The organism is Stutzerimonas xanthomarina DSM 18231 (assembly GCF_900129835.1).
GTDB classification, from domain to species: Bacteria; Pseudomonadota; Gammaproteobacteria; order Pseudomonadales; family Pseudomonadaceae; genus Stutzerimonas; species Stutzerimonas xanthomarina.
The window spans coordinates 337,381-451,072 of sequence record NZ_FQXA01000004.1; the positions used below are offsets into that span (position 1 = coordinate 337,381).

The following is a 113,692-nucleotide window of genomic DNA, read 5'->3' on the forward strand; positions in this document are numbered from 1 at the left end:
TGCTGGCGAGCGTGTGAGTGTCCATGATGTTTTCCGACAAATCCATGCGATGGGTAAGGAGCGCAACTGGAGTTTTGCGCGCCATCGCGCCGCGCGATGCTGGCTGGCTAAAGCCTTCATTGATCTGACCGAGTGACGCCCAGCGGGGTAAAGTAGCGGCTTTTGCCGATCACCCTTGGAGCTGTAGCGTGAACACGGAAAACCATTCCCAGACAGCCGCCTTTCTCTGGTCCATCGCCGACCTGCTGCGCGGTGACTTCAAGCAGTCCCAGTACGGCCGCATCATTCTGCCGTTCACCCTGCTGCGGCGGATGGAATGCGTGCTCGCACCGACCCCGATCAAGTAATGCACGGTCTGCTGCCAAAACGGGTGATCGATACCGTGCTGGACGCTATTACCGACAACGAAAAGATGTCGCTGGGTGTGCTGGACAACGAGACCAAAAGTCGGGCGTTCGCGCTGGTGATCTACAAAATGCTGAAGGCGCTGGTTGGCGGAGATCGCCCGTCGACCGGCTTGTGAGTTCCTTTCAACTACACAGCGCTCAGGAGTAATGCTCAGGATGGCCATTCCGGATTTTCAAAGTGTCATGCGACCGGTGCTGCAGGCAGTTGGCGACGGCGTGCCGTTACCGCTTAGCGCGCTGCGCGTGCGCATCGCCGATGTATTCCAGCTGACGGAAGAAGAGCGCAAGGAACGGCTGCCCTCAGGGAATCAGACCGTGATCAACAATCGGGTGGGCTGGGCCAGAACCTATCTGAACAAGGCTGGCCTGCTGACGATCCCGAACAAAGGAATGGTGCAGATCACCGATCGGGGGCGGCAGGCGCTTTCCAGTGGTCCGGAGCGAATCACCGTGAGCTGGTTGAAGCAGTTCCCAGAGTTCGCCGACTTCCATACGTCCAAACCTCAGGTGATAGATGCCGCCGTCGTTGTAGGCAGCGATCTGGCCGAAACCACGCCGGACGAGCAGTTGGCCGAGGCCTATCAGGCGTTGCAGCAATCCCTCGCAGACGAACTGCTGGCGCAGGTGCGGGCTGCTACGCCGAGCTTCTTCGAGCAGGTGGTAGTCGATCTGATGATCGCCATGGGCTACGGCGGTTCGCGAAAGGAGGCCGGCAAAGCGACCCAGCTCACCAACGACGACGGTATCGACGGCATCATCAAGGAGGACAAGCTCGGGCTGGATGTGATCTACCTGCAAGCCAAGCGTTGGGCCAACACCGTGCACCGCCCGGAGATCGACAAGTTCATCGGCGCACTGACGCGAAAGCGAGCACGCAAGGGCGTGTTCATCACCACATCGGATTTCTCTAATGGCGCGAAGGACGCGGCGCTCGGCCTGGACATCAAGGTCGTGCTGATCGACGGTATCGAGCTCGCCCGCCTGATGGTCGAACACAACCTCGGCGTGAGCGTTAAGCAGGTGTATGAGGTCAAGCAGATCGACAGCGACTATTTTTCCGAGGAGTGACTACTTTCCGAGAAGCGACTACGCCTGCGCGGTGATGACCGACGCGAATGTGACCAGGTGCCGTTCCCCTTGCCTTGACATGCAAGGATAGACGCCTCTGGAGGGTCCAAGGTCCGGTACGGTTGACGCTGCACGCTGCGTAGCCACATCGAAGTAATGGGCGGGCAGCTCAGTCGTGCCCGATTTCCGGTTGGTTCGGTGAATCAGCACCTTTGCCGAGATGGAAGCTGCCGCTCAGCAGGCGTGATTTTTCAAAACTGCTTCGACACCCGCTACCCCAGAAAACAAAAACCCCCGAAATTCACTAGGAAAATCAGGGGTTTAGGTGTTTCGAATTGGTGGAGCCGGGGGGATTTGAACCCCCGTCCGCCAGCTCTCCACTGTCGGTACTACATGCGTAGCCAAATCTATTGAGTTAACTCCGCGCCGCCCGATTGGCAGGGTGCTTGGAGCGAGCTGCATGAGTTTTAGCCGTTACGTCTGCAGCGAACTTGGCGGCGATCCTGTTCTATCTGACAGTCATTTCGGGTTTACAGGCATCCCCTAGTGACCGCTGGCGCCGAAGCGACCAGATGAAGGTTAGGCGGCTAGCGCGTACCCTTCGTAGTTGTCGTCGTTGGCAACTATAAGTTTGCAACAGTGGATTTACGAGTTCTGTTACCAACTCGGCATGCACCTAGAGTTTTGTTACCGGCGTCGAATCCTAATCGGCCCCATGAAGCGTGTTGCTGCTTCATGTGTTGCGCAGTGTACGCCATAAGGCTTGGCTGCGTCGAACGCTTGATTCCCTTAATTAGGGCGGCTCGTCGAATTTCAAGGGTAAACCGGGAATCGGCAAGGCCAACTGCTAGCGGCCCTGCCTCGCAGGCGTATCAGTTGCCGGTGCCTGAGCCAGTACCGCTGGTGCCTGTGCTGCCGGAACTGCCAGGGCCTTCGAGTTTGCGCAAAGCCTGGGTGGTGTGGACGATGCAGTTTTCGGTGTCGCCAGCTTGCTTGGCTTGGCGGGCTTGCTTGATCAGCTCTTCGACCTCGCTACGAGCCGGCTCTCCGAGCGTGGCACTGTTGGTGGCCATGTCATCTTCAATTTCCTGCATGTTCAGTTCACACAGGTTTTTGTCGTCTGCAAACACGGCGGGGCTGGCGATCAAGGCTGCGGCGGCAAGTAGGGCAAATTTTTTCATAGAGTCCTCCAGGGAGTTGACTTCCCGGCGGGCCTGCCTGTTTCTGCAATTGCGCGGCGGCGCCGAGGCGGGTGAGCCTCTGTTGAAAACCGGGCTCCTAACTTCCGACTGCGGCTGCGCTGAAGCGTTTCATTCGCGCACAGTAGCGTCTTCGCCGAGAGCCCCTCACTGCGGCACCGCCGCCGCTCTGGCCCGGCTGTTTCGGTTAACCAGATAAACCAGCCCGTGATAGTCGATCCCGCCATGTTGTGACAGGCCAATCTCGCAGGTGCGGCTGGTAGAGATGCCTTCTTCGCAGATCTGTACAGCGTTTTTCAGGCTGCGCAGTGCATGCGCATTGAGCTCTGGGGTGGTGAAGCCCTTGTCACCAGCAAAACCGCAGCAATGAATGCCTTCTGGTACGACCACTTCCTTGGCGCAGCGGCGGGCGATATCGATCAGGGCCTGAGCTTCGCCGAGGTGCTGGGTGCTGCAGGTGACATGTACGGCAATTGGCCCGTCCTGCGGCTGGAAATCCAACTTGTCGATCAGGTGCGTACGGATGAAGCGCACTGGATCGAAAACCTGCAAACGATTATCCGCCAGGTCCTGAACCAGGCGCAGCGTGCAGGGGCTGGTGTCGCAGTAGATCGGGTCGAGCCCGCCGCGGCTGGCCTTGAGCAAAGCATCCAGCGTTTGCTGGCGCTTCTGCTCGGCCTGCTCTGCGTAGCCTTTGGAGGCGAAGGGTTGGCCGCAGCAGAGGTCGTTCAGCTCATCGGGAAAGATCACCTGGTAGCCGGCTTTCTCAAGCAGCGCGCGGGTGGTGTCCAGCAGCGGCTCCTGCTCCTGGTCGCGTGCCGCCGGGCCCATGGCGCGAGAAACGCAGGCAGCGAGGTAGATCACCCGCGGGCGTTGGTCCTGGGACGACGGCTTGGGCAGATGGAGCCGCTGCAGCGGCTGCGGTGTGGCGGGTGTCCATTGCGGTACGCGGCCTTTGCTGGCTTTGGTGAACGCTGCGGAAGTCTTGCTCAGCAGGCGGGTCCCCATGATCAGGTGTGCGCCGTTGGCGACGTGCAGCATGAATCGGGTGCCTTGAACCGCTGTGCTGAAGTGTTCGGCTAGCCAGTTGGCGGTACGGGTTTTGTCTGCGTTGCGCCCGCGAAGCTTGCGCACCAGATCGCCGGTATTGATGTCTACCGGACAGCGTTGCGCACACAATCCGGTCGCGGCGCAGGTCTCGACGCCGTGATAGTCGTAGAGTCGCTCGAGCTCGCTTGTGTCGATGCCGGCGCGCTTCTTTGCCTGGATATCGCGCCAAACGACGATGCGCTGACGTGGCGTCAGGGTCAGGCCGTTGGAAGGACAGACCGGTTCACAGAAGCCGCATTCGATGCATTTGTCGACGATTTCATCCGCCGCGGGCATCGGTTTGAGGTGTTTGAGGTGGATGTTCGGATCGTCGCTAAGCACCACGTCAGGATTGAGGATGCCCTGGGGGTCGAGCAGACGCTTGATCTGCCACATCAGCTGGTAGGCTTCATGGCCCCATTCCAACTCGACGAAGGGCGCCATATTGCGCCCGGTTCCGTGCTCGGCTTTCAGCGCACCGCCGAATTCGACGGCGACCAGTTGGGTGACGTCCTGCATGAAGGCTTCGTAGCGTGCGACTTGCTGTGGATCGTCGAAACCCTGGGTGAAGACGAAGTGCAGATTGCCTTCGAGCGCGTGGCCAAACAGAATCGCCTCGCTGTAGGCGTGCTTGTCGAACAACTGGACCAGCCGATTGACTCCTTCGGCGAGGCGTTCGATGGGGAAGGTGACGTCCTCGATGATGACGGTAGTGCCGGTCTGGCGCACCGCGCCGACGGCGGGGAAAGTATCCTTGCGGATCTTCCAGAGCTGGTTGTAGACCACCGGGTCTTCGCTGAAGTCGACCTGCTTTTCCACCGGGAAATGGGTGATCGAGCTCATGATCTGGTTGATCTGCTCGTGCAGCAGTGACTGGCTCGCGGCCCGCGATTCGATCAGCAGCGCGCAGGCATCAGCCGACAACGCCTTGACCCATTCCGGCATGCCGGCCTTGTTTTCCACCGAGCGCAGGCTGCGGCGGTCAAGCAGTTCCACTGCCGAAACGGGCTGTTGCTTGAGTACCGGTACGGCGAGGCAGCAGGTTTCTACGTCGGCAAAGACGACCAGCGCGCTGGCTTTGTGCGGATGGTCGGGCACGGTGTTGTAGGTGACTGCGCTGATGAAGCCCAGCGTGCCTTCAGAGCCGACCATCAGGTGGTTGAGGATGTCGAGTGGATCGTCGTAGTCGACCAACGCGTTCAGCGAGAACCCTGTGGTGTTCTTGAGGCGATACTTGTGCCGAATCTTTGCGGCCAATTCGGTGTTGGCGCGGGTGGCGCGGCCGAGCTCGGCGAGCTGATCGAGCATTGCCGCGTGGCTTTGGCGAAAGTACTCGACGCTGCTAGCGTTTTCGCTATCGACAACGCTACCGTCGGCCAGCACCAGGCGCAGCCCGGCGAGGGTCTTGTAGCTGTTCTGCGCCGTTCCGCAGCACATGCCGCTGGAATTGTTCGCGACAATTCCGCCGATTTTTGCTGCGTTGATCGAGGCGGGGTCCGGGCCGATCTTACGCTGGAGCGGCGCCAATACCGCGTTGGCGTTGGCACCGATGACACCCGGCTGCAGGCGGATCTGCTCGCCGCCGTTGCGTATCTCGCGGCCGTTCCAGTTATCGCCCAGGACGATCAAAACCGAGTCTGAGATCGCCTGGCCGGAAAGGCTGGTGCCCGCCGCCCGAAAGGTCACCGGCACCCGTTGGCCATGGGCCAGCTTGAGCAGGCCCACCACTTCCTCCTCGGACTCGACCCTTACCACCAGCTTGGGAATCAGCCGATAGAAGCTGGCGTCCGTGCCGAATGCCAGCGTCGAAATGGGGTCATCGAAGCGCCGCTCGGCAGGAATCAGCTTTTCAACAGCAGTAAGAAAGTCGGTCGGTAGAGCGGCAGGCGCGTTCATTTCGGGCTCCGGTAGAACAGCGGCCGCGTCGGCGTGCCGCACGGCCTTCGATGGAATCGATCAGAGGTCAGCTGACGTGGTGGCTGGTCTGATAGTGGTCGACCTCGCGCACCAGCGAATCGGCGCTGATTTCGCTGATGGTCTTGGTGCCGGTCAGGACCATCGCAACACGCATCTCTTTCTCGATCAGGTCGAGCAGGTTGGTAACGCCCGCTTCGCCATCGACCGCCAGGGCGTAGGCGAAGGCGCGGCCGAGCAACACGGTATCTGCGCCGAGGGCGATCATGCGGACCACGTCCAGGCCGTTGCGGATGCCCGAGTCGGCCAGGATTTTCAGGTCACCCTTGACCGCGTCGGCAATTGCCGGCATCGCGCGGGCACTGGACAGTACGCCGTCGAGCTGACGTCCGCCGTGGTTGGAGACGATGATGCCGTCGGCGCCGAAAGTAACGGCGTCACGGGCGTCGTCGGCATCCAGGATGCCCTTGATCACCATCGGGCCGTCCCAGAATTCGCGGATCCACTCCAGGTCCTTCCAGGAAATCGATGGATCGAAGTTGGCCGCGAGCCAGCCGATGTAGTCTTCCAGTCCGGTGGTGTGTCCACGGTAGGTGGTGATGTTACCGAGGTCGTGCGGCTTGCCGTGCAGCCCAACATCCCAGGCCCAGAAGGGATGCGTCATGGCTTGCAGAATGCGCCGCATGCTGGCGTTGGGGCCACTCATGCCCGAATGCGCGTCGCGGTAGCGGGCGCCGGGTGTCGGCATATCGACGGTGAAGACCAGGGTCGTAACGCCCGCGGCCTTGGCGCGCTCCAGTGCGTTTTTCATGAAGCCGCGGTCTTTCAGCACGTAAAGCTGGAACCACATCGGCCGCTTGATCGCCGGTGCGACTTCCTCGATCGGGCAGACCGACACGGTGGACAGGGTGAAGGGAATCCCTTTCTTGTCTGCGGCGCGAGCGGCCTGCACTTCTCCGCGGCGGGCGAGCATGCCGGTCAGACCGACCGGGGCGAGGGCCACTGGCATCGACAAGGTTTCGCCGAACAGCTGGGTTTCCAGGCTGAGTTCCGACATGTTGCGCAGCACGCGCTGGCGCAGCGCAATGCCGGCCAGATCCTCAACGTTGCGACGCAATGTGTGCTCGGCGTACGCGCCGCCATCGACGTAGTGAAACAGGAACGGCGGCAGTTTGCGTTTTGCGGCAGCGCGGTAATCCGTGGAAGCAGAAATGATCATCGTATGTTCTCACCGACTGAAACGAGGTAAGTCTTGGAGTGCCCGTCATTGACGAAGGCTGTGTTCCGATCTGAGGCTGCCCTGATTAGCCGTTCGGGTGAATGGCGTGGTCAGGGCATCATTACAAACGCCATTGCCCCGGGGTGTTCCCCGGGGCAATGGCTACATGTTGCATCAAACGCCGACCAGCGGGTCCGTCACGCCCATAACGTAGATCGCGATCATGCCGATCGCACCGGTGAAGAGCACGTAATACAGCGTAGGCCAAACGGTCTTGCGCAGGGTGATCCCCTCGCGGCCCAGTAGCCCGACGGTGGCCGAGGCAGCAACCACGTTGTGGATCGCCACCATGTTGCCGGCGGCGGCACCCACTGCCTGGGTCGCCACAATCATCGCACCGGAAACGCCCAGCGACTGCGCAACGCCGAACTGGAACTGGCTGAACATCATGTTGCTGACAGTGTTAGATCCGGCGATGAACGCACCCAGTGCGCCAACCGAAGGCGCCAGCAGCGGATAGATCCCGCCTACGCTGTCTGCGACGAAGCGAGCCATGGCGATCGGCATACTCGGCAGATCGCCGGCGTTGACACCGGAGTTGATCAGGATGCGTACCATCGGCACGGTGAACAGCAGGACGAAGCCGGCGCTGAGCAGAACGCTGCTCGATTCCTTCACGGCGGCCTTGAGCTCCGCGGCGCGCATACCGTGAATGACGAAGGTAATCAGCACTACGGCAACCAGAATCCCGCCAGGTAGATACAGCGGTTCGATGCTGGCGCTGATACCGGTCTCGCCGAGAATGTTGGCGAAAGCGATCGACACGGACTTTAACGCGGCAGTGACCTGTGGGAAGACCCGGCTGATCACCAGAATCGCACCGACCAGTACGTAGGGCAGCCAGGCGCGGAAGGCACTCATCGGGCGCGCCGCCAGGTCGTCGAGCTTCATCTCGATGGTGCCGATCCACTCGGCTGGCCAGTCTTTAGCAGGGGCGAAATCCCAGCTGGTTTTCGGCACCAGGAAATTGAAGCGAGCGGCGGTGGTGACGATAGCCAGGCCGACCAGACCGCCCAGCAGCGACGGGAACTCGGGGCCAAGGAATACGCCGGTGGCAACATAGGGCAGGGTGAAGGCCAGGCCGGCGAAGAGTGCGAAAGGCAACACCTCGAATCCAGCTTTCCAGCTCTTCTCCTTGCCGAAGAAGCGCGTCAGCATCATGGCCATGATCAGTGGCATGACGGTGCCGACGATGGCATGGGTGATGGCGACGCTGCTGGTTATCTGTTGCAGGAAGATCGGCCAGCTGGAGCCTTGCGCGACCAGTTGCGCACCAAGTGTGGCGGTATCCAGTCCGCTATTAACACCGACGATGATTGGGGTGCCGACCGCGCCGAAGGAAACCGGCGTGCTCTGTACGAGCATGCCCATCAGAACTGCGGCCATGGCCGGGAACCCGACGGCAACCAGCAACGGTGCTGCAATTGCTGCAGGGGTGCCAAATCCGGAGGCGCCCTCGATAAAGCAGCCAAACAGCCAGGCTATGATGATCGCCTGAATCCGGCGGTCTGGGCTGATGGTAGTGAAGCCGGCGCGAATGGCGGTGATGCCGCCAGAATGCTTGAGTGTGTTCAGCAGCAGGATCGCGCCGAAGATGATCCACAGCAGTCCCAACGTGATGACCAGGCCTTGCAGGGTCGAGGCGATGATCCGGGTAAAGCTCATGTCCCAGATGAACAAGCCAATGGCGGCGGTGAACAGAAACACGACCGGCATGGCGCGGCTGGCGGGCCAGCGCAGACCAATCAGCAGAACGGCAGCCAACAGGATCGGGGCAAAGGCAAACAGGGCGAGCAGTCCTATAGACATGTCAGGCTCCCATGGTCGAATTGAGCGAGTGGGGGCCCGAACGGACCGGTGATGAGCAGATAAACGGAGACCGCATTACGTAGTCCTCTTCTTGTTGGATACCTCTATCTGTAAAGTGGTATTACCAATTTACAGCGAAGTCTGGCCAGCGTAAAAGTTCTCTTGCTACTGCGTCAATTAGCAAGCTATAGACTTTGGTCGCAACGGCGGCTGTTGCGATGCAGCGAGCGGCTGGCTACGCTGACTTTCCATAACAGTGGTCAAACCAATCGAGAGGCATCATGGAAGTGGGAGTGGTGCGCCAGCGGAGGCTGGCGGATAACATCGTCGAGCAACTCGAAACGATGATTCTTGAAGGAACACTCAAGGCGGGTGAGCGACTGCCTGCCGAGCGTGTGCTGGCAGAACAGTTCGGTGTATCGCGTCCGTCTCTGCGCGAAGCGATCCAGAAACTGGCAGCCAAGGGCTTGCTGGTCAGTCGTCATGGTGGCGGCAATTTCATCGCCGAGTCCCTGGGGTCGACCTTCAGTGATCCACTGCTGCATCTGCTTGAGAACAACACTGATGCGCAGCGCGACTTGCTGGAGTTTCGCCATACGCTAGAGGGCAGCTGCGCCTATTACGCCGCGTTGCGAGCGACTGAGGTTGACCAGCAGCGCCTGGGTGAGGCCTTTGCAGCGCTGCAGGATTGCTACGCGCGCGAAGGGGCGGTCACTCGCGCCGAGGAAGGTGCTGCTGATGCGCGCTTTCACCTGGCGATTGCCGAGGCCAGTCACAACGCTGTGCTGCTGCACACTATTCGCGGTCTGTTCGATCTGCTCAAGCGCAACGTGGTGACCAATATTGGCGGTATGTACGCACTGCGCAGTGAGACCCGCGACATGCTGATGAGCCAGCATCAGGAACTCTATGATGCGATTATTGCGCGGCGGGCGAACGACGCGCGCGACGTCATTCACCAGCACATCAGCTATGTCCAAGAAGTCTTGGCGGAAGGGCAGCAAGAAGCGCAGCGGTTGGCGCGTGCGCAAAGGCGTCAAGGACGTCTGGAAAAGCACTAGCAGGGCGGCAACGGCGGCGCGGGGTGGAGCGAGAGGGTCGAGCGGCTGGGCTCCGCTCGACACGATCTGGGGTCAGTCTTCCTTGCCCTTGGTACGCATGGCGCGCTGGATCTCACGGTCGGAGTCGCGTTCTTTCTCGGTATGGCGCTTGTCGAACTCTTTCTTGCCCTTGCCCAGCGCGATATCGCATTTGATCAAATGCTTCTTCCAGTAGATCGACAGGGCGACGCAGGCATAACCCTTCTGCTGCACGGCGCCGAACAGTTTGCCCAGCTCGCGCTTGTTGAGCAGCAGCTTACGGGTGCGCGTCGGATCGGCAATGACATGGGTGCTGGCCGTGGTCAGGGGCGTAATGTGGCAGCCCATCAACCAGGCTTCGCCGTCCTTGAGCAGGACGTAGCTGTCTACCAGCTGGGCTTTGCCCGCTCGAAGGCTTTTTACTTCCCAGCCGGCCAGGACGAGGCCCGCCTCGAATTTCTGTTCGATGAAGTAGTCGTGTAGCGCTTTTTTGTTTAGCGCGATGGTCCCGGGGGACTGTTTCTTCTGTTTGGCCATAGGCTGCGCATTATAGGGAGTCCCGTTGCGGCTGGCGATAACCTGCGTGGTGCGACGGTGCGAAACTTGAGAGGGGTGCGGTTATCCCCGACAATGGGCAACTTTACGTTTGCATGCTCAAGTGCCTGCTTTGCCGCAGGTCTGAGCTTTTACGCTTGCTCTCGGTGAGCGGCTGTCGGCTCCGGCTCCAGCTGCTGATTGTCGACTGACGAAGTAGAAGGGACTGAATGACGACGCATATTCAACGTTCGGCGCTGCTGCCCTATCCGGCCCATGCGCTGTTCGACATGGTGAATGATGTAGCCAGCTACCCACAGTTTTTGCCCTGGTGTTCGGCAACCGAGGTGCTGTCCAGCAGTGAAACTCAGATGCATGCCAGCATGACGGTGGCAAAGGCTGGCATGAGCCAGCGCTTTCTTACGCGTAACGAGCTGCAGGCCGGCAAGCGGATCGAGATGTCGCTGGAGGAGGGGCCTTTCAGCCACCTGCACGGCATCTGGGAGTTCAAGGCCCTGGGCGAAAAGGCCTGCAAGATCAGCCTCGATCTGACCTTCGATTATGCCGGGCCGTTAGTTCGTGCCACCTTGGGGCCGCTATTCAATCAGGCCGCTAATACGCTGGTCGACGCATTCTGTGACAGGGCGAAGCAGCTGTATGGATAGGCCAATGATCGCGGTTGAGGTCGTCTATGCGTTGGCGGACAAGCAGAAATTGCTGCGGTTAGCCGTGCCTCAGGGCACCAGCGCCCGTGAGGCAGCGCTGCGTTCGGAAATGGACAGCTATTTTCCTGGGCTGGATGTTGCTACGTCACCGCTGGGTATCTTCGGCAAGGCGGTACCCAGGCCAGAAGAACGCACGCTGGTCGAGGGTGAGCGAGTAGAGATCTATCGACCTCTGATTGCCGATCCGAAAGAGGTTCGCAAGCAGCGCGCGGCAAAGGCTGCGCTGAACAAGGCTGGCGAAGCGGGTAAGTCAGTCACCTAGGTCGTGACGTGCTACGAAAAAGCCCGGCATGCCGGGCTTTTTTGTGTTCGTTTGATGTCTAGTCTGTTTCCAAACGGCCTGGAGTTGGCACCGGAACCGGCTCGGCCGCGTCTACGTCGCCCTGAATCTGTTCGAGCAGAGAGCCGCGCTCGGTGGCCTCTGGCTCGGTACTGACGGGCTCCTCGGTGCTTGCCGGTAGATCGGTTCCCAGAATGGCTTCGTCACGGCTCACGCCGGGCTTGAAGTCACCCGCGAGACCGGCGAGCTGGTCGTCAGCGTTGAATACAAGGCTGACCCGTTCCTGCTGGCGTTGGCTACCGCCTGGCTGGATGCTGTACAGATAATCCCAGCGGTCGGCGTGGAACGTATCGGTGATCAGCGGGTTGCCCATGATAAACCGCACTTGAGATCGGGTCATTCCTGGGCGCAACTGGTCTATCATGTCTTGCGTAACGACATTGCCCTGTTGAATGTCGACCTTGTAAACCCCGGGGAATGAACAACCGGCGAGTGCGAACAGGCCCACTAGCGTGAGGCTGGACAGCATGAGCTTGGTGTTTTGCATCGGTAGGTGACTTCCACTATCTTGGCTGGGCAAAGCCCGGATCATACCCGTATTGAAGGAGGCTGCGAAACAGCAGCAGCGAGAAAGCCGACCATGGTTGAAAATAGCGAACTACGCAAAGCTGGCCTCAAAGTAACCCTGCCACGGGTCAAGATCCTGCAGATGCTGGATACCACTGATCGGCGTCATATGAGTGCTGAGGACGTTTATAAGGCGTTGATGGAGGCCGGCGAGGACGTCGGTCTGGCAACTGTTTACCGCGTGTTGACCCAGTTCGAGGCGGCCGGTCTTGTAGTTCGGCATAACTTCGACGGTGGTCATGCCGTGTTTGAGCTGGCTGACGGTGGCCACCATGACCATATGGTGTGTGTCGACAGCGGCGACGTCATCGAGTTTTTCGATCCGGAGATCGAGAAGCTGCAGAAGGAAATCGTCAAGCGTCACGGCTATGACTTGGTGGACCACAATCTGGTGTTGTACGTCCGCAAGAAGGCCGACTGATCGGCAAGTCTGTAACACGAAAGGCGATTCGGATCGTCTTGCCTAAGAAGAACCCCGCTAATCGACGGGGTTCTTTTTTGGGCGAGAGTTATCCAGCAAGCTTGCCGATATTCCGTCGCGCTAGTGGATTCCCGAAAAATGTCGACAGCCAGCGGCAGGCGCCGGTAGAGCGCGCTCTGCTTTGGTCGTCGCTACGGTTAGGCTTGCTCAGGCTCAGGCTCAGGCTCGGCTCGGCTCAGTCCAAGGTTAAGATAGCTGCGCGGAGCCAATCATCTGCCGGGCGTGAGCAAGAGCTTGCTCAGTCAGATCGACGCCACCCAGCATGCGCGCGATTTCCTCAATCCGCTCGCTATTACCCAATGCAGCAACAGCCGTATGGGTTTCGTCAGTGCCGCGTGCCTTGTGTACGAACAGGTGGTGATGTCCCTGCGCCGCGACTTGTGGCAGGTGGGTTACGGTCAGCACCTGACCGCGCTCGCCGAGTCTACGAAGCAGTTGGCCGACGACTTCCGCGGTGGGGCCACCGATACCGACGTCAACTTCATCAAATACCAGCGTCGGTATGCGGGACGTTTGGGCGGTGATCACCTGAATCGCCAAGCTGATGCGCGACAGCTCACCGCCCGAGGCGACCTTCGCCAGCGGGCGCAGTGGCTGGCCCGGGTTGGCGCTCACCAGAAATTCAACCTGCTCCAGTCCGTGCGGCATCAGGTCTCCTTCTGCGGCGGGCTTCAACACGACGCTGAATTTGCCGCCCGGCATGCCCAGTCGCTGGACCTCTGTTTCGACGGCCTGCGCCAAGGATTCGGCTGCCTGGTGGCGAGTGGCGCTCAGCTCTTGGGCCTTTTCGCAGTAGTAGCGCTCGTATGCGGTGAGCTCCTCGCTCAGTTGCTCGACAGCTGTATCGTCGGCATTCAGGCTTTCCAGCTCTTCGAATAGTCGTTGCTGCAGCGCCGTCAGTTCAGGCGGCTGTACGCGGTGTTTGCGTGCCAGGGTGTAGATACTGTCGAGGCGTTCCTCCAGCGCCTGTTGGCGCTGAGGGTCGGAGTCGAAGTGATCGAGAAAGCGATTGAGTTCACCGACGGCTTCTTCGATCTGGATTTGTGCGCTGGACAGCAGGTTGACTGCCTCGCCAAGTGCGCCGGGCTGGTTCTGAAACCCGGTGAGCCGCTGCAGGCTGGAGGTGAGTGCCGAAAGCACGTTGCCGGCATCACTCTCGCTGCACAGCTCGATCACCTGGCGGCAGGCGCCGAGCAGATGCTCGGCGTTGGCGAGGTTCTTGTGCTCCTGCTCCAGTTGCTCCAGCTCGTCCTCGCCTAATGCAAGGGTTTCCAGCTCTTCGAGCTGGTAGCTCAGCAGCTGATGGCGGGCGCGTTGCTCATCGCTGCTATTGGTTAAGCGCTCCAGGCTTTGCCGGGTTTGTCGCCAGCGCTGAGCAGCCATTTGAACCTGGCGCGCAAGATCCTGATTGCCGCTGTACTCGTCGAGCAGCCTCCGGTGAGTATCGGGTTTGAGCAGCGATTGGTGCTCATGCTGGCTGTGGATATCGATCAGCAGCTCACCAAGCGCCTTAAGGTCACCCTGCGGGCAGGGTGTTCCGTTGATATAGCCGCGCGAACGTCCTTCAGCCGTGATGACGCGGCGCAAGATACATGGACCATCGCTGTCCAGGTCGCGCCCGGCCAGCCAGGCCTTCGCGTCGGGAATGTCATCCAGATCGAAGCTGGCGAGGATATCCGCCTTGTCCGCGCCAATGCGGACCGCGCTGCTGTCTGCGCGATCGCCGAGGGTGAGGCCCAGTGCGTCGAGCATGATCGATTTACCTGCGCCGGTCTCGCCGCTGATCACGCTCATGCCGCGTTTCAGCTCGAGGTCAAGATGCTCGACGATGGCGTAATTGTGAACGGAGAGGTGAACCAGCATGGCAGGGCTCCTGGGTAGGTGACTGTGTATTTATACAGTTCTTTGGTGGGGCGCTACAAGTTGCTCTGCCTGAGTGGTATGTAAACAAAGCGGGCGCTTCAATCCGGAGCGCTGGCACGAGCTCAATACATGCATCTTCGATATGCCGAACTGCCCTTGAAGCAGATTTTGTTGCCCCCATATAGCGGCACAAGCGCGGGTCGACGCCCGCTGACGTATCGATGAGGAGGACCGCATGGTCGACGAGCAGAACCTGGACAACCAGACCCCTGATGAAAGCGAGACCGCGCAAGCCGAGGTGACCGAGGATCTGGCTGGTCGCGTGCATTCACTGGAAGAGCAGTTGGCCGCGGCGCAGGATCAATCTCTGCGTGTGGCGGCGGAGTTGCAAAATATCCGTCGTCGCGCCGAGCAGGATGTTGAGAAAGCGCACAAGTTCGCGCTGGAAAAGTTTGCCGGCGACCTGTTGGCTGTCGCTGACAGTCTGGAGCGCGGCCTCGAGCTGTCGCGACCGGATGACGAAGCCGTCCGGCCGATGCGCGAAGGCGTCGAGCTGACGTTCAAGTTGTTGCTCGACACCTTGGCGCGCCACCAGCTGGTGCAGATCGACCCACAGGGTGAGCCCTTCAACCCCGAGCATCACCAGGCTATGGCCATGGAGGAAAGTACCCATGCCGAGCCAGGCAGTGTGCTCAAGGTGTTCCAAAAGGGCTATCTGCTCAATGGGCGGCTGTTGCGTCCGGCGATGGTCGTCGTCAGCAAGGCGCCAGCAGAAACCCCGCCTTCGATTGATGAGAAGGCTTGAATTTCAGCGGCTAACCCCCATCTGGTAGCCAAGCGTTTTTGTATTACCCGTCGCCGGTAAACAGGCGCGGATCAATCAAAGTTCGGAGAGAAGCACATGGGCAAAATTATCGGTATCGACCTGGGAACGACCAACTCCTGCGTCTCCATCCTGGAAAACGGCAAGGCCAAGGTGATCGAGAACGCCGAAGGCGGTCGCACCACTCCATCGATCATTGCTTACGCCAATGACGGTGAAATTCTGGTTGGTCAGTCGGCCAAGCGTCAGGCTGTTACCAATCCGCATAACACGCTGTACGCGGTGAAGCGGCTGATCGGTCGTCGTTTCGACGAAGAAGTTGTGCAGAAAGATATCCAGATGGTCCCCTACAAGATCGTCAAAGCGGATAACAACGATGCCTGGGTAGAGGTGAACAGCCAGAAGATGGCTCCGCCTCAGATTTCCGCGGAAATCCTCAAGAAAATGAAGAAGACCGCCGAAGACTACCTCGGCGAGCCGGTCACCGAAGCGGTAATTACCGTGCCGGCCTACTTCAACGACAGCCAGCGCCAGGCCACCAAGGATGCCGGCCGCATCGCCGGTCTGGACGTCAAGCGCATCATCAACGAGCCGACTGCCGCTGCGCTGGCCTATGGTATGGACAAGGCCCGTGGCGATCACACTGTCATCGTATACGACCTGGGTGGCGGTACCTTTGACGTGTCGGTGATCGAGATTGCCGAAGTCGACGGTGAGCATCAATTCGAGGTGCTGGCCACCAACGGCGATACCTTCCTCGGTGGTGAGGACTTCGACATCCGCCTGATCGACTATCTCGTCGACGAGTTCAAGAAAGAAAGCGGCATGAACCTCAAAGGTGACCCGCTGGCCATGCAGCGCCTGAAAGAAGCTGCTGAGAAGGCCAAGATCGAGCTGTCTTCCAGTCAGCAGACTGACGTTAATCTGCCGTACATCACGGCAGATTCGACCGGACCGAAGCACCTGAACGTGAAAATCTCTCGTGCCAAGCTCGAAGCGCTGGTCGAGGATCTGGTTCAGCGCACGATCGAGCCTTGCCGCATGGCGATGAAGGATGCCGGTATCGACGTCTCCAAGATCGATGATGTGATTCTGGTCGGTGGGCAGACTCGCATGCCACTGGTGCAGCAGAAGGTCGCTGAGTTCTTCGGCAAGGAAGCGCGCAAGGACGTTAACCCTGACGAAGCCGTTGCCATGGGTGCCGCGATTCAGGGCGCCGTTCTGGCCGGTGACGTCAAAGACGTGCTGCTGCTCGACGTATCCCCGCTGACCCTGGGTATCGAAACCATGGGCGGCGTGATGACTGCGCTGATCGAGAAGAACACCACCATCCCGACCAAGAAGTCGCAGGTGTTCTCCACCGCTGATGACAACCAAAGCGCCGTGACCATTCACGTGCTGCAGGGCGAGCGCAAGCAGGCCAGTGGTAACAAGTCGCTGGGTCGTTTCGACCTGGCCGAGATTCCACCGGCGCCACGCGGCATGCCGCAGATCGAAGTCACCTTCGACATCGATGCCAACGGCATCCTGCACGTGTCGGCGAAGGACAAGGCTACTGGCAAGCATCAGTCCATCGTGATCAAGGCCAACTCGGGTCTTTCCGAGGAAGAAATCGAGCAGATGGTGCGTGACGCCGAGGCCAATGCCGAGGAAGACCGCAAGTTCGAGGAGTTGGTCACTGTCCGCAACCAGGGCGATCAGCTGGTCCATGCGACTCGCAAGATGTTGACCGAAGCCGGCGACAAGGCCACCGAAGAAGACAAGGCCAACATCGAAAAAGCCATCGGCGGACTGGAAGTGGCCATCAAGGGCGACGACAAGGCTGAGATCGAGGCCAAGATCGCAGCTGTCTCACAGGCATCCACTCCGCTGGCGCAGAAGATGTACGCCGAGCAGCCTCAGGGCGGCGAAGGCGAGCAGGCTGGCGAAAATGGGCAATCTGGTGACGACGTTGTCGATGCTGAGTTCGAAGAGGTCAAGGACAACAAATAAGCCGCGGCTTATGACCTCCATGAGCGGAGAAAGCGCAAAGGCCAATCAGGCTGCTGCTTGCTCCAGCCTGATGCGGTGATACCGCAAAGGGCCTGATCGCCGCGCGGGGGCTTGCTCCCGCGTCGGCGTGTCTGGAGGGTACGAATTTGAAGGTTCAGGAAACTTATGGCCAAACGTGACTATTACGAAGTGCTGGGTGTCGAGCGAGGCGCCAGCGAGGCGGAGCTGAAGAAGGCTTATCGTCGCCTCGCAATGAAGCATCATCCGGACCGTAATCCCGGAGACAAAGCCGCTGAAGACGCATTCAAAGAGGCCAACGAGGCTTACGAAGTGCTTTCCGATGCTGGCAAACGTCAAGCCTATGACCAATACGGTCATGCCGGCGTCGATCCCCAGATGGGTGCTGGCGCGGGCGCGGCTTACGGTAACGCCAATTTCTCCGATATCTTTGGCGATGTGTTCAGCGATTTCTTCGCCGGCGGTCGTGGCAGCTCGCGTGGCGGTGCTCAGCGCGGCAGTGATCTGCGCTACACCCTTGAGCTGGATCTGGAGGAGGCCGTGCGGGGTACGACGGTTACCATCCGAGTCCCGACGCTGGCCGAATGCAAGACGTGTGATGGCTCCGGCGCCAAGAAGGGCACCAGCCCGGTCACCTGTACCACCTGTGGCGGCATTGGTCAGGTGCGCATGCAGCAGGGTTTCTTCTCGGTGCAGCAGACCTGCCCACGCTGTCATGGCAGCGGCAAGATGATTTCCGATCCCTGCGGTAGCTGTCATGGACAAGGCCGGGTCGAAGAGCAGAAGACGCTTTCGGTCAAGGTGCCGCCGGGCGTCGATACAGGTGACCGGATCCGTTTGACGGGTGAGGGTGAGGCGGGCGCTCAGGGTGGTCCGGCTGGGGACCTTTACGTCGTGGTCAATGTACGCGAGCACCCGATCTTCCAGCGTGACGGCAAGCATTTGTACTGTGAAGTGCCGATCAGCTTCGCCGATGCGGCGCTGGGCGGAGAATTGGAAGTGCCGACTCTCGACGGTCGCGTGAAGCTGAAAATCCCCGAGGGTACTCAGACCGGCAAACAGTTCCGTTTGCGTGGCAAGGGTGTTGCCCCTGTGCGCGGCGGTGCGGCCGGCGATCTGTTGTGCCGGGTCGCGGTGGAAACACCGGTCAATCTGGGCAAACGCCAGCGCGAACTGCTCGACGAGTTCCGCAAGACATTGCAGAGCGACAGCTCTCATTCGCCAAAGGCCAGCGGCTGGTTCGAAGGCGTGAAGCGATTTTTTGGCGATCTTTAATCCAGCGGCAAGCTGCAGGCGGCGACCTTTCTGAAGGCGCTCTTGCAGCTTGAGGCTTGCAGCTTGGGGCTGTTTCTATGCGACGTATTGCAGTAACGGGCGCCGCGGGGCGTATGGGAAAGACGCTGGTTGAGGCTGTTCAGCAAACCGCTGGGGCCGCCGGCTTGACCGCCGCTATCGATCGACCTGATAGCACCTTGGTCGGTGCTGATGCGGGTGAGCTGGCGGCTATTGGGCGGCTCGGCGTGCCGCTGATCGGTGAGGTGTCGAAGGTCGTCGACGAGTTCGATGTGCTGATTGATTTCACTCATCCTTCGGTCACGCTGAAGAATCTTGAAGTATGCCGGCGCGCCGGCAAGGCGATGGTGATCGGCACCACCGGCTTCTCCGCTGCAGAGAAGGACAAGCTGGCTGCCGCAGCGCAGGATATCCCGATCGTCTTTGCTGCCAATTTCAGTGTCGGCGTGAATTTGTGCCTGAAGCTACTTGATACTGCTGCACGTGTGCTGGGTGATGAGGTGGATATCGAGATCATCGAAGCGCATCACCGGCACAAGGTCGATGCTCCCTCGGGCACCGCGTTGCGCATGGGCGAGGTCGTCGCGCAGGCGCTCGGTCGAGACCTACAGAAGGTGGCTGTGTATGGTCGCGAAGGCCAGACGGGTGCCCGTGCGCGGGAAACGATCGGTTTTGCCACCGTGCGCGCCGGCGACGTAGTGGGGGATCACACGGTTCTGTTCGCCGCCGAAGGCGAGCGGGTCGAGATCACCCATAAGGCGTCCAGTCGGATGACTTTTGCGAAAGGAGCCGTGCGTGCTGCGTTGTGGCTTGAGCAGCAGCCGGCGGGTTTGTACGACATGCAGGACGTGCTCGGGTTGCGTTGAGAAGGCGATCGGGTGGATTTCGGGTGGACCTCAAAGGGTGTTTTCTGTAAGCTTCCCGTTTTAGTGTGTCCACTAAAAGTTGCGCAGAAATGACTCAAATAAAAAGCGGGATGACCTTCACACGTCATCCCGCTTTTTTACAATCTGCGCCTGCTTCAGCCTTGATCTTTGGGAGGTCTCTTGACTAAGCCAGCCCTTACGCCAGCCATTTTGGCCCTTGCCGATGGCAGTATCTTTCACGGCGATTCCATCGGCGCCGATGGGCAAACCGTTGGTGAGGTGGTGTTCAATACCGCCATGACCGGCTATCAGGAAATCCTCACCGATCCTTCCTACGCCAAGCAAATCGTCACGCTCACGTATCCGCATGTCGGCAACACCGGCACCACGCCGGAAGATGCTGAATCGTGGAAGGTCTGGGCCGCAGGCTTGGTTATCCGCGACCTGCCGCTTACTTCGAGCAACTGGCGCGAAAAGCAATCCCTTCCTGACTACCTCAGAGCCAACGGCACCGTTGCCATCGCCGGCATCGACACCCGACGTTTGACCCGTATTCTTCGCGAGAAGGGCGCTCAGGACGGCTGCATCCTGGCGGGCGCTGACGCGACCGAAGAAAAGGCGCTGGAGTTGGCGCGCAGCTTCCCTGGGCTCAAGGGCATGGATCTGGCCAAGGAAGTCAGCGTCAAGGAGCGTTACGAGTGGCGCTCCAGCGTCTGGTGCCTGAAGGACGACGCGCATGCCGAAATTCCGGTCGGCGAGCTGCCTTACCATGTGGTCGCTTTCGACTACGGCGTGAAGTACAACATCCTGCGCATGCTGGTCGCCCGTGGTTGCCGCGTCACAGTGCTCCCGGCGCAGTCAACTGCAAGCGAAGCGCTGGCGTTGAATCCGGATGGAATATTCCTGGCCAACGGTCCAGGCGACCCTGAGCCTTGCGACTACGCAATCAAGGCGATCCAGGAAGTGCTTGAGACCGATATTCCCGTATTCGGTATCTGCCTTGGGCATCAGCTGCTGGCACTGGCCTCAGGTGCCAAAACGGTAAAAATGCCGAACGGCCATCATGGTGCTAACCATCCGGTACAGGATCTGGATACCGGTGTGGTGATGATCACCAGCCAGAACCACGGCTTCGCTGTGGATGAAGCCACCCTCCCGAGCAATCTTCGCGCGACGCATAAGTCGCTGTTCGATGGCACGCTGCAGGGAATCGAGCGCACTGACAAAGTCGCTTTCAGCTTCCAGGGTCATCCTGAAGCGAGCCCCGGCCCGCACGATGTGGCGCCGTTGTTCGATCGCTTCATCGATGCCATGGCCAAGCGCCGCTAAGTCCGCCGAGCACAGAATTCGAGAGAGACCATGCCAAAACGTACAGACATCAAAAGCATCCTGATCCTCGGCGCTGGCCCGATCGTCATCGGCCAGGCGTGCGAGTTCGATTACTCCGGCGCTCAGGCGTGCAAGGCACTGCGCGAGGAAGGGTTCCGCGTCATCCTGGTCAACTCCAACCCGGCCACGATCATGACCGATCCGGCCATGGCTGACGCGACTTACATCGAGCCGATCAAGTGGGCCACCGTGGCCAAGATCATCGAGAAGGAGCGCCCGGACGCATTGTTGCCGACCATGGGCGGACAGACCGCGCTGAACTGTGCATTGGATCTGGAAAAGCACGGCATTCTGGAAAAGTTTGGCGTTGAGATGATCGGTGCCAACGCCGACACGATCGACAAGGCTGAGGACCGTTCGCGCTTCGACAAGGCGATGAAAAACATCGGCCTGGCCTGTCCGGTTTCTGGCATCGCCCACAACATGGACGAAGCCTACGGTGTGCTCGAGAAGGTCGGCTTCCCCTGCATCATTCGCCCTTCGTTCACCATGGGCGGTACCGGTGGTGGCATTGCTTACAATCGCGAAGAGTTCGAAGAGATCTGCGCTCGCGGCCTCGATCTGTCGCCGACCAGCGAGCTGCTGATCGACGAATCGCTGATCGGCTGGAAGGAATACGAGATGGAGGTGGTCCGTGACAAGAAGGACAACTGCATCATCGTCTGCGCCATCGAAAACTTCGACCCGATGGGCGTGCACACCGGTGACTCCATCACCGTCGCGCCGGCGCAAACCCTGACCGACAAGGAATACCAGATCCTGCGCAACGCTTCCCTGGCGGTACTGCGTGAGATCGGCGTTGAAACCGGCGGTTCCAACGTGCAATTCGGTATCTGCCCGGACACCGGCCGCATGGTCGTGATCGAGATGAACCCGCGCGTATCGCGTTCCTCGGCGCTGGCTTCCAAGGCTACCGGCTTTCCGATCGCCAAGATCGCCGCAAAGCTTGCTGTGGGTTACACCCTCGACGAGCTGCAGAACGACATCACGGGTGGCCGCACTCCAGCATCCTTCGAGCCCGCAATCGACTATGTCGTCACCAAGATCCCGCGTTTTGCTTTCGAGAAATTCCCCAAGGCCGACGCGCGTCTGACCACGCAGATGAAGTCGGTCGGTGAAGTCATGGCGATCGGGCGTACCTTCCAGGAGTCGATGCAAAAAGCGCTGCGCGGGCTGGAAGTGGGTGTCTCCGGCTTCGATCCGAAGCTCGACCTGACTGATCCGGAAAGCGAGAGCACGCTCAAGCGTGAACTCACCGTCCCCGGTGCGGACCGTATCTGGTATCTCGCCGATGCGTTCCGTGCAGGCAAGTCGGTCGAAGAAGTGTTCGAGCTGACGCGCATCGATGAGTGGTTCCTGGTTCAGATCGAAGATCTGATCAAGGAAGAAGAGCGGATCAAGACCATGGGTCTATCCAGCATTGATCGCGACGTCATGTACAAGCTCAAGCGCAAAGGCTTCTCCGATGCCCGACTGGCCAAGCTGCTCGGCGTAACTGAGAAGAACTTGCGGGCTCATCGTCACAAGCTCAAGGTCCTGCCGGTGTACAAGCGCGTCGACACTTGCGCTGCTGAGTTCGCCACCGATACGGCCTACATGTATTCAACCTACGAGGAAGAGTGCGAGGCCAATCCGTCCAGCCGCGACAAGATCATGATTCTCGGCGGTGGTCCCAACCGCATCGGCCAAGGCATCGAATTCGATTACTGCTGCGTTCACGCGGCGCTGGCAATGCGCGACGATGGGTATGAAACCATCATGGTCAACTGCAACCCTGAGACTGTCTCGACTGACTACGACACTTCGGATCGTCTGTACTTCGAGCCGGTAACCTTGGAAGACGTGCTGGAAATTGTACGCGTCGAGCAGCCCAAAGGCGTAATCGTGCAGTACGGCGGACAGACTCCGTTGAAACTCGCTCGTGCGCTGGAAGAAGCGGGTGTCCCTATCATCGGAACCAGCCCTGATTCGATTGACCGGGCAGAAGATCGCGAACGCTTCCAGCAGATGGTCGAGCGTCTGAACCTGCGTCAGCCGCCGAACGCAACCGCCCGCAGCGAAGAAGAGGCGCTTGCCGCCTCGAAGGTGATCGGTTATCCGCTGGTGGTGCGTCCGTCATATGTGTTGGGCGGCCGGGCGATGGAAATCGTCTACCAGGAAGAAGAATTGCGCCGCTACATGCGTGAGGCGGTCAAAGTTTCGAATGACAGTCCTGTACTGCTTGATCACTTCCTCAACTGCGCCATTGAAGTCGATATCGACGCGGTGTGCGACGGGGAGCATGTGGTGATTGGCGCGATCATGCAGCACATTGAGCAGGCGGGCGTGCACTCCGGCGACTCCGCTTGTTCGCTGCCCCCGTACTCGCTCCCAGCGCACATCCAGGACGAGATTCGTGACCAGGTCAAGAAAATGGCCCTGGAGCTCGGCGTTGTCGGTCTGATGAACGTTCAGATGGCGGTGCAGGGCGAGGACATCTTCGTCATCGAAGTGAACCCGCGCGCTTCGCGTACCGTTCCATTCGTCTCCAAGTGCATTGGTGTGTCGCTGGCGATGATTGCTGCGCGAGTCATGGCGGGCAAGACGCTGGCGGAAGTTGGTTTGACCGAAGAAATCATCCCGAACTTCTACAGCGTGAAAGAAGCGGTCTTCCCGTTCGCCAAGTTCCCAGGCGTTGACCCAATCCTCGGTCCGGAGATGAAGTCCACTGGTGAAGTGATGGGTGTCGGTGACAGCTTCGCTGAAGCCTTCGCCAAGGCGCAGTTGGGCGCCAGTGAAATTCTGCCTAACAGCGGCTGTGCATTCATCAGCGTGCGTGACGATGACAAGCCTCACGTCGCTCTGGTCGCGCGTGATCTCATCGAGCTCGGTTTCGAAGTGGTGGGCACTGCTGGCACCGCCAAGATCATCGAGGCGGCAGGGCTGCCAGTGCGTCGGGTGAACAAGGTGACCGAAGGTCGTCCGCACGTTGTTGACATGATCAAGAACGATGAAGTTACCCTGATCATCAACACCACCGAGGGGCGTCAGTCGATCGCTGATTCTTACTCGATCCGTCGTAACGCTCTGCAGCACAAGATTTGCTGCACCACCACGCTGGCTGGTGGGCAGGCCATCTGTGAGGCGCTTAAATTCGGTCCTGAGAAGACCGTGCGTCGCTTGCAGGATCTCCATGCAGGAATCAAAGCATGACCAAATACCCAATGACCGTCCAGGGCGCACGCGCCCTGGAAGAAGAGCTGCACCACCTCACCAAGGTGCTTCGCCCCAAGCTCAGCCACGACATCGGCGTGGCGCGCGAACTGGGGGATCTCAAGGAAAATGCCGAATATCACGCGGCCCGCGAACAGCAGGGCATGGTCGAGGCGCGGATTCGTGATATCGAAGGGCGTTTGCAGAATGCCCAAGTCATTGATGTCAGCAGCATTCCGCACACCGGCAAAGTGATCTTTGGTACTACCGTTGAGATTGCCAATATCGAGACTGATGAGCGCGTCACCTACCAGATCGTTGGTGAGGACGAAGCGGAGATCAAGCTCGGCAAGATTTCGGTAGGATCTCCGATCGCGCGCGCCCTGATCGGGAAGATGGAGGGTGACATCGCTGTGGTGAGGACTCCGGGAGGATTGGTCGAGTTCGAGATCGTCGAGGTTCGCCATCTCTGAGACTCGACCGATGCGCGCGGGAGTGATCAGTTGGCAGCTGGCCCAGACATTCTGGGTTGGTGGTCTGTGGCTTCTGCAGTTCGTAATGCTACCGGCGTTGGCCAAGATTGGCCTGGCGCCGTTGCTGATCGAAGAGGTCGCGGGCAGCCTGCAACCCTTGTTGGTCGGCTTCACTGCATTCTGTGTGCTGCTTCAAGCATTGGTGCTGATCCAGCTCTGCGGGCTTCGCAGTCTTTGGCGTGATCTGCGAGGACAGTTGTTGCTCGCTGTACTACTGCTGGCAGGGAGTCATCTTGCAGCGCGAGCCGGCATTATCGAATCGCCGTACTGGCTGATTTTCAGCTATTTAGCGATGGGGATGTGTGGGTTGATTCTAGTCCTGCAAGTCGCTCCCGGGCGGGAGCGCTAGCAGAAGGCGGCTGAAGAATGGCTCAGCTCTGAAAACGATGTATGTTGGATAATTGCTTGTTTACTTTGGGGTTCTTGCGATAGATCAGGGCCATCTTGCCGATGGACTGAACCAATTCGCAGCCGCCAATTTTGCACAATTCTTCGGTTACCACGCGCCGATCGTCGCGCTCGGTGATCCGTAGCTGCACCTTGATCAGTTCATGATCGTTCAGGGCTCGCTCAAGCTCGGCCTGTACGCCTTCGGTCAAGCCGTTCTCGGATACGATCAAGACAGGCTTCAGATGATGGCCGATGGATTTGTACTGTTTCTTCTGCTCGTTAGTGAGCGGCATAATTCGACCCTTGCGTCAGAACCCTGGAAAACGCGGCTAGTGTAACTGACACGCCTTGAGCCGCACAGATGAGGTAACAGCTTGGCACGCTCCAAGACCAGCCCACGTTGGCTGAAAGAACATTTCGACGATCCCTATGTAAAGATGGCGCAGCGCGATGGCTATCGTTCACGAGCGAGCTACAAGCTGCTCGAGATTCAGGAGAAGGATCGTATCCTGCGACCAGGCATGACCGTGGTTGATCTCGGTGCCGCTCCGGGCGGCTGGTCCCAGGTGACCAGTCGGGTGATCGGAGATCGTGGCCGTCTGATCGCATCCGATATTCTGCCGATGGACAGTATTGCTGACGTCACCTTTGTTCTCGGTGACTTTACCGAGGATGAAGTGTTCGCTGAGATCCTTCAGGCCATCGGTGAAACCCAGGTAGACCTTGTGATTTCCGATATGGCCCCCAATATGAGTGGAGTGAAGGTCGCTGATCAGGCACGGGCGATGTTTCTTTGCGAGCTTGCGCTGGATTTAGCAATGCGGGTGTTGCGCCCGGGTGGGGACTTTCTGATCAAGATTTTTCAGGGGGACGGCTTCGACGCCTACCTGAAGGATGTCAGACAGAATTTCGATAAGGTTCAGATGCGCAAGCCCCTGTCTTCAAGGGATCGTTCGCGTGAACAGTATCTGCTGGCGCGTGGTTATCGGGGTGATGGCAACGAGATGCAGGCGCTGCGGTCTTAGCCTCGCGGGGCTGAAGCTATTCCGGCGAACGCCGGCCCATAAGCTAAGGGCTAGCATGTTTCATATCGGGTTACAGACCGAGCTGCGCGTTCAGCAACGTTGTGTAGTAAGTTAGGCCGAGAGCGAACCATCGGCCGTCATGCAGGCTCCCGACAACACGCCTGCTCTAGAGGGTAGTGAATTGAACGACATGGCAAAAAACCTGATTCTGTGGTTGATCATTGCCGCTGTCCTAGTGACGGTGATGAACAACTTTTCCAGCCCGACCGAGCCGCAGACGCTCAATTATTCCGATTTCATCGAACAGGTGAAAGAAGGTCAGGTCGAGCGCGTCACCGTCGATGGTTTCGTTATCAACGGCAAGCGCAGTGATGGCGAGACCTTCAAAACGATCCGTCCTGCGATTCAGGACAACGGTTTGATCGGTGATCTGATCAACAATAACGTGGTGATCGAAGGGAAACAGCCTGAGCAGCAGAGTATCTGGACGCAGTTGTTGGTCGCGAGCTTCCCGATTCTGGTGATCATCGCAGTGTTCATGTTCTTCATGCGTCAGATGCAGGGCGGTGCGGGCGGTAAGGGCGGCCCGATGAGCTTTGGCAAGAGCAAGGCTCGCCTGCTATCCGAAGACCAGGTGAAGACGACATTTGCTGATGTTGCTGGCTGTGACGAGGCCAAGGAGGAAGTCACCGAGTTGGTCGAGTTCCTGCGCGATCCGGGCAAGTTTCAGCGCCTCGGTGGACGCATCCCGCGCGGTGTGCTGATGGTGGGTTCACCGGGCACCGGTAAGACCTTGCTGGCCAAGGCGGTTGCGGGTGAGGCCAAGGTTCCCTTCTTCACTATCTCTGGTTCCGACTTCGTTGAAATGTTTGTAGGTGTTGGTGCCAGTCGTGTTCGCGATATGTTCGAACAGGCCAAAAAGCACGCGCCATGCATCATCTTCATCGATGAGATCGATGCCGTCGGTCGTCATCGCGGTGCAGGTCTCGGCGGCGGTCATGACGAGCGCGAGCAGACGTTGAACCAGTTGCTGGTCGAAATGGACGGTTTCGAGATGAATGACGGCATTATCGTCATTGCTGCAACTAACCGTCCGGATGTTCTCGATCCTGCCCTGCTTCGCCCTGGTCGTTTCGATCGTCAGGTGGTCGTTGGGCTGCCAGATATTCGTGGTCGCGAACAGATTCTGAAAGTTCATATGCGCAAGGTGCCGCTTGGCGATAGTGTCGAGCCTGCTTTGATCGCGCGTGGCACACCGGGCTTTTCCGGTGCAGACCTGGCCAATCTGGTCAACGAAGCATCATTGTTCGCTGCGCGCGCCGGCAAGCGTGTGGTCGAAATGAAAGAGTTCGAGCTGGCCAAAGACAAGATCATGATGGGCGCAGAGCGCAAGTCGATGGTCATGTCCGAGAAGGAGCGACTCAATACGGCTTATCACGAGGCGGGGCACGCGATCGTCGGGCGTGTCGTGCCGGAGCATGATCCGGTTTACAAGGTCTCGATCATTCCGCGTGGCAGAGCGCTTGGTGTCACCATGTTCCTCCCCGAGGAAGACCGTTACAGCCTCTCCAAACGCGCATTGATTAGCCAGATCTGCTCGCTGTTCGGTGGTCGTATCGCTGAGGAGATGACGCTCGGCTTCGAGGGCGTTACTACCGGCGCGTCCAATGACATCATGCGAGCTACCCAGCTGGCTCGTAACATGGTTACGAAGTGGGGCTTGTCTGAAAAGCTGGGCCCGCTGATGTATGCGGAAGAGGAAGGCGAAGTATTCCTTGGTCGCAGTGCAGGCAGTCAGCACACCAATGTCTCTGGTGACACAGCGAAACTGATCGATCTCGAGGTTCGCAGCATCATCGATCAATGCTACGGCACGGCTAAGCAAATCCTCGCCGATAACCGTGACAAGCTTGATGTTATGGCTGAGACGTTGATGAAGTACGAGACCATCGACTCCGATCAGATCGACGACATCATGGCAGGCCGTACGCCGCGCGAGCCGCGTGATTGGCAGGATGGCTCAGGACCTACCGGAACCCCCGTACAGCCTGAAAGTGGTCGCCCGCAAACGCCGATTGGTGGTCCCGCTGGCGAGCATTAAGCGAAGGCTGTTTCGATGACTGAATCGTTGCATTCGACCCGGCTGCCTTGTGGCAGCCGGGTTCTTGATTTATCGCGCCCGCATGTCATGGGCATTCTCAACGTTACGCCTGATTCATTCTCCGATGGCGGCCAGCATGCGGGCGTCGATGCAGCATTGCGGCACGCCGCGGCTATGGTGGCGGCGGGTGCGACATTGATTGACGTTGGAGGGGAGTCGACTCGCCCTGGTGCGCGCACCGTTTCGCCTATAGAAGAGCTTGAGCGCGTTGCGCCTGTGGTTGAGGTGATTGCTCGCGAGCTTGACGTGATTATCTCCGTAGACACGTCGACACCTGCAGTTATTCGCGAGTCGGCGCGGCTCGGTGCCGGGCTGATCAACGATGTCCGTTCGCTGTCTCGCGATGGCGCGTTGGATGCAGCCGCAGACAGTGGGCTGCCGGTCTGCTTGATGCATATGCAGGGTGAGCCTGACGACATGCAGAACGATCCTCGCTACGAGGATGTCGCCCGCGAGGTCGTGAGCTTCCTGCGAGAGCGCATGGAGATATGCGCGGCTGCGGGCATTGCTGGTGAGCGGATTGTCCTCGATCCGGGGTTTGGCTTCGCCAAGACGCTCTCTCATAACCTAAACCTGTTCAACAGGCTGGAACAGCTCCATGTGCTGGGGCGACCGCTGCTTGTTGGTGTTTCGCGCAAGAGCATGATCGGCCAAACCTTGCAGCGCGACGTGGCGCACCGTCTATATGGCAGTCTCGCGCTTGCGGCGTTGGCGATTACCAAGGGTGCGAGCATTCTGCGGGTGCACGACGTCGCTGAAACGGTTGATGTGGTTCGAATGATTGCCGCGGTGCAGGCGGCAGAATAAGGAATTTTTCATGGGTAGAAAGTATTTTGGAACCGACGGCATTCGTGGTCATGTCGGTCAGTTTCCGATCACACCGGACTTCATGCTCAAGCTTGGGTGGGCGGCTGGAATGGCGTTCCGCAAACATGGCAAGTGCCGCATTCTGATCGGAAAAGACACTCGCATCTCTGGGTATATGTTTGAATCCGCATTGCAGGCTGGGCTATCGGCCGCAGGCGCCGATGTGTTGCTGCTCGGCCCCATGCCAACCCCGGCTGTGGCTTACCTGACCCGTACCTTTCATGCGGACGCGGGCATCGTGATTAGCGCCTCGCACAATCCACATCATGACAATGGCATAAAATTCTTTTCCGGGCGGGGCACGAAACTTCCGGATGAGATCGAGCTGATGATCGAGGAACTGCTCGATACGCCGATGACGGTGGTGGAATCGGCGCAACTCGGTAAGGCGTCGCGAATCAATGATGCGGCCGGCCGTTACATCGAGTTCTGCAAAAGTAGCGTGCCGACCAGTACCGATTTCTCCGGTATGAAGATCGTGCTCGATTGTGCTCATGGAGCCACTTACAAGGTGGCGCCCAGTGTCTTTCGCGAGCTTGGGGCGGAAGTGATGGTGATCGCCGCTCAGCCTGACGGCCTGAATATCAATGCCAATGTCGGATCGACCCATGTCGGTCAGCTGCAAAAGGCGGTGGTCGAGAATGGCGCGGACCTCGGCATCGCGTTCGATGGTGACGGCGATCGCGTGATGATGGTCGACCACACGGGTGCTCAAGTTGACGGTGATGAGCTGCTCTACATCATCGCCACCGACCTGCAGGATCGTGATCGGCTGGCGGGAGGTGTGGTTGGCACTCTGATGAGCAACCTCGGGCTCGAGCTGGCGCTGAAGGCGCGTGATATCCCCTTCGTTCGGGCTAAGGTGGGTGATCGCTACGTGATGGCGGAAATGGTCGATCGCGACTGGGTGCTCGGCGGGGAAAATTCGGGGCATATTGTCTGTGCGCAGCATGTCACGACTGGAGATGCGATTATCGCGGCGCTACAAGTCGTGCTCGCACTGAGGCGTCGCGGGCAGAATCTCGCACAGGAGCGGCTGGCCTGGAACAAGTGTCCACAGGTCCTGATCAATGTACGTTTCGCTGGTGATCGAGATCCGATAGCTCACCCCCAGGTTCAGGCTGTCTGTGACAGTGTCACCGAGCGAATGGCGGGTCGCGGTCGGGTGCTGTTACGCAAGTCGGGAACCGAGCCGTTGGTGCGCGTAATGGTCGAGGGCGACGATGAAACACAGGTTCGGCGTTACGCTGAGGAACTGGCAAATGCGGTTACCGAAGTTTGTGTGTGATTGCTGCTTGCCAGGTGCGTTTTCGTTGAGTACCATTTGCGCCCACTTTGACCGACGAGGTAAGGCATGCGTCGCCCACTGGTAGCTGGTAACTGGAAGATGAACGGTACCCGCGCCAGCGTCGCAGAGCTGATCGAGGCGCTCCGTCAACAGGAAGTTCCTGCGGCGGTTGAAGTGGTCGTTTTCCCTTCCTGTTTGCATCTGGCGCAGGTGGTGAGCGGTCTGGGAGGCAAGGCAATTGCGGTAGGTGCTCAGGACTGCTCGACGGAAACCGGTTTCGGCGCTTTGACAGGCGAAGAGTCTGCCACTCAGCTGGCTGATGCGGGCTGTGGGTGGGTGTTGGTCGGTCATTCCGAGCGGCGCCTGATTCTGGGCGAAAGCGACGAAGTGGTAAGCAAGAAATTCTCAGCAGCATTGGAGTGCGGAATGACTCCGGTGTTGTGTTTGGGTGAGACGCTTGAGCAGCGTCAGTCTGAACAAACGTTAGAAGTGGTTGGGCGTCAGCTTGCTCGCATAGTCGCTGACGCCGGAATTGCCGCTTTCGAGCGAGCTGTTGTGGCGTACGAGCCAGTCTGGGCGATAGGTACCGGGCTTACGGCAACGCCGCAGCAGGCTCAGGAAGTGCATGCGGCTATTCGAGCGCAGCTGGCGCGTGAAGATCAGCGTATCGCCGATGGCGTGCGTATTCTCTACGGCGGTAGCGTAAAGGCGGATAATGCCGCCGAGCTTCTCGGGATGGCTGATATCGATGGGGGGCTCATCGGTGGGGCTTCTCTGAACGCGAATGATTTCGGTACGATCTGTCGTGCCGCAGGGAACTGATCAGATGTTGCAGACTGTTGTGATTGTGGTGCATCTGCTGGTTGCCATTGGTGTGGTTGCGCTGGTGTTGCTACAGCAAGGTAAAGGAGCTGATGCGGGTGCTTCCTTTGGTTCGGGTGCATCGGCGACCGTGTTTGGAAGTCAAGGTTCTTCTACCTTTCTTAGTCGACTTACTGCTATACTTGCCGGCGTTTTTTTTGCGACAAGTCTCGGGTTGGCGTTCTTCGCAACTCGTCAGGCCGACCAGCTTTCTGGGGTGGGTCTGCCGGATCCCGCGGTGCTTGAAGTTCCAGTCAGCAAGCCCGTGGTAGATGATGTGCCTGTTCTGGAAAGTGCTCCATCCGCACCTGCTGCCGATGAAGTGCCTCAGTTTCAGGAGCAAGAGTAAGGTTTTTGCCGAGGTGGTGGAATTGGTAGACACGCTACCTTGAGGTGGTAGTGGCCATAGGCTGTAGGGGTTCGAGTCCCCTCCTCGGTACCAAACAAGCAGGCCCGCAGATGCGGGCTTTCTTGTTTTTAGGGTTTAGGTTGACCTGTTTCTGGTGCGGTCGTATAATTCGTGCCCAGTTTGACGCGGGGTGGAGCAGTCTGGTAGCTCGTCGGGCTCATAACCCGAAGGTCGTTGGTTCAAATCCAGCCCCCGCAACCAGTTGATGAAAAGCCCCTGTCGAGGGGCTTTTTATTAGCTTCAAGCCAGGTCGCCGGCATTTACAGGCGATCATCAGGGATGGGCGTTTCGCCCATTTTTCATTTTTACGGCATGCACGAGGGACTTCGATGTCGAGCAAGCTAGAACAGTTGCAGGCCTTGTTGGCCCCGGTGGTCGAGGCGCTCGGCTATCAATGCTGGGGTATCGAATTCATTTCACAGGGTCGGCATTCCTTGTTGAGGGTCTATATCGATCATCCCAACGGGATTCTTGTCGATGACTGTGAAAAAGTCAGCCGTCAACTCAGCGGTATTCTCGACGTCGAAGATCCGATCAGTTCCGATTACACGCTTGAAGTGTCTTCGCCTGGTATGGATCGGCCGCTGTTCACGCTTGAACAGTACGCCGCGCACGTGGGTGAACAAGTCAAAATAAAGCTGCGCTCGCCCTTCGAGGGTCGGCGCAATTTTCAGGGTCTTCTCCGGGGGGTCGAGGAGCAGGATGTAGTGGTGCTGGTTGATGATCACGAGTATCTGTTGCCGATCGACATGATCGACAAGACCAACATAATTCCCCGTTTTGAGTGAATCGCGGATCCCGCGGACCCCAATGGATTGCGAAAGGCGAGGCGTACGATGAGTAAAGAAGTACTGCTGGTTGTGGAGTCGGTATCCAACGAAAAAGGTGTACCGGCTGGTGTGATCTTCGAAGCATTGGAGCTGGCTCTGGCCACTGCTACCAAGAAACGCTTCGAAGACGAGGTGGACCTGCGGGTTGAGATCAATCGGCAGAACGGTAGCTACGAGACCTTCCGTCGCTGGACGGTAGTCGAGGAAGAGAACTTTGACGATCCGGCACACCAGCTAACGATCGACATGAAGCAGGCGAGTGACGCTGACGCCAAGGTCGGTGACGTCCTTGAAGAAAAGATCGAGTCGATCGAGTTCGGCCGCATTGCCGCGCAGACCGCCAAGCAGGTCATCGTGCAGAAGGTCCGCGAGGCCGAGCGCGCGCAAGTCGTCGAGGCCTATCGCGATCGGCTGGGAGAGATCATCTCCGGTACGGTCAAGAAGGTTACCCGGGACAGCGTCATCGTTGACTTGGGTAACAACGCCGAGGCATTGCTGGCTCGCGAAGACATCATCGCTCGCGAAACTTTCCGTGTCGGCGCGCGAGTGCGTGCGCTGCTCAAGGAAATCCGTACCGAAAATCGCGGTCCACAGCTGATTCTGTCGCGCACAGCGCCGCAGATGCTGATCGAGCTGTTCCGCATCGAGGTCCCGGAAATCGCCGAAGGGCTGATCGAGGTGATGGGCGCTTCTCGAGATCCAGGTTCGCGCGCCAAGATCGCCGTTCGTTCTAAGGACAAGCGTATCGATCCGCAGGGTGCGTGCATCGGGATGCGTGGTTCTCGCGTCCAGGCCGTATCTGGTGAGATTGGCGGCGAGCGTGTCGATATCGTGCTTTGGGATGAGAACCCTGCGCAGTTTGTCATCAATGCAATGGCGCCGGCTGAAGTGGCCGCCATCATTGTCGATGAGGACGCCCATGCTATGGATATCGCGGTCGGCGAAGACAATCTGGCTCAGGCCATCGGCCGTGGTGGCCAGAACGTGAGGCTTGCCAGCCAGCTGAGTGGCTGGACGCTGAATGTCATGACTGAAGCGGATATTCAGAACAAGCAGCAAGAAGAAACCGGCGACATCCTGCGTAATTTCATCGAAGAGCTGGATGTTGATGAAGAGCTGGCACAGGTACTCGTCGAGGAGGGTTTCACCTCACTCGAAGAGATCGCCTACGTCCCAATGGAGGAAATGCTCGGCATTGAAGGCTTCGACGAAGATATCGTCAATGAGCTGCGAACCCGCGCCAAGGATCGCCTGCTGACGAAAGCGATCGCAACGGAAGAAAAACTGGCAGACGCCCAGCCGGCCGAGGATTTGCTCGAGCTGGAAGGCATGAACAAGGAACTGGCGGTCGAGTTGGCAATGCGGGGGGTTATTACCCGCGAAGACCTGGCCGAGCAGTCGATTGACGACCTGCTCGACATAGACGGCATAGATCAAGAGCGTGCCGGCAAGCTGATCATGGCCGCCCGAGCCCATTGGTTCGAGTAAGTAATTAGCGGCCTGAGGAGAGAGATGCATGACGCAAGTCACGGTGAAAGAACTGGCCCAGGTGGTCGACACACCGGTCGAGCGACTGCTGCAGCAGATGCGTGAGGCAGGACTGTCGCACACCAGCGCCGAGCAAGTAGTGACCGATAACGAAAAGCAGGCCCTGTTGGCGCACCTCAAGAGCACTCACGGTGCCAAGGTCGACGAGCCGCGCAAGATAACCTTGCAGCGCAAGACCACAACGAAACTGAAGGTCGGCGGCAGCAAGACCATCAGCGTCGAAGTGCGTAAGAAGAAAACCTTCGTCAAGCGTAGCCCTGACGAAATCGAAGCCGAGAAGCAGCGCGAGCTCGAAGAGCAGCGTGCGGCGGAAGAAGCGGCTCGGCAGAAAGCTGCCGAAGAAGCGCGACAGCGAGCCGAGGAAGAGGCACGCCGTCAGGCCGAAGCAGCAAAGGCCGAAACGCCTGCGGCCGCTTCACCTGCACCGGTTGCTGCTGTGGCTGCTGAACCCGTTCCGGCCACCGCACCCGTCGCACCTCCGGTCGATGAACGCAAGAAAGATGAGCCGCGTCGTCCGGATAAGGCACGTAGCGATGATGATGAGCGTCGTGATCGCAAGCAGGCTCAGCATCGCCCGTCCTTGAAGGCAAAAGCACCGTTGTCTCGCACTGCACGCAGCGGCGAAGACGACGCCGATGGATTCCGTCGTGGCGGGCGGGGCAAATCGAAGCTGAAAAAGCGCAACGCGCATGGCTTCCAGAGCCCAACCGGCCCGATCGTTCGTGAAGTTGCCATCGGTGAAACCATCACTGTTGGTGATCTTGCGCAGCAGATGTCGGTCAAGGCAGCCGAAGTCATCAAGTTCATGTTCAAGATGGGCACTCCGGTGACCATCAACCAGGTACTTGATCAGGAAACCGCTCAGCTGATCGCCGAAGAGCTGGGCCACAAGGTCAAGCTGGTCAGCGACAACGCGCTTGAAGAGCAGCTGGCTGAGCTGTTGAAGTTCGAAGGCGAAGCCATTACGCGTGCGCCGGTGGTGACCGTAATGGGTCACGTCGACCACGGTAAGACGTCGCTGCTCGACTACATCCGTCGCGCGAAAGTGGCTGCCGGCGAAGCGGGCGGTATCACCCAGCACATCGGCGCCTACCATGTGGAAACAGATCGCGGCATGGTCACCTTCCTCGACACCCCTGGCCACGCCGCGTTTACCGCCATGCGTGCCCGTGGTGCGCAGGCGACCGATATCGTGATCCTTGTGGTAGCAGCCGATGACGGCGTGATGCCGCAGACCATCGAGGCGATCCAGCATGCTAAGGCTGCGGGTGTTCCGCTGGTGGTTGCGGTGAACAAGATCGACAAGCCTGGCGCCGATCTCGATCGGATTCGTAGCGAGTTGTCTGTTCACGAAGTGACGTCGGAAGAATGGGGCGGTGATACGCCGTTCGTGTCGGTGTCCGCGAAGATGGGTACCGGTGTCGACGATTTGCTTGAGGCGGTGTTGCTTCAGGCCGAGATCCTTGAACTCACCGCAACGCCGTCGGCTCCCGGCCGTGGTGTTGTAGTCGAATCGCGTTTGGATAAAGGTCGCGGCCCGGTCGCTACCGTGCTGGTGCAGGATGGCACGTTGCGTCAGGGTGACATGGCACTGGTTGGCTCCAACTACGGCCGTATCCGCGCGATGCTCGACGAGAACGGCAAACCGATCAAGGAAGCTGGACCTTCGATTCCGGTCGAGATTCTTGGCCTCGACGGTACACCGGACGCCGGTGACGAACTCAGCGTGCTGGCTGACGAGAAGAAGGCGCGTGAAGTGGCCTTGTTCCGTCAGGGCAAGTTCCGCGAAGTGAAGCTGGCCCGTGCACATGCCGGCAAGCTGGAAAACATATTCGAGAACATGGGGCAGGAAGAGAAGAAGACGCTGAACATCGTCCTCAAATCTGACGTCCGCGGTTCGCTGGAAGCGCTACAGGGCTCGCTCAGTGGTTTGGGTAACGATGAGGTGCAAGTGCGCGTCATCGGCGGCGGTGTCGGTGGTATCACCGAGAGCGATGCCAACCTCGCACTGGCATCCAACGCGGTGTTGTTCGGCTTCAACGTTCGTGCCGATGCTGGCGCACGTAAGATCGTCGAGCAGGAAGGCCTGGATTTGCGTTACTACAACGTGATCTACGACATCATCGAAGACGTCAAGAAGGCCCTGACCGGCATGTTGGGCAGCGATGTCCGGGAAAACATTCTCGGTATTGCGGAAGTGCGTGATGTGTTCCGCTCGCCGAAGTTCGGTGCCGTGGCCGGTTGCATGGTCCTTGAGGGCATGGTGCACCGCAATCGTCCGATCCGTGTTTTGCGCGATGACGTGGTCATCTTCGAAGGCGAGCTGGAGTCCCTGCGTCGTTTCAAGGATGACGTTGCGGAAGTGCGTGCCGGCATGGAGTGCGGTATCGCGGTGAAGAGTTACAACGACGTCAAAGCTGGCGACAAGATCGAAGTGTTCGAGAAAGTCGAAGTGGCACGTTCGCTCTAACAGCAGCTGTTAGGCAAACCGGCGGCAAGCTTTCAGGAGAGATCCTGGAAGCTTGCCGTTTGCCTTTGCAGCACAAAGTTTTTTCAGGTTTAGCAGCTTGCTGCTCAAGGCAGATTTTATGGCCAAAGAATTCAGCCGTACCCAACGTATCGGCGACCAGATGCAGCGCGAGTTGGCGCAGCTCATTCAACGTGAAGTGAAAGATCCCCGTTTGGGTCTGATCACCATCACTGCAGTCGAGGTCAGTCGCGATCTGTCCCATGCCAAGATCTTCATTACGGTCATGGGCAAGGATGATGACGAAGATGCGGTCAAGGGCAATCTCCGGATTCTCAACGATGCTAGCGGTTTCCTGCGGATGCAGCTGGGCAAAGCGATGAAGTTACGTACCGTGCCACAGCTGCATTTCAACTATGACGCCAGTGTGCGTCGCGGGGTCGAGCTGACGTCGCTCATCGAGCGTGCGGTTGCTGAAGACCGCAAGCACAGCGACGATCTTGGAGAGTAAGGTTTGGCCCAGGTAAAACGCGTACGCCGTGCCGTCAGCGGCATTATTCTTCTCGACAAACCTCGCGGTTTCACTTCCAACGCCGCCTTGCAGAAAGTTCGCTGGTTGCTCAACGCCGAGAAGGCGGGCCACACCGGTAGCCTCGATCCGCTGGCAACTGGCGTGCTGCCGTTGTGTTTTGGGGAGGCGACCAAGTTTTCGCAGTATCTGCTTGATGCTGACAAGGGTTATGAAACCGTTGCCCAGCTTGGCGTCACGACAACTACGGCCGATGCTGAGGGCGAGGTGATCGAGCGAAAGGACGTCACCGTAACCCAGGCGCAGCTAGAGTCGCTATTGCCGCAGTTTCGTGGTGACCTGCAGCAGGTGCCGCCGATGTACTCGGCGCTCAAGCGTGACGGCCAGCCGTTATACAAGCTCGCGCGCGCAGGAGAAGTAGTGGAGCGTGAGCCTCGTTCTGTTACCATTGCCCGCTTGGATTTGCTGTCGTTCGAAGCGGACCGGGCGCGTCTGGCTGTCGCCTGTACCAAGGGCACCTATATCCGGACCTTGGTCGAAGACATAGGTCACGCTTTAGGCTGTGGGGCTCATGTGGCCGAGCTGAGGCGAACTCAGGCCGGGCCTTTCGACTTGACCCAGACCGTCAGTCTTGAAGAGCTGGAACGGGTACACGCCGAAGGCGGGGCAGAGGCGGTGGACGCTTTCCTCAAGCCGGTCGATAGCGGGCTTGAGCACTGGCCACTTTTGCAGCTCTCGGAGCACAGCTCGTTCTATTGGCTGCATGGTCAGCCGGTGCGTGCGCCCGAGGCACCGAAGTTCGGCATGCTGCGAGTGCAGGATCATAATGGTCGCTTCATTGGTATCGGTGAAGTGAGCGAAGACGGGCGCATCGCGCCGCGTCGACTGATTCGGTCGGAATGACCGATTCGTGATGCGCCCTAGGGTGTGTCGCGTTACGAGGTTGGCTGTTGGCAGGCACGGTCACACCTCTTTTAAAACACGGGACATGTCCCGGCCTGTTCATAGAAGGAGCCCATCATGGCACTTAGCGTTGAAGAAAAAGCTCAGATCGTTAGCGAGTACCAGCAAGCTGAAGGTGATACCGGTTCGCCGGAAGTGCAGGTTGCCCTGCTGACCACCAACATCAACAAGCTGCAAGGTCACTTCAAGGCCAACGGTAAAGATCACCACTCGCGTCGTGGTCTGATCCGTATGGTTAACCAGCGCCGCAAGCTGCTGGATTACCTGAAGGGCAAGGACACCACTCGTTACAGCACCCTGATCGGTCGTCTGGGTCTGCGTCGCTAAGCGATGCTGGTGCGAAGCTGAATGCTAAAGCTGGAAGTAGGGCTCGCCCTGCTTCCAGCTTTTGCCTTTCAGAGGTACACCTCTGGACAGCGTTCGGGTTCGATACCCTGCACTGCCCAAGAATTCGAATAAAGCGCTTCGCGCGTGGCATGGCCCGCGAGGCGTGAGAGACGTTTCCCCCAAGGCAACAAAGAGAAGGAACCACCGTGAACCCGGTAATCAAGAAATTTCAATTCGGTCAGTCGACCGTAACTCTCGAAACGGGCCGTATCGCCCGTCAAGCCAGTGGCGCCGTACTGGTCACCGTTGATGACGACGTGACCGTTCTGGTCGCCGTCACCGGTGCCAAAACGGCTGACCCAAGCAAAGGCTTTTTCCCGCTTTCGGTCCACTATCAGGAAAAGACCTACGCAGCCGGCAAAATCCCGGGTGGCTTCTTCAAGCGTGAAGCACGTCCTTCCGAAAAGGAAACGCTGACCTCGCGCCTGATCGATCGTCCAATCCGTCCGCTGTTCCCGGAAGGCTTCCAGAACGAAGTCCAAGTGATCTGCACCGTCGTATCGACGAGCAAGAAGACCGATCCGGACATCGCGGCGATGATCGGTACTTCGGCTGCGCTGGCGATTTCCGGCATTCCGTTCAACGGCCCGATCGGCGCTGCTCGCGTCGCTTTCCACCCGGAAACCGGCTATCTGTTGAACCCGACCTACGAGCAGCTCAAGGCGTCGAGCCTGGACATGGTCGTCGCCGGTACCAAAGATGCCGTCTTGATGGTCGAGTCGGAAGCCAAAGAGCTGACCGAAGACCAGATGCTGGGCGCGGTGCTTTTCGCTCACGACGAATTCCAGGCGGTGGTGCAGGCCGTTACCGAGTTGGCAGCCGAAGCGGGCAAGCCGACCTGGGACTGGCAGCCTAAGGCTGAAAATACCCAGCTGCTCAGCGCAATTCGTAGCGAATTCGGCGAGGCCATCTCGCAGGCGTACACCATCACCATCAAGCAGGACCGCTACGCGCGCCTGGGTGAGCTGAAAGACCAGGTCGTCGCCAAGTTCTCCGGTGAAGAAGGCCAGCCCTCTGCCGGTGAAGTCAAAGAAGCCTTCGGCGAAATCGAATACCGCACCGTTCGCGAGAACATCGTCAATGGCAAGCCGCGTATCGACGGTCGCGACACTCGCACTGTTCGTGGTCTGAACATCGAAGTCGGCGTGCTGGACAAGACCCACGGCTCGGCGCTGTTCACCCGTGGCGAAACCCAGGCTCTGGTCGTGGCCACACTCGGCACTGCCCGTGACGCGCAGCTGCTAGACACCCTGGAAGGCGAGAAAAAAGACCCCTTCATGCTGCACTACAACTTCCCTCCGTACTCGGTCGGCGAATGTGGTCGCATGGGCGCAACTGGCCGTCGCGAAATCGGTCACGGCCGTCTGGCCCGTCGTTCCGTTTCCGCCATGCTGCCGAGCGCTGACGAGTTCCCGTACACCATTCGCGTGGTTTCGGAAATCACCGAGTCCAACGGTTCCAGCTCCATGGCTTCGGTTTGTGGTGCTTCCCTCGCACTGATGGATGCCGGTGTACCGATGAAGGCGCCGGTCGCCGGTATCGCCATGGGTCTGGTCAAGGAAGGCGACAAGTTCGCTGTACTGACCGACATCCTGGGGGACGAAGACCACCTGGGCGACATGGACTTCAAGGTTGCTGGTACTGCCAAAGGCGTTACCGCGCTGCAGATGGATATCAAGATCCAGGGCATCACCGAAGAGATCATGGAGATTGCCCTGGGCCAGGCCCTGGAAGCTCGCCAGAACATCCTCGGCCAGATGAACCAAGTGATCGCACAGTCGCGTACCGAATTGTCGGCCAACGCGCCGACGATGATCGCGATGAAGATCGACCAAGACAAGATCCGTGACGTGATCGGCAAGGGCGGCGCCACCATCCGCAGCATCTGCGAAGAGACCAAGGCCTCGATTGATATCGAAGATGACGGCTCGATCAAGATCTTTGGCGAAACCAAGGAAGCTGCAGAAGCGGCGAAGCAGCGTGTTCTGGGCATTACCGCTGAGGCAGAGATCGGCAAGATTTACGTCGGCAAGGTTGAGCGTATCGTCGACTTCGGTGCATTCGTTAACATCCTTCCGGGCAAGGACGGTCTTGTGCACATCTCGATGCTGAGCGATCAGCGCGTGGAGAAAGTGACCGACGTACTGAAAGAAGGCCAGGAAGTGAAGGTTCTGGTGCTGGACGTCGATAACCGCGGCCGTATCAAGCTGTCGATCAAGGATGTGGCTGCTGCCGAAGCATCTGGCGCATAAACATCCCAGCGACATGAAGAGCCCTTCGGGGCTCTTTTTTTTGCGCGGGCGAAATGCAGTCAGGTCTATGAATGCGTGAGACGTATTGCAGTCTGCACGCTTCGCTTGAGCAAAACATGCAGAGTGCTAGTGGCAGAGTGGCACTATCTGTTTTTATGTCTTTGAATATTAAGGAAATTTATAAAGTAGTCGCTTGGCATGCAGCTTGCGATCTATTAGTTGAACCTGCGGTAGGGCTATGCCGCAGCTACTATGAGAAACAGGAGTACCACTCATGAACAAGATCCAGACCTCTATTACTGCTGCTGCCGTTGCAACTGCCTTGAGCTTGCCGCTGGCAGGCGCTGCATTCGCCGAAACCACGTCAGCTTTTGACGAGCCCCAACCAATGATGTTGGCTGCCAGCGATACCATGGACGCCGCTGAGCACACCGCGGACGAAGCAGGTGAGGCTATGTCTGACACCTGGATCACGACCAAGGTCAAATCTGCTCTGCTGGCTGGCGACTCGACTCCAGGCATGCAGATTGAAGTTGAAACCAAGAACGGTGTCGTCTCACTGTCCGGAACTGTAGCCACTGAGGCGCAACGCGAGATGGCCATCGACAAGGCCAAGACCATCGAAGGCGTCAAGGACGTCTCTGCAGACGGCCTGAAAGCGGTAGATTAATCCGTTCAGGTAACACTGGAACCCGCTGCTTGCAGCGGGTTTTTTATTGCCGGTCAGCCTCGTTCGCTATCTATGTTGCGGAGGCGATTACCCTCGAAGCGTAAAAAATGGTACATGCCATTGGTGGGGCCATACGTCCATTCTTCAATCTGGACCTCGTGGCCAAAGCCATATTCGTCTACCAGCTCCCTATACCCGGTCAGTGCACGGCTCGTTGGTTCACCGCACTTGGCTTGGACCTCGGCAGTCGAGTCGTGCAGGCTGACCAGCTTGCTTGCGCAACGGAATGTTGAGGACGCCTGCACGTGTGGTACGCAGAGGGCGAAGGTAAGCGCAGCCAGCACGGCTCTATTTCGCATGGTGATTCCCAGAGGTCAGTTCGCGCGACTGGTTTCAATCCGTACCAGTCGGTTTCCCTCGAAGATGAGGATGCTGAATATGTCATTTTTGGGTCCGTATACCCATTCCTCGCGCATCATTTCGCGGCGATGGTTCGGTCCCAAGGTGTAGCCCACCAACTCTCGCTGTGCCGGTTCGCCACATTTGCGCTCCACTTCGAAGGCACGGTCGCCTGTGCTGATCAGGTTGCTTCCACAGCGGAGGGTATCTGCCCCGACTATGGGGCTCAACAAGCCGACCGTTAGCACACAGCCTATTTCTGAAAGGCGCTTGCCAGTCCGTTTCATTCCGCCTCCAGATGCAGGACCGTAGGGACTTCAGCGCCCTGAACAGTCTCGGTAATACCTGTGTCGAGCAGGTACACCCTGTCTGCACTCAGCCCAGCGTTGTCGACCAGATAATCCTTGATGCTGGCGGCGCGCGCACGGCTGAGGCGTCGAAGAAGCGCGGTGCTGCTTTCGCGGCTGCTAAGAATCGCCTGCCGCAGCTGAAGCGCTCGGGCTTCCTCGTCGAGACTTTGCCATTCGGAGGGCGGCTGCTGTTGCAGACGACTGCGATAGATGCCTTCCAACATCGCGATTTTTTCGTCTTCACCGATTTCAAGCATTGCTGGATCAGCGGGCACGGTGTCGCCACGTCGCTGCAAGACCTTGTACCAGGTCTGTTGATACTCGCGCTCCAGCCATTGCTCGGCCAGCGGTGGGCCGTCCACAGCCGGCGCGCTCATACCTTCGATCTCAAGTCTTAGTACCGGACGCTCCTTGAGTGCGCTCGCGAGCGTGCCCAGGTTGCTGCGTGCAGCACCGTCCAGTTCGCTGCTACCTGGCGAAAAAAGGATTTGGCTGAGGTCAGTCTGGTCTCCACCAACGAGCCCGCCGAGAAACTTGAACGGTGCCTTGGCCGCCCGGACTACCAGATTGCGCAGCGTCTGCCAGATGATGGGCACCACGTCGAACTGCGGATTATTGAGATCGCCCTGAACCGGAATCTTCAGTGCGATGGTGCCGCTGCTGTCCTTCAACAGCGCCACTGCAAGGCGTATCGGCAGGTCGACGGCCTGTTCGCTGTCGACTCTTTCGCCGAGCTGCAATTGCTCCAGCACCACTTCGTTCTCAGCATTCAGCTGGCCTTGCTGGATGCGGTAATGCAGGTCCAGGTTGAGGCGACCCTTGCGGATGCGGTAGCCCGCGAACTTGGCGGAATAGGGCGAGAGCGTGGTCAGTTCGACCTGCTTGAAGCGGGTCGTGATATCGAGGCTCTGGAGCGGCTCGAAGGGCGTCAGGCTGCCTTCGATACTCACAGGTGCGTAGCGGTCAACCTTACCCTTTATGTCGACGCTGGCAGCGTTGTGCTGGCGATTGTCGAGGGTGCCGATGCTACCGCCGAGATCTTGGATAGCAGTAATAAAGGGCGGGCGCAGACTGAGGTCGGAGAAGTTGGCTGAGCCTTCGGCTATCTGGATACCGCCAATCCGCAACGCAAAGGGCACGTCTGGCTCGTCTTGGGAGGCGGGTGCTTCGGAGGGCGGAGCCTCTTGGTTGGGCGAAGCTGAGGGCTTGTCTACCAGCAGGTCATTGATGTTGGTCGTCAGGTCCGGGTTGATAATGAAGCGGGCATAGGGCTGGTTCAGGTCGATCTTTTCGATCTGCAGCGCGTTCGGATAGCTATAGTCTAGACCGCTAACCCGCAACGACTGCCATTTCAGCAAGTCACGGTCCTGGATGGTGTCGAGCGTATGAAGCTGGGTAATCTCGGCGGAACCGCCTATATGAAATGCTAGCGGCTCGACGCCCGTCAGTTCGACCGCAAGCTGGCTCGCCAGCAGTCCGCTGCGTAACTCCAGGTGAACGAACGGCGACAAGTAAGGCTGCGCCAGGCGCAAGTCGATGCCTGCCAGCGTGACGTCGAAGCTCCCCTGCATGGGGGTCAAAGTCAGCTGGCCCTCGGCAAGTAGCGAGCCTTGTTTACCGACCTCGGTGGTCAGCTTGAGCTCCATTGGAGCAGTGCCGCGGCTGTCGAAGTTACGCACGTCCAGATCGAGGGGCCCGAGTTCCAGTTCGACGTTTGGCTCAGGAACCTTATCGGCCAGGTGCAGCTGATAGTTACGCAGTTCAGCGTCACGTAGAACGATCCGCCAAGGCTGATCAGATGTATCACCTTCCTGCGTTGGCTTAGGCTCATCCTGCGCCAGTTGCTCCTCTGTGTCGGTTGGCTGCGGTTGCGGTTCTGGCTTGCTGGCAAGCAAGCGCTGCCAATTGAATTGGCCGTCAGGCTCACGAATCAGCCAGCTTTCCAGAGCCTGGCTGCGTACCTGGCCAAGGGTCACTTGTCGCTTCTGCAAATCCACCGACGTTTGGGCAATCTCTGCTTGCCTCAGACGAAGCAGTGGCTGCCCTTTCAGGCTATCAATGCTTAGCGATGCCAAGGTAGCGCTTGCGTCGCTCAATTGCAGTGAAGTGCCTTCGCTGAGGTCCAGCTGATACGCCGTCTTCAGACTCAGCTGCCCTTCGTTAAGGGCGAGCGGTGCCATGTCGCGGACATAGGGCCAGAAGGTTTTCAGTGCCAGCCCATTTATTTCAAGCTGGCCGGTGGACGTGATGGGGGAGAGGTTGAGCTGACCTTTCCAGTTGATGCGTGATCCGTCCGGGCCTCTGGCAACTAGGACGGCATCAGCGGCGTCGTCCGAGCGAGTCGCAAAGTTAAGGAGTTCAAAATCCAGCGAGTCGAGCGAGACGTCGATCGGCTCCTGAGTTCGCTGATCAGCGAAATGAACCCGTCCGCCGGCCAATTGCAGGCGATCGATGCGCAGGGCGAGGGGCTCTTTATCCCCTGCGGGCGTATCTTCATTGCTGGGCAGCTCGAACAACTCGGTCAGGTTCAGCTTGCCGTCAATGTCAAACAGAACTTCGGCGTTCGGCCCTATGAGCTCGATATCCGAAAAGTGCAGGGAGCGACTCCACAGGCTGTCCCAATCGAGGTCAACGACTAACCGCTCGAACGCCAGTTGCTCGGCATCCGGCTCGCCCATGTGCAGGTTGTGAAGTCTCAAGTTCAAGGCGAACGGATTGAACTCGATCCGCTCAAGGCGAGCCGGTACCGTCGCGTATTTTGCCAGCTGCTGGTTGACGACACGCTGCGCCACTCCGGGCAGGATCAGAAAACCGAACAGGCAATAAACGATCAGGGCGGTCATCAAACCGATGAACACGCGCTTCAATCCGTTGGGCATGCGGACCTACCTTCCAGGCGATGAACTGCCTTGGAGTATGGCATGACACGCGGGTTCCTCCTGTGCGAGGGCGCGCGCGTTACCTCACAACTGGAGCATCAGCACTTTGAGCGGGGGCTTGCCGTCCGTTGAGGGGAAATCGGCGGCTGGTGGCAGTATCTGGCAGTCCCGAACTGGCCGGCCGGTCTTGGTCGCGCAGCGCAAGACCTGATCCCGCCAGTCGTCGAGATCGACCTTCGCCAGATTGTTGCAACAGATAAGCACGCCGTTTTCGGCGGTGGCAAGCAGTGCGGGTTTGAGCAGACTTTGATAGTCGCGCAACAAATCCACCGTTCCGAACGCGCTCTTCGACCAGGCGGGCGGGTCGAGCAACACCAGGTCGAACTGCTGCGGTGAAAGACGCGGATAGTCCGGCAGAGAGCGGCCGCGACGCTGCGGGATCGGTATGTCGGCGAGCTGACGGATTGCGGGAAAGTAGTCCGACTGGATGAACTGCATCGGTGCCAGTTCCGGATTGAGCGTGCCGTTTTCGCGGCCAACTGCGAGGTTGCTTTCGGCGAAATCCAGGTTAACGACCTCGCGCGCTCCGCCCGCGGCTGCGCAGAGACCGGCGCCGCAGGTATAGGCGAAGAGGTTGAGCACTGACTTGCCAGCGCTGTTGGCCTTGATCCAGCCGCGCACATTGCGCAGGTCCAGGAATAGCAGTGGGTCCTGACCGCTATGGCGTGCGCGAACGCGGTAGTTCAGGCCCCACTCATGGCCGATCAGGTCTTCCAGCGCGGCTGGATCGGCGCGGTAGACCGGGTCGCTGCGGTCGATGCGCGAGTTGCCCTGGGAGCGGTCGTTATAGGCGAGTAAAAGGCGTATGCCCAGGTTCGTGCAGGTTTGCTCATGCAGAGCCAGCAGAGCCTCACGTTCCAGTGTCTGATGGAAGCTCTGCACCTGCAGCAGCGGGCCGTAACGGTCGACGGTGAGCCCGGGAGCGCCCTCCTGGCTGCCGTGGAACAACCGGTAACAGTCGGTGGCCTCACGGTGCAGTTCGCAGAGCAGTGCTTCGCGATTGAGGTAGGCGGCGCGCAGCGCCTGTTCGAGAGAGGACATGCGCGGCGACTCGGGAAAGAGGGCCGCGCAGTTTAGCGGAAATCGCCGGCGTTTGGCCGGCCGGCTACCTATCGGTCAGCGTTCGATTGCTAGCGCGACGCCCTGACCGCCACCGATGCACAGCGTCGCCAATCCTTTATGGGCGTCGCGGCGGATCATTTCATGCAACAGGGTCACCAGGATGCGGCAGCCCGACGCACCAATCGGGTGGCCGATGGCGATGGCGCCGCCGTTGACGTTGACCTTATTCGCGTCCCAGCCCAGCTCCTGACCCACCGATAGCGCTTGGGCCGCAAAAGCTTCGTTGGCTTCTATCAGGTCCAGCTCACCGAGCGTCCAGCCGGCCTTTTCCAGACAGCGGCGCGTGGCCGACACCGGGCCAATGCCCATGATTGCAGGGTCGACGCCAGCGTTGGCATAGCTGGCGATGCGAGCCATGACCGGCAGGCCGAGCGCCTTGGCCTTTTCGGCGCTCATCAGCAACACGGCTGCGGCACCGTCGTTGAGGCTGGAGGCGTTACCTGCCGTTACGCTGCCGTCTTTTTTGAAGGCTGGTTTGAGTTTGGCCAGGCTCTCTGCCGTGGTGGCGGCTCGCGGCTGTTCGTCGACGTCGAACACCAGCGGCTCACCTTTGCGCTGCGGAATCTCGATCGGGGTGATTTCCGCGCGCAGGCGTCCGGCTTCGATGGCGGCTACCGCTTTTTGCTGAGAGGACGCCGCGAACGCATCCTGGGCCTCGCGCGTAATGCCGTACTTGTCCACCAGATTTTCGGCTGTAATGCCCATGTGGTAGTCATTGAAGGCGTCCCACAGGCCGTCCTGAATCATGCTGTCGACCAGTTTGCCGTGGCCCATGCGTAAGCCCGTGCGGGCGGCGGGCATGACGTAAGGCGCCAGGCTCATGTTTTCCATGCCGCCGGCAATCACCACCTCTGCATCGCCACAGCGAATCGCCTGTGCAGCCAGGTGCAGCGCTTTCAGGCCGGAGCCGCAAACCTTGTTCAGGGTCATCGCCGGTACCGCATGGGGCAGCCCGGCGTTCATGGCCGCCTGTCTCGCCGGGTTCTGCCCCGCACCTGCGGTCAACACCTGGCCGAGGATGACTTCGTCGACCTCCGCGGCATCGATTCCGCTCTGCTTGAGAAGTTGGCGAATTACCGCCGCGCCCAAGTCGACGGCAGGGATGTTGGCCAGCGCGCCCTGAAAGCTGCCGACAGCAGTGCGAGTGGCGGCGACGATGACGACGTCTTGCATGATCTTGAACCTCGAGAAAGGTGCGGGCTCCGCGGGGCGTTCATGGTGGCACAGGCCGAAAGGCGGCTCCAGGTGCGGAACCTGCCGGTCACGCTAGCGTATGGGCAGGCCCATGCGGCGCCGTGCCCGGTGCACCGAGCCGCTGCGCACGGCCCAGCGCAGCACCGGCGCGGTTCGCCTGACTGCCATTCGGATCAGTAGTCTTTCGCGCTCGGACTGGCTGAGGTCGAGCATGTCGCTGGCCCAGTCCGGCAACAGATCGACGCCGGCGCGCATCATCAGCGCGCCAAATGGCTTGGCCAGGCGACTCGGAGCAGGGGCGCCGAACAGGATGCGTACGATCTCCCGAGAGCGCTCATCACAGCGCAGTTCTGGCCGGATAGCCGCGAAATAGTCCTCTATCTGCTGCCGCGAGCGCGGCACCTTGCGTGCGCCGAGCGCTTCGGCGATACGTGCGACCTCGGCGTAGTAGCGGTCCTGTTCCTGACCTGGCAACGCCGGGTTGAGGTAACGCAGGTGCGCCTTGAGAAAGCTGCTGACTTCGGCGACATGCACCCAGGTCAGCAGGTCCGGGTCGTACGCGGCGTACGGGCGGCCGTCGGGCGCGTGGCCGGTGACCTTCAGGTGAATGGCTCGGACCCGTTCAATCAGCCGCTGCGCATCGGTCTGGCTGCCAAAGGTGGTCGCCGAGATGAACTGGCCAGTGCGGCGCAGCCGACCGAGTAAGTCGTCTCTAAAGTTTGAGTGGTCCCAGACGCCGGCCAGGGCGAGTGGATGCAGGGCTTGCAACAGCAGGGCAGAGATACCGCCCACCAGCATCGAGGTGAAATCGCCGTGCACGCGCCAGCAGACTGAATCCGGGCCGAACAGGCCAGGGTCACCCGGTGGACTTTCGTAGTCGACACCGCCGATGGCCAGCCCGGTGAGGCTGAGCACCTGCGTTTCGATATGACGGCGGATGATTTCCAAAAGAGGCGACTTCTGGCTGGGCTGGGAAGTCGAATCTTACTCGATGTTCAGGCGTTACCCAGGCCCAGTCGATCAGCGAAGTGCCGAAGGCGTATCTGTGAAGCAGCGGAGGAAAGGGCACCGGACAGCGGTCAAGCGCTGTCCGGTGTTGCACATAGATCAGCCGCGATGACGGCCGCGGAAGAAGTCGATCAATCCCTGGGTCGAGGCGTCTTCGGCGGGCTGCGCATCGAAGCTGGTCATCTGGCCGTAAACGGTTTTTCCCAGGTCCTTGCCGAGTTCCACGCCCCACTGGTCGAACGAGTTGATTCCCCAGATCACGCCCTGGACGAACACCTTGTGCTCGTAGAGTGCGATGAGGGCACCAAGACGTCCGGGGCTGATGGTTTCCATGACTACGGTATTGCTCGGTCGGTTACCCGGAATGACCTTGTGCGGCGCCAGGCGCTCGATCTCGGCTTCGCTCATGCCTTTTGCGCGCAGCTCGGCCTCGGCTTCTTCGCGCGTCTTGCCGCGCATCAACGCCTGGCTCTGCGACAGGCAGTTGGCGTAGAGCCACTCGTGGTGATCGGCGACCGGATTGTGGCTAACCACGGGCACGATGAAGTCTGCGGGGATCAGTGGGGTGCCCTGGTGCAGCAATTGATGGTAGGCATGCTGGCCATTACAGCCGACACCGCCCCAAATTACCGGGCCGGTGGTACAGGACACTGGTGTGCCGTCCTGGCGCACGCTCTTGCCGTTGGACTCCATGTCCATCTGCTGCAGGTGTTTGACGAAGTTGCGCAGGTAGTGGTCGTAGGGCAGGAAGGCGTAGCTCTGAGCGTCCCAAAAGTTGTGGTACCAGATGCCCAGCATCGCCAACAGGATCGGCATGTTGGTTTCGAATGGCTCGTTGAGGAAGTGCTGGTCCATGCTGTAGGCACCGGAGAGCAAGTCCTTGAAGTTGGACATGCCAATCGCCAGCGCGATGGGCAGGCCGATGGCCGACCACAGCGAGTAGCGGCCGCCAACCCAGTCCCACATCGGAAAGATGTTCTTCTCACGGATGCCAAACTCGACGGCGGCATTTTTGTTGCTGGTGACCGCGATGAAATGCCGGTAGAGCTTTTCTTCGGTGCCGCCTTTGCCCAAGTACCAGGTGCGTGCAGCCTGAGCGTTCTTCAGGGTTTCGAGCGTGCCGAAAGTCTTGCTGGAAATGATGAACAGCGTCGTTTCGACGTTCAGCTTGTCTGTTACCTCGCGAAATTCACTGCCGTCGATGTTCGCCAGGTAGTGCGTGCGCACGCCGTGCTGAGTGAAGGGCAGGAGCGCTTCGGAGACCAGCTGTGGACCGAGGAAGGATCCTCCGATGCCGATGTTGACCACGTCGGTGATGGTCTTGTCGCTGAAGCCGCGCCAGAGGTTGTTATGGATTCGGGTGACGATATCGGTCATCTGCGCCAGCGCTGCATGCACGTCACGCATGATGTTCTGCCCGTCGACCATCACCGATTCGCCCATGGGCCGGCGCAACGCAGTGTGCAGTACCGGACGATTTTCTGAGGCGTTGATCCGCTCGCCCGCGAACATGGCGCGGGCCGCCTGCTCGACGCCGGCCTCGCGCGCCAGGTTCACCAGCAGGGTGCGTGTTTCTGGCGTGATCAGATTCTTCGAGTAATCGAGAAACAGGCCGCTGCAGGAAACCGACAGGTCATCGAAGCGCGTCGGATCAGCCTTGAATGCCTCGCGCATGCTGAAGTTCTGCATGCCCAGGCGGTGTTCTTCCAAGGCCTTCCAGGATGGCAGGCCGGTGGCATCGAGAGGGTGCTGGTAGTAGCTCATGGTTGTGCGGCTTCCTTTGCTTTGGCGGACTGTCTGCGGCTCTGCGATTCGTTCGGACAGTCATTCGATCATGCTGGCACGCTGGCATTCGTCCTGAATGTAACAGGCGCGTTCCGCTGCGGCTGGACCGCAACGGCGGCGGCGCATCCTGCACCGGCGAGACTGGTCTGACTGGCAAAAACGCGCGGCGTTCCGAAGCGCTGCGCACAGAGCGCTGATAGCGGCCAGAACAGGACGACCATTGCAGATTTATGGGGGAGGGGAAACCCTTTGCACACAAAAAAGCCCGCGTCACTTGAGCGATGCGGGCTGTTGAGCAACTGATGTCGCATTCAGGCGACTTGAACCGGAATTGCGTTGCTGGTGTGACTGAGATCGCCGTCGGCGCCCATATACAAAACGTGTGGCTTGAAGCTGGCCAGTTCGGCTTCGCTGTAGTGCGCGTAGGCACAAATGATCACACGATGACCCACACCGGCCTTGTGCGCGGCGGCGCCGTTGACGGAAATGATCTTCGAGCCTTCCTCGCCGCGGATGGCATAGGTCGTGAAGCGTTCGCCGTTGTCGACGTTGTAGATCTGGATCTGCTCGTATTCGCGGATGCCGGCGAGGTCCAGCCAGTCACCGTCTATGGCGCAGGAACCTTCGTAATCCAGCACCGAGTGGGTCACCTGGGCGCGGTGCAGTTTAGCCTTGAGCATGATGGCGTGCATGGCGGGGTCCTCCGGGGGCGCAAGCGGCGCAGAGTGTGCCCGAACCCTCAGGCGTGTTCAAGACTGAGGGCCGGGCTGGGTTAGGCCGATGGTCGGCTGTGTCAGGACGCTTTCTGGGAGATATCAACCAGCAAGTTATCCAGCAACCGGGTCTTGCCGAGATAGGCCGCGGCGAGAATCACCAATTCGCGGCTGTCGGCGGTGACCGGGCTTAAATCCAGTGCATCGCGAACTTCCAGGTAGTCGGGCCGCAGGCCGGCGGCCTGGAGCCGCTGATGGCCGGAAGCAAGCAGCGCCGAGTAGTCGCGCTCACCGTTACGTATGGCATCGGCGAGTTGCTGCAGCGTGCGGTGCAACACCGGGGCGGTTGTGCGCTCGTCAGTGGTGAGGTAACCGTTACGTGAGGACAGCGCGAGGCCATCTTCAGCGCGAACGATGGGTTCGCCAATGATCTGCACGGGCATGTTCAGGTCGCGGACCATGGTGCGGATGACCGCCAGCTGTTGGAAATCCTTCTGGCCGAAGACCGCAAGGTCCGGTAGCACCATGTTGAACAGCTTGCTGACAACGGTAGAGACGCCGTCGAAATGACCTGGCCGGCTGCCGCCACAGAGCCCCTCGGACACACCTGGTACGCGGACGATGGTCTGCAGCGCCTGGCCGTGCGGATACATCTCCTCGACGCTGGGCGCGAACAGCAGGTGGCAGCCGGCCTCGAACAGCTTGTCCTGATCGGCCGTCAGCGTGCGCGGGTAGCTGGCGAGGTCCTCGTTGGGGCCGAACTGCAGCGGATTGACGAAGATGCTGGCAACCACGAAGTCAGCGCGCTGGCCGGCCTTCTTGATCAATGCAATGTGGCCGGCATGCAGGTTGCCCATGGTCGGCACAAAGCCGATGCGCTTGCCTTCGCCCCGTGCGCGGGTTACTGCGGCGCGCAGGTCGGCAACAGTTTTCACCACGTTCATGCGGAGAACCCATGTTCGGCGGCAGGAAATTCGACGGACTTAACCGCCAGGACGTAGGCGGCGATGGCGGTCGGAATGTCGGCATGCTCGCGCATGAAGTTCTTGACGAACTTCGGCGCTCGGCCGGTCAGTGACAGGCCGAGCATGTCGTGCAGAACCAGTACCTGGCCATCGGTGGCGCTGCCGGCGCCGATGCCGATCACTGGCACCGTTACTGCCTGGGTAATACGTGCGGCCAGTTCGCTCGGAACGCATTCGAGCAGCAGCATGGCCGCGCCTGCATCCTCAAGCGCCTTGGCATCGGCAATCATCTGTTGCGCCTGCGCTTCCTGGCGCCCCTGCACCTTGTACCCACCGAAAATATTGACGGCCTGCGGCGTGAGGCCCATATGCGCACATACCGGGATGCCGCGCTCGGCCAGAAGGCGAATGGACTCGGCCAGCCAAGCAGTGCCCTCCACCTTGATCATGTGGGCCCCCGCCTTCATCAAGATGGCGGAGTTGTTCAGGGTCTGTTCCGTGGTTGCGTTAGCCATGAACGGCAAATCAGCGACGATCATGGCGCCGCGGTTGCCGCGTTTGACGCAGGCAGTATGGTAGGCCATCTCTTCGACGGTCACCGGCAGGGTGCTGTCGTGTCCTTGCAGGACCATACCCAGGGAGTCGCCGATAAGCAGCATCTCGACCCCGGCTTCGCAAGCTGTCTTGGCGAAGGTGGCGTCATAGCAGGTCAGCATGACGATTTTCTCGCCTTTCTGCTTGAGGCCTTGCAGGGTGGTCAGGGTTACGTCTGGCATGAATGCCGTCCTCCTAAAGCCTCTCGGGGATCACGGTTGCAGGCGGAGCGTCAGGGTTGCCCCGTTTCGATGCGTGCCGGCAGAGGGCGCTTATAGTCCAGATGGCGGCGAGCTAAGTCAATCTCGAGTGTTACCCGCACGTTACACCTGTTACCCGGTGGTTACAGCGGTTCGTCGAGCCGCTCCAGGCCATCATAAGGGCAGGCGGCAAGCAGCTCGGCAAGCGTGCGGCGATCGGCTAGCTGCAGATCGTCCGGGGTTATCTCCGCAAGCGGGTAGAGAACGAAAGCTCTGGCATGCATGTGGTAGTGCGGCACCGTCAGGCGCGAGTCGCTGATCAGGCGATCGCCGAACAGCAAGATGTCCAGATCCAGAGTGCGCGGGCCCCAGCGTTCGGCTTTGCGCTGACGGCCCTGGGCCAGCTCAATGGTTTGGAGTGCATCGAGCAGGGTTATTGGTGGCAGTGAGGTGTCCAGCGCGGCAACCGCGTTGTGGTAACGCGGCTGATCTGGCGGTCCAAGTGGATCGCTGAGATAAAGCGAAGAAACAGCGGCGAGACGTGTGTTGGGAATCCTGGCCAGGGCGTCGAGTGCACTACGCAGCTGCTGGCGAGGTTCGGCCAGGTTGCTGCCCAGTCCAATATAAACCCGTTCCATTTAGTCGGCAGACGCCGGTGCGCTTTCGTTCGGGCCGCGCTTGCGACGATTGCTACGACGACGTTTGCGAGGGGCGCCGCTGCCGTCGTCCTTACTGCTCAGGCCTCGAATCATGTTGCGCCGCTCGCTTTCGCTGGCTTCTTGATACTCGGTCCACCAGTCGCCCAGGCCGTCGGTTTTTTCACCGGCACTCTCACGCAGCAGCAGGAAGTCGTAGCCGGCACGGAAGCGCGGATTCTCCAGTAGCTGATCCGCACGACGCCCCTGGCGGCGCGGCAGGCGTTCCTGCATGTCCCAGATCTCGCGCATGGGCATGGTGAAACGCTTGGGAATCGCGGTGCGCTGGCACTGTTCCCATATGAGGTCGTGTGCCGCTTCCTGCATGGCCGGGATTGGCGGCAGGCCACGCGCCTGCAGCTCGGCGACGCGCATCGGCAAGGCCGGCCAGAGCATGGCCGCAAACAGGAATGCCGGGGTGACTGGCTTGCCTTGAGCGATGCGCAGATCAGTATTGGCCAACGCGTTGCGGATCAGCGTGCCGGCGTATTCGGGATTGTCTTCCAGCGCATCGGCACTGGCTGGGAAAAGCGGGGCGAACAGGTCGTACTCAAGCAGTAAATCGAAGGTGCGTTCGGCTTTGCCGCTCAGAAACAGCTTGATGATTTCGTCAAACAGGCGTGCAGACGGCACGTCGTTCAACAGCTCGGCAAGGTCGGCAATCGGCTCTGCGCTGTGCTTTTCAATCTCAAAATCAAGCTTGGCGGCGAAGCGGACCGCGCGAAGCATGCGCACCGGATCTTCCTGATAGCGCTGCTCCGGGTCGCCAATCAGGCGGATCAACCGGTTGCGGATGTCGTGCACGCCGTGGGTGTGGTCGAGAATTCGCTCGCTAGACGGGTCGTAGTACAGCGCATTGATGGTGAAGTCGCGGCGCTGCGCATCGTCTTCCAGCGTGCCGTAGATGTTGTCGCGCAGAATACGCCCGCTCTCGTTGCGCGAAGCCAGGTGGTTGGCTTCGTCATCGTCTTGTTCCGGGTGATTGGCGCGGAAGGTCGCGACTTCGATGATCTCGCGACCGAAATGCACATGGACCAGCTTGAAGCGGCGCCCAATGACACGGGCATTGCGAAACTCGGCGCGTACCTGTTCGGGCGTGGCGCTGGTGGCCACATCGTAGTCCTTGGGTTCCAAATCCAGCAGCAGATCGCGGACGCATCCGCCTACGACATAAGCCTCGTAACCGGCATGCTGGAGCCGCTCGACGACGCTGACCGCGTGTCGGCTGAGATCGTTGCGGTGTAGCGAATGCTGCCGGCTGGACAGTATTTCGGGGGTGCGACGAGGATGCGGGAGTCGTCGCAGGGGAAGACGAAAAGACTGGAACAGCTTTTTCAGCATGAGAGGCACTGTGTGGCGAAATGACAGGGTGGCGAGGTGAATAGCCAAGAAACTGGCGTGGATTCTAGCACCGGGAGCAAGGATGGTGAACGAAGCGCGGAGAGGTGTCAAAGCACGGCCGGGGCCAGAAAGCACTAGGGGGAGCCGAAGCTCCCCCTTTAAATGATGTCGCGTGCTTTGTTGTTATTAGTATTTCGGGCGTGTTGTTTTTGTTTGATCACCCGTTCCCTTCAGCTATCGCGTCCAGGAGTCGCTCCTACGTTGGGAGCAAAGAGCAAACGGATTTCTTTGGTCGCTGATTTACCATCGATCATTCGATCCAACCAGTTCAGGCGCTGCTTATGCAGTTTTTGTTGTTCTCAGCCTGGTCGTGGGGCAAAACCCATTTGGCATTTCCTCTCCAAAAGAATCAGTTAGCTACGCCTCTGCCTTATTGTCTTTATTTTGCTAGAGCCGGTACGTCTTGTTCTTATTGTGGGTCTGCTTGTTATTGTTGTTGTGCCAGATATAAAGCATTTGCCGTGCCAGTTTTTGTAAATCCTTTAAAATCAACGACTTACGATTTTCAGTCGTAGGATTTAGCTGGAAGACCTGTAGTGTCCGTTACCGATGAACCCGCATTTTGTTACGTATTGGTAGTGGCGGTAACAGCGCACTACCCAGCGGTGGCCGATTTGCGTCGTGGTATCCCGAGCCGCTGACGACGCTCCCACAGGCACTTGCGGCTGATGCCCAGCTTGCGTGCGAGCTCGGTCTCGGTCATGTGATCCTGGTGCTCAAGCACGAAGTGCTGAAAGTAGTCTTCAAGCGAAAGATCCTCGGTCGGCTCATTGCTGACAGCGGAACCTAACGGAACGCCCGATTCATCGAAATCCTCATCAAGGGGGTCGAGCTCGATATCGATGCCCAACAGCTCAACGCTGATTTCCTCGCTCTCACTGAGGATCGCGGCCCGCTCGATGGCGTTTTCCAGCTCGCGCACGTTTCCCGGCCAGCTGTACTGCCGCACGGCCTGCTCAGCCTCGCGGGAGAAGTGCAAGCCATCATTGCCCATGCGTTCGTTCTGGCGTGCCAGGAAGGCCTTGGCAATTTCCAGCACGTCAGCGCCACGCTCGCGCAGGGGGGGGAGTTTCAAGGCGATGACATGTAGCCGGTAGTAGAGGTCTTCACGAAATTGCCCGTTCTTGGCCAGCGTCTTCAGGTCACGGTGGGTCGCGGCGACCAGGCGCACATCAACTTTTTGCGACTGGGTAGAGCCCACCCGCCGAATTTCGCCTTCCTGCAATACACGTAACAGTCGCGCCTGTGCCTCCAGAGGTAGCTCACCGATTTCATCGAGGAACAGTGTGCCGCCATCTGCGGCTTCGACCAGACCGGCGCGGCCGGCACTGGCGCCAGTAAAGGCACCCTTTTCGTGACCGAAGAGTTCGGATTCGATCAGGGTTTCCGGGATGGCGGCGCAGTTGACCGAGATCATCGGCGCCTTGGCACGCCGCGAAAGGTTATGCAGCGCACGGGCGACAAGCTCTTTACCGGTACCCGATTCACCTTGGATGAGCACATTGGAATCGGTCGGGGCGACCTTGCGGATCTTGCCGAACAAATCCTGCATGGGGCCACAGCGACCGATAATGCCAAGCTCTCCGTTGACCGAGTCGTCGCTCGTTGCGCCCGCAGCGGGCGCGGCGCTGCGTGACGACTCGGCCGGCATTGAAGCAACCTGCTGCCGATCATGAAGAATGCGCGCCACGGTCTGCAGCATCTCGTCGTGGTCAAAAGGCTTGGCGATGTAGTCCACTGCGCCCATTTTCATCGAGTCCACTGCCGAGCGCAGGCTGGCGTAGCTGGTCATGATCAGTACGGGAGTGCCTTCTGCCAACTTGATCAGCTCTGTGCCGGGCGCGCCCGGGAGGCGCAGGTCGCTGACGATGAGATCGAAGGAGGGGATGCTGAAACGCTCCTGCGCTTCCTGTACCGAGCCGGCTTCGCTGACCTCGTACTGGTTGCGCTCGAGCAGTCGGCGCAGGGCGGAGCGGATAATGGTTTCGTCTTCGACGATCAGAATATGGGACATCAGTACTCTCTCGACGGTCTGAAGGCGGCTACACATGGATGGGAAACGGCGCTGAAGAGGGCGCGTTCCCTATCCTGTGCAAGCCGCCGCGGTGCGGCTTGGTGCGGGTGCGGAGCGCCAATTTGATCTTCATCCAGGTCGCGGCGGGGCCAGCTGTATGCTGGGTCGCTCATGGCCGAGACCTGGCGAGAAATTGCCGTCGCCTCGTCAATCACCGGAATTTGTTGCCTCGACATGACGCGGTAGGGTGATGCGGAAACGCGTGCCGCGTTGAGTTTCCGGGTCGGCCGGGCTATCGATATTGATTTGCCCATAATGCTCTTCCACGATCGAATAGACCAGTGCGAGGCCCAGCCCTGTCCCCTCGCCGGGGTCTTTGGTGGTGAAAAAAGGCTCGAAAAGCCGATCTAGAATCGCCTGTGGAATGCCGCTGCCTTCGTCCTCGACGATGAGGTAGACGGTCTGTTCGGAGACTTCGCTGCGTACTCGGATCGAACCGCCGGGTTCAGAGGCATCGCGGGCATTGGACAGCAAGTTGATCAGCACTTGAGCGAGGCGCTGCGGGTCGCCCTCCGCCAGGTGATCGGGATCGCAGAGGTTGAAAAAGTGCACCTCGGTGCCGCGACGATTGAGTGAGAGCAGGGCGATCGCATCCTGCGCCACCTCGGCCAGGCTCACCGGGTACAGATCATGTTGTCTGCTACCAGCATGAGCAAAGCTCATCAGTGACTGGACGATGCGCGAAACGCGTTTGGTCTGTTCGACGATCTGGTTGCTGATCTCGATGATCTCGGGGTCCGCCTCGCGCTCCTCGCGCAGGTTCTGCGCCAGGCAGGCGATGCCGGTGATCGGGTTGCCAATTTCGTGGGCGACTCCCGCCGCCAACCGACCAATGCTCGCCAAGCGTTCGGAGTGAACGAGGCGGTCCTCCAGCTGTTGGGTTTCGGTGAGGTCTTCGATCAGCAGTACCAGACCGCTACTGCCGGGCGCCAACGGCTCGGCGATCGCGGCCTTGTGCAGGTTCAGGCAGCGGCTGTGACCATCCAGCTGCAGCCGTTGTTTATGCAGGTGCTCTTCGCGCTGTTGAGTGAAATCGGTTAGCAGGCTCTGCCAAGGCTCGGCGATAGTCGGCAGGCGCGAGCCCACCACCTGCAGCGCGGGAATTTCGGTGAGCTCTTCCAGGGCTCTGTTCCACATCAGGATTTCCTGATCTTTGGCCAGCGAGCAGACGCCCATTGGCAGTTCCTGCAGGGTCTGCCGGTGGTAACGGCGCAGGGCATCGAGCTCGGCAGCAAGGCCGGTAAGGCGTGAGTGATAGTCCTCCAGGCGGCTCTCGATAAAGTGAATATCTTCGGTGACATAGCCGTCTGCACCGTTCTTGTAGGAAAGGAAATTCTCCACAATGTCCTGAGCCACGCTCGGGCCCATCAGGCCTGACAGGTTTGCCTCGATGCGATCGCGCAGCCGGCGCAAGGCATAGGGGCGATGTTCATCGAACGGCAATTGCAGATCCCGCAGCGCCTGTTCCACCTCCCGTTGCGCAGTCTTGGCGCCCAGTGGCTTGGCCAGCTGAGTGGCGAACTCCTGCGGCGAGGCGGCTGCCAGCTCGCGACGTTGCGGTCGGCGCACGTTTTCCACCGCGCAGGCTTCTGCAGCGGCTTGCTCCTCGGCGCTGGCCTCGGTGAATAACGAGAACAGCGAAAACGCCAGCACGTTAACCGCCAGCGAGGCGATCGCCGCCAGGTGCCAGCTGGTGTCGTCGAGCACGTACACCACGTTGAACAGCGGGATGTAGAAGCCATCAAGGTTGCCAACCAGCGGCAGCAGCATGGTCACAACCCAGACGGCGATGCCGGCCAGCAGCCCTACGATGTAGCCCCGACGATTGGCGGTTGGCCAATACAGCACTGAAAGCACGCCGGGCAGGAACTGCAAGGTCGCCACAAAGGCAACGATGCCCAGGTTTGACAGGTCCTGCTCGGCGCCCAGCATTAGATAAAAGCCGTAGCCGGCCATGATGATGGCGAGGATCAGGCTGCGCCGGGTCCATTTCAGCCAGCGATAGATGTTGCCTTCGGTAGGAGGTTGGTAGAGCGGTAACACGAGATGGTTGAGCGCCATACCAGACAGGGCCAGGGTGCTGACAATGATCAGACCGCTAGACGCTGAAAGTCCGCCGACAAAGGCCAACAGCGTCAATGCCTCGCTCTGCGCCGTAATACCGAGGCCGAGGGTGAAATATTCGGGGTTGGTGCTGACGCCAAGTTTGAGCCCGGCCCAGAGAATCAGCGGCACGGCCAGGCTCATCAGCAGCAGATACAGCGGCAGGCCCCAGCTGGCGCTGACCAGCGCGCGCGGGTTGAGGTTTTCGGTGAAGGTCATGTGATACATGTGCGGCATGACAATCGCTGAAGCGAAGAACACCAGCAGCAGGGTGCGCCACGGCCCTTCCTGCAACGGTGTATGCAACGCCTGCAACGCCGACTGGTTCTGCAGTAGCCAGATTTCCAGCTGATGCGGCCCACCGAACACGACAAACAGCGCGTACAAACCGATGGCGCCGAAGGTCAACAGCTTGACCACCGATTCGAACGCGATAGCGAACACAAGCCCTTCGTGCTTCTCTCGTGTGGCGATATGCCGGGCACCGAAGAGAATGGTGAACAGCATGATCATCACGCAGTAACCCAGCGCGACCCGCTCCTGCAAAGGCTCAAGGGTGAGAATGCCGATCGCATCGGCCACCGCCTGGATCTGCAACGCGAGTAGCGGCAGCATGCCGATCAGCATGACCACCGTGGTCAGCGCGCCGCTCCAGGTGCTGCGAAAACGGAAGGCGAACAGATCTGCCAGCGAGGCCAGCTGGTAGGTTCGGGTGATACGCAGTATCGGATAGAGCAGCACCGGCGCCAGCAGAAACGCGCCGCATACGCCCAGGTAGGTGGCGAGGAACCCGTACCCATACTGATAGGCCAGACCCACCGTGCCATAGAACGCCCAGGCACTGGCGTAGACGCCGAGGGACAGCGTGTAGGTGAGCGGGTGCCGAATGACCCAGCGCGGGATCAGTCCTCGCTCGCTGATCCAGGCGACGCCGAACAGCACCAGCAGGTAGGCGACACTGATCAAAATCAGGTGGCTGAGGCTAAAGCTCGTCTGCATCGCGTTGACTCTGAAGAATGAAGGTCACCACGATGAGGATCAGCCACAACAGATAAGGCCGGTACCACGCGCCGTTGGGGTCAATCCACCAGTCCATGATGGCAGGGGAAAACAGATAGATCCCCACCACCAGGAGCAGCACCAGTCGGTAGATGTACATGCTGGAACTCGTGTCGAAAGTAGGCGGATGGTAAAGGAAGCGGCAAGCGGCAGGCCACAGGCTGGCAGAAAAGAGCGTCGCGCGTCGGTTGTGCCCATATTAAGAGGTACAGATGCCGCATCAGCGAAGCTGCGACTCGGCCAGGGTTCGACAGCGCGGGATGCGCTCAGCATTCCAGTGAGCTGTCGCCCAAGTCAGCACCTCATCGGGCAGGGCATCGGTCAGCTCGCTCGGGGTGGTTTGGCCGAGCGCGCGCAACGCACGCAGCAACAGCGGTGTGGCCTCAGCCGGTTGCAGTGGCGGTGAGCGGTAACGTTTCCCTAATTTATGGCCATCGGGCTGAATGATCAGAGGGACGTGCAGGTAGCGCGGGCGGGGTAGGCCAAGCAGCTCCTGCAGAAAGAGTTGCCTCGGGGTCGAGTCGAGCAGGTCGGCGCCGCGGACAATGTCGGTTATGCCTTGCCAGGCATCGTCGAGTACCACCGCCAACTGATAGGCAATCAGCCCATCTCGGCGGCGAATCACGAAGTCGCCCACTTCACGGCCCAAGTCCTGGCTGTACGGGCCCTGGACGCGGTCATTGAAGCTGTAGGTCCGATCCGGCACGCGCAGGCGGATGGCGGCGTCAGGGGTGTCGCGGCCTGCTTCGCGGCAAAAGCCCGGGTACAGTCCGGCGAACGCCTGCAATTGCTTGCGCGAGCAGGTGCAGGCATACGCATGACCGTCCTGCCTGAGCCGTTCGATCACCGTGTTGTAGACATCAAGCCGGTCGCTCTGGCGGACCATTTCTCCATCCCACTGAAACCCGTAGGCCTCCAGCGCCCGGAGAATCGCCGTCTGCGCGCCTGGCATTTCACGCGGCGGATCGAGGTCCTCCATGCGCAACAGCCAACGACCACCAACGGCACGCGCATCGAGATAGGAGGCGAGGGCGGCAATCAACGAGCCGAAGTGCAGGTAGCCACTGGGGGTCGGCGCGAAGCGGCCTATATAGGAAGAGGGTGTGGACATGGGCCGGCTCGGGTAAGAGGCGTCGAGGCGGGGGTGAAGCAACGGCGCGGGAGGCCGAAAATGAAGCGGGGCGCCGTAGCGCCCCGTTCGGGATCAGGAACCGATCTGCTTTTCCTTGATCTCCGCCAGCGTCTTGCAGTCGATGCACAGCGTAGCGGTTGGGCGGGCTTCCAGACGGCGAATGCCGATCTCGACGCCACAGGAATCACACCAGCCGTATTCGTTGTCTTCGATCAGCTGCAGCGTCTCGTCGATCTTCTTGATCAGCTTGCGCTCGCGATCACGCGCGCGGAGTTCCAGGCTGAATTCTTCTTCCTGGCTGGCGCGGTCGGCCGGATCGGGGAAGTTGGCCGCTTCGTCCTGCATGTGATGCACGGTGCGGTCGACTTCCTCCATCAGCTCGAGCTTCCACTTGTTGAGGATGCCGGTGAAATGAGCGCGCATGTCGTCGCTCATGTATTCCTCGCCTTTGGACTCCTTATAAGGAACGAAGGCGCGGATCAATTGATTGCTGGGTGTCGTCTTAGTAATGGGCATGGATGAACGCCTCTCGCTATGTCCATTGCGCAGGATAGTGAAATCCCTCTGCCGGCCCGTGCCGGCCCTGCGGCTGCAAGCGGGCGAACTTACCAGATCGTATCGGGGTGCGCTACTCCCGAATATCACGGTGGCTGCGGTGTCAGGGGGACCTTCGGTAGAATTCACGTTTTGTACTCGTCAGGAAGGTCAGATGACCTCGTCATATAGCGCACGTAGCCGTGCAATCGAACCCTTTCACGTCATGGCATTGCTCGCCCGGGCTAATCAATTACAGGCGTCTGGACATGACGTCATTCACCTGGAAATCGGCGAGCCGGACTTCACCACCGCCGCGCCCATTGTTGCGGCCGGTCAGGCTGCCCTCGCGGCTGGTCATACCCGCTACACCGCTGCCCGAGGGCTGCCGCAGTTGCGCGAGGCGATTGCCGATTTCTACGAGCAGCGCTATCAACTGTCTATTGACCCCGAACGCGTGCTGATTACTCCCGGCGGATCCGGTGCGCTTCTACTGGCCAGCAGCCTGTTGGTCGATCCGGGCAAGCATTGGCTGTTGGCGGATCCCGGCTATCCCTGTAATCGGCACTTCCTGCGCCTGATCGAAGGTGCCGCGCAGTTGGTGCCGGTGGGTGCGGATGTGCGCTACCAACTGACGCCTGATCTGGTTGAGCGCTACTGGGACAAGGACAGCGTTGGCGCCCTGGTGGCCTCGCCGGCCAACCCCACCGGTACGTTGCTGAGCCGTGATGAGTTGGCGGCGTTGTCCGCAGCGCTGAGGTCGCGTGGCGGGCATCTGGTAGTGGACGAGATCTACCATGGCCTCACCTATGGCACCGATGCGGCCAGTGTGTTGGAGGTCGACGATTCGGCGTTCGTGCTCAACAGCTTCTCCAAGTACTTTGGTATGACCGGCTGGCGCCTCGGTTGGCTGGTCGCGCCGCCTCAGGCTGTCAGCGAGTTGGAAAAGCTGGCGCAGAACCTCTACATCAGCGCGCCGACCATGGCGCAGCATGCCGCCCTGGCCTGTTTCGAGCCGGCCACCCTGGAGATTCTCGAGGCGCGTCGCCGCGAATTCGCCAAGCGTCGTGATTTCCTGTTGCCCGCGTTGCGCGAACTGGGCTTCGGTATCGCGGTGGAGCCGGAAGGCGCTTTTTATCTATACGCCGATATCAGCGCTTTCGGCGGTGATGCCTATGCCTTCTGCCAGCACATGCTGGAAACCGAATTTGTCGCCATCACGCCCGGGCTGGATTTCGGACGGCACCAGGCCGGCCATCATGTACGTTTCGCCTACACCCAGGACCTGCCCCGGCTGGAGCAAGCGGTCGAACGCATTGCCCGTGGTTTGCAGAGCTGGAAAGGCTGATGCAGTTCACAACGCCTCTGGAACAGGGTCGGTTGGTCCGGCGCTACAAGCGATTCCTCGCCGATGTCGTTACCGACGCCGGCGAGCACCTGTGCATCCACTGCCCGAATACCGGCTCGATGCTCAACTGCATGGGCGAGGGCGCGCGCGTCTGGTTCCAGCGCAACAGCGATCCCAAGCGCAAGCTGCCGGGCACCTGGGAGCTGGTAGAAACGCCGCAGGGGCGCCTGGCCTGCGTCAACACGGCACGCGCCAATCGACTGGTCGAGGAAGCCCTGCTGGCAGGTGTGATTGGAGAGTTGAACGGCTTCACTGCGCTCAAGCGTGAGGTGGCCTACGGCATCGAGAACAGCCGCGTGGATTTCCGCCTGGACTATCCCGTCGGGCCTGCATTCGTTGAAGTCAAAAGCGTGACCCTGGGCTTCGCTGATACGGCTATCGCGGCCTTTCCCGATGCGGTGACGGACCGCGGCGCTCGCCATTTACGTGAACTGGCGGTGCTGGCCCGTCAGGGCCTACGGGCGGTACAACTGTATTGCGTCAACCTCACTGGAATCGAGGCTGTGCGTCCTGCTGGCGAGATCGACCCGCACTACGCCGCCGCGCTGCGGGATGCAGTGGAGGCGGGTGTCGAAGTGCTGGCCTATGGCGTCGAACTGTCGCCGAAAGAGATCCGGCTGGTGCGTCCCTTGCCGGTCATTCTGTAGGCAGTTCTGTAGCGACCGGTTGGACCCCGGTCGTGGTCCTCTCCCTTCACCGGACGCTGGGGGTGACCCGCCAGATCATGTTCCCGACGTCATCGGCCACCAACAGTGCGCCGGCCTTGTCCACAGCGACGCCTACCGGGCGGCCCATGGCCTGCTCCTCCTCATTGAAAAAGCCGGTCAGTACATCTCGTGCAGTGCCGTCCGGTTCGCCATTGTTGAAGGGTACGAAAACTACTTTATAGCCGCTGCGCGGCTTGCGGTTCCATGAACCATGCTGGCCGATGAAAGCACCGTGTCGGTAGCGTTCCGGCAGCAGCGATCCTTGGTAGAAGGCTAGACCGAGGGAAGCTGTGTGTGCGCCAAGCGCATAGTCGGGCACGATGGCTTTGGCTACCAGGTCCGGCCGTTGCGGCTTGACCCGCTCGTCGACGTGCTGCCCGTAATAGCTGTAGGGCCAGCCGTAGAAGCCACCGTCCGGTACAGAAGTCATGTAGTCCGGCACCAGGTCGCTGCCGATTTCGTCGCGCTCATTCACCGTCGTCCACAGCTCGCCGCTGTCGGGTTGCCAAGCCAGACCATTGGGGTTGCGCAGGCCTGAAGCGAACAGCCGCAGCGTTTTGCTTTGCGGGTCAACTTCAAGAATGGCTGCGCGATTTTCTTCCGCTTCCATGCCGTTCTCGGCAACGTTGCTGTTGGAGCCGCTGGTGACGTACAGCCGTGATCCGTCCGGGCTGGCGATGACGTTCTTGGTCCAGTGGTGATTGATCGGTCCTGCGGGCAGGTCGACGACTTTTTCACCCGCCGCGTCGATGCGGGTAACGCCTTGCTTGTAGGGGAAGCGCACCAGTGCATCAGTGTTGGCGACATAGAGCTGATCGCCTATGAGCGCCATGCCGAACGGTGAGTGCAACCCCTCGAGAAATACCGCACGGTCTTCGAGCGTGCCGTCACCATCGCGGTCACGCAGCAGCGTAATACGGTCGGCGCTCTTGCCGCCGGAGCCCGCCCGCGCCATGACCTTCTTCATGATCCAGCCACGAATGCCCTGGCCGTCCTCCGGCTTCGCGGGCGCATTGCTTTCGGCCACGAGCACGTCGCCATTGGGCAGCACGTAGAGCCAGCGCGGGTGGTCGAGATTGTCGGCGAATGCTTGAACCTGCAGCCCGGTGGCCGCTTGCGGAGTCCGGCCCTCAGGCCATCCGGTGGCTTCGGCGATATTGACAGTCGGGATCAGCGTCTTGTTTGGCGCGGGCAGCGCAGGGTCCGGCCCGTAGCCGGTCTCGACTGGCAGTGTTGCGGTATCGCCACAGCCGGCCAGGCCAAGCATAAGCGCCCCGGTGGTCAGGTAGGCGTAACGGTTATGCATGATCTACTCCTGAAGGAACGCTGCGGGCGGTTGTCATGGGGCTTTATCCTGATCACGCCCCTTCTTTTCGGTACCGGCCGACCTGTGCGCCGCATGCTGCTCAAGACGAGGCATCAGCAAAAAGATCACCAGTGCGAAGGCCGTGGTCATCACGGCGGTGGATTCGTGACCGAGCCCGGCGGCAACCCCGATGGCGGCCGTCAGCCAAATACCCGCGGCGGTGGTGAGGCCCTTGACGTCCTGAATCGAGCTTCCCTTGAGAATAGTGCCGGCGCCGAGAAAGCCAATGCCGGTGACAATGCCCTGCATGACGCGCGAGAGGTCCTCGATGGGCATTCCTGCTTCGAGGGGTACCAACACGAACAGGGCGGCGCCCAGCGACACCAGCATGTGGGTGCGCAGACCGGCGGCCTTGCCCTTGTATTCACGTTCGTAGCCGAGCACACCCCCCAGGAGCGCGGCCAGGAACAGCCGTACGGTTACGCGAATCGCATGTTCGAAATCAGGGATGTCGGAGAATTCCGAGGCGACGGTGCGGCTCAATATGTCCCACCACTCCATGTATTCCTCCCTTGGCCAGTAGCGGACGCTCTTGGCCGTTCGATGCTGCCTGGCTTCAGCGGTTCATTCGACGACCTCGAAGCGCAGCATGCCGATCATCTGTCCTGCCTCGGTCATCACCCGCACGCGCCATTTACCTTCGGCCTGCTTTGGGAAGTTGCGCTTGTGGGTCCAGGCACGATAGCCGGCCTGCCGGCCACCGCTGATGTCCAGGGGGATGCGGTCGACCCGCTTACCGTTGTGCGTCCATTCATGGTAGATGCGTTCTTTCAGGCCGCGCGGCGCGTTGATCGCGGTAAACGCATAGAGCCCATTGCTGTGCAGCTGTTGGCTGGATATTTCACGCAGACGATTGCCAGGTTCGCGCGACGCATCGTCGAAGGTCATGGTCACGGCGACATCCGTCAGCCAGAGCGTCGCCGGCGGTACCCAGGTGCGTCCAACCCAGCCGGCCAGGCCGACCACGGCGGCGAGCGCCAGCATCCCGAGCACGCTTTTCCAATTCGATGAAGCAAACAGTCCGCTGAGGCTCGGCAACGCGAGCACTACAGCGATGCCCAATGCCCAGAGGTAGCTTTGCGGCGTCGACAGGTGAAAGATGATCGGCAGCGCGGTGAGCAGAACGGCGAACAATGTCAGCGCGTGAAACGCCAGGTACACCCAGCGCCGCGGCGCCAGCCACTTGTAATAGAGCGGATCGACCAGCGAGACCAGCGCTGCCACGCCCAGCATCACGGTGAACGCGGCCTGGCCACTGTTCCAGGTCGTGGTGATGAAAAAGAACGGGATGATGAAGAACAGGCTTTCCTGGTGAACCATTTGCGTCACATAGCGCAGCAAAGGGGGTGGCACCTTCCAGCCGAAGCGACGTTCCAGACCAGTGCGCAGGCTTTTTTCCAGCATCAGCCAGAGCCAGCTGAACAGCATCAGCGCGGCGATGAACTTGGCTAGTCCGGCCTGGCGTTCAACCAGCACGAAACTGGCCAGGCCCGAACAGAAACCAAACAGCGCAACGGTGCCGGGGTAGCGGCGGATCAGCCGCGAGGCCAGCTCGAAAAGGCTTGAGAGGCGGGACTTCAACGACATGTAGGGTTCACGGTAAGAGGTCTCTCCGATCAGGGCGGACTTTAGAAGCGAATGGTGAGTTGCGCATCCCGCGCGATAGGTCTTGAGCTAGACCCGGTGACGACGCCGTGAGCAGATGGCCACGGTGCGGAGGCTTGTTGCTGCAGGTCGTCCTATCGCCTCTTCAGACAGCTAGGGTCGGCCCGCCTCGCTGCTTGTTTCAATGCAGATTATGCAGCGCTCGGCGTTGAGTTGATTGCGTTTTCGATGGCAGCACACAAACGATCATAGGCGCGAGCGGTTTCCGGCGTCAGGCGGATCAGTGGCAGATCAACCGTCTGGCAGAGTTCATCGACGAAGGCATTGGCCTGGTCGGGTTGCTCCATTTCAATGGCGCAGCAGGGCGTCAGCGTCTGCAGATCGCACAATAGAAAATCGAACCGTGCCGCAGAGATGCGATTGACCGCCCGATACCAGGGCGCACGCCGCGGAACGGCCGTGACGTCAACCACATCAGCGACCCGCACCTTGCACAAGATCTGGAAGCGTTCGCCCACGGCCTGCTGCAACAGGGCGAGCAGTTCCCTCTCACTCGGCTGAAACAAGGGCTGCTTCAACGCGTACGGCATGCGCAATGCAGGGTGGTTGTACTGGCGCTGCTTGATAAAGAAGACCAGCCCAAAACAGACAAATGCTACCAGCACCAAAGCCAGGAAATTCATCATCGTGGGCGCTCTTGCCCTGCAGAGCAGGTCAGGACTATGCGTCTGGTAAGGGTGGACTGGCGCGGCATGGGGAGCACCTATGGCGTGAATGCAACATTGGAGGCGTCGTGCTAGATGAAGTTCGCCTCTCCTTGGTCTTCAACGCGCGCGTGGATAACGTTCAAGAGTTATCCCAGTTTACTGTGGGGCATTCTGTGGATAACCTTGGGGTCGACTGCTGTAGCATCTACCAGCTATGCGCTGTAGCTGTCTGGTCATGTTTTGATCAGGATGCTTTTTTGCTGCTACCACACACAAGCCGCTGCATCGCCGCAACCCTGAATACGCCCTTCATTCTCCCCTGCAAACGGGCGTCACCGGTTCATTCACGGTTATCCCCATTTGCTGTGGAGGACGCTGTGGATAAACGGGGATTAACCCGATGCGGCCCGGCAACGGCGGCGCCTGCGCAGATGCGTTCGTTTTTTGTACAGCTGTTTCACGAGCCCGTTTGCTCTGCCCATCTGGCCTTGTCGATGGGCGTCCAGTCGGTCATCAATTTCAGCAATGCCTGAGGTGATTCGCTGCGCTGAAGCATGTCGCGATACGGGGCCCGGACGAAGCCTTCGTCCACTAAGTGGTCAAGAAAGTCGCTGAGCTTGCTGTAGAAACGATCTACGTCGAGTAGACCCAGCGGCTTTTGGTGATAGCCCAACTGAGCCCAGGTCCAGACCTCGAAAAGCTCTTCGAGCGTACCGAGACCCCCTGGCAACGCGATAAAAGCATCGGATAGCTCGGCCATTCGTGCTTTGCGTGCGTGCATGCCATCAACTACTTCCAGCCGCGTCAGCCCCTGGTGGCCTACCTCGGCATCCTTCAGGCTCTGCGGGATGATGCCGATGACCTCACCGTCGGCTTCCATCACTGCATCGGCAACCACTCCCATCAGGCCTACCGCACCGCCCCCGTAAATCAGGCGAATGCTATTCGCAGCCAGCAACTGGCCCAGCGCAACGGCAGCGTCGCGGTAGATCGGGGATTTACCTGTGCTGGCGCCACAGAACACGCATATTGAACGCAGGGACATCCTCTACTCCATCAGTCGGACGGCTGGCAGAGTAACGCCGGCGCCAGTAGCAACCAAACGTCCATCTTGTTCTGCGCTGGTCCCGCTGATGCCGAGAGCGTAGTTGGCAAAAAGCGTCTGAATCAATTCGAGGCTGAGCATGGCGTTCTCCTGATGGTGTGATGCGCCAAGGCTATGCGCCGCGGGCACGCTTGCCTTGTGGGTTTTGCGCATTGTTCCGATAGCTTTGCTGTTTTGGAGTTATCCCCGTTCGCTGTGTACGCTTCTGTGGATAAGCTTTTCACAGTTCTTTCGGGGTCGCGCCATGAGCGGCGTTGCGGTTATTGATCGAATAATGAGCAACTAGTTTTGTAGGTTCTCTAAATGATTGTTATCGCGTCGATTTTACCTCTAGTCGGGTGTCAGGGGCTTCAAAAAACCAGCCTGACACTTTTCCAAGATAACTGTGGGGCTGTCTGTGGATAACGTGGGGAAACGATACGCGAGGCCGCTGCAGATGTGGTCTTCAGCGAAGCGGTTAAAAAATGATCAGAATGATTTGCTGTTTGGTAGTCACGGTGGGTGCTAACCGATCAAGTGATGGCTTTACCTGCAGGAAGAGGGCCCGTCGCGAGTCGCCGACGCGATCCGGGCGTTTCCGCCGCAGCCCTGACGCTGCCACATCATCCTGCAGCCTTATGTTCGGGCATTCAGTCGTGGCCGTTTGATTGTGGCCGGCTGCGGTGTCACCGACACTCGCCACAGACTTTGCGACGCATCCAACAATAATCCGCTGGAGGAATTTCCATGAGTGAAGCCATTCGCTTCGAAGACAAGGTGGTCATCGTGACCGGTGCTGGCGGCGGCCTTGGCCGTGCCCATGCCCTGTTGTTCGCTCGTCATGGCGCCAAAGTGGTGGTCAATGATCTGGGCGGCAGTGCCCAGGGCGAAGGCGCGAACGCCTCGGCTGCTGATCGTGTCGTCGAGGAAATCCGCCAGGCCGGCGGTACTGCGGTGGCCAACCATGACTCTGTGACCGACGGTGAGAAGATCGTCCAGCACGCCTTGGACAGCTTCGGCCGTATCGATGTGGTGGTGAACAATGCCGGCATCCTGCGCGACAAGACCTTTCATAAAATGGACGACGCCGACTGGGATCTGGTCTATCGGGTGCACGTCGAAGGCGCTTACAAGGTGACCCGTGCCGCCTGGCCACACATGCGCGAGCAGGGTTACGGGCGAGTGATCTTCACCGCCTCGACCTCCGGCATTTACGGCAACTTCGGTCAGTCCAACTACGGCATGGCCAAGCTGGGCTTGTACGGCCTGACGCGCACACTGGCCCTGGAAGGGCGCAAGAACAACATTCTGGTCAACGCCATCGCGCCGACCGGTGGCACGCGCATGACCGAGGGGCTGATCCCACCGCAGATGTTCGAGCAGCTCAAGCCCGAGCTGGTCAGCCCGCTCGTGGTCTTTCTCGCCAGCGACCAGTGCCAGGACACCTCTGGCCTGTTTGAAGTTGGCGGGGGCTGGATGGGCAAGGTGCGTTGGGAGCGCAGCCTGGGTGCCGGGTTCGACCCCAAGGCAGGCTTCGATGCCGAGGATGTTGCCGCCCACTGGCAACAGATCTGCGACTTCGAAAACGCGGCGCATCCGGCCGACAATATGGAAGCGCTGAAGGAAATGATGGCCAACCTGCAAAAACACGCCGGTTAAACCACCGCTGTGGGCGGTCGCTTGAGTGGAAAAACGTTGCACGCTTTCAGCTCAAGCGACCTATTCGGTCAGATAGCTGACTCGGTTGCTGCCGGCTCGGGTAGCAGGCGCAGGGCTTTTGCCCGAGCCTGTGCCAGATTGCGCACGTGGTACAGCTGCCCTTCGAGTGGGTGAATACCGGCGCGGCGCAGCTTGAGGCGCAGTCGGGCATTACTGCCGGATAGAATCAGTGCGATGCCTTGCTTGCGGTAGTCCAGTAGGATGTTTTCCAGTGCTGCCAGGGCGGTCATGTCCATCATCGGCACCTCGCTGATATCGACGATGACAATCTTCACCTCTGGATTGAAGCGTCGCAGCACACTCAATGCCTTCTCGGCGGCGCCGAAGAACAGCGGGCCACGAATCGCATAGCCAGCGACGTGCTCGGGCAACTCCTTGAGCATCGGATTCTGCCCGAAATTCAGGCGGGTGGTGTCGGTCAGCTCACTCATGCGTTTGATGAACAGCCCGGCTGCGAGCAACAGGCCTACGCCCACCGCCAGCACCATGTCGAACAGGACGGTCAGGCTCAGGCAGGTCAGCAGAACCAGCACATCGCTGCGCGGCGCTATTCGCAGTGTTTTGATGACATGCGGTGCTTCGCTCATGTTCCAGGCCACTATCAATAGCAACGCAGCCAGGGCGGCCATCGGCAAATAGCTGAACAGCGGCGCCAGCCAGAGGATCGCTACCAGCACTACGCCTGCATGAATGATCGCCGCCAGGGGTGAGGTCGCGCCAGCGCGCACGTTGGTGGCGGTGCGCGCAATGGCAGCGGTCGCCGTGATGCCGCCGAACAGCGGGGCGACCAGGTTGCCGATGCCTTGACCGAGAAGCTCGGCGTTCGGGTCGTGGTTGGCGCCCGCCATGCCATCGGCGACGACCGCGCAGAGCAGCGATTCTATGGCGCCGAGCATGGCGATGGCGAACGCCGGCGCCAACAGTTGGTGAAACAGCTCGAAGCTCAGCACCAGCGGTTGGCCGTAAGGGCCTGGCAGCAGCCACGGCCATGCAAAATCCGGAAGAAACGGTGGAATGCCGGGGTGCAGCACATCGTCAACCGCGTAACTGAAGCGCTCGCCAAGCGTGGCGACGGTGAGCCCGACCGCTTCCAGCGCGAGTGCGGCCAGTGCGCCAACGACGAGGGCGACCAGATGGCCCGGTACCTTGGGTACCAGGCGCGGCCAGACGATGAGCACGGCCAGGCAAATCAGACCGACAAGCGCATCTCCCAACTGGGCGCTGGGTAGCGCGCGCAGCAGCAAGTTGAGCTGTTCGATGTAATGCTGCGGCTGTTCGGTCAGCGTCAGCCCGAGCATGTCCTTGAGCTGAAGGGTCGCAATGACGATGCCGATGCCAGCGGTGAAACCAAGTGTGACCGGGTAGGGCACAAAGGCGATCAGCCTGCCGGCACGCAACAGCCCGAGCAAGATCAGGATCAGCCCGGCTAGCATGGTGCAGAGCAGCAGCCCGCCGAGACCGAATTGCTGAGTGATTGGCAACAGAATGACCACGAAGGCTGCCGTCGGCCCGGACACATTGAACCGGGATCCGCCTGTCAGCGCGATCAGCGGTGCAGCGACCAGCACCGTATACAGGCCGTGCTGTGGTGCAGCCCCTACCGCTATAGCCAGCGCCATGGCCAGGGGGATCGCAATGATGCCAACCGTTAAACCGGCCGTGATGTCGCCGCGCAGAGCCGGGAGTCCGTATCCCGACCGGAGGACGTGACGCCAGGCAACGAACAATGGTGGAAGCTTCATCCCAGACACTCCATATGTTCAAAGCGCCAGTATAAGCGCTGGTAATACAGCCGGGCCTGCGCGAACGCAACATCGCGGTTAAATCGCGGATTTTCCTGTACGACCTTGGTCGTATCGGGCTCGGGCGCGTTGAGTGCGCCCGTCGCGCAGAGTAAACTGCCGCCCCCGAAAGGCCCCTCGTACCGGAGAAACCATGCGTAAAGACAAGAAGAAGGTGATCGGCGAGGAAGTCAGCGATGAGTCGATCAAGTTGTTTCTCGAGCTGGAACCGACTGACGGCACGCCGTCGTCGTTACACAAGCTGATCAAGGCTTATCGCGGGTTGCGGGTCGATGATTTCGAGCGTTTTCTCGGATTCTTTGTCGAAGCCGGATACGACCTGAATGTGAAGGACGCCAGGGGGCAAGACTTCGTTTCCTTAATCGCAGATCAGCGTCAGGCCGAGCCCTATATCGAGCTGATCGAGGCTGCGCGCGGCTGAGTTTGTCTGTAACAGTCGAGACTCAAGCAGCACGCGTCCCCGCATGCCCTGGCTGAGCAATCGGCAGCCGCAATAGATTTTCTCGCTGCACGCGTCCCGTAGAGCCCAGGCTTGTAGCCCCGCTCCGGGAAGTAGAGGCGCGAGAGGGAGGAGGCCAAAAGCCGTTCTCCCGACAGCGGGTAGGTGCTCTCGAGTTCCTGCCTTCGGGCACAAGCCCGAGCAGCGGTATAGAAACCTCCTCCGTTTCTAGCCGCCAGGCTGGTGGTTCTACATGATCGCGTACTGCGGTCGTGACAGTTTAATGCTGTGATTCTGGAGAACGCGTTAATGACGCAACACGATAGCGAAGCCGTGGATTTGGTGCTGGTGGGAGCCGGCATCATGAGTGCGACTCTGGCAGTACTGCTCAAGGAACTCGATCCCAACATCAGGCTGGAGATTGTCGAACTGCAGGAATCCGGGGCCGTCGAGAGTTCGAATCCCTGGAACAATGCCGGCACCGGCCATGCCGGGCTCTGTGAGTTGAACTACACCCCGGACAGCAAAGACGGTTCGATCGACATCAAGAAAGCCGTCACCATCAATACCCAATTCGAAGTGTCGAAGCAGTTCTGGGCCTACCTGACGGGCCGTGAAGGTTTCGGCAGCCCGCGCGACTTCCTCAATGCGGTGCCGCATCTGAGCTTTGTGCGGGGCGCCAAGAACATCGATTTTCTCAAGCGCCGCTTCGATGCGCTGAAAACTCACCACGCTTTTGAAGACATGGTCTACAGCGAAGACCGCGCGACCATGGAAGAGTGGATGCCGCTGATGATGCCGGGCCGTCCGCTGGACGAGCCGATCGCCGCGACCCGTGCGATGAATGGCACTGACGTCAACTTCGGTGAGCTGACCCGGCAGATGCTGCAGTATCTGGCGGTCAAGCCCGGCGTAAAGATGTCATATTTCCAAAAGGTCACCGGTCTGGCTCGCGACGGCAAGGGCTGGCGCGTAGAGATCAAGAACACCCGTGACGGTAGCAGCCGTGAGCTCAACGCCGGCTTCGTCTTCCTCGGTGCTGGCGGTGCAGCGCTGCCGTTGCTGCAGATGTCCGATATCGAAGAAGGCAAGGGTTACGGTGGTTTCCCGGTCAGCGGTCAGTGGCTGCGTTGCGACAACCCGGAAATTGTCAAACAGCATCAGGCCAAGGTCTACAGCCTGGCGGCGGTAGGCGCACCGCCCATGTCGGTTCCGCATCTGGACACGCGCGTCGTGGATGGCAAGACGTCGCTGCTGTTCGGCCCCTACGCCGGCTTTACCACCAAGTTCCTCAAGCATGGCTCGTCGCTCGATCTGCCGATGTCGATCCGTCCGGGTAACCTCAAGCCGATGCTGGCTGTGGCGCGCGACAACATGGACCTGACCCGCTACCTGATCAAGGAAGTCCGGCAGTCGATGAACGACCGCCTGGACACGCTGCGCGGCTTCTATCCCGAGGCCAAAGCCGAAGATTGGCGCTTGGAAGTGGCCGGACAGCGCGTACAGATCATCAAGAAAGACGCGAAAAAGGGCGGCATCCTGCAGTTCGGTACCGAGTTGGTGTCGTCCAAGGACGGTTCGATTGCCGCACTGCTGGGCGCCTCGCCAGGCGCCTCGGTCACCGTATCGATCATGCTCGACCTGATCGAGCGCTGCTTCCCCGAGCAGGCCAAGAGCGAAGCTTGGGGCAGCAAGCTCGCGGAGATATTCCCCGCGCGCGAGAAGGTTCTCGAAACCGATGCGGCGGTCTACCGCGACGTGGTCTCGAAGGTCGACAAGCATCTGGGACTGGCCGACTAGCCACCAGCAAGCGATGTGAGCAAACCGCGCTGCCGCTAAGGCGCGCGGTTTTTTTTTATGCCTGCGGGATAGGGTCGGAGCGTTGCTGTAGACCTGCTCCAGGCAGCGGCTTACCGATCCAGCCAAGACGAATTTCCGCTATTTCGACCCAGCGTCCTCCATGAGGGCGCTCTTTGGCGGTCAGCAGCATGCGGCAGCGATTCTGGTCATCCAGCAAGGCGTAGTGACGCGGTGGGCGGTGCCGAAACAGGGTTTTGAATAAGGACATGACCGAGCGCTCGTTGGGCCTCGCGCTGTTATCGCAGTAGGACGTTACGGTTGGATGAATGGAACGCGGCAGGTCCGCAGGCGGTCTTTAGCGCATCACTGTCAGGCGGTTGCGGTGCTGGTTATACTGCGCGCCATCCATCCCTAACCTGGAGTAAGCAGCATGCTGAAACGCCTGTTGTTCAGCCTCGCCGCCGCGTCAGCACTGGCGCTTGCCGGCTGCGCCCATAGTCCTCAACAACTTGATCCGAGCCCGAAGCTCACCGATACCATCAACCCGGTCGGCCAAGGGCAACCGGTGGTGGTGCGTGTGGTAGATGGACGTCCCTCAGCTACCCTGGGCACCCGCGGCGGCCTGTATCCGGAAACCAGTGCGGTGATCGTGCCGAAAGAAAAAGTCGTTCCAAAGCTGCAGGCTCAAGCTGAAGCAGCGGTCCGCCTGCTGGGCTTCACGCCATCGGCCAACGCCTACAACGCACCGCAGCTGACCTTGACCCTGGCTGAACTGAAATATCAGTCACCGAAGGAAGGCCTGTATGTCACCGAGGCCACCATTGGCGCTACCTTCCGCGTGGAGGTCCAGAACGGTGGCCGTCGCTACACGGGTCGCTATGGCGCTTCTCTGAATCAGCGTTTCGGCATGGCGCCCAATGAGCAGACCAACACCAAGCTGGTATCCGATGTGTTGAGCGATGCGCTGACCCGCACTTTCCGCGATCAGAACATCGGCCAGGTACTGGCGCAGTGAGTTGCAAATAGCCCAGTCGGTTGCGAGCGACAGATCAGAACCCCGCCTTTTCGGCGGGGTTTTTGTTTTAGGCGTCGCTGGGGCTCTTCGGCAATGTGCTTGAACCGTGTCGCCCAGGTGCAGTAAGCGAAGCAAGAGATTCGCGCGAGCACAGCGATGCGCCTGATGCGTACTGTCGTTTGCGCGCGTTAGCGGACAGCGACGCAGCTAACCCATACCAGCCATTGCGCTTATGTAAGTGCGAAAAAAAACGCCCCGAGTATGTCGGGGCGTTTCTCTTAGCGGTGTGGCTTAGCGTACGCCGGAATTACGCAGCGCCGCCGGGGTGTACTGGTTGGAGTTGGCCTTGTAGTTGTAGACGTAGGGGTTCTTTTCCTCGTTCTTCATGCCCATCACCAGGTAACGACCGGAGACCAGGTCATACAGCGTCTCCATGGCGTACAGCGGGACCTGGTCGCTGTAGATGTACTCGGCATGCGCCTCGGCAACGCGCCAAAGCGTATCGCGACCGTCGTAATGATCGATCACTGCAGCCTGCCAGGTGTCTTCGTCGATGAAGAACGTACGCTTGGCATAGATGTGACGCTCACCGGGCTTCAGTGTCGCCTCGACTTCCCACACGCGGTGCAGCTCGTAGCGGGTCAGATCCTGGTTGATGTGACCGGGCTTGATGATGTCGTCGTACTTGAGCTGCGGTGAGTCCAGACGGTAGGCGTTGTAGGGGATGTACATCTCCTTCTTGCCGACCAGCTTCCAGTTGTAGCGATCCGGTGCACCGTTGAACATGTCCAGGTTGTCGGAGGTGCGCAGCCCGTCGGCAGCGGTGCCCGGACCGTCGTAAGCGACCTGCGGGGCGCGGCGCACGCGGCGCTGACCGGCGTTGTAGATCCACGCCATGCGCGGCTCTTTGACCTGGTCCAGGGTCTCGTGCACCAGCAGCACGTTGCCGGCCAGTCGCGAGGGCTCGGTCACCTGTTGTTTGAAGTAGAACAACACATTGCCGTGTTTCTCGGCGTTGTAGTCGGTCAGGGTATCGGTGTAGACGACTTCGTCGACGAACTTGACCAGGCTGTAGCTACCGTTCACCTGCGGAGTGGCCTGCGCCACGGTGCGGCGGGCCGAGCCCCCGCGATAGCGAGTGATGTGGTTCCAGATCACTTCCAGGCCATCCTGAGGAATCGGAAAGGCAACCGCAGTGTCGAAATTTTCAAGCCCGTTGCCGCCGCGGACCAGTTTGGTCTGGGTCGCGTTCTTCTGGGCAGCGTCATAGATCCGCTGAGGCACGGCTGCGCTGCGATGGGTTTCGAAGACCGGCAGGCGATAGGTGTCGGGGTAGCGCTTGAGCATGGCGATCTGCCCAGGGCTCAGGTTGTCCTTGTACTGCTCGAAGTTCTGCGCCGTGATGGTGAACTTCGGCTTGTCGTTCGGGTAAGGATCGCTGACGAAGCCATTCTCGCCGACTGCCGCAGCGTCGGTTGCCAAACCGCCGGTCCAGGCGGGAATGGTTCCGGCGGCGTTGGCTGCTTTCTCGGCGCCCATCGGTGTCAGGCTGTTACCCAGCTTGGCCGCTTCGGACTCGGATACTGCAGCCATGGCTCCGCTTGCCAGCACAGCGCTTGCCAGCAAAGAGAGTGTAAGGGCCCCCGTCTTAAACCTATTCTTGTTCATTGTCTGGTCCTGTTGATTCTTGGTAACTGATGCGCTGCAAGCGATGCCGTAAGCGCGGCGCTTGCAGGTGGCGACTTCCACAAAGGAGGTGGCGGGCCGTCGGCCCGGTATTCACGTCAGAGACGCAGCGATCACAAGTTGCCATTTGCCCGACCCGCGGCAGTCCCGTCTGGTTGCTCAAGCCAGGCGCACGCTCTATTTCGGTTGTTCGAGGCGAGATGAGGGTGAAGCTGAAAGGGACTATAAGTCAACAATCGAGACGGGGCATATCTGCATAAATGGCGCAAATACCCGGCAAATTGCCATCGCTTGGTTGTGTTCCGTTCTGTCGGAATCCAGCTGAACCGGTCAAGCCGTTTCGGTAGACTCCGCTGCCGCAGCGTGCGGCCGCCCTGGCCTGCAGGTTATCGGTCCAACGGAGAAGATGGTTGTTGTTCGATTTCGATGTTTTGATGCTGGCGCGGGTTGCGCCGCTGGTCAACTCACTGGCGCTGCTGATCGCGCTCAGCGGTGCCTGGCTGGTGCTGGCGACACGCTGGCGTCGACAGCTGTCGAACGCCGCGGCCTCCCATGCAGGGTCACACACTTGTGCTATTGAACAGGGTGCTGCGGCGGCAACCCGGCGTCTTGACCGGTTTTTCTATGGCTTTGGTTTCAGCAGTCTGGGATTGGCCTGCCTGCTTTCTTCGCTTACCCGACTGAGCTGACGATCAGTCGGGCTTGTGCTGTGTGTCCTACAGGCTCAAGCCAGCTTTCAAGCGGTACTGGTTACGCACCGGCATGGCGTATTGCTGGATGAGGTAGGGCTGTTGCACGCTTGGGCATGCAGCGAGGCGCTTGCCCCATTCGGCCTCGGCCCGTTCGATTTCCGCGCGGCTGAACAGCTCGCTGAGTTCAGGTATCGCCAGCGCCGGGTCGCGATGCTCCCACATCCGATGCGCCAGGAAATTCACCGGAAACAGACGGTAGTCAGTCAGGATCTGCTGGTCGATATCGGCCGCCAGCTGCTTGGCATCTTCCGGCACCTCGCTGATGGGTGTACCGAAACTGACGTGCACCCGACCTTTATAGCCGGTGATGCCGAGGGCAATACTGGTGTCATCCTCGCCAGGCGCCTTGGTGTAGCTACCGGTGCTAGCTCGGATATAGAGCTCGCGCGCCTTGGCCTGATCGCAGGGGTCGTACTCATAGCTGATCGACACCGGTGTTGGTTGCAGGCTCGCCAATGCCTCGGAAAAGGGCTCGTCCTTGCGGCTCATGTGCAGCATTTTCAGAATCGCCGAATCGGTACGGTCGTCACCGTCCTTTGCCCGCCCTTCGGCCTGGGCAATCCAGATTGACTCACCGTCGTTGCGAATCGAGTGGTTGATGTAGGCCGAAAGCAGCTGATAAGCCGCGAGTTTTTCGCGTCGCCCGGTGACCGAGCGGCGCACGATAAAGCTCTTGTTGAGTCGCATCAGATCGCTGACGAAGGGCCGTTGCAGCAGGTTGTCGCCAATGGCGATGCGCGGCGTGCGCATCTTGGCCTGAAACACCGCATAGTTGACGAAAGCGGGGTCCATCACGATGTCGCGGTGGTTGGCGATGAACAAATAGGCGCAGCCCGGTCGCAGTTTTTCCAGGCCGGAATAGGTGATGCCGTCTGTGGCGCGCTCGATGGTGCGTTCGAGATACATCTCGATTCGCGCCTGCAGCGTGTCGATCGAATGAATGGTGGCGAACTCGCGCCGCAGTCGTTGCGCTATAAGTGGTTTGAGCATCCAGCCCATCGGGCCAGCCAGCCGCGGAAAGCGGAAATGCGCCAGTATGTCGAGGAATTCCCGGTCGGCGAACAGCCGTGCCATGACAGCGGGGACTTCAGCATCGGCGTAGGGTCGGATGGCTTCGAATTCGTCCATCATGTTCTCTGTAAGGGTAACAACTGAATAACCCAATCGCTCAAGGGTCAAAGTTAGGTCTGTGGATACCTGGACGCGATCACTGCGCGGGTTCGGATGATGTTGCGCGGTACCGGTCGGGTCCGCCACAAGTGCGCACCGGGGCATCTCTACAGACTCCGGACGGCGATTATAGCGGCAAGTCACGCAGGAGACGCTGATGCTGGAATCACAGGACTATCAATGCCCGTATTGTGGCGAAGTGGTGGAGGCGCTACTCGATCTGAGCGGTGGCGACCAGCAGTACATCGAAGACTGCTCGGTCTGCTGCCGACCGATCGTGTTCGATTTACGGACCGATGGCCGTGACTGGCAGCTCGATGTGCGGCGGGAGGATGACTAGTGCAGCGAATATACGAACCGCGTGACCTGCTCGAGGCGGAGATGCTGCGAGGCATGCTGGTTGCTGAAGGCATCGAGGTTTATCTCAATGGCAGGCATCTGATCGGTGCGGTAGGTGAGCTGCCTGTCGCCGGTCTGCTCGGCTTGATGGTCGCCGATGACGAGGTCGAGCGCGCGCGGCAGTTGATCGCTGAGTACAATGGCGCCGAACCGCTGCCCGGCGACGAGCCGGAAAGCTACCCGGGCGAGCTTATCTGCTGAATGCGGTCCGAGCGACGTCACGGTAGTTGGCCTTCGCCCCTTTTCTCATCGAGTCCTTTGTACATGTGTGGCCGCTATGCCCTGTTTCGCTGGAGTCCCGCCTTCGCTGCGCTGCCCGGTTTCCCGCCTGATCAGCAACCGCACTGGAGTCTGGCGCCTGGCGCTTCGGTGCTGCTGCTTCGGCAGGTTGAAGACCAGCTGCAGCTGAGCAGTGTTCGCTGGGGGCTGACCCCTGCGTGGCTGAGCGACTTCACCCGCACGCCAGCTCAGGCACGGGCGGAAACATTGGCCGAGCAGCCGATGTTTCGTGACGCCTTCCGCCTGCGTCGAGGCGTGCTACCAGCCAACGGCTTTTATGAATGGCGGGGCACGGCACGCAAGCGACCCTATTGGATGACGGCCGAAGATTCACTGATGTATTTCGCCGCGGTGTGGGAGGCCTATCCGGTCGAGGGCCACACCTACCTCAGTGCGGCTGTGGTGACGCGTCCGGCAGCGAATCAGAGGCGCCCGCTGGTGCTGGATCAGGCCGGCATGACTGCCTGGCTCGACCCGCATGCCCCAATGGGAACACTGCAGCAGCTGTTGACTGCACCGCAGCCGGCATTACGCGAGCGTCCTTTGGCGACCTTCGTCAATGATCCCAAGCTGGATGCGCCGGAGTGCCTGACGCCAGTGAACTAGCCATTGGCAGTGGCTCTCGAAAGAGGAGTCACGCGCTATCAGGCGGGCCCTGGGGCGGTGGGCTGCGAGTCGGTTGCCCGCTGCGTTGGCACGCTCTAGCATACGGCGCAGAATTCACGGGAGACGCGACATGTTCAAGCCGCATTCACTCAGCCTCTTTCTAGCGGCCGCCACGCTTGCCGGTTGCCAGGCCGTCAACACCACCAGCAGCGGTGCCGTCGGCGTCGACCGCAAGCAGTACATGTTCAGCATGCTGTCGACCGACCAGGTCAATCAGATGTATGCGCAGTCGTATCAGCAGACGGTGTCTGAAGCCAAGAATAAAGGTGTACTCGAGAACAATTCGCCGGTGGCTCAGCGGGTCAACCGGATCGCCAGCAGGCTGATCGCCGAGGTCAAGACTTTCCGGCCTGATGCGGCGCAGTGGGACTGGGACGTGAACGTTATCGACAGCCCAGAGCTGAACGCCAATGCCGGCCCAGGCGGGAAGATCATCTTCTACACCGGGCTGATCGAAAAGCTCAAGCTGACCGATGACGAGATTGCCGCAGTCATGGGGCACGAGATTGCCCATGCGTTGCGTGAGCACGGTCGTGAGGCCATGTCCAAGGCTTATGGTGTGCAGATGGCCACTCAAATTGGCTCGGCGGTCGGAATTGGTAACGGCAGTCTGCAGTTGGCCAACATGGGAGTGCAGTACCTGATGACGCTGCCCAACAGCCGCAGCAACGAAAATGAGGCTGACCTGATCGGTCTGGAGCTGGCGGCGCGGGCTGGCTACAACCCGAATGCAGCGGTCACTCTGTGGCAGAAGATGGCGGCGGCTGGCGGCTCCGCCCCGCCGGAGTTCCTCAGCACCCATCCTTCTTCTGGCAGTCGTACGCAGGCGCTGCAGGAAAATATTCCGAAGGTGATGCCATTGTATAAACAGGGCCGCTGATGCAGATGCAGATGCAGATGCCGCTGGCGCTCTCAGGTCGGCGGCAGCTTGATTGGAAGTGGGCTCTCCAGGCCTAGCTGGCTACGGGCGCTTTCCAGGTCGAACAGCGTGTTGATCTCCTCGATGTCGCCGCTCGGATTGAGCGTCCAGATCGACATCGCGGCGACCGTGAGAATCTTGCCGCTCGGTGCGAGGCCGAACACGGGTTTCTCCAGGGTGCCGAACAGCGTGCTGGAGGTCACCACGCGATTGCCTTCGCTGAGGCATTCATCTACCGCGACTTCCAGGTCCGGAATGGCTTGGCGGATCTCCCGCACCAACAGACCGAAGCCGGCACTGTTGACCGGCTGCGAGATGAACGAACTTCTATAGCTGAAGTAACGGCTCTGCAGCTGTTCGGCCAATGCCAGTCGGCCCTTGCCCCAGCTCAGATCGATGTGCTGCCGAACCCGCCGTTTTCGTTCCTCCGGTGACATGCAGCCTGCTCCCCTCAAGCGCCGCCAGAATGCGGCAAACGCGCACTCTAACAGCACCCGTGGCGAGGCAATTTGCGCTGGGTATCAGACTGGAAGCATGCCGCTCAAGCTGAGGGCCTGATAGACGGCGTACAGCGCCAAACCGGCAAAGCCGACGGCGGCGATTCGGCGAATCAGTGTCAGTGGCATGCGGTCGGCGGCGAAGTTGCCCGCCAGTACCACCGGCACATTGGCGATCAGCATGCCGAGTGTCGTGCCGATGATCACCAGAATGAAATCGGGATACTGGGCTGCCAGCATGACGGTCGCGATCTGCGTTTTGTCGCCCATCTCGGCAAGGAAAAAAGCGATCAGTGTCGCCACGAAGGGGCCGAAGCGTCGACCGCGCGAGGCTTCCTCTTCCTCGAGTTTGTCGGGCACCAGTGTCCACAGGGCAACGGCGGCGAAGGACGCGGCCAGAATCCAGCTGAGAATGGCAGGCGAGAGCAGTGACGAAACCCAATTGCCGATGGCCCCTGCAGCGGCATGGTTAGCCAGCGTGGCGACCACAATCCCCCAGATGATGGGCATTGGACGTCGGTAGCGGGCGGCCAGCAAAAGGGCGAGCAATTGCGTTTTGTCGCCAATCTCAGCGAGTGCGACGATCAGGGTGGGGATGTAGAACGATTCCAACGGACTTCCTTGCGGGGGCGGGTCGACTGATCACCATGACACGCACTGCCTGCCCGCCCCGGGTCAGGGGTACGTGTCATGGGTCTTGTCAAACCGAGCGCTGGCTGCCGAGACAAGCCGCGCGGGTCGCATGCACCATGGTCTGTGGACCAAGTATGTTGACGCATGCCAGGCAAGCAGGGAGCTTGCCGGAGACTACTCCCCCAGGACGGGCGCGAGTTTGCCCAAGCGTGGCGCGTTGCGCAAGCCGGGGCGTTGGCGGATCAGGGGTGTTGCGCACGGTAGATGCGGAAGCCGTCCGCGCTGATCAGCGTTTCGCAACGACCCAGATGGGTTTCGATCAGGGGCGGATACTTGAGAAACGCATTGGCTACCAGTCGTAGCTCGCCACCCGGCCGGAGATGACTGGCCGCGCGTTGCAGTAACGTTTCGCTGGCCTCGTAGTGCGTGTGAACGCCCTGATGAAACGGTGGGTTGCTGATGATGGCGGTGCAGTCTTGCGGGGCAGCATCGATGCCGTCCCCGGCGATCACCTGAGCCTGTAAATTATTGGCAGCGAGGGTCATGCGGCTGCTTTCGACTGCAAAAGCGTCGACATCCAGCAGCACCACTTCACTGTCCGGATACCGTCTTTTCAGCGACGCCCCAATGATGCCCGCGCCGCAGCCGAAATCCAGCAGCCGGCCGGCTGGCAGCCCATCGAGCTGCTCCAGCAGCAGGGCGGTACCGCGATCGAGACGGCCATGGCTGAACACGCCAGGCAGGCTGACGATCTGCAGCGGGCCGTCCGCGAGTGGAAGCTCGAAGCGCTGAGCCAGAGCCTGTAATTCTGGAGTCGGTGGGCTATTTGTGACCCTGACCTGCCAGAGCTGGCAATGCCTGGCACTGTCGAGTTTTTTCGCTTCGCCGAACGGGGCCAGTTGTTTCGCGGCTCGCTCCACGCCGGCACGTTTCTCGCCCACCAGATACAGCAGACGGCCCGGCAATCTGGCGGCCAGCGCGCTCAGCAGGTAATCAGTCAGTTCCCGAGACTTGGGCAGAAACAGAACGGCGCCGTCGAACGAGGCGGTGGGCGGCTCGATACCGAATATGCAACGCTCGGCGAAACGCGCCTGCAGTCTTTGTTGCGTCCCGGCGTGCCAGCTCCATCCAATGGCCCCAGGCAGTTGGCCGAGCAGGTCGTCTGCGGGAAGCCCGGCAAGCAGCAGGTCGCCGCTGAACAGTTCGGCCTGGCGCAGCAGTACTTCGCTTCGAGGATCCATGATGCCTCCGGACAAAAGCTGGCGAGCTTACCAGCCTTGTCCCCGGCTGCAGAAGCGTCAGCCTACCTGGCGCTTGAGGCTGCCTGCGAAGAATGCCTCCGCGTTCTCACAGAGCTGGCCGACGATACGTTGTCTGGCTTCGCGGCTGCCCCAGGCGCTGTGGGGCGTCACGATCAGCCGCGGCACGTCCGCAGCCAGCAGCGGGTTGTCGTTGCTCGGTGGTTCGCTGATCAGCACATCGGTGGCAGCGCCGCCCAGGTGGCCGCTTCGCAGGGTGTCGGCCAGTGCCTGCTCGTCGATCAGGCCGCCGCGAGCGGTATTGATGACGAACGCGGCGGGTCTCATCAGCTGCAGTTCGCGGGCTCCTATGAGGTTGCGTGTTTGCTCGGTGAGGGGGCAGTGCAGGGTCAGGGCATCAATCTGTGGCAGCAACTCGTCCAGTTCCAGTCGGTCTGGACGAGGCGGGCGCCCGGGCAGGTTGCCGGTCAGCACACGCATGCCCAGCGCCTCGGCGAGCTTGGCTACGGCGCCGCCCAGCTCACCGTGGCCGAGCACGCCGAGCGTCTTGCCCGCCAACTCCACAATGGGGAAATCCAGCAGGCAGAACTGTCCGCTTTCCTGCCAGCGGCCGCGGGCCACGGCGGCTTGATAATCGGGTAGTCGCGTGGCCAGTGCGAGCAGTAGCATCAGCGTGTGTTGGGCCACGGTAGCCGTGCCGTAAGCCTGGCAGTTGCATACCGCAATGCCGCGCTGTTTGGCTGCGGCCAGGTCGATGTTGTTGACGCCGGTGGCGGCGACCAGAATTAGTTTCAGATCCGGGCAGGCGGCCAGCGTGGCGTCGCTCAAGGTGACCTTGTTGACGATGGCAACTTCCACGCCTTGCAGTCGGTCGATGATTTGCGTTTCGCTGGTCTTCTTATGGCAGGTCAGCTCAGCAAAGGCGGACTGCAGCGGGGCCAGGTCCAGATCGCCCTGGTCGAGCGGTGATAGATCAAGGAATACAGCGCGGTACTTGCTCATGGACTTTACTCGTATGAATCAGCGGGCGGACGTCCCGCCCCGGAAGTAACGGAGTCGCTAGATGTACTGGATGGAGTTTCTCACTGTGGCGCTGGTTCACTTACTCGCTGTCGCCAGCCCCGGGCCTGACTTTGCGGTAGTCGTGCGCGAAAGCGTTGCCCGCGGTCAGCGCAGCGGCAGCTGGACGGCCATCGGTGTCGGCAGCGGCATCTTGCTGCACGTGGGGTATTCACTGTTAGGCATTGGTCTGATCGTCTCGCAGTCGATCGTGTTATTCAACCTTTTCAAATGGTTAGCGGCAGGCTACCTGTTCTATCTCGGTTTTCAGGCGCTGCGCGCCAAGCCCGTCGCGGTAGACAACCTTGCATCATCTGCGTCCAGTGTTGCGATTAGCCCAAGACGCGCTTTTACCGTTGGTTTCGTCACCAATGGCTTGAATCCCAAGGCGACCTTGTTTTTTCTGTCGCTATTCACCGTAGTTATCGACCCCCATACCCCACTCGCCGTTCAGGCAGCCTATGGGTTATATCTGGCTGGCGCGACCGGCGTGTGGTTCTGCCTGGTGGCCTGGTTGTTCAGCCGCGAGCGTGTGCGGGCCGGGTTTGCCCGGATGGGGCACTGGTTCGATCGTGTCACGGGTGCGGTGCTGATCGGCCTTGGTGTTCGGTTGGCGGCAAGCGAGATCGCTTGATCAAGCTTGCTCGCCGGCCGTTGCATCGTGATGTCGCAACAGTAAGAACAACCGCGACATCGGTGGTTCGAAACGAGAGCGGCACGGCCGAGCGTCGCACCGGTGGCCGCATAAACGTCTAGCGTGTGTCTCATAACATCAATAACAGGAAGCCCTATGCTGCAGACACGAGTGATCAAACCCGCCGCGAATGCCTACCAGTACCCCCTGTTGATCAAGAGCTTGCTGCTATCGGGGCAGCGCTACGAGCGCACGCGCGAAATCGTCTATCGCGATCAGCTGCGTTTCGACTATCGCACCCTCGGTGAGCGCATCGCTCGGCTCGCCAACGTGCTGACAGATGCGGGGGTGAAGGCGGGCGACACCGTGGCGGTGATGGACTGGGACAGCCATCGCTACCTGGAATGCATGTTTGCGATTCCGATGATCGGTGCGGTGGTGCATACCATTAACGTGCGCCTATCGCCCGAGCAGATTCTTTACACCATGAATCACGCCGAGGATCGCTTCGTTCTGGTTAACAGCGAGTTTGCGCCGCTGTATCACGCCATCGCCGGGCAGCTGACGACGGTGGACAAGACGTTGCTGATCACCGACGCCGAGGATAAACAGTGCGATTTGCCGAACTGCGTCGGTGAGTACGAAACGCTGCTGGCGGCCGCAGCGGCGAGTTACGATTTTCCCGACTTCGATGAAAACTCGGTGGCGACCACCTTCTATACCACTGGCACCACTGGCGACCCCAAGGGCGTCTACTTCACGCACCGCCAGCTGGTCTTGCACACGCTCGCAGGCGCGGTGACGGTCGGCTGCCGCGAAAATCCTCAGCTGATGGCGGCTGGGGATGTGTATATGCCGATCACACCGATGTTCCACGTGCACGCCTGGGGTTTGCCCTATGTGGCGACGATGTTGGGCCTCAAGCAGGTTTATCCGGGGCGCTATGATCCTGAGCTGCTGATCGAGCTCTGGCGTCGAGAGAAAGTCACCTTTTCTCATTGCGTACCGACCATCGTGCAGATGCTGCTCAAAGCCAGGGCGGCGCAGGGCACCGACTTCGGCGGCTGGAAGATCACCATCGGCGGCAGTGCGCTTACCCGCGGCCTGTACGAGTCGGCGCGGGCATGCGGCATGCAATTGGTGGCGGCCTATGGGATGTCGGAAACCTGTCCGCTGATTTCCGGGGCTCATATCAACGACGAGCTGCGCAATGCCAGCGAGGACGAGCAGATTACCTACCGTCTCAAGGCCGGGATTCCGGTGGTGCTGGTCGATGCGGCAATTCAGGCGCCGGACGGCAGCTTCCTGCCTGCCGATGGCGTGTCCCAGGGTGAACTGGTGCTTCGTGCGCCCTGGCTGACGCAAGGCTATGCGGGTAATCCGGAGAAGAGCGAAGAGCTGTGGGCCGGTGGTTGGTTGCATACCGGTGACGTCGCCACCCTTGATGAAATGGGCAATATCGACATTCGTGATCGCATCAAGGACGTGATCAAGACGGGTGGCGAGTGGATATCGTCTCTGGCGCTCGAAGGTCTGATCAGCCGGCACGAGGCAGTGCGCGACGTCGCGGTGGTGGGTGTGCCGGATGAGCGTTGGGGCGAGCGACCCTTTGCGCTGCTGGTGCTCTGCGACGGCAAGCAGCTGGATGCGCGATCATTGCAGGTGTTCCTTGAACCCGCCGTGGCGCAGGGCCAGATCAATAAATGGGCCATTCCGCAGCAGATCGCCGTGGTTGAGGATATTCCCAAAACCAGCGTGGGCAAGCTCGACAAAAAGCGTATCCGCGTCGACATCGCGCGCTGGGTCGAGGAGGGCAGTAGCGCCATCTCTTCGGTCTGATACCAGGCTTTCGCTGCGTAGGCTGATCATGCTGCGACCTTCTGGTCCGTCGCGGCATCGTCAGGACATCTGCCGCATACGCTACTGATAGCTTTGTCGAGAGCCGGCTTGCCCAGCCGGCTGTATGTTGCTGTGACCTGTCGGGACGTCCAGCGTGCGAAAGCAGGATTCCAGCAGATGCTAGGCGCCTGGACATCTCGGGTTCGTCGGGGCGTTCCGGTTCCACGGGCGGGCGGGTGTTACCCTAACGTCGCATTCCAGCCCGTGCTGTAACAGGCTGGCGTCCCGCAGATGAAGGAAGTAGATATGAAGAAGATCAGTAACCTGACCGCACTCGCCGCCACCCTTGCGCTGCTGGTCGGCTGCACCAACAATCCCTATACCGGTGAACGCGAAGCTGGCAAGGCCGGCATCTATGGCGGCATCGGTGCGATCAGTGGAGCAGTGATCGGCGCGGCCACCTCCAGCAAGAAGGATCGTGCCAAAGGCGCATTGATCGGAGCCACAGTCGGCGGTGCTGCTGGCGGCGGCTATGGTTACTACGTCGATACCCAGGAAGCCAAGCTGCGCCAGACGTTGCAGGGCACCGGCGTACAGGTCCAGCGCCAAGGCGATAACCTGACGCTGATCATGCCGGGCAACATCACCTTCGCCAGCAACTCGGCCGATATCTCCAGCAGCTTCTATCCAACACTCAATTCGCTGGTGCAGGTGTTCAAAGAGTTCAACAAGAACGGTATCGACATCATCGGTCACACCGACAGTACCGGCTCGCAGCAACTCAACCAGGATCTTTCCAATCGCCGCGCCCGTAGTGTGGCGGCCTATCTGGAAGGCAACGGCGTGCCGGCGTCGCGTATATCATCTTATGGCGCAGGCTCGAGTCAGCCGATTGCCAGCAACGACAGCGCTGCCGGGCGTGCGCAGAACCGCCGCGTCGAGATCAATCTGCGACCACTTTAAGCGGCCAGGCACAGGCGATGTCGATGCGGATTCTGCCTGTGCCATTTTGATGGCGTCAGCTTTACAGCTTTTGTCGTTTCAATTGAACCTCTGAGCAATCCATGACTCTGAAGCTCCTGACAGCGAGCCATAGTTGTGGCACTGAGGAGGTCGAATGGATGATCGTTCCGCTCTCCATTCTCGTAAGCCTTGGCTGCCATTGGTAGTGACGCTGGCCCTGATGTCGGGGCTCGGAGGATGGATCGGCTGGCAGTGGCATGTTCAGGAAATGCGAGTGCGTGCTGAGCAGGCCCAGCGATTCAATCTGGCGGTCAATGACATCGAAAGCAATCTGCGTGAGCGCATGCGCGCGTACGAGATGGTGCTGCGAGGGCTGGCCGGACTTTTCGTCGGCAGTGATGAGGTCAGTCTGCAGGACTGGAATCGGGCTTCCGATCAGCTTCAGCTTCAGGATTTCTACCCCGGCATCCAGGCCATTGCCCTGGCTCGCTATGCGCGCGCGGATAATCTGGAATCGGTCATTTCCGCAATACGCGACAACGGCCGTAGCGAATTTCGCATGTATCCCCGCGGTGAGCGCAGCGATTACCTGATCGTGGATTTCATCCATCCGCTCGATTGGCGTAATCGCCGGGTGCTGGGTTTCGACATGCTGAGTGAGGCGACGCGCAGGGAAGCCGTTATGGCCGCTCGCAATATCGGCACTCCGATGCTCACCGGGCCGGTGCGGCTCAAGCAGGAAACCGAGCACAATGCGCAGATCGGGATTCTGCTGTACCTGCCGCTTTATCGCACTCGAGCTCCGATAACAACTTTGGAAGAGCGCCAGGAAGCATTTGCCGGATCGCTTCACGGTGCGTTTCGGCTTACCGATCTGATGGAAGGGGTGTTGGGTTCGCGCAGCAAGCTGTTTCAGTTGCAGCTCTTCGACGCCGCCGCGCCAGACGAGCCTTTGTTGGTGGGGCGCGCTCCGGTGAGCATCGATGCTGGCTTCCATCGTGTTCGCAACATTTACATGTACGGCCGTAGCTGGCAGTTGGAAGTGGCCAGCACACCGGAATACGAAGCCATTCTCAACCGGGTGGGGCGGGCCTTCAACCTTACTGCGGCGCTGACCGCAGCCGCATTATTTTCTCTGTTGATTGGCGGCTACCTTTATTTACGCGAACGGACCCTGCGCAGTAGTCAGGCGCTCGGCGCGCAGCTTCAAGAGCGGGAGGCATGGTTCCGCCAGCTGATCGAACAGCTGCCAGTAGCAACGGTGCTGTGTAGCGATGAAGGACGCATAGAGTTAGCCAACCAGAGCGCCGCTGCGCTGCTGGGTAGCAGTGCGGGCCTGCTCGCGGGTGAGCGCCTCAGCCACTACATACCCGGAGTTTTGCAGGATCCAACTGATGGGAACCAACTGGACGCCAATCAACAGGAGAGCCACGCGCTGCGGGAAGACGGCACCCCCATTCCTGTTTCGCTCAGTCTGACCAGTTTCAAGCGGGACGAGACCGTTCACTATCTGCTCAATCTCGTGGACCTGCAGCAGCGCAAGCGTGACGAAGAGCGCTTCCGCAATGTGGTGGAAGCCTCGCCGAACGCTTTTCTGCTGTTCGATCGTGACGGGCAGATTGTGATGGTTAACCGTCAGACCGAGCTGCTGTTCGGCTATAGCCGCCAAGAGCTGTTAGGTCAGCCGGTTGAAATACTGATCCCCGAGTCGATGCGCAAAACCTATGCCGAGGTGCGCAACCGTTTCGGCCAGGCGCCCGAATCACGTCGCCTGGGTGAGAATCGCGAGCTCTTCGGGCGCCACCGGGATGGCCATTTGCTGCCTGTGGAGGTTGGCCTGTCGCCATTGCGCAGTGGCGACGAGCAGCTGGTGCAGGCGGTGGTGATCGATATCGCTCATCGCAAAGCAGCGGAGCGGCGTTTGCGTGATCAGGCGAATGAGCTGCTGATCGCCAACCGCTACAAATCTGAGTTTCTCGCCAATATGTCGCACGAACTGCGCACGCCGCTTAATAGCATTCTTATCCTGAGCGATCAGTTGAGACAGAATGCGGCGAGCAACCTGACCGAGAAGCAGGTTCGCCACGCCGACATCATGCATCGGGCCGGCCACGATCTACTCCAGCTGATCAATGACGTGCTTGATCTGGCCAAGATCGAAGCCGGTCACATGGAGATCAAGTCGGAGCCGCTCGACCTCGGCGAGATTCTGGCAGAGCTGCTGGCTGGGCTGCAGCCGATGGCGGATGAGAACGGACTGTCCCTCACGAGCCGGATCGACCCGGGCGTTCCTCCGTCGATCATTACTGATCGCGCGCGGCTGCAGCAGATCTTGCGCAACCTGGTGACCAATGCGCTGAAGTTCACCGAGCAGGGCTCCGTTGATGTCCACGTGAGCAGCCGGCCGGCTGAGAGTCCTGCCGATGAAGCCATGTTGCAGATCTGTGTGACCGACACCGGTATCGGCATTGCAGAAGATCAGCAGGAACGGATCTTCCAAGCCTTCCAGCAAATCGACGGCTCGATCAGCCGTCAATACGGCGGCACGGGCCTGGGGCTCGCAATCGCACGGCAACTGGCCGAAGTGTTGGGGGGCGGGATTCGCCTCACAAGCTCGCTGGGGCAGGGTTCCAGTTTTACCGTCGAGTTGCCGATGAAAGCCTCTGCGACGCCGGAGGTCCGGACGCTACGACCGTATCAACAGCGTGGCCAGGGTGGCGGTCTGCTGATTGTCGAGGACGATGCCGATTTTGCCTCGGTAGTGGCGGAGGTCGCGCAGTCCCACGGTTTTTCCAGCATTATCTGCGGTAGCGGACAAGAGGGGCTGGATGCGCTCGCTCACGACCGTTTTGCGGCGGTGATCCTGGACGTTCTGCTGCCTGACATCAGCGGCTGGCAGGTCCACCGAGCATTGCGAGCCGACCCCAGGCATCGGGGTACGCCGATATACATCATTTCCTGCGTGCCACAGCCGCAGGGCTGGTCGGACGACAGTTCACGCTACCTGCTCAAGCCCGTGGCTCAGTCAGAGCTGGAGCGGCTGTTCGTCGATCTATCGCGGCAGGAAAGCAATTCGACTCGGTTGCTGCTGGTTGAAACCGATCTGGAGCGGCGCCGTCAACTGCGTGAGTATTTCGAGCGGATCGGTTATCGGGTCAGCGAATGCCATCGCAGCGAAGAGGCGCGGCTGGCCTATGCTGAGCACCGATATTCGGTGCTGATCATCGACTTTGATCTTCCTGGCGAAAACGGGCTGGAGCTGCTTGATGCGCTCGACCGCCTGCGCTCACTAAAAGACGTCAGGGTGATCCTGACCAGCCGAGATACGTTATCGGAAAAGAATCTGCAGCGGCTTAAGCGTTATTCAGCGGTTGCGTTGTCAAAAACTGAAGGAATGGAGCATATGGAAGATGCACTTAAGCCCGTTGGGGTTGATGCTGCCGCGTGGGGAATGGGTGAACTGGAACACCCCCTGCTGGGACAGCGCGTGTTGTTGGTAGACTCGGATGTGCGGGCAATTTACGCCATCAGCGCCGTGCTCGACGAACAGGGACTGCAGGTGGTGCCGGTGACGAGCTGTGCCGAGGCGCTGGAACGCTTCGATCAAGATGCGTTCGATCTGGCGTTGGTGGATCTGGCCATGCCGGATAACGGCGGCCCAGCACTGATCCATCAGCTCAGAAACGACTATGGTTGTCAGGTGCCGATTGTGGCGATGACAGTCGGTTCTGATACCGCTGTGACAGAGCAGAAGCTTCCGGCCGGTGCCGACGACATCCTGTTCAAACCGGTCGATAGCGCTAGGCTGGTTGAGCTGCTGCGACGTTTGGAGCGTACTGATGGCCCTTATGCAAGCCCGTAAGGAGAAGTGTGTGACGCATCGTTCAAGCCGAACTGGCGCCCCCAACGTCGGTAACGGAAACAGAACCGTGCTGTGCCGGGAGCTCGGCTGATGGCGTGGTCGCAACCCCAAGCTCAGCCTCGAACCCGCACATTGTTGGTGGTCGATGATCGCGAGGCGAACCTGGTCGCCATGGAGGCCTTGCTCGGCGACGGTGACTGGCAGGTCCACACGGTTAACTCTGGCGAAGCCGCGCTGCAGGCGTTGCTTGATCTGGATGTCGAGCTGGTGTTGCTGGATGTGCAGATGCCGGGCATGGATGGATTCGAAGTGGCCCGCCTGATGCGCGGCAGCCCGCACTCGCGCTACACGCCGATCATCTTTGTTTCGGCCATCGCGCACACCCGTGAATCGGTGCTGCGTGGCTACGCAACCGGTGCGGTAGATTTCATTCTCAAGCCGTTCGATCCGCAAGTACTCAAACACAAGATCAATACGCTGCTCAGTCATGAGCACAATCGACGTGATTTGCAGGTACTCAGCCAGCAGCTCGACAGTGCACGAGCGTTCAACGCGTCGGTACTGAGCAATGCCGCAGAAGGCATTCTGGTGGTGGGTGAGGATGGTTTCATCAACTTCGCCAACCCGGCGATCGCCAAAATGCTGCATACCAGCGTCGATGATCTGCAAGGTACCGCGCTGATCAAACATCTGGCTTCGCCGCAGATGCCACCGGCCTGGCGCGACACCGACTTCTACCAGCATTGGCGTAGCGGTCATACCTATCGTCTTCATGAGGCGCAGCTGTTCACCGCCAACGGCGAAACGCTACCGGTCGCATTGTCGTCGTCACCACTGCCTCGACAACAGCGCTCAATGGTAGTGATTGCTCTGGACATGTCGGTGGTGCGCAGTCTGCACGTGCAGCTGGAGACCCAGGCGGTAACCGACTCGCTGACCGGACTGCTCAATCGGCGCGGCTTTCATCAGGCACTGGATTCGGCTCTGGCGAGAGTCGACCGGAACGGCAAACGCATGGCTGTGCTCTATATCGACCTCGATGGCTTCAAGCGCATCAACGACTCGCTGGGGCACGATGCCGGTGACGAGATCCTCTGCCGCGTGGCGCGTGTGCTCGAGGCCTGCATGCGGCCCTACGACATCATCGCGCGGATGGGCGGAGACGAGTTCACCGCGTTGCTCGACTCGCTGGATAACCCGGAAGATGCCGCCAAGGTTGCTGAGAAGCTTATCGAGCTGATTTCGGTTCGACATACCATCGAAGGGACCGACGTCACGCTCGGCGCCAGTATCGGCATCGCGCATTTCCCCGACTGCGGCCAGAGCGTCGAGGAGCTGCTCCGCTCGGCGGATATGGCCATGTACGAGGCCAAGCGCAACGGCCGGCAGCAATATCGCTTCTTTTCCGGTGAGATGAACGGGCGGGCCCATGCGCGCCTGATGATGGAAGAGAACCTGCGCAGCACCATTGAACGCAATGGTTTCGCCTTGGCTTACCAGCCACAGGTTGTGCTCGAGACCGGTGAGCTGCGTGGGTTCGAGGCCTTGTTGCGCTGGAATTACGCGGGACGCGGTGCGGTCGAACCGAGTGTGTTCATCCCCTTGCTGGAAGAGACCCGGCTGATTGATCGGGTCGGCGAGTGGGCGCTGCGTGAAGGGCTGGCTCAGTGCCGCGACTGGCGTGAGCGATTCGGCGACAAGCTGGTGCTGAGCTTCAACGTCAGCCCGGTGCAGTTCGGCAGGGCCGGACTGATCGACGAGTTGCGTCGGCTGCTCGATGAGTATCAGCTCGATCCTCGCCAGTTGGAACTGGAGGTCACCGAAGGCGCACTGATGCAGGATCTGGAACAGAGCTGTGACAAGCTTCGGCAGTTGCGCGAGCTGGGTGTCAGGGTAGCGGTGGATGATTTCGGCACCGGTTACTCGTCGCTGGCTTACCTGCGCCATTTCGATCTGGATACGCTGAAGATCGACCGCCTGTTCATCGCCAACATGCTTGATTCGCCACGCGATGCCGCGGTGGTCAGCACCATTATCGATCTGGGCCGTAATCTGGGCCTGGAGGTGATTGCCGAAGGCGTTGAAAGCCTGGCCCAGCGCGAGTGGCTAATCGCCCATGACTGTCAGGTGATGCAGGGTTTTCTGGTCGCGCCTGGGTTGGCCGTCGAGGATGCGTTGGAATTTCCGCGGTCAATCGACTGGCTGCAACTAGAAAATCGACCGGCCGGCTAGTACCGGCCGGTCGGGTTAACCTGATGCGCCATGGCGAGGCGGGTATTGTCGGTGGAGTTTTTCGAGGTCGGCGTCCTTGTTACTCCAGAGCTCGTTGACCCACTCCTGAAAGCTCAGCCGATAGGCTTCGTCCTGGTCGTAGCTACGGTGCAGGAACTCGGCAGGGATCGGCTGCGAGTCGATGCGCATGACGACTTGGCCGATCCGGCCGCTTAGCAAATCCCAGAAGCTGGGGTTGCCGTCGGGGTAGTGGATGGTCACGTTGATCAGCGAAGTCAGTTGCTCGCCCATCGCATCGATTACGAACGCGATGCCACCGGCCCTGGGTTTGAGCAGGTAGCGGTAGGGCGATGCCTGTTCAGTGTGCTTGTCCTCGGTGAAGCGCGTACCCTCGAGGAAGTTGAATACCGACACTGGGTTGGTCCGGTAGCGTTCGCAGGCCTTGCGGGTTGTTGCCAGATCCTCGCCGCGCTTTTCCGGATACTTCGCCAGATACTCCTTGCTGAAGCGCTTCATGAAAGGAAACTCCAGCGCCCACCAGCACAGGCCAATGACCGGCACCCAGATCAGCTCCTGCTTGAGGAAGAACTTCAGGATCGGCATTCGCCGGCTCAGTTGGTATTGCAGCATCAGGATGTCGGCCCAGCTCTGGTGATTGCTGGTGACCAGATAGGAGTGCTGCAGATCAACCTTGTCGAGTCCCTGTACGTCCCACTCGGCGCGGCCCACCTGATCCATCCAGAAGTTGTTGACCGTCATCCAGGACTCGGCGATCCAGTGCATGCCGAAGCGCAATCCTCGCTGAATACGCGGAATCGGTAACGCCAGTTTGAGCAGTGATAGCGCAAAAAGCGGCCAGCACCAGAACAGCGTGTTCAGTGCGAGCGTCAGGCCGGCCAGGACGCCCCGAATTGGGACGGGAAGCACGCTTAGCATCGATTAGGTCTTATATCCGTCAATAACGGCGGCAAGAGTACTGAATGCGGGCCGAACTGCAAGCCGAAAAACGGGATGGTGACGTTGCGAGGCGCCCGGCCTAGCTGGCCGGGCGCGGGTGCATCAGGCCTTTTGGTTATCAGCCTGCAGAGCGGTGAGCGCGATGGTGAACACAATGTCATCCACCAGTGCGCCACGGGACAGGTCATTGACCGGCTTGCGCAGGCCTTGCAGCATCGGGCCGACGCTGATCACGTTGGCGCTACGCTGAACCGCCTTGTAGGTGGTGTTGCCCGTGTTCAGGTCAGGGAAGATGAACACTGTGGCCTGACCGGCCACCAGGCTGTTGGGCGCCTTCTGCTTGCCGACACTGGCGACCGATGCGGCGTCGTACTGCAGTGGGCCGTCGATCGGCAAGTTGGGAGCGCGCTCCTGGGCGATGCGGGTGGCTTCAGCAACCTTCTCCACCTCGGCGCCGCTGCCAGAAGTGCCGGTAGAATAGCTGATCATGGCTACGCGCGGGTTGACGCCCAGGGCGACGGCCGATTCGGCGCTTTGCAGGGCGATCTCAGCCAGCTCGGTGGCGCTTGGATTCGGATTTACCGCGCAGTCACCGTAGACCAGCACCTGATCCGGCAGCAGCATGAAGAACACCGATGAGACCAGGCTGTAGCCAGGTGCAGTCTTGATCAGCTGCAACGCCGGGCGGATGGTGTTGGCAGTGGTGTGCACGGCACCGGAAACCAGGCCGTCCACCTCGTCGAGCGCCAGCATCATGGTGCCAAGCACCACGGTGTCTTTGAGCTGCTCACGCGCATCGCCCGGGGTCAGGCCCTTGGCCTTGCGCATTTCGCACATCGGCTCGACGTACTGGTTGATGATCAGTTCCGGGTCGAGAATTTCCAGGCTTGCAGGCAACTGGATGCCTTGCTCGCGCGCAACCGCTTGGACTTCTTCTGGCTTGGCCAGCAGCACGCAGCGCGCTATGCCGCGTTCCTGGCAGATGGCCGCGGCACGTATGGTGCGTGGCTCGTTGCCTTCCGGCAGAACGATGCGCTTGTTTGCCTGCTGGGCACGCTTGACCAGCTGGTAGCGGAATGCCGGGGGCGACAGTCGCAACTCGCTGCGCGGCACGCTGAGGCGGGTATGCAAGAGTTCGGGTTGCAGGTGCTGTGCGATGAAGTCGGTCACCTGGCTGGCGCGTTCGATGTCGTCGGCTGGGGTTTCCTTGTTCAGCCCGAAGAGATTGGTTGCCGTATCGTAGGAACCTGTCTGCACGGTCATCACCGGCAGGCCGCCATCAAGCGCCGCTTTACACAGCTCAAGGATGCGCGGGTCCGGGGCAAAGTCGCTGCAAAGCAACAGGCCTGCGAGTTTGACGCCGTTGAGCGAAGCCAGGCTCGCGGCCAAAATGATGTCGTCGCGGTCGCCCGGGGTGACCACCAGAACGCCTGGCTGCAGGAGCTGCACCGTATTGGGGACAGCGCGGGCGCACAGCACAATCTTGTCGACGCGACGCTGCTCCGCTTCACCGGCGTGAAGGACCTTGGCGTCGAGCAGTTCGGCGATGTCGCGGGTCCGCAAGGCGTTGAGTTTGTCGGCGAAAGGGATCGCGCCAAGCAGTTGGAATTCGGCAGTGCCCAGCAGAGGCAGCTGCGCCTTGAGACCCTCGATGAAGGCGGGCGCACCGTCGTCACCCTTGACCTTGTTGAGAATGACACCCAGCACCTTCGGGTCCTTGGCGCCACCGAACAGCTGGGCCTGGATCTCGATGCGCTCGGCCAGACGCTTGAGCGTGTCACTGCCTTGCGCCGCGATCAGAATGACATCCGCGTCCAGGCTTTTCGCCAGATGCGTGTTGATCCTTGATGTGTGGTTGAACTCACGCGTCGGCACCATGCCTTCGACAATGACCACATCCTTGCCCGCGGCAACCTCCTGATAGCGGCTGACCACGTCCTCGAGTAGCAGATCGAGTTCGCCATCGGCCAGCTGGCGCTCGACCTGCTCCAATGGCAGCGGCTCGGGCGACACGATATTCAGTGTGCGTTCTACCAGAACGCAAGAACGTTCACGGCCTTGATCGTGCGGGAAAGGCTGGGCGATGGGCTTGAAGAAGCCGACCTTCAACCCGGCGCGCTGAAGTGCGCTGATCAGGCCGAGGCTGATGGAGTTGAGGCCGCCGCCAAAACCGCAGGGGGCGAGGAATAAGGTATGCATGATGATCTCCTATCGGGCGAAGGGCGATGCCAAGTAGACAAAACCCGACGCCATTTGCGGTCGTCGGGTTCGTGCGGTGCGTCTGATTGCGGGCGCGCTATCAGGCGTCGAGCAGCGCCAGCGTGTCCAGTGCGATCTGACGTTCTTCGTTGGTCGGTACCACCAGCACGCGGGGGCTGCCTGCCGCCTGGATTTCCCCGCCTACACCGCGCGTGCAGCGTGCGTTGGCCTCTTCGTCCAGCTTGAAGTTGAACAGTTTCAGATGTTCGAGGGTGCGGGTACGCACGGCCATGGAGTTTTCACCAATGCCGCCGGTAAAGATCAGTCCGTCGAGCTTCGGCAGGGCGCAAGCCATGCTTGCCAGCGATTTGGCCAGGCGGTAGCAGAAGACTTCGAATGCCAGGGTGGCGCCGGCATGCCCGGCAACACGGGCTTCCTGTAGCGTGCGCAGGTCGTTGGACAGTCCGGACAGGCCCTTCAGGCCGCTGTCGTGATTAAGCATGCGATCGATTTGCTCGAGGCTCCAGCCCAAGGTGCGGTTCAGGTAGCTGTGCAGGTTGGGATCGACGTCGCCGCTGCGAGTGCCCATGACCAGACCTTCCAGCGGGGTCAGGCCCATACTGGTGTCGCGGCTCTCGCCATTGACGATGGCACAGGTCGAGCAGCCATTGCCTAAGTGAGCCGTCAGCCAGCAGCTGTCATCGACCGGGAGCTCGGTCATTTCGGCGGCACGCTTGCTGACGAAGTTGTGGCTGGTGCCGTGAAAGCCGTAGCGGCGAACGCTGTGCTCCTTGTAGAGGAATTCCGGCACGGCGTAGCGGAACGCATGCTCAGGCATGGTCTGGTGGAAAGCGGTATCGAACACGCTAACCTGCGGCAGGCCGGGGAACAGCGCCATGGCTGCATCAATGCCGACCAGGTTGGCTGGGTTGTGCAGTGGCGCCAGCTGCGCGCTGTCGCGAATGGCCTTCAGTACCGCCTCGTCGATCAGGGTGGAGCCGGTGAAATGTTCGCCCCCGTGGACCACACGATGGCCGATGCCGTCCAGTTTGCCGCCGGCGGCCTCCTGGGCCACAGGCAGCAACCTTTCCAGCGCGGCCCGGTGATCGGCACCTGGAATGTTCAGGCTCTGTTTGGTGTCTCCCAGCTGCCAGTGCAGCACGGCCTCCGGGGTGCCGACACGTTCGGCCAGGCCCTGCAGGGGGAAAGTTGCTTGAGCTTCGTTGACCAGTGCGAATTTGATCGACGAGCTGCCGCAGTTAATCACCAGGATGTTTCGAGCTGACATCGGTGCTCCTTGATGCGGAATTAATTGTTGAAATAGTCGCCTACATTTACAGGCGTGGATTCTTGCACAACATCGAGGGGTGCGATGCTCTCCAAAGGTTGTATTCGGCACCGCCCTACGCATGAAGTTGCGCGGGGTGGACCAAGCTGCCGATGGTCCCCTGGTTCGTGCGCCGGTTCGCAATCACTGCAGTGCGCGGTTAGACTTTCACTCACATTCCCCAACAAAGGTTTTGCCTCATGCAGATTGCCGCTAACAAGGCTGTGTCCATCGACTACACACTCACCAACGATGCGGGTGAAGTGATCGACAGCTCGGCCGGCGGCGCGCCGCTGGTCTATTTACACGGTTCGGGCAACATCATTGCCGGTCTGGAAAAGGCGTTGGAAGGCAAGCAAGGCGGTGACGAGGTCAAGGTCGCCGTCGAGCCGCAGGATGCCTACGGCGAGTACAGTCCGGAGCTGGTTGCTACCCTCAACCGTGCGATGTTCGAAGGCGTCGATGAGCTGGAAGTGGGCATGCAGTTCCACGCTTCCGGCCCGGACGGCGGCATGCAGATCGTCACCATTCGTGATGTCGAAGGTGACGATGTGATCGTCGACGGTAACCATCCTCTGGCCGGCCAACGCCTTAACTTTGAAGTGAAGATCGTTGACGTGCGTGAAGCCAGCGACGAAGAAATCGCTCATGGCCATGTGCATGGTGAAGGTGGTCACCAACACTGATCGGCGCCTGCAGGCGGCTGGTCAGCGAAACGCCCGATTTGATCGGGCCATGGAAGCGCTTCGGTTCTGCCGGAGCGCTTTTTTAGTCTGGAGTAAAGACACATGAGCGCGTTTCACGAGTTGGTTCTGCCCGGCCTTGCGGGCCAGGAACTTCCCCTGGCGCCGTTGAAATCCCAGGTGACACTGGTAGTCAATGTGGCTTCCGAGTGCGGTCTCACGCCTCAGTATGCAGGCTTGCAAGCGCTGCATGAGCGCTACCATGATCGCGGTTTCGGCGTGCTGGGCATCCCCTGCAACCAGTTCGCCGCGCAAGAGCCAGGCAGCGATGCGGACATCCTGCAGTTCTGCAACGAGAACTACGGCATTACGTTTCCGATCTGCAGCAAGCTCGAGGTCAACGGCTCGCAGCGTCACCCGTTGTACCGCCTGTTGGCCGGAGAGGGCGCTGACTTTCCCGGCGACATCAGCTGGAATTTCGAGAAGTTTCTGGTGGGCAAGGATGGACGCGTACTGGCGCGCTTCTCCCCGCGCACCGCGCCGAACGATCCAGCGCTGATCCAGACCATCGAAAGCGCGCTCGGCTGAGCGCGCCATTTCCTGTTAGGGCGTTTGCTGTCACTTACGCCTTCTCGTGATACCACCATCGTGGTGAAGACTGCACGGCAATAAGCGCCGTGGATGATGGTGTTCGACCTAGACGACCGGTCATATGCTGGTCGTCATGAACAACCAAGCCCGCAACGACAAGCGTGACCTGATCCTGGCCAAAGGCGCACAGGTGATGACTCGTCGTGGCTATCACGGCACCGGCGTGTTGGAGATTGTGCAGGCTGCCGGCATCCCCAAGGGCTCCTTCTACCACTACTTCGCCAGCAAGGAAGATTTCGCCCTGCAGGCGTTGGAGCATCTCTATCAGCCGCGACTTGAGCGGTATCAGGCAGCGCTGCTCGATACCAGGCAGAGCCCTCGTGCACGGGTTCTCGGTTACTACGCTGAGGTCGTGGCGCATTTTTCGCGACAGGAATGCCCCGAGTATCACTGCTTCATCGGCAGTTTGAGCTTTGAGATGGCCGAGCTTTCGCAGCCCATCGGCCAGCAGGTCGAAGCGATTCTGTTGCGTTCGGTACAACTGCTGGCTAGCTGCCTTGAGCAAGCGTGCGCAGCCGGCGAGGTCGATGCCGACACCGACTGCCTGGCGTTGGCTGAATTTATCGGTAACGCCTGGGAAGGTGCCTTGTTGCGCATGAAGGTAGGGCGCAGCATAACGCCACTCAACATATTCCTGACCCAGCTGGAGCGTCTGTTGACGCCCCGCTAATTTTTTTGTCGCGATCGGCGAGACGACCGGTCGCTTTTTGATTCAAGCCAGAGGAGACACCAATGACCGCAGCCGTGAACGCCCTGTTCCAACCCTTTCAACTCGGCAGCCTGCAGCTGCCGACCCGTGTCGTGATGGCGCCGATGACCCGTTCCTTCTCGCCTAACGGTGTGCCAACTGCGGACGTCGTCGAGTATTACCGCCGTCGTGCTGCGTCGGGTGTAGGGCTGATCATCACCGAGGGCACCACGGTCGGGCACAAGGCCTCCAACGGCTATCCGCAGGTGCCGCGCTTCTACGGCGAAGCCCCGCTGGCCGGCTGGAAGGCGGTGGTCGAGGCGGTGCATGCCGCCGGCGGCAAGATCGTTCCGCAACTATGGCACGTGGGTAATGTTCGCCACATGGGAACCGAGCCGGAGCCGGAAGTGCCGGGTTACGGTCCGATGGAGAAGCTTAAGGATGGCCAGGTGGTTGTGCACGGCATGACCCAACAGGACATTCAGGACGTGATCGCTGCCTTCGCTCAGGCCGCCAAAGATGCCCAAGCCATCGGCATGGATGGCGTCGAAATTCACGGTGCGCACGGCTACCTGGTTGATCAGTTCTTCTGGGAAGGTAGCAACCAGCGCACCGACGAATACGGTGGCAGTCTGGCTAATCGCTCGCGCTTCGCCATCGAGCTGATCGAGGCGGTGCGTGCGGCGGTAGGTCCGGACTTCCCGATCATCTTCCGCTTTTCTCAATGGAAGCAGCAGGACTACACCGCGCGCCTGGTCACCACGCCGGAAGCGCTCGGCGAGTTTCTCGAGCCGCTTTCGGCAGCCGGTGTGGACATCTTCCATTGCTCTACGCGCCGGTTCTGGGAGCCAGAGTTCGAAGGTTCCGATCTCAACCTGGCTGGCTGGACCCGTCAGCTGACTGGCAAACCCACCATCACCGTAGGCAGCGTGGGCCTCGATGGCGAGTTCCTGCAGTTCATGGTCAAGACTGACAAGGTGGCACAGCCGGCCAATATCGAAGGGTTGCTGGAGCGACTGAACAAGCAGGAGTTCGATCTGGTCGCGGTAGGGCGCGCACTCATCTGCGATCCGGACTGGGCGCTGAAGGTAAAGGAAGGGCGCATGCAGGACATCCTGCCCTTTAGCCGTGAGGCGCTGAAGACGCTGGCCTGACGCGCGACGCGACCTCTAGGGGCTCAGAAGCCATCCTCGAGATGGCTTTTTTGTGCGGTTGTTGCGACGAGGCGCTGGATAACCGGATTGCTTGAGCAGCCTGGCTAGATGCACGGTGTTGCGCGCCAGCATCGCGTTGGTCCTGGTGATCTTCTCGTCCGGGTTTTCCACATCCTTGTAATCCGTCAAGCCCAGCGCCGGTCCGACCTGACCCAATAGGTGCAGTCGTTGGCGAGGATGGTGCAGCCCACATCTAACCCGCTGATAGAGCTTGCTACGCCTTGAGCGTGCAGTTGGTGGCGAGGGCAGTAAGCATTATTGCGGATCTCCGATATGAGCTGCTCAGGTCTAAACACCTCAGCTCTCGCAGTTCACGAATCGGCCACTGTAGACATGGTCGTCTTGCCGCCCTCACGCACCCAGAACAGCGTTGCAGCTGCGACCGCCGCCGGCATGATCAGCAGATTGACGAAGGGAATCAGCAGCGCTGCGTAGGTTACCGCGCCGAGGCTCAGGCTCTTCCAGCGGCGCTGGCGCAGCCAAACCATCATTTCGGCCCAGCTCAGCTTGTTGTTGTCGGCGGGATAGTCGATGTACTGCACCGCCATCATCCAGACGCCGAACAGCAGCCACAGTGGCGCCGCGACCAGATTGACCACTGGAATGAATGAGAGCACCAGCAGCGCCAGCGCCCGAGGTACGAAGTACGCCAACTTGCGTGCCTCGCGTCCAAGGGTTCGCGGCAGCATCGCCAGCAGTTCGCCCCAGCTGAACGGCGGCGCGCTGTCGACGCCGCGCGCCACGGTTTCCACCTTTTCGGCGAGAAAACCATTGAACGGCGCGGCGATGATGTTGGCGAGCATGGTGAAGGTGAAGAACACGATCAGTACCACCAGCACCACGAACAGTGGCCAGATGATGTATTCGAGGAACATCAGCCACTCGGGGAGGTTCGGCATGAAGGCGTCGACCCAGCCGCCGAATTGGCGCACGGCGAGGTAGATCAGGCCGCAGAACAGCAGCAGATTAACGGTCAACGGCAGAATGACGAACAGCCTGAGTCCTGGGCTGAGAATTAGCTTCAAACCTTCACGCAGGTATTGGGGGCCGGATAGGGCAGCGAGGGGCATTGGCGATACTCCGGAAAGGACGTCCGGACCTTACCGACTTTGTCGGGGTGGGAAAAGCGGCGTAGCGGTCGATAGTCCAGAGCTACGGGGCCGATCCGCTTTAGTAATGGCCAAGCGTTGTACTTGGCTTTTAGGCTGCCGCCCGTACTCTACTTTTGGTTTTTCAGGGCCGTCCGCTTCAAGCCTTCCCCAAGTGCCTGGCCGGCCCTTTTTCTATTTCTCTACGAAATTCACCGGTTTGCGCCTCAGCGGCTGCTGATCAAAGCGTACGCCTGGAAGCCCGGTATCCATCAGCGCGCGAATGTTCTGGTGGTCAGTTCCACTGGGATTCTCCAGCACCGACTGATAGTGCTCCCCGAACGCCAGCAACGCTTCTTCCGTGGTAAAGCCTTCCAGCACGGCCAGCCCCAGCGTCTTGCACGATCCCTCGTTCTGTCCGGCGGCGTTTTCAATGTTGCCGTTGAGAAAACGGGTTGGCTGGTAGTCGTAGGCGTTGGCAATGAATGCCAGCGTCTCGCTGAACGGGTGGTTTCGGTTGCGCAGGCTGGCGCGAAAATCCCTGAGGCTACTCACGATTTATGACCCTGGTCGAACGCAGCCTGTTGCTCTGGTGTTGCGTCTTTCTGGTAGCGTTTTTTCCATTCCGCATAGGGCATGCCATAGACATTTTCACGCGCCTCATCGAGGCTGACTTCGATGTCCAGGTCATCGGCGGCGGCCTTGTACCACTTCGACAGGCAATTGCGGCAAAAGCCCGCCAGGTTCATCAGGTCGATGTTTTGTGCATCCGGGCGGCTGCGCAGGTGCTGGACCAGGCGGCGGAAAGCAGCGGCTTCAAGTTCGGTGCGTTCTTGTTCATTCATGTCAAAGGCCTCGGCATTGCAAACGTCGTCGGGATCATAACCTCGACGCAGGTCCTGGGCTAGCTAACTACCGGGAACCTGGCGGCGCGAACCTCCTCGGCTAAACAGGACGGCCAAGCCCCCCATCCACCGGCCAGTGGAGGCTGGATGAAATTGCAAAGACACCGCGTATTGCCGAAAGCTACCTGCCGGCAGAGTGGGTGAAGCCACTGCGGCAGACGCGGCGTTCAGTCACGATGCGCGGCGAGGGTAATCGATACCGACTCAGCAAAGCGCAGCGCATGCGGCTTGTCCACTTCGACCTCGGCATAGCGCACTTGCGGGTGTGCCATGACCAGGTCGAGGATTTCCTGGGTGAGCCGTTCGAGCAGAGCGAAGCGGTTGTCCTCGACGTGCTGGATGATCGCCTTGGTGATGGTTCGATAGTTCAGCGCATGTTCGATATCGTTATCGCGCACGGCTTCGGCTGCCGGATAAAGCATCGTCAGATTGATCAGGACATCCTGCTTATTGAGGATTTCCTCTTCCTTGATACCAATGAAGGTACGCAGGCGCAGGTCTTTGACGCGGATGCGCGCCATGGCGGGTTCCAGTCGGGGCATGGGAATTCCTTGGCCTATCAGATCAGGTGGCGGCCACCGTTAACGCACAACGTGGTGCCGGTGACATAGGGATTATCCAGCAGATAGCGCAAGCTCTGGTAGATCACCTCGGCACCGGGCTCGATGCCAAGGGCAGACTTGGCAAGCGCCTTGCGCTGGTATGCCTCGTCGTCGCCTTCATTGAACTGGATCAGGGCGGGCGCTATGCCATTGACCTTGATCGTCGGCGCCAATCGGGCTGCAAACGACAGGGTGAGATTGTCCAAGCCGGCCTTGCTGGCCGCATAAGCGATGTGCTTTTTACTGCCGACACGGGTGACGTCGTCACCGATGTGAATGATGTCTGCCGGACCACCCTGCTGCAGCAGTTCAGTGCAGTGAAGATTGATCAGATAAGGCGCGAGCATGTGCACCTCGAACATGCGCTGGAATGTCTCAGCTTCTTCACCCGCTGTCTCGGGGTGCCAGTCCGACGCGTTGTGAACGATCGCGCGCAGGGCGCTGGTCTGCTGCTTGAGGGCGGTGATAAAGCTCAGGATGCCGGGTGCAGTGGAGAAATCGGCGTGCAAGGTCACTGCGCCGCGTTCGCGAAGCCGAGCCAGGCTGGCTCGAGAGGAGCGGTAGCTCACGATAACCGGCTGCCCGTCCTCAAGCAGGCGCTCGGCGCAATGCAGGCCGATACGCTGGCTGGCGCCGGTAATCAGTATCGGAGGCGTCGGCTGGGTCATGCTTGAATACCGGGTGGGGATGGGGGGCGCAGCGCCTGTTCAAGGCTGCAGGGCCACTCAGCTTACACCAGGGGACGCGACGGCCCTATGGTGCGGACTTCCTTATGCAGGAGCGGCAGACGCCTGCGCCGCTAAGAGTTCTCGGATACGTCGACGGCGGCCTGCATGGAGAGTTCCGGTTGCAGTTCGGGATGCAGACGCTGATGCTGCTCATACAGATAGGAACGGATGCGTTCGGCATCCTTGTCCTGCGGATATTCGACTTCGTAGGCGGTCATTCCACCTTCCGCATGGCGGATGCGGTGCGCGTCGATCTGAAACGGATCTTCGCCCGGCAATGCCAGACGCATATGTAAATGTTTGGGCGCCTTGTGCTTGTCGCCAGCGTCCACCAGCAGACCGTTGGGTGACAGCTCATGGACACTCAGCGCAGTTTCGTTGCCCTCGTCGGAGAGCAATGGCAGCGGCTCGTCCAGATGCAAGCGCCAGGCGCGCAGAACCGGTCCGCGCTCATAGATGGTTGGAGGCGCCAGTTGCAACTGGACCGTCTGGAACTCGTCTTGCTTCAGCTGCAGCGGGAAAGACATGCAGTATTCCTCGAGCTTGGCTTCGAGGGTCAGGTTCGCTTTCGCAGCCAGTTGCAGGAGCAGGCCGTTGGCCTTTTCACCGCCGTCAACGCGAAAGCCCGCCCGCGTCTCGCCCTGCTCTGTTGGCGAGCCGCTGACAAGTTCGTTGATATAGGCCAGTTCAGCGCTGGTCAAATCAGTTTTGTTCGGCATCCCGATTTCCCTCTCAAGGGCATGGCCAGAATCCGATCTGCCCATGCCTGTTCACTCCAGAACGCGGCATGGGCCTCTGCGAGATCTCTGCCAGGACGGCAATCCGACAGCGCACTCGCGAACTAATTCCCTATCGCCTAACGGCGGGCCTGTTTCTGAGTGTAGAACCGCTCGGTCGGAGAGTATGTGTCGAATGCGGCATAATGCCGGCTTTAACCCGAAACGGAGCTCATCATGAAAGTGGCCATTCTTTCCGGCACGGTCTACGGCACTGCTGAAGACGTCGCCCGCCATGCTGTCACGGTTCTCAAAGCGGCGGGCTTTGATGCCTGGCACGACCCGCGTGCGCAGCTCTCGCAGGTGCTGGACTTCGCACCGCAAGCATTGTTGGTAGTGACCGCCACCACCGGGATGGGTGAATTACCGGACAGTTTTGTCCCGCTGTATTCGACAATCCGCGAGCAGGTTCCGGCCTGGCAGGGCTTGCCGGGCGGGGTGATCGCGCTTGGGGACGCCAGCTATGGCGATACCTTCTGCGGCGCCGGGGAGCTGGTTCGAGAGTTGTACGCCGAACTGGGTGTACGTGAAGTACAGGAGATGCTGCGCCTCGACGCCAGCGAAACGGTCACGCCAGAAACTGACGCGGAGCCATGGCTGGATAGCTTTGCTACAGCCCTGCGCGGCTAAACGGTCAGCCGAGCAAAAAAGCTTCAGGAGGGCCGAACCGCATCTGCCGAGCTGATACTGCGGGCCCGGGCAAACGCATGCAGTTGCGGGTAGAACTCCCGAAAATCCTGCAACAGCGGGGTGTATAGCTGTTCGAGTTCGACGACGCCGCCTGCCAGGCCTTCGGGGCGAGACAGTCGACGGCTCATGCCGGCCACGACCTGCTCCATCACGGCGAAGTCTCGATAGCTGCCGAGCCAGTCATGGGCCGCCATGCGCGGCGCGATCAACGCCAGCTTGGCGGGCAGCTCGGCTTCCTCACGCAACACCCGATAAACCCGCGCGGTGAAGTCCGGCAGGGGTTCGCTGGCGTAGTCGTGCCAGTGCGCGGCCAGGCAGTGATCAAAAAACAGGTCGACCAATATTCCCGCATAGCGCCTGCGCTCGCGAGGAAAGCGTTGCTTGGCCTGGAGGACAACTGGATGGCTGTCGGTAAAAACATCGATCTGTCGGTGCAGGCGAATGCCCGCTTCAATGTCGGCCGGCCAGCGGTCTTGCAGGGGCCCTTTGACGAAATCGCCGTAGAGGCTTCCGAGCAGCTGCCCGGGCCGTTCGCCGCCAAGATGCAAATGTGCAAGATAGTTCATGAGGCGAGTCTAGCAGCGCTGACTTGCATTCAGCTTGCATGCTTTCTCAGCACCTGATTGATATGGTTGGCGTTCGGTCCATTACCGCTGCCAGCCCAGCCCGGACAGAGATGGATCCTCGACGGCCAGGCCGTTGTTTTGACTGCTACCTTTTCGCTTCTTGGAGCCTATTGATGTCATGGCATGAGCTGCTTGGTCCGCTGCAACACTTACCGCAATCGATGCCGCTGGAGGGTTGGTTCGCGGCTCTGCAATCGCAGGGTGCGAACGACTCTTTTGAGCTTGCAGTACTAGGCGGGCGGCTGGCCGCGACCCCCGGCTTGGCATTTCTCGCCGGCTATCAGGCCGCCCTCCGAAGGCTGTGGCCCGAAGCTCCTACAGGCCTTGGCGCACTGTGCGCGACCGAGCGTCGTCTGCTGCGACCGGCTGACATGCAGACCCGACTGGATGGAGTACGACTGACCGGCAGCAAGGATTTCGTCATTGCTGGCTCTGCTGCGGCCTGGTTGCTGGTGCCGGCGCGTGATGAGTCGCTCGGCGAGCGAGCGCGGCTGAGCCTCTGCATGGTCCGCACTGCTGATCCTGGCGTCATCGTCGAGGCGGCGTCGCCGTTGGCGCTGGTACCGGATATTCCGCACGGCCGCTTACGGTTGGTGAGTGCGGCTTGCGATCGCTTGGCTGGCGACGGCTGGGAGGACTACGTCAAACCGTTCCGGACACTGGAAGACCTTCACGTACTCGCGGCACTGGTTAGTTGGCTTTACGGCGTCGGGTTGCAGTGTGGCTGGCCGCAACGGCTGCAGCTGCAGCTCTTGGGTACCTTACCGAGCGCGGCTGAAATCTCGCGATTGCCACCAGCGGACCCGGCGACCCATTTATTGCTTGCTTCGCTGAATCTGCAGTTCGAGGCGCTTGGTGAGGCGCTCGACGCCGCGCTGGCAACCGGCCCGCAGCTGTGGTTGGACCTCTGGCGGCGCGACCGCGGCGTGCTACAGCTGGCTCGCCATGCTCAAGTCAAACGGTCGATGCAGGCAGCCGAGCTGTTTGGGCTGACACCCGAAAGTAATCAGGCATGATCAGCGAATCGCCAGGCGCCGGGAACTCCTCGCTGCGCTGCGGACCTATAACTGGCGTGCCGCGACAGCGCAGGTCGGTCTCCCCTGGCTTTAGCAGTGCGGGCGATCGGAAAACCCTGTGAAATTACCCCGACAAGGATTTCAATGCCATTGAGCTGTATCGCTACCCTGGTCCCCGGCGCAGCGCTTCTGTGGGGGCAGCGGTCATGATGCTTGCCGGAGAGGTGTTCCCCTGGCGAGAGGGCAATCGTTTCCACCTGTTGCTCGACGGGCCGCAGTTCTTTCCACGCATATTGGCCAGTATCAATGCGGCCCAACAGCGAGTGGATGTCGAGCTCTATCTCGTCGAAGATGGCGGCTGCGCCGATCGCCTGATCGAAGCTCTGGTCGCGGCGGCTGATCGAGGTGTGCGGGTTCGCTGCCTGTTCGATGGTTTCGGCTGCCTCAAACTGGGACAGAAGGCGCGGCAGCAGCTGAGCGACGCTGGGGTCGATCTGCGTCAGTACAATCCGCTGAAACTTCGATTGAAATTTCGCAACCTGCACCGCGATCACCGCAAGCTGATTCTTATCGATGACGCGCGTTGTTATGTTGGCGGGACCGGCGCTACCGATGAATTCTGGAACCCTTCTAATCCGGATGAGCATTGGCACGAAGCGATGGTCGAAATTAGCGGTCCGCTGGTAGCCGACTGGCAGCGTCTGTTCGATGTGCAATGGACGCTGTGCCTGAAAAAAAGAATCTGGCAGTTGCCGTTACCGAAACGACTCCCGAAAGTCCCAGCCAATCCGCCGCTCGATAACGGCATGGGTCGGGTGGCCTATTCGGCGGCGCGCCAACATCGCGACATCCTCCATAGCCTGCTGCGTAATCTGCAGCGCGCCGAACGCAGGATCTGGTTGGCGACTCCTTATTTTCTGCCCACTGGCCGCGTTCGACGAGAGCTGATGCGCGCGGCGAGACGCGGTGTCGATGTAAGGCTCTTGCTGACCAGTCGCAACACCGATCACCCCTCGGTCCGTTATGCCGGACAGCGCTATTATCCGAGACTGCTGCGAGCCGGCGTGCGCATTCACGAATATCAGCCACACTTTCTTCACCTGAAAATGGCGTTGGTCGACGATTGGGTCAGCGTCGGCTCATGTAATTTCGATCATTGGAATCTGCGCTGGAATCTGGAAGCCAATCTTGAAGCGCTTGACCGGCAATTCAGTGAGTCGGTGGCCAGCAGTTTTGAAACTGATTTCTTGCACAGTTTCGAAATTGATCTTGAGCAGTGGCATTCTCGACCGCTGAGCCAGCGCGTTTACCAGCGCTTGTGGGGGCTGCTTGATCGGCTCGTGATCAACATTTTCAACCGAAGCGGCTGACGGTACTGGCCGGGCCGTTTATAAAGTGTCCAACTGAAAGGGAGAGCGTTCTGATGGCTGCGAAGAAAATTCTGATGCTGGTCGGTGACTACGTCGAAGACTACGAAACCATGGTGCCGTTTCAGGCATTGCAGATGGTTGGCCATACCGTGCATGCGGTCTGTCCGGACAAGAAGGCTGGCGACACCGTCCGCACCGCGATTCATGACTTCGAGGGCGATCAGACCTATAGCGAGAAGCCCGGCCACAATTTTGCGCTGAACTTCGATTTCGCTGCGGTGCGGGCCGAAGATTACGATGCTCTGGTGGTGCCGGGAGGCCGTTCGCCTGAATACCTGCGGCTCAATGAGCAGGTGATCAGTCTGGTCAAGGCCTTTGGCGAGGCGAAAAAGCCGATCGCTGCGGTCTGCCATGGCGCTCAGCTGCTGGCCGCTGCAGACGTGCTGCAAGGGCGTGCGTGTAGCGCTTATCCCGCCTGCGCGCCGGAAGTTCGCCTGGCCGGTGGTGAGTTCGTCGATATCGGCGTTGATAAAGCGCACACCGAGGGCAACCTCGTGACTGCCCCGGCGTGGCCGGCACATCCCGCCTGGTTGGCTGCATTTCTCGAGCTGCTCGGTACTCGCATCAGCCTGTAAGATGCCGCTCCGTTTGAAGGCCCGCTCCGGCGGGCCTTTTTGTTTCACTCTCTGCAGGCGCTGTCTGCTCAAGGTCTGAGGCCACCATGACCCAACCCCGAGACCCGCTCCACGGCGTAACGCTGGAATCAATACTCGTCGAGCTGCAGGCTCACTATGGCTGGGAAGGGCTGGCGGAGCGGGTCGATATCCGCTGCTTCAAGAGCGATCCTAGTATCAAGTCAAGCCTGACGTTTTTGCGCAAGACGCCATGGGCGCGGGCGAAAGTAGAGGAGTTGTTCGTTCAGCTGCGCCATCGGCAGACCAGCTGATCGTCCTGCATCTGATGGCCGCAGGTTGGTTGCCGAAACGAAAAAGCCCGGCTGATAGCAGCCGGGCTTCACATCGGTGCGGCTTTTACTTACTGCACTTCCACCGCCAGGCTGTCGGCGATCTTCTTCTGCCAGATCGCCGGGCCGGTGATGTGTACAGACTCGCCGTTGGTGTCGACCGCGACGGTGACTGGCATGTCCTTCACTTCAAACTCGTAGATCGCTTCCATGCCGAGCTCGGCGAAGGCCAGCACCTTGGACTTCTTGATCGCCTGCGCAACCAGATAAGCCGCACCGCCAACCGCCATCAGGTAGACGGCCTTGTTGTCCTTGATCGCGTCGATGGCAATCGGGCCGCGCTCGGACTTGCCGATCATGCCCAGCAGACCGGTGCTCTCGAGAATCTGGCGGGTGAACTTGTCCATGCGCGTTGCGGTGGTCGGGCCAGCCGGGCCAACCACTTCGTCGCCGACCGGATCGACCGGGCCGACGTAGTAGATGAAGCGGCCCTTGAGGTCCACCGGCAGCTCTTCACCCTTGTTCAGCATGTCGACCATGCGCTTGTGCGCGGCGTCGCGGCCGGTGAGCATCTTGCCGTTCAGCAGGACGGTCTCGCCCGGCTTCCAGCTCTGCACATCTTCCGGGGTGATGGTGTCGAGGTTGACGCGGCGCGCGCTCGGGCCGGCTTCCCAGACGATCTCGGGGTAGGCATCGAGCGGCGGCGGGGTCAGTTCGGCCGGGCCGGAGCCGTCGAGCACAAAATGCGCGTGACGGGTGGCCGCGCAGTTCGGGATCATGCACACCGGCAGCGAGGCGGCGTGGGTCGGGTAGTCCATGATCTTCACGTCGAGCACGGTGGTCAGGCCGCCGAGGCCCTGCGCGCCGATACCCAGCTGGTTGACCTTCTCGAACAGCTCGAGACGCAGCTCTTCGATACGGTTCTGCGGGCCACGGGCTTTCAGCTCATGGATGTCGATGGATTCCATCAACACTTCCTTGGCCATCACCGCGGCTTTTTCGGCGGTGCCGCCGATGCCGATGCCAAGCATGCCCGGCGGGCACCAGCCGGCGCCCATGGTCGGGACGGTCTTGAGCACCCAGTCGACGATGGAGTCGGACGGGTTGAGCATGGCCATCTTCGACTTGTTCTCGGAGCCGCCGCCCTTGGCTGCAACATCAACTTCCACCTTGTCGCCAGGGACGATGGAGTAGTGGATGACCGCTGGGGTGTTGTCCTTGGTGTTCTTGCGGGAACCAGCCGGGTCGGCGAGGATCGAAGCCCGCAGGACATTTTCCGGCAGGTTGTAGGCGCGGCGAACGCCTTCATTGATCATGTCGTCGAGACTCATGGTGGCGCCGTCCCAGCGCACGTCCATGCCCACCCGTACAAATACGGTGACGATGCCGGTGTCCTGGCAGATCGGCCGGTGTCCGGTCGCGCACATCCGCGAGTTGATAAGGATTTGCGCCATGGAATCGCGGGCTGCTGGCGACTCTTCGCGCAGGTAGGCCTCGTGCATCGCCTGGATGAAGTCGACGGGGTGGTAATAGGAGATGAACTGCAAAGCGTCGGCAACGCTTTGTATCAGGTCGTCTTGCTTGATCACGGTCATGCAGCGCGTCCTCTTGGCGGGGCGGAGACAAGGCGTGTCGAGAGATTCAGCCGACACGCTCAGGTAAAAAGGCGCGGCAGTATAACCTGCCGTAGAGCCGGGAACACAGACGGACCAAAGGCGAAGGGATGCACAGCGAAAACTGGCATGGCGCTGGCGGCAACATGGCGTTGCGTTGTGTGACGGGCCGATACGTAGGCTCATCGGCGCGAGCGCAATGGAGTGGGTTATGTCGAAAAATGATCGTCCGGTTGCAGCTGTGTCGGACGAAGGTTTCTCAATCTGTCGTTATAACTGTGTATAGGTTTTTCACAAGGGCCGGCGTAAAGTATGACGAATTGCCACTATGGGAAGGATTCCATGCGCGCTAGTCGTGACGAGAGCGAACAGCAAGCGCTGCAGTTGTTGGTGACCAAGCGCTTCGGCATGGCCGCTGCGACCTACGGTCTTGCATTGCTGCTCACATGGATTACCGTGGCTGCCGGCTTCTATCAGGCGCCGATCGAGACTGCCATCGCGGGGTCGGTGATGATCGTGGCCAGCCAGTTGACCTTTTTCTGGGTCTTCTATCGAGGTCATAACCTGCGCTTTCGCGACCCCAGCCTGACCGAGCCACAGGTGCTGGTTGCGCTGGTCTGGCTGACGTTCTTTTTGTTCAATCTCGGCGATAACCGCGGCTCGTTGCTGGTGCTGTACGTACTGGTGCTGATGTTTGCGGTGTTTCTGCCACCGAAAATTTTCCTTCGTTACGCCGTGTTGGCGCTGTGCAGCTTTGTCGGCATGGTTTTATTCGATGCGCAGATGGGCCACCTGAACGAGCCGCAGAAGGCGCTGCTGCAGACCGGTGTGCTGCTGGTGACCCTGGTCTGGATGTGCTTGTTCGTCGGCTATGTCTACAGGTTGCGTCAACGTATGCGTCAGCGCCGGTTTGCGCTACAGGCGCACCAGGAAACGCTGCGCGGCATGATGCGGCAGCTAGAAGACCTGGCCTCGACCGATGAGCTGACCGGCCTCTACAACCGTCGGCATTTTCTGCGCAAGGCGCAAGCCGAGCTTAGTCGGCTGCGGGCAGGACATCAGTCCGGCCTGGCCTTGATCGATCTCGACTATTTCAAACGGATCAATGATCTGCACGGGCACGCGGTGGGCGATCGGGTCTTGCAAACCTTTGCCTCGGTGGCGCGCTCCTGCTTGCGAGACGACGACATACTTGCCCGCTACGGAGGCGAAGAGTTTGTTTTGTTGCTGCCAAACACTGATGCCGAGCAATTCCGCGCCTGTTGCGAGCGCTTGCGCGAGGCCTTCGCCAATGCCCAGCCGCCGGAGGGGAATATCCAAGCCGGGCATTTGAGCCTTTCAGTCGGCATGACCCTGCTTCGTGAAGGCGATGATCTGGACGAGTCCCTGCAGCGCGCCGACGACGCGCTGTACCGGGCCAAGGACAACGGTCGAAATCGATGCGAGATCAGCTGGGCGACGGTAGATGCCTGAGATCACCTGCGGAGGGCGAACTTGGCACGTGGCGAATGGCAGCAATCTGCTCGATGCCCTCAATGATGCCGGCTTGAACGTACCCTTCAGCTGCCGAGCGGGCAGTTGCCATGCCTGCCTGGTGCGCTGTCTGCGAGGTGAACCACTGGATGCCCGCGCGCAGGCACTCGACTTGACCCGGCGCCTGGAAGGCTGGCGGCTCGCTTGCCAATGCAGCGTGGCGGAAAACCTCGATGTTTCGGTTTTT

The 113,692-nt window shown here is 60.0% G+C and carries 104 protein-coding genes, 2 tRNA genes, 1 other RNA gene, 2 pseudogenes and 1 riboswitch (1 of these 110 cut by a window edge); of the genes and pseudogenes, 58 read left to right on the forward strand and 51 right to left on the reverse strand.

Annotation, left to right across the window (positions count from 1 at the left end; genetic code table 11):
- Positions 1-188: 188 nt before the first annotated feature.
- The 3 genes and pseudogenes from BUE09_RS12590 to BUE09_RS12600 all read left to right on the forward strand — a co-directional run.
- Positions 189-335, forward strand: a pseudogene (locus BUE09_RS12590) (type I restriction-modification system subunit M N-terminal domain-containing protein); the annotation flags it as partial.
- 2 nt (positions 336-337) lie between these two features.
- Positions 338-523, forward strand: a pseudogene (locus tag BUE09_RS12595) (hypothetical protein); the annotation flags it as partial.
- Positions 524-563: 40 nt separating this feature from the next.
- The gene (locus BUE09_RS12600) at positions 564-1,475 is read left to right on the forward strand and encodes a restriction endonuclease (protein ID WP_073301274.1); all 912 of its coding nucleotides are present in this window, start codon (positions 564-566) and stop codon (positions 1,473-1,475) included.
- A gap of 336 nt (positions 1,476-1,811) precedes the next feature.
- Here the strand turns inward: BUE09_RS12600 and ssrA are convergent.
- The 5 genes from ssrA to BUE09_RS12625 all read right to left on the reverse strand — a co-directional run bounded on the left by ssrA (position 1,812) and on the right by BUE09_RS12625 (position 8,765).
- Positions 1,812-2,190: a transfer-messenger RNA gene (gene ssrA / locus BUE09_RS12605) on the reverse strand.
- Positions 2,191-2,347: 157 nt separating this feature from the next.
- Positions 2,348-2,656 carry a hypothetical protein gene (locus tag BUE09_RS12610; protein ID WP_073301275.1) on the reverse strand — a complete coding sequence of 103 codons (309 nt, stop codon included), beginning with the start codon at positions 2,654-2,656 and terminating at the stop codon, positions 2,348-2,350.
- Positions 2,657-2,821: 165 nt separating this feature from the next.
- Positions 2,822-5,659, reverse strand: coding sequence for an FAD-binding and (Fe-S)-binding domain-containing protein (locus BUE09_RS12615; RefSeq protein ID WP_073301276.1), 2,838 nt, complete (start codon positions 5,657-5,659; stop codon positions 2,822-2,824).
- A gap of 67 nt (positions 5,660-5,726) precedes the next feature.
- Positions 5,727-6,896, reverse strand: coding sequence for an FMN-dependent L-lactate dehydrogenase LldD (lldD, locus tag BUE09_RS12620; RefSeq protein WP_073301277.1), 1,170 nt, complete (start codon positions 6,894-6,896; stop codon positions 5,727-5,729).
- Positions 6,897-7,070: 174 nt separating this feature from the next.
- Complete coding sequence (locus tag BUE09_RS12625) at positions 7,071-8,765, reverse strand: L-lactate permease (RefSeq protein WP_073301278.1); 1,695 nt, start codon at positions 8,763-8,765, stop codon at positions 7,071-7,073.
- Between the two features lie 281 nt (positions 8,766-9,046).
- Between BUE09_RS12625 and BUE09_RS12630 the strand changes: the two genes are divergently transcribed.
- Positions 9,047-9,826, forward strand: coding sequence for a GntR family transcriptional regulator (locus tag BUE09_RS12630; protein ID WP_073301279.1), 780 nt, complete (start codon positions 9,047-9,049; stop codon positions 9,824-9,826).
- 72 nt (positions 9,827-9,898) lie between these two features.
- Here BUE09_RS12630 and smpB read toward each other — a convergent pair whose 3' ends face one another.
- On the reverse strand, positions 9,899-10,381 hold the full coding sequence (gene smpB, locus BUE09_RS12635) for an SsrA-binding protein SmpB (protein WP_019340344.1): 483 nt from the start codon (positions 10,379-10,381) through the stop codon (positions 9,899-9,901).
- A 227-nt stretch (positions 10,382-10,608) separates the two neighbouring features.
- Between smpB and BUE09_RS12640 the strand changes: the two genes are divergently transcribed.
- Both BUE09_RS12640 and BUE09_RS12645 read left to right on the forward strand, forming a co-directional pair.
- On the forward strand, positions 10,609-11,043 hold the full coding sequence (locus BUE09_RS12640; RefSeq protein WP_073301280.1) for a type II toxin-antitoxin system RatA family toxin: 435 nt from the start codon (positions 10,609-10,611) through the stop codon (positions 11,041-11,043).
- Positions 11,036-11,365, forward strand: coding sequence for an RnfH family protein (locus BUE09_RS12645; protein WP_073301281.1), 330 nt, complete (start codon positions 11,036-11,038; stop codon positions 11,363-11,365). Before BUE09_RS12640 ends, BUE09_RS12645 begins: the two co-directional genes overlap by 8 nt.
- Positions 11,366-11,423: 58 nt before the next feature.
- On the opposite strand, the gene BUE09_RS12650 is transcribed toward BUE09_RS12645, so the two are convergent.
- Positions 11,424-11,930 (reverse strand): outer membrane protein assembly factor BamE, encoded by a 507-nt coding sequence (locus BUE09_RS12650; protein WP_073301282.1) that lies wholly within the window; start codon positions 11,928-11,930, stop codon positions 11,424-11,426.
- Between the two features lie 93 nt (positions 11,931-12,023).
- On the opposite strand from BUE09_RS12650, the gene fur reads away from it, so the two are divergent.
- The gene (fur, locus tag BUE09_RS12655) at positions 12,024-12,431 is read left to right on the forward strand and encodes a ferric iron uptake transcriptional regulator (protein WP_073301283.1); all 408 of its coding nucleotides are present in this window, start codon (positions 12,024-12,026) and stop codon (positions 12,429-12,431) included.
- A gap of 246 nt (positions 12,432-12,677) precedes the next feature.
- Here the strand turns inward: fur and recN are convergent, their stop codons facing one another.
- A complete protein-coding gene (gene recN, locus BUE09_RS12660) occupies positions 12,678-14,354 on the reverse strand; it encodes a DNA repair protein RecN (RefSeq protein ID WP_073301284.1) in 1,677 nt (558 codons plus the stop codon).
- Positions 14,355-14,589: 235 nt separating this feature from the next.
- Between recN and grpE the strand changes: the two genes are divergently transcribed.
- The 8 genes from grpE to BUE09_RS12700 all read left to right on the forward strand — a co-directional run bounded on the left by grpE (position 14,590) and on the right by BUE09_RS12700 (position 24,809).
- Entirely contained in the window at positions 14,590-15,159 is a 570-nt protein-coding gene (gene grpE, locus BUE09_RS12665; protein WP_073301285.1) for a nucleotide exchange factor GrpE, read from the forward strand.
- A gap of 96 nt (positions 15,160-15,255) precedes the next feature.
- Entirely contained in the window at positions 15,256-17,169 is a 1,914-nt protein-coding gene (dnaK, locus tag BUE09_RS12670; RefSeq protein WP_073301286.1) for a molecular chaperone DnaK, read from the forward strand.
- A 165-nt stretch (positions 17,170-17,334) separates the two neighbouring features.
- Positions 17,335-18,462, forward strand: coding sequence for a molecular chaperone DnaJ (gene dnaJ / locus BUE09_RS12675; protein ID WP_073301287.1), 1,128 nt, complete (start codon positions 17,335-17,337; stop codon positions 18,460-18,462).
- Positions 18,463-18,539: 77 nt separating this feature from the next.
- Complete coding sequence (gene dapB, locus BUE09_RS12680) at positions 18,540-19,346, forward strand: 4-hydroxy-tetrahydrodipicolinate reductase (RefSeq protein ID WP_073301288.1); 807 nt, start codon at positions 18,540-18,542, stop codon at positions 19,344-19,346.
- Positions 19,347-19,526: 180 nt separating this feature from the next.
- Positions 19,527-20,675, forward strand: a complete 1,149-nt coding sequence (gene carA, locus BUE09_RS12685; RefSeq protein WP_073301289.1) for a glutamine-hydrolyzing carbamoyl-phosphate synthase small subunit — start codon at positions 19,527-19,529, stop codon at positions 20,673-20,675.
- Between the two features lie 30 nt (positions 20,676-20,705).
- Positions 20,706-23,927, forward strand: a complete 3,222-nt coding sequence (gene carB / locus BUE09_RS12690; protein WP_073301290.1) for a carbamoyl-phosphate synthase large subunit — start codon at positions 20,706-20,708, stop codon at positions 23,925-23,927.
- Complete coding sequence (greA, locus tag BUE09_RS12695) at positions 23,924-24,400, forward strand: transcription elongation factor GreA (protein WP_073301291.1); 477 nt, start codon at positions 23,924-23,926, stop codon at positions 24,398-24,400. The genes carB and greA overlap by 4 nt, the downstream gene beginning before the upstream one ends.
- Before the next feature lie 10 nt (positions 24,401-24,410).
- On the forward strand, positions 24,411-24,809 hold the full coding sequence (locus BUE09_RS12700) for a hypothetical protein (RefSeq protein WP_019342070.1): 399 nt from the start codon (positions 24,411-24,413) through the stop codon (positions 24,807-24,809).
- A gap of 22 nt (positions 24,810-24,831) precedes the next feature.
- Here the strand turns inward: BUE09_RS12700 and BUE09_RS12705 are convergent, their stop codons facing one another.
- Positions 24,832-25,143 carry a YhbY family RNA-binding protein gene (locus tag BUE09_RS12705; RefSeq protein ID WP_019342071.1) on the reverse strand — a complete coding sequence of 104 codons (312 nt, stop codon included), beginning with the start codon at positions 25,141-25,143 and terminating at the stop codon, positions 24,832-24,834.
- Between the two features lie 81 nt (positions 25,144-25,224).
- Here BUE09_RS12705 and rlmE point away from each other — a divergent pair, with 81 nt between their 5' ends.
- From rlmE to BUE09_RS12785, 16 genes are all read left to right on the forward strand, one after another.
- A complete protein-coding gene (gene rlmE, locus BUE09_RS12710) occupies positions 25,225-25,875 on the forward strand; it encodes a 23S rRNA (uridine(2552)-2'-O)-methyltransferase RlmE (RefSeq protein WP_073301292.1) in 651 nt (216 codons plus the stop codon).
- A 190-nt stretch (positions 25,876-26,065) separates the two neighbouring features.
- The gene (gene ftsH / locus BUE09_RS12715) at positions 26,066-27,976 is read left to right on the forward strand and encodes an ATP-dependent zinc metalloprotease FtsH (RefSeq protein ID WP_073301293.1); all 1,911 of its coding nucleotides are present in this window, start codon (positions 26,066-26,068) and stop codon (positions 27,974-27,976) included.
- Positions 27,977-27,991: 15 nt separating this feature from the next.
- On the forward strand, positions 27,992-28,843 hold the full coding sequence (gene folP / locus BUE09_RS12720; protein ID WP_073301294.1) for a dihydropteroate synthase: 852 nt from the start codon (positions 27,992-27,994) through the stop codon (positions 28,841-28,843).
- Positions 28,844-28,853: 10 nt separating this feature from the next.
- The gene (glmM, locus tag BUE09_RS12725; protein WP_073301295.1) at positions 28,854-30,191 is read left to right on the forward strand and encodes a phosphoglucosamine mutase; all 1,338 of its coding nucleotides are present in this window, start codon (positions 28,854-28,856) and stop codon (positions 30,189-30,191) included.
- A gap of 66 nt (positions 30,192-30,257) precedes the next feature.
- Positions 30,258-31,013 carry a triose-phosphate isomerase gene (gene tpiA / locus BUE09_RS12730; protein WP_073301296.1) on the forward strand — a complete coding sequence of 252 codons (756 nt, stop codon included), beginning with the start codon at positions 30,258-30,260 and terminating at the stop codon, positions 31,011-31,013.
- Positions 31,014-31,017: 4 nt separating this feature from the next.
- Positions 31,018-31,401, forward strand: coding sequence for a preprotein translocase subunit SecG (gene secG, locus BUE09_RS12735; RefSeq protein WP_073301297.1), 384 nt, complete (start codon positions 31,018-31,020; stop codon positions 31,399-31,401).
- A 7-nt stretch (positions 31,402-31,408) separates the two neighbouring features.
- Positions 31,409-31,494, forward strand: a tRNA-Leu gene (locus tag BUE09_RS12740).
- Between the two features lie 91 nt (positions 31,495-31,585).
- A tRNA-Met gene (locus BUE09_RS12745) sits at positions 31,586-31,662 on the forward strand.
- A 128-nt stretch (positions 31,663-31,790) separates the two neighbouring features.
- Complete coding sequence (rimP, locus tag BUE09_RS12750; RefSeq protein WP_073301298.1) at positions 31,791-32,249, forward strand: ribosome maturation factor RimP; 459 nt, start codon at positions 31,791-31,793, stop codon at positions 32,247-32,249.
- Positions 32,250-32,297: 48 nt separating this feature from the next.
- Positions 32,298-33,779 (forward strand): transcription termination factor NusA, encoded by a 1,482-nt coding sequence (nusA, locus tag BUE09_RS12755; RefSeq protein ID WP_073301299.1) that lies wholly within the window; start codon positions 32,298-32,300, stop codon positions 33,777-33,779.
- A 28-nt stretch (positions 33,780-33,807) separates the two neighbouring features.
- Positions 33,808-36,309: a translation initiation factor IF-2 gene (infB, locus tag BUE09_RS12760; protein ID WP_073301300.1), complete on the forward strand. Its 2,502-nt coding sequence runs from the start codon at positions 33,808-33,810 to the stop codon at positions 36,307-36,309.
- Positions 36,310-36,427: 118 nt separating this feature from the next.
- Positions 36,428-36,817, forward strand: coding sequence for a 30S ribosome-binding factor RbfA (gene rbfA / locus BUE09_RS12765; RefSeq protein ID WP_019342081.1), 390 nt, complete (start codon positions 36,428-36,430; stop codon positions 36,815-36,817).
- A 3-nt stretch (positions 36,818-36,820) separates the two neighbouring features.
- Positions 36,821-37,738 carry a tRNA pseudouridine(55) synthase TruB gene (gene truB, locus BUE09_RS12770; protein ID WP_073301301.1) on the forward strand — a complete coding sequence of 306 codons (918 nt, stop codon included), beginning with the start codon at positions 36,821-36,823 and terminating at the stop codon, positions 37,736-37,738.
- 117 nt (positions 37,739-37,855) lie between these two features.
- The gene (gene rpsO, locus BUE09_RS12775) at positions 37,856-38,125 is read left to right on the forward strand and encodes a 30S ribosomal protein S15 (protein WP_045429687.1); all 270 of its coding nucleotides are present in this window, start codon (positions 37,856-37,858) and stop codon (positions 38,123-38,125) included.
- Between the two features lie 206 nt (positions 38,126-38,331).
- Positions 38,332-40,437, forward strand: a complete 2,106-nt coding sequence (pnp, locus tag BUE09_RS12780) for a polyribonucleotide nucleotidyltransferase (RefSeq protein WP_073301302.1) — start codon at positions 38,332-38,334, stop codon at positions 40,435-40,437.
- 274 nt (positions 40,438-40,711) lie between these two features.
- Entirely contained in the window at positions 40,712-41,107 is a 396-nt protein-coding gene (locus BUE09_RS12785; protein WP_073301303.1) for a BON domain-containing protein, read from the forward strand.
- Between the two features lie 53 nt (positions 41,108-41,160).
- On the opposite strand, the gene BUE09_RS12790 is transcribed toward BUE09_RS12785, so the two are convergent.
- The 17 genes from BUE09_RS12790 to dksA form a co-directional block, all read right to left on the reverse strand.
- Positions 41,161-41,466 carry a DUF2845 domain-containing protein gene (locus tag BUE09_RS12790; protein WP_073301304.1) on the reverse strand — a complete coding sequence of 102 codons (306 nt, stop codon included), beginning with the start codon at positions 41,464-41,466 and terminating at the stop codon, positions 41,161-41,163.
- 15 nt (positions 41,467-41,481) lie between these two features.
- A complete protein-coding gene (locus tag BUE09_RS12795; protein ID WP_231975564.1) occupies positions 41,482-41,793 on the reverse strand; it encodes a DUF2845 domain-containing protein in 312 nt (103 codons plus the stop codon).
- Complete coding sequence (locus BUE09_RS12800; RefSeq protein WP_073301305.1) at positions 41,790-44,735, reverse strand: DUF748 domain-containing protein; 2,946 nt, start codon at positions 44,733-44,735, stop codon at positions 41,790-41,792. The genes BUE09_RS12795 and BUE09_RS12800 overlap by 4 nt, the downstream gene beginning before the upstream one ends.
- Positions 44,736-44,819: 84 nt before the next feature.
- Positions 44,820-45,836: a class I SAM-dependent rRNA methyltransferase gene (locus tag BUE09_RS12805; RefSeq protein ID WP_073301306.1), complete on the reverse strand. Its 1,017-nt coding sequence runs from the start codon at positions 45,834-45,836 to the stop codon at positions 44,820-44,822.
- Positions 45,837-45,911: 75 nt separating this feature from the next.
- Positions 45,912-47,090: an acetyl-CoA C-acetyltransferase gene (locus BUE09_RS12810; RefSeq protein WP_073301307.1), complete on the reverse strand. Its 1,179-nt coding sequence runs from the start codon at positions 47,088-47,090 to the stop codon at positions 45,912-45,914.
- Between the two features lie 93 nt (positions 47,091-47,183).
- Complete coding sequence (locus BUE09_RS12815; protein ID WP_073301308.1) at positions 47,184-48,059, reverse strand: oxygenase MpaB family protein; 876 nt, start codon at positions 48,057-48,059, stop codon at positions 47,184-47,186.
- Between the two features lie 159 nt (positions 48,060-48,218).
- Positions 48,219-49,883, reverse strand: coding sequence for a glucose-6-phosphate isomerase (pgi, locus tag BUE09_RS12820; RefSeq protein ID WP_073301309.1), 1,665 nt, complete (start codon positions 49,881-49,883; stop codon positions 48,219-48,221).
- 332 nt (positions 49,884-50,215) lie between these two features.
- Complete coding sequence (gene panD / locus BUE09_RS12825; RefSeq protein ID WP_019342093.1) at positions 50,216-50,596, reverse strand: aspartate 1-decarboxylase; 381 nt, start codon at positions 50,594-50,596, stop codon at positions 50,216-50,218.
- 101 nt (positions 50,597-50,697) lie between these two features.
- Positions 50,698-51,561, reverse strand: coding sequence for a pantoate--beta-alanine ligase (gene panC / locus BUE09_RS12830; protein WP_073301310.1), 864 nt, complete (start codon positions 51,559-51,561; stop codon positions 50,698-50,700).
- Positions 51,558-52,358: a 3-methyl-2-oxobutanoate hydroxymethyltransferase gene (gene panB, locus BUE09_RS12835; protein ID WP_073301311.1), complete on the reverse strand. Its 801-nt coding sequence runs from the start codon at positions 52,356-52,358 to the stop codon at positions 51,558-51,560. Before panB ends, panC begins: the two co-directional genes overlap by 4 nt.
- Before the next feature lie 161 nt (positions 52,359-52,519).
- Positions 52,520-53,014, reverse strand: a complete 495-nt coding sequence (gene folK / locus BUE09_RS12840) for a 2-amino-4-hydroxy-6-hydroxymethyldihydropteridine diphosphokinase (RefSeq protein ID WP_073301312.1) — start codon at positions 53,012-53,014, stop codon at positions 52,520-52,522.
- On the reverse strand, positions 53,015-54,412 hold the full coding sequence (locus BUE09_RS12845; protein ID WP_073301313.1) for a polynucleotide adenylyltransferase PcnB: 1,398 nt from the start codon (positions 54,410-54,412) through the stop codon (positions 53,015-53,017).
- Positions 54,413-55,067: 655 nt separating this feature from the next.
- A complete protein-coding gene (locus tag BUE09_RS12850) occupies positions 55,068-56,486 on the reverse strand; it encodes a sigma-54-dependent transcriptional regulator (protein WP_073301314.1) in 1,419 nt (472 codons plus the stop codon).
- A 207-nt stretch (positions 56,487-56,693) separates the two neighbouring features.
- Positions 56,694-59,648, reverse strand: coding sequence for a sensor histidine kinase (locus BUE09_RS12855; RefSeq protein ID WP_073301315.1), 2,955 nt, complete (start codon positions 59,646-59,648; stop codon positions 56,694-56,696).
- Positions 59,632-59,808, reverse strand: a complete 177-nt coding sequence (locus BUE09_RS20145) for a hypothetical protein (protein ID WP_003095129.1) — start codon at positions 59,806-59,808, stop codon at positions 59,632-59,634. The genes BUE09_RS12855 and BUE09_RS20145 overlap by 17 nt, the downstream gene beginning before the upstream one ends.
- Before the next feature lie 120 nt (positions 59,809-59,928).
- A complete protein-coding gene (gene gluQRS / locus BUE09_RS12860; RefSeq protein ID WP_073301316.1) occupies positions 59,929-60,819 on the reverse strand; it encodes a tRNA glutamyl-Q(34) synthetase GluQRS in 891 nt (296 codons plus the stop codon).
- 93 nt (positions 60,820-60,912) lie between these two features.
- Positions 60,913-61,356, reverse strand: coding sequence for an RNA polymerase-binding protein DksA (gene dksA, locus BUE09_RS12865; RefSeq protein WP_064481641.1), 444 nt, complete (start codon positions 61,354-61,356; stop codon positions 60,913-60,915).
- A 193-nt stretch (positions 61,357-61,549) separates the two neighbouring features.
- On the opposite strand from dksA, the gene BUE09_RS12870 reads away from it, so the two are divergent.
- Together BUE09_RS12870 and sfsA are read left to right on the forward strand one after the other, a co-directional pair.
- On the forward strand, positions 61,550-62,722 hold the full coding sequence (locus BUE09_RS12870; RefSeq protein ID WP_073301317.1) for a pyridoxal phosphate-dependent aminotransferase: 1,173 nt from the start codon (positions 61,550-61,552) through the stop codon (positions 62,720-62,722).
- Entirely contained in the window at positions 62,722-63,429 is a 708-nt protein-coding gene (gene sfsA, locus BUE09_RS12875; RefSeq protein ID WP_073301318.1) for a DNA/RNA nuclease SfsA, read from the forward strand. The genes BUE09_RS12870 and sfsA overlap by 1 nt, the downstream gene beginning before the upstream one ends.
- 46 nt (positions 63,430-63,475) lie before the next feature.
- Here sfsA and BUE09_RS12880 read toward each other — a convergent pair whose 3' ends face one another.
- From BUE09_RS12880 to BUE09_RS20270, 6 genes are all read right to left on the reverse strand, one after another.
- Entirely contained in the window at positions 63,476-64,795 is a 1,320-nt protein-coding gene (locus tag BUE09_RS12880) for a PQQ-dependent sugar dehydrogenase (protein WP_073301319.1), read from the reverse strand.
- A gap of 33 nt (positions 64,796-64,828) precedes the next feature.
- Positions 64,829-65,356, reverse strand: a complete 528-nt coding sequence (locus tag BUE09_RS12885; RefSeq protein ID WP_073301320.1) for an MgtC/SapB family protein — start codon at positions 65,354-65,356, stop codon at positions 64,829-64,831.
- Positions 65,357-65,419: 63 nt separating this feature from the next.
- Positions 65,420-66,442 carry a DUF5924 family protein gene (locus tag BUE09_RS12890; RefSeq protein ID WP_073301321.1) on the reverse strand — a complete coding sequence of 341 codons (1,023 nt, stop codon included), beginning with the start codon at positions 66,440-66,442 and terminating at the stop codon, positions 65,420-65,422.
- A gap of 209 nt (positions 66,443-66,651) precedes the next feature.
- Entirely contained in the window at positions 66,652-67,143 is a 492-nt protein-coding gene (locus tag BUE09_RS12895; protein ID WP_073301448.1) for a DUF2726 domain-containing protein, read from the reverse strand.
- 481 nt (positions 67,144-67,624) lie between these two features.
- Complete coding sequence (locus tag BUE09_RS12900) at positions 67,625-68,212, reverse strand: LOG family protein (protein WP_073301322.1); 588 nt, start codon at positions 68,210-68,212, stop codon at positions 67,625-67,627.
- Between the two features lie 3 nt (positions 68,213-68,215).
- Positions 68,216-68,353, reverse strand: a complete 138-nt coding sequence (locus BUE09_RS20270; RefSeq protein WP_156889441.1) for a hypothetical protein — start codon at positions 68,351-68,353, stop codon at positions 68,216-68,218.
- Between the two features lie 645 nt (positions 68,354-68,998).
- On the opposite strand from BUE09_RS20270, the gene BUE09_RS12905 reads away from it, so the two are divergent.
- A complete protein-coding gene (locus BUE09_RS12905; protein ID WP_073301323.1) occupies positions 68,999-69,910 on the forward strand; it encodes an SDR family oxidoreductase in 912 nt (303 codons plus the stop codon).
- Positions 69,911-69,978: 68 nt separating this feature from the next.
- Here the strand turns inward: BUE09_RS12905 and dauA are convergent, their stop codons facing one another.
- Complete coding sequence (gene dauA / locus BUE09_RS12910) at positions 69,979-71,712, reverse strand: C4-dicarboxylic acid transporter DauA (protein WP_073301324.1); 1,734 nt, start codon at positions 71,710-71,712, stop codon at positions 69,979-69,981.
- Positions 71,713-71,905: 193 nt separating this feature from the next.
- On the opposite strand from dauA, the gene BUE09_RS12915 reads away from it, so the two are divergent.
- Positions 71,906-72,193, forward strand: coding sequence for a PA4642 family protein (locus tag BUE09_RS12915; RefSeq protein WP_073301325.1), 288 nt, complete (start codon positions 71,906-71,908; stop codon positions 72,191-72,193).
- 306 nt (positions 72,194-72,499) lie between these two features.
- Positions 72,500-74,011, forward strand: coding sequence for a malate dehydrogenase (quinone) (gene mqo / locus BUE09_RS12920; protein WP_073301326.1), 1,512 nt, complete (start codon positions 72,500-72,502; stop codon positions 74,009-74,011).
- A 55-nt stretch (positions 74,012-74,066) separates the two neighbouring features.
- Here mqo and BUE09_RS12925 read toward each other — a convergent pair whose 3' ends face one another.
- Positions 74,067-74,279, reverse strand: coding sequence for a hypothetical protein (locus tag BUE09_RS12925; protein WP_073301327.1), 213 nt, complete (start codon positions 74,277-74,279; stop codon positions 74,067-74,069).
- A gap of 162 nt (positions 74,280-74,441) precedes the next feature.
- On the opposite strand from BUE09_RS12925, the gene BUE09_RS12930 reads away from it, so the two are divergent.
- The gene (locus BUE09_RS12930; RefSeq protein ID WP_073301328.1) at positions 74,442-75,026 is read left to right on the forward strand and encodes a YajG family lipoprotein; all 585 of its coding nucleotides are present in this window, start codon (positions 74,442-74,444) and stop codon (positions 75,024-75,026) included.
- A 291-nt stretch (positions 75,027-75,317) separates the two neighbouring features.
- On the opposite strand, the gene BUE09_RS12935 is transcribed toward BUE09_RS12930, so the two are convergent.
- A complete protein-coding gene (locus tag BUE09_RS12935) occupies positions 75,318-76,694 on the reverse strand; it encodes a DUF1329 domain-containing protein (RefSeq protein WP_073301329.1) in 1,377 nt (458 codons plus the stop codon).
- Between the two features lie 431 nt (positions 76,695-77,125).
- Between BUE09_RS12935 and BUE09_RS12940 the strand changes: the two genes are divergently transcribed.
- The gene (locus tag BUE09_RS12940) at positions 77,126-77,401 is read left to right on the forward strand and encodes a hypothetical protein (protein ID WP_231975566.1); all 276 of its coding nucleotides are present in this window, start codon (positions 77,126-77,128) and stop codon (positions 77,399-77,401) included.
- Positions 77,402-77,428: 27 nt separating this feature from the next.
- On the opposite strand, the gene BUE09_RS12945 is transcribed toward BUE09_RS12940, so the two are convergent.
- Complete coding sequence (locus BUE09_RS12945) at positions 77,429-78,592, reverse strand: 1-acyl-sn-glycerol-3-phosphate acyltransferase (RefSeq protein WP_172830717.1); 1,164 nt, start codon at positions 78,590-78,592, stop codon at positions 77,429-77,431.
- 199 nt (positions 78,593-78,791) lie between these two features.
- On the opposite strand from BUE09_RS12945, the gene BUE09_RS12950 reads away from it, so the two are divergent.
- From BUE09_RS12950 to BUE09_RS12965, 4 genes are all read left to right on the forward strand, one after another.
- Entirely contained in the window at positions 78,792-78,974 is a 183-nt protein-coding gene (locus BUE09_RS12950) for a CPXCG motif-containing cysteine-rich protein (protein ID WP_073301331.1), read from the forward strand.
- A complete protein-coding gene (locus BUE09_RS12955; protein ID WP_073301332.1) occupies positions 78,974-79,234 on the forward strand; it encodes a putative signal transducing protein in 261 nt (86 codons plus the stop codon). Before BUE09_RS12950 ends, BUE09_RS12955 begins: the two co-directional genes overlap by 1 nt.
- Before the next feature lie 63 nt (positions 79,235-79,297).
- Positions 79,298-79,918 carry an SOS response-associated peptidase gene (locus BUE09_RS12960; protein WP_073301333.1) on the forward strand — a complete coding sequence of 207 codons (621 nt, stop codon included), beginning with the start codon at positions 79,298-79,300 and terminating at the stop codon, positions 79,916-79,918.
- A gap of 130 nt (positions 79,919-80,048) precedes the next feature.
- Positions 80,049-80,858, forward strand: a complete 810-nt coding sequence (locus BUE09_RS12965; protein WP_073301334.1) for a M48 family metallopeptidase — start codon at positions 80,049-80,051, stop codon at positions 80,856-80,858.
- A 32-nt stretch (positions 80,859-80,890) separates the two neighbouring features.
- Here BUE09_RS12965 and BUE09_RS12970 read toward each other — a convergent pair whose 3' ends face one another.
- From BUE09_RS12970 to BUE09_RS12985, 4 genes are all read right to left on the reverse strand, one after another.
- Positions 80,891-81,334: an ester cyclase gene (locus BUE09_RS12970; RefSeq protein ID WP_073301335.1), complete on the reverse strand. Its 444-nt coding sequence runs from the start codon at positions 81,332-81,334 to the stop codon at positions 80,891-80,893.
- An 84-nt stretch (positions 81,335-81,418) separates the two neighbouring features.
- Positions 81,419-82,006 carry a TMEM165/GDT1 family protein gene (locus BUE09_RS12975; protein ID WP_073301336.1) on the reverse strand — a complete coding sequence of 196 codons (588 nt, stop codon included), beginning with the start codon at positions 82,004-82,006 and terminating at the stop codon, positions 81,419-81,421.
- A 114-nt stretch (positions 82,007-82,120) separates the two neighbouring features.
- Positions 82,121-82,222, reverse strand: a riboswitch (yybP-ykoY riboswitch).
- A gap of 47 nt (positions 82,223-82,269) precedes the next feature.
- On the reverse strand, positions 82,270-83,268 hold the full coding sequence (locus BUE09_RS12980; protein WP_073301337.1) for a class I SAM-dependent methyltransferase: 999 nt from the start codon (positions 83,266-83,268) through the stop codon (positions 82,270-82,272).
- A gap of 57 nt (positions 83,269-83,325) precedes the next feature.
- Entirely contained in the window at positions 83,326-84,288 is a 963-nt protein-coding gene (locus tag BUE09_RS12985; protein WP_073301338.1) for a 2-hydroxyacid dehydrogenase, read from the reverse strand.
- A 61-nt stretch (positions 84,289-84,349) separates the two neighbouring features.
- On the opposite strand from BUE09_RS12985, the gene BUE09_RS12990 reads away from it, so the two are divergent.
- From BUE09_RS12990 to BUE09_RS13010, 5 genes are all read left to right on the forward strand, one after another.
- Positions 84,350-84,979, forward strand: a complete 630-nt coding sequence (locus tag BUE09_RS12990; RefSeq protein ID WP_073301339.1) for a LysE family translocator — start codon at positions 84,350-84,352, stop codon at positions 84,977-84,979.
- Between the two features lie 156 nt (positions 84,980-85,135).
- Positions 85,136-86,818 carry a fatty acid--CoA ligase gene (locus tag BUE09_RS12995; protein ID WP_073301340.1) on the forward strand — a complete coding sequence of 561 codons (1,683 nt, stop codon included), beginning with the start codon at positions 85,136-85,138 and terminating at the stop codon, positions 86,816-86,818.
- Positions 86,819-87,124: 306 nt separating this feature from the next.
- Positions 87,125-87,781: a YiaD family glycine zipper/OmpA-like lipoprotein gene (locus tag BUE09_RS13000; protein ID WP_073301341.1), complete on the forward strand. Its 657-nt coding sequence runs from the start codon at positions 87,125-87,127 to the stop codon at positions 87,779-87,781.
- A gap of 154 nt (positions 87,782-87,935) precedes the next feature.
- Positions 87,936-91,643 carry a CHASE domain-containing protein gene (locus BUE09_RS13005; protein ID WP_073301342.1) on the forward strand — a complete coding sequence of 1,236 codons (3,708 nt, stop codon included), beginning with the start codon at positions 87,936-87,938 and terminating at the stop codon, positions 91,641-91,643.
- A gap of 90 nt (positions 91,644-91,733) precedes the next feature.
- Positions 91,734-93,875 (forward strand): two-component system response regulator, encoded by a 2,142-nt coding sequence (locus BUE09_RS13010; RefSeq protein WP_073301343.1) that lies wholly within the window; start codon positions 91,734-91,736, stop codon positions 93,873-93,875.
- Between the two features lie 15 nt (positions 93,876-93,890).
- Here the strand turns inward: BUE09_RS13010 and BUE09_RS13015 are convergent, their stop codons facing one another.
- The 3 genes from BUE09_RS13015 to BUE09_RS13025 form a co-directional block, all read right to left on the reverse strand.
- Positions 93,891-94,811 carry an acyltransferase gene (locus BUE09_RS13015; protein WP_073301344.1) on the reverse strand — a complete coding sequence of 307 codons (921 nt, stop codon included), beginning with the start codon at positions 94,809-94,811 and terminating at the stop codon, positions 93,891-93,893.
- Between the two features lie 123 nt (positions 94,812-94,934).
- A complete protein-coding gene (pta, locus tag BUE09_RS13020) occupies positions 94,935-97,031 on the reverse strand; it encodes a phosphate acetyltransferase (protein ID WP_073301345.1) in 2,097 nt (698 codons plus the stop codon).
- A gap of 100 nt (positions 97,032-97,131) precedes the next feature.
- Positions 97,132-98,319, reverse strand: a complete 1,188-nt coding sequence (locus BUE09_RS13025) for an acetate kinase (RefSeq protein WP_073301346.1) — start codon at positions 98,317-98,319, stop codon at positions 97,132-97,134.
- A gap of 239 nt (positions 98,320-98,558) precedes the next feature.
- Here BUE09_RS13025 and BUE09_RS13030 point away from each other — a divergent pair, with 239 nt between their 5' ends.
- From BUE09_RS13030 to BUE09_RS13045, 4 genes are all read left to right on the forward strand, one after another.
- Complete coding sequence (locus tag BUE09_RS13030; RefSeq protein WP_073301347.1) at positions 98,559-99,044, forward strand: FKBP-type peptidyl-prolyl cis-trans isomerase; 486 nt, start codon at positions 98,559-98,561, stop codon at positions 99,042-99,044.
- Between the two features lie 102 nt (positions 99,045-99,146).
- On the forward strand, positions 99,147-99,629 hold the full coding sequence (locus BUE09_RS13035) for a glutathione peroxidase (RefSeq protein WP_073301348.1): 483 nt from the start codon (positions 99,147-99,149) through the stop codon (positions 99,627-99,629).
- 136 nt (positions 99,630-99,765) lie between these two features.
- Positions 99,766-100,362, forward strand: a complete 597-nt coding sequence (locus BUE09_RS13040) for a TetR/AcrR family transcriptional regulator (RefSeq protein ID WP_172830718.1) — start codon at positions 99,766-99,768, stop codon at positions 100,360-100,362.
- Positions 100,363-100,424: 62 nt separating this feature from the next.
- Entirely contained in the window at positions 100,425-101,534 is a 1,110-nt protein-coding gene (locus BUE09_RS13045; protein ID WP_073301350.1) for an NADH:flavin oxidoreductase, read from the forward strand.
- A 371-nt stretch (positions 101,535-101,905) separates the two neighbouring features.
- On the opposite strand, the gene cysZ is transcribed toward BUE09_RS13045, so the two are convergent.
- The 6 genes from cysZ to BUE09_RS13080 form a co-directional block, all read right to left on the reverse strand.
- Complete coding sequence (cysZ, locus tag BUE09_RS13055) at positions 101,906-102,664, reverse strand: sulfate transporter CysZ (protein ID WP_073301351.1); 759 nt, start codon at positions 102,662-102,664, stop codon at positions 101,906-101,908.
- 213 nt (positions 102,665-102,877) lie between these two features.
- Complete coding sequence (locus tag BUE09_RS13060) at positions 102,878-103,237, reverse strand: HopJ type III effector protein (protein ID WP_073301352.1); 360 nt, start codon at positions 103,235-103,237, stop codon at positions 102,878-102,880.
- Positions 103,234-103,527: a DUF1244 domain-containing protein gene (locus BUE09_RS13065; RefSeq protein ID WP_073301353.1), complete on the reverse strand. Its 294-nt coding sequence runs from the start codon at positions 103,525-103,527 to the stop codon at positions 103,234-103,236. The genes BUE09_RS13060 and BUE09_RS13065 overlap by 4 nt, the downstream gene beginning before the upstream one ends.
- Positions 103,528-103,754: 227 nt before the next feature.
- Positions 103,755-104,129, reverse strand: a complete 375-nt coding sequence (folX, locus tag BUE09_RS13070) for a dihydroneopterin triphosphate 2'-epimerase (protein WP_073301354.1) — start codon at positions 104,127-104,129, stop codon at positions 103,755-103,757.
- Positions 104,130-104,146: 17 nt separating this feature from the next.
- Positions 104,147-104,857: a dihydromonapterin reductase gene (folM, locus tag BUE09_RS13075; RefSeq protein ID WP_073301355.1), complete on the reverse strand. Its 711-nt coding sequence runs from the start codon at positions 104,855-104,857 to the stop codon at positions 104,147-104,149.
- Positions 104,858-104,988: 131 nt separating this feature from the next.
- A complete protein-coding gene (locus BUE09_RS13080; RefSeq protein ID WP_073301356.1) occupies positions 104,989-105,636 on the reverse strand; it encodes a PilZ domain-containing protein in 648 nt (215 codons plus the stop codon).
- Positions 105,637-105,870: 234 nt separating this feature from the next.
- Here BUE09_RS13080 and BUE09_RS13085 point away from each other — a divergent pair, with 234 nt between their 5' ends.
- Positions 105,871-106,323 (forward strand): flavodoxin, encoded by a 453-nt coding sequence (locus tag BUE09_RS13085; protein ID WP_073301357.1) that lies wholly within the window; start codon positions 105,871-105,873, stop codon positions 106,321-106,323.
- Between the two features lie 23 nt (positions 106,324-106,346).
- On the opposite strand, the gene BUE09_RS13090 is transcribed toward BUE09_RS13085, so the two are convergent.
- Positions 106,347-106,949, reverse strand: a complete 603-nt coding sequence (locus BUE09_RS13090; RefSeq protein WP_073301358.1) for an acyl carrier protein phosphodiesterase — start codon at positions 106,947-106,949, stop codon at positions 106,347-106,349.
- 173 nt (positions 106,950-107,122) lie between these two features.
- Between BUE09_RS13090 and BUE09_RS13095 the strand changes: the two genes are divergently transcribed.
- From BUE09_RS13095 to BUE09_RS13110, 4 genes are all read left to right on the forward strand, one after another.
- Positions 107,123-108,025, forward strand: a complete 903-nt coding sequence (locus BUE09_RS13095; protein ID WP_073301359.1) for an acyl-CoA dehydrogenase middle domain-containing protein — start codon at positions 107,123-107,125, stop codon at positions 108,023-108,025.
- 209 nt (positions 108,026-108,234) lie between these two features.
- Complete coding sequence (locus tag BUE09_RS13100) at positions 108,235-109,395, forward strand: phospholipase D-like domain-containing protein (RefSeq protein ID WP_073301450.1); 1,161 nt, start codon at positions 108,235-108,237, stop codon at positions 109,393-109,395.
- Between the two features lie 50 nt (positions 109,396-109,445).
- Positions 109,446-110,030: a DJ-1/PfpI family protein gene (locus tag BUE09_RS13105; RefSeq protein ID WP_172830740.1), complete on the forward strand. Its 585-nt coding sequence runs from the start codon at positions 109,446-109,448 to the stop codon at positions 110,028-110,030.
- A gap of 86 nt (positions 110,031-110,116) precedes the next feature.
- Positions 110,117-110,341, forward strand: coding sequence for a VF530 family protein (locus BUE09_RS13110; protein WP_073301360.1), 225 nt, complete (start codon positions 110,117-110,119; stop codon positions 110,339-110,341).
- Between the two features lie 89 nt (positions 110,342-110,430).
- Here BUE09_RS13110 and BUE09_RS13115 read toward each other — a convergent pair whose 3' ends face one another.
- Positions 110,431-111,954: a fumarate hydratase gene (locus BUE09_RS13115; protein WP_073301361.1), complete on the reverse strand. Its 1,524-nt coding sequence runs from the start codon at positions 111,952-111,954 to the stop codon at positions 110,431-110,433.
- 360 nt (positions 111,955-112,314) lie between these two features.
- Here BUE09_RS13115 and BUE09_RS13120 point away from each other — a divergent pair, with 360 nt between their 5' ends.
- Both BUE09_RS13120 and BUE09_RS13125 read left to right on the forward strand, forming a co-directional pair.
- On the forward strand, positions 112,315-113,445 hold the full coding sequence (locus BUE09_RS13120; RefSeq protein WP_073301362.1) for a GGDEF domain-containing protein: 1,131 nt from the start codon (positions 112,315-112,317) through the stop codon (positions 113,443-113,445).
- Positions 113,438-113,692, forward strand: partial view of an iron-sulfur-binding ferredoxin reductase gene (locus BUE09_RS13125; RefSeq protein ID WP_073301363.1) — the beginning only. The gene runs 690 nt beyond the window's last position; only the first 255 of its 945 coding nucleotides appear in the window; it begins with the start codon at positions 113,438-113,440; its stop codon lies off the right edge, out of view. The genes BUE09_RS13120 and BUE09_RS13125 overlap by 8 nt, the downstream gene beginning before the upstream one ends.

Bases quoted from the DNA above. Each gene is read 5' to 3' on its own strand.
- BUE09_RS13100 (WP_073301450.1), top strand. From the start codon at position 108,235: ATGCTTGCCGGAGAGGTGTTCCCCTGGCGAGAGGGCAATCGTTTCCAC.
- BUE09_RS12950 (WP_073301331.1), top strand. From the start codon at position 78,792: ATGCTGGAATCACAGGACTATCAATGCCCGTATTGTGGCGAAGTGGTG.
- BUE09_RS13000 (WP_073301341.1), top strand. From the start codon at position 87,125: ATGAAGAAGATCAGTAACCTGACCGCACTCGCCGCCACCCTTGCGCTG.
- cysZ (WP_073301351.1), bottom strand. From the start codon at position 102,664: ATGCCCCTCGCTGCCCTATCCGGCCCCCAATACCTGCGTGAAGGTTTG.
- secG (WP_073301297.1), top strand. From the start codon at position 31,018: ATGTTGCAGACTGTTGTGATTGTGGTGCATCTGCTGGTTGCCATTGGT.
- BUE09_RS12805 (WP_073301306.1), bottom strand. From the start codon at position 45,836: ATGTCCTCTCTCGAACAGGCGCTGCGCGCCGCCTACCTCAATCGCGAA.
- BUE09_RS12600 (WP_073301274.1), top strand. From the start codon at position 564: ATGGCCATTCCGGATTTTCAAAGTGTCATGCGACCGGTGCTGCAGGCA.
- BUE09_RS12895 (WP_073301448.1), bottom strand. From the start codon at position 67,143: ATGAATTTCCTGGCTTTGGTGCTGGTAGCATTTGTCTGTTTTGGGCTG.
- BUE09_RS13090 (WP_073301358.1), bottom strand. From the start codon at position 106,949: ATGAACTATCTTGCACATTTGCATCTTGGCGGCGAACGGCCCGGGCAG.
- BUE09_RS13015 (WP_073301344.1), bottom strand. From the start codon at position 94,811: ATGCTAAGCGTGCTTCCCGTCCCAATTCGGGGCGTCCTGGCCGGCCTG.
- BUE09_RS13045 (WP_073301350.1), top strand. From the start codon at position 100,425: ATGACCGCAGCCGTGAACGCCCTGTTCCAACCCTTTCAACTCGGCAGC.
- rimP (WP_073301298.1), top strand. From the start codon at position 31,791: ATGTCGAGCAAGCTAGAACAGTTGCAGGCCTTGTTGGCCCCGGTGGTC.
- lldD (WP_073301277.1), bottom strand. From the start codon at position 6,896: ATGATCATTTCTGCTTCCACGGATTACCGCGCTGCCGCAAAACGCAAA.
- BUE09_RS12845 (WP_073301313.1), bottom strand. From the start codon at position 54,412: ATGCTGAAAAAGCTGTTCCAGTCTTTTCGTCTTCCCCTGCGACGACTC.
- dnaJ (WP_073301287.1), top strand. From the start codon at position 17,335: ATGGCCAAACGTGACTATTACGAAGTGCTGGGTGTCGAGCGAGGCGCC.
- dksA (WP_064481641.1), bottom strand. From the start codon at position 61,356: ATGCCCATTACTAAGACGACACCCAGCAATCAATTGATCCGCGCCTTC.
- BUE09_RS12630 (WP_073301279.1), top strand. From the start codon at position 9,047: ATGGAAGTGGGAGTGGTGCGCCAGCGGAGGCTGGCGGATAACATCGTC.
- infB (WP_073301300.1), top strand. From the start codon at position 33,808: ATGACGCAAGTCACGGTGAAAGAACTGGCCCAGGTGGTCGACACACCG.
- BUE09_RS13025 (WP_073301346.1), bottom strand. From the start codon at position 98,319: ATGTCAGCTCGAAACATCCTGGTGATTAACTGCGGCAGCTCGTCGATC.
- BUE09_RS13035 (WP_073301348.1), top strand. From the start codon at position 99,147: ATGAGCGCGTTTCACGAGTTGGTTCTGCCCGGCCTTGCGGGCCAGGAA.
- carB (WP_073301290.1), top strand. From the start codon at position 20,706: ATGCCAAAACGTACAGACATCAAAAGCATCCTGATCCTCGGCGCTGGC.
- panD (WP_019342093.1), bottom strand. From the start codon at position 50,596: ATGCACGCCATCATGCTCAAGGCTAAACTGCACCGCGCCCAGGTGACC.
- BUE09_RS12640 (WP_073301280.1), top strand. From the start codon at position 10,609: ATGACGACGCATATTCAACGTTCGGCGCTGCTGCCCTATCCGGCCCAT.
- BUE09_RS12650 (WP_073301282.1), bottom strand. From the start codon at position 11,930: ATGCAAAACACCAAGCTCATGCTGTCCAGCCTCACGCTAGTGGGCCTG.
- BUE09_RS13095 (WP_073301359.1), top strand. From the start codon at position 107,123: ATGTCATGGCATGAGCTGCTTGGTCCGCTGCAACACTTACCGCAATCG.
- ftsH (WP_073301293.1), top strand. From the start codon at position 26,066: ATGGCAAAAAACCTGATTCTGTGGTTGATCATTGCCGCTGTCCTAGTG.
- tpiA (WP_073301296.1), top strand. From the start codon at position 30,258: ATGCGTCGCCCACTGGTAGCTGGTAACTGGAAGATGAACGGTACCCGC.
- folM (WP_073301355.1), bottom strand. From the start codon at position 104,857: ATGACCCAGCCGACGCCTCCGATACTGATTACCGGCGCCAGCCAGCGT.
- BUE09_RS12935 (WP_073301329.1), bottom strand. From the start codon at position 76,694: ATGAACAAGAATAGGTTTAAGACGGGGGCCCTTACACTCTCTTTGCTG.
- BUE09_RS12880 (WP_073301319.1), bottom strand. From the start codon at position 64,795: ATGCATAACCGTTACGCCTACCTGACCACCGGGGCGCTTATGCTTGGC.
- folX (WP_073301354.1), bottom strand. From the start codon at position 104,129: ATGCCCCGACTGGAACCCGCCATGGCGCGCATCCGCGTCAAAGACCTG.
- dapB (WP_073301288.1), top strand. From the start codon at position 18,540: ATGCGACGTATTGCAGTAACGGGCGCCGCGGGGCGTATGGGAAAGACG.
- BUE09_RS12930 (WP_073301328.1), top strand. From the start codon at position 74,442: ATGCTGAAACGCCTGTTGTTCAGCCTCGCCGCCGCGTCAGCACTGGCG.
- BUE09_RS12810 (WP_073301307.1), bottom strand. From the start codon at position 47,090: ATGCAAGACGTCGTCATCGTCGCCGCCACTCGCACTGCTGTCGGCAGC.
- sfsA (WP_073301318.1), top strand. From the start codon at position 62,722: ATGCAGTTCACAACGCCTCTGGAACAGGGTCGGTTGGTCCGGCGCTAC.
- BUE09_RS12945 (WP_172830717.1), bottom strand. From the start codon at position 78,592: ATGGACGAATTCGAAGCCATCCGACCCTACGCCGATGCTGAAGTCCCC.
- nusA (WP_073301299.1), top strand. From the start codon at position 32,298: ATGAGTAAAGAAGTACTGCTGGTTGTGGAGTCGGTATCCAACGAAAAA.
- BUE09_RS12995 (WP_073301340.1), top strand. From the start codon at position 85,136: ATGCTGCAGACACGAGTGATCAAACCCGCCGCGAATGCCTACCAGTAC.
- BUE09_RS20145 (WP_003095129.1), bottom strand. From the start codon at position 59,808: ATGTACATCTACCGACTGGTGCTGCTCCTGGTGGTGGGGATCTATCTG.
- BUE09_RS13085 (WP_073301357.1), top strand. From the start codon at position 105,871: ATGAAAGTGGCCATTCTTTCCGGCACGGTCTACGGCACTGCTGAAGAC.
- BUE09_RS12980 (WP_073301337.1), bottom strand. From the start codon at position 83,268: ATGGATCCTCGAAGCGAAGTACTGCTGCGCCAGGCCGAACTGTTCAGC.
- BUE09_RS12870 (WP_073301317.1), top strand. From the start codon at position 61,550: ATGACCTCGTCATATAGCGCACGTAGCCGTGCAATCGAACCCTTTCAC.
- dauA (WP_073301324.1), bottom strand. From the start codon at position 71,712: ATGAAGCTTCCACCATTGTTCGTTGCCTGGCGTCACGTCCTCCGGTCG.
- BUE09_RS12990 (WP_073301339.1), top strand. From the start codon at position 84,350: ATGTACTGGATGGAGTTTCTCACTGTGGCGCTGGTTCACTTACTCGCT.
- BUE09_RS13110 (WP_073301360.1), top strand. From the start codon at position 110,117: ATGACCCAACCCCGAGACCCGCTCCACGGCGTAACGCTGGAATCAATA.
- BUE09_RS13010 (WP_073301343.1), top strand. From the start codon at position 91,734: ATGGCGTGGTCGCAACCCCAAGCTCAGCCTCGAACCCGCACATTGTTG.
- glmM (WP_073301295.1), top strand. From the start codon at position 28,854: ATGGGTAGAAAGTATTTTGGAACCGACGGCATTCGTGGTCATGTCGGT.
- pgi (WP_073301309.1), bottom strand. From the start codon at position 49,883: ATGAGCTACTACCAGCACCCTCTCGATGCCACCGGCCTGCCATCCTGG.
- BUE09_RS12610 (WP_073301275.1), bottom strand. From the start codon at position 2,656: ATGAAAAAATTTGCCCTACTTGCCGCCGCAGCCTTGATCGCCAGCCCC.
- BUE09_RS12795 (WP_231975564.1), bottom strand. From the start codon at position 41,793: ATGAAACGGACTGGCAAGCGCCTTTCAGAAATAGGCTGTGTGCTAACG.
- BUE09_RS12985 (WP_073301338.1), bottom strand. From the start codon at position 84,288: ATGAGCAAGTACCGCGCTGTATTCCTTGATCTATCACCGCTCGACCAG.
- BUE09_RS12800 (WP_073301305.1), bottom strand. From the start codon at position 44,735: ATGCCCAACGGATTGAAGCGCGTGTTCATCGGTTTGATGACCGCCCTG.
- BUE09_RS12970 (WP_073301335.1), bottom strand. From the start codon at position 81,334: ATGTCACCGGAGGAACGAAAACGGCGGGTTCGGCAGCACATCGATCTG.
- gluQRS (WP_073301316.1), bottom strand. From the start codon at position 60,819: ATGTCCACACCCTCTTCCTATATAGGCCGCTTCGCGCCGACCCCCAGT.
- BUE09_RS12700 (WP_019342070.1), top strand. From the start codon at position 24,411: ATGCGCGCGGGAGTGATCAGTTGGCAGCTGGCCCAGACATTCTGGGTT.
- BUE09_RS13080 (WP_073301356.1), bottom strand. From the start codon at position 105,636: ATGCCGAACAAAACTGATTTGACCAGCGCTGAACTGGCCTATATCAAC.
- BUE09_RS12790 (WP_073301304.1), bottom strand. From the start codon at position 41,466: ATGCGAAATAGAGCCGTGCTGGCTGCGCTTACCTTCGCCCTCTGCGTA.
- BUE09_RS20270 (WP_156889441.1), bottom strand. From the start codon at position 68,353: ATGCTCAGCCTCGAATTGATTCAGACGCTTTTTGCCAACTACGCTCTC.
- BUE09_RS12625 (WP_073301278.1), bottom strand. From the start codon at position 8,765: ATGTCTATAGGACTGCTCGCCCTGTTTGCCTTTGCCCCGATCCTGTTG.
- BUE09_RS13115 (WP_073301361.1), bottom strand. From the start codon at position 111,954: ATGACCGTGATCAAGCAAGACGACCTGATACAAAGCGTTGCCGACGCT.
- BUE09_RS13040 (WP_172830718.1), top strand. From the start codon at position 99,766: ATGAACAACCAAGCCCGCAACGACAAGCGTGACCTGATCCTGGCCAAA.
- pta (WP_073301345.1), bottom strand. From the start codon at position 97,031: ATGCATACCTTATTCCTCGCCCCCTGCGGTTTTGGCGGCGGCCTCAAC.
- BUE09_RS12850 (WP_073301314.1), bottom strand. From the start codon at position 56,486: ATGTCCCATATTCTGATCGTCGAAGACGAAACCATTATCCGCTCCGCC.
- smpB (WP_019340344.1), bottom strand. From the start codon at position 10,381: ATGGCCAAACAGAAGAAACAGTCCCCCGGGACCATCGCGCTAAACAAA.
- dnaK (WP_073301286.1), top strand. From the start codon at position 15,256: ATGGGCAAAATTATCGGTATCGACCTGGGAACGACCAACTCCTGCGTC.
- rpsO (WP_045429687.1), top strand. From the start codon at position 37,856: ATGGCACTTAGCGTTGAAGAAAAAGCTCAGATCGTTAGCGAGTACCAG.
- fur (WP_073301283.1), top strand. From the start codon at position 12,024: ATGGTTGAAAATAGCGAACTACGCAAAGCTGGCCTCAAAGTAACCCTG.
- BUE09_RS12785 (WP_073301303.1), top strand. From the start codon at position 40,712: ATGAACAAGATCCAGACCTCTATTACTGCTGCTGCCGTTGCAACTGCC.
- BUE09_RS12855 (WP_073301315.1), bottom strand. From the start codon at position 59,648: ATGCAGACGAGCTTTAGCCTCAGCCACCTGATTTTGATCAGTGTCGCC.
- folK (WP_073301312.1), bottom strand. From the start codon at position 53,014: ATGGAACGGGTTTATATTGGACTGGGCAGCAACCTGGCCGAACCTCGC.
- panB (WP_073301311.1), bottom strand. From the start codon at position 52,358: ATGCCAGACGTAACCCTGACCACCCTGCAAGGCCTCAAGCAGAAAGGC.
- BUE09_RS12705 (WP_019342071.1), bottom strand. From the start codon at position 25,143: ATGCCGCTCACTAACGAGCAGAAGAAACAGTACAAATCCATCGGCCAT.
- BUE09_RS12645 (WP_073301281.1), top strand. From the start codon at position 11,036: ATGGATAGGCCAATGATCGCGGTTGAGGTCGTCTATGCGTTGGCGGAC.
- panC (WP_073301310.1), bottom strand. From the start codon at position 51,561: ATGAACGTGGTGAAAACTGTTGCCGACCTGCGCGCCGCAGTAACCCGC.
- BUE09_RS12900 (WP_073301322.1), bottom strand. From the start codon at position 68,212: ATGTCCCTGCGTTCAATATGCGTGTTCTGTGGCGCCAGCACAGGTAAA.
- BUE09_RS12890 (WP_073301321.1), bottom strand. From the start codon at position 66,442: ATGTCGTTGAAGTCCCGCCTCTCAAGCCTTTTCGAGCTGGCCTCGCGG.
- recN (WP_073301284.1), bottom strand. From the start codon at position 14,354: ATGCTGGTTCACCTCTCCGTTCACAATTACGCCATCGTCGAGCATCTT.
- BUE09_RS12925 (WP_073301327.1), bottom strand. From the start codon at position 74,279: ATGTCCTTATTCAAAACCCTGTTTCGGCACCGCCCACCGCGTCACTAC.
- folP (WP_073301294.1), top strand. From the start codon at position 27,992: ATGACTGAATCGTTGCATTCGACCCGGCTGCCTTGTGGCAGCCGGGTT.
- BUE09_RS12915 (WP_073301325.1), top strand. From the start codon at position 71,906: ATGCGTAAAGACAAGAAGAAGGTGATCGGCGAGGAAGTCAGCGATGAG.
- rbfA (WP_019342081.1), top strand. From the start codon at position 36,428: ATGGCCAAAGAATTCAGCCGTACCCAACGTATCGGCGACCAGATGCAG.
- BUE09_RS13120 (WP_073301362.1), top strand. From the start codon at position 112,315: ATGCGCGCTAGTCGTGACGAGAGCGAACAGCAAGCGCTGCAGTTGTTG.
- grpE (WP_073301285.1), top strand. From the start codon at position 14,590: ATGGTCGACGAGCAGAACCTGGACAACCAGACCCCTGATGAAAGCGAG.
- BUE09_RS12960 (WP_073301333.1), top strand. From the start codon at position 79,298: ATGTGTGGCCGCTATGCCCTGTTTCGCTGGAGTCCCGCCTTCGCTGCG.
- BUE09_RS12885 (WP_073301320.1), bottom strand. From the start codon at position 65,356: ATGGAGTGGTGGGACATATTGAGCCGCACCGTCGCCTCGGAATTCTCC.
- BUE09_RS13030 (WP_073301347.1), top strand. From the start codon at position 98,559: ATGCAGATTGCCGCTAACAAGGCTGTGTCCATCGACTACACACTCACC.
- BUE09_RS12965 (WP_073301334.1), top strand. From the start codon at position 80,049: ATGTTCAAGCCGCATTCACTCAGCCTCTTTCTAGCGGCCGCCACGCTT.
- BUE09_RS13005 (WP_073301342.1), top strand. From the start codon at position 87,936: ATGGATGATCGTTCCGCTCTCCATTCTCGTAAGCCTTGGCTGCCATTG.
- BUE09_RS13065 (WP_073301353.1), bottom strand. From the start codon at position 103,527: ATGAATGAACAAGAACGCACCGAACTTGAAGCCGCTGCTTTCCGCCGC.
- greA (WP_073301291.1), top strand. From the start codon at position 23,924: ATGACCAAATACCCAATGACCGTCCAGGGCGCACGCGCCCTGGAAGAA.
- BUE09_RS12615 (WP_073301276.1), bottom strand. From the start codon at position 5,659: ATGAACGCGCCTGCCGCTCTACCGACCGACTTTCTTACTGCTGTTGAA.
- BUE09_RS12905 (WP_073301323.1), top strand. From the start codon at position 68,999: ATGAGTGAAGCCATTCGCTTCGAAGACAAGGTGGTCATCGTGACCGGT.